We start from the raw sequence: 111,692 nt of genomic DNA, 5'->3' as shown, positions 1-111,692 counted from the left end.
TGGTTCAGTCGAAGTGGTGGCCGGCTTCCTCCTCGGCCGCCTCGTCGGCGGCGTCGATGGGGTCGCGGCCCGCGTCGTAGTCCTCGCGCCAGGGGCGGTCCGCGATAGCGCGGTGGGTGAGCCAGATTCGGCGCATGAGCCGGACGTCGACCAGGGCGAGCCAGAGCGCGAAATCGGCATCGCCGTTCGCGTACTGGATGACGTACTGGTCGGGGTAGCCGGGCAGGCGGCGACGGACGCGCTCCTCGAGCGCGGCGCGCTGCTCGGGCTCGAGCTCGGCGGGGTGGGAGTTGATGGCGGCCACGCGCTGGCGCATGGTCTGGTGCTCGGTGGTCATGGTGGTCCCTTCGTGGGCCGGGGCCGGTCGGGCGTGGGGCCGCGGCGGGCCGCTGCTGGCCCGCCGCGGTGGCGGTCAGTCCTCGCCGGGGAGGCTGATCGTCACGACCGGTTCGCCCGTGTCGCCGGGGCCGACGTGGAGCACGAGGTCGAGGCCCTGGGCCTCGTCCTGGCCCGGGAGATTGGGGACGCGGGCCACGGTAAACCGGGAGCGGCCCGCGCGGGCCGCGATGGTGGCGAGCCAGAGCACGTCCCACAGTCGGCCGGTCTCGTCCTGCCCGGGGCCGTGCTCGGGGTTCCAGGTGACAGCCTCGGCGTGAGCCGCCTGGGTGAGCGCGACGGGCCAGCGGAACCCTGCCTCACCGGCCAGCGGCCCGGCGTCGACCAGGACGCCGTCGGCCAGGGCCCGGGCGCGGGTGTAGACGTGGATCGGCTCACCGAAGACGTGCGCGGAGTTGGTGGTCATGGTGACCCTTCCCGCCAGCAGGTGGGTGGCCGGTGGTCCCGACCGTTTTTCGCCCCCTCCTGGCTCCGTAATCACCGACCGCACAAGCGGCCCAGAGCGCAACCGACCGGTCCCGGAACGGCGGGGCTCGCCGGCCGAGCTCAGGGAGCGCAGCGACCGCAGGCCGCCGAGTTTCGCCGGGCCGGGACGCGCAGCGAGGTCGGTTGCGCGCAGGGTCGCGCGGTCGATGATGGAGAGCCAGGAGGGGACGACTCCCCCGCGCGCAGCGCGGGACAACACCGGGCCGCGCAGCGGCACGAACAGCCCGCGCAGCGGGCCTCAAGGCGCAGGGATCTGCCGTGCCCCTGCACCGCGCAAGAACGCGCCCTCGAGCACCCTGATCTTCGGCGAGCGACGCGGCTGAGTCTCGCCACGCTCAGACGCTCAACGTGCCCCTTACTCGTTCGCGGCCGAGCACGGACCGCGCGCCCGACCCTTGTCGACCATCCGAACTTATGGCACTCTCCTTCCACCACCTTGACTTTGGGGGATAGTCAATGAGGCGAGCCGCCTACGTGCCGGTGCTTTTCACTGGGTTGCTCGTCGTTGGCGTCATCACCGGCTGTGCGGCGCCCTCTAGTGACCCGCCTCCCGCATCCAGGACTGGCGTGCCCGCTGTCTCGATCGCTGTCGACTCGTTTCCCACCGAGGACTCGACGCTCAGGCCACCGCCGGAGGGGCAGTCGAATGTAGTCATCGACCCGACCGCCGAGCCGCCGACGCTCACGGTCACGTCCTGGGGTAGTTCCAGCTGCCCAGCGATCCCGGTGGGGATCGCTTGGCAAGGATCGACAACTCTCGCTCTCGAGATGGCGCGCAGCAACAACATGAGCTGCACCGCGGATAGCGTTCCTTTTAGTCACGTTGTGGAGATCCCGGTCGAGAATTCCGTCGACGACGCTGTCGAGGTTCTCGTTAATGGCAAAGCGGTACCGCATACGACAACGTAGGGGGAAACATGAAGTCCAGGCTGCAACGCGGCAGCTATGCGCTCGTCGCCGCCGTCTCGCTCTCTCTGTGCGGGGGGATCGCTGCACACGCGACGAACTCGCCCGTCCCGCCGCCTGAGCCCGATGTACAGGGCCCCGTCGATCAACGGTCAGTCCTCGACCCGTCTGACCTGGCGCAGCACCTTCACACGCCCGCCATTCCCGAGGTTGTGGCCGCCAAGGCCGACGAGATCAGGAAGCGCTACGGCTCCGACGACCGCCTCGGCACGCTCGCCATCTCGGACGACCGGTCCCACCTGTCTGTCGCGTGGTACGGGGACGTCCCAGCTGACCTGACGCCGTCGGAGAACTTGGCGGTTACTGCCGCCCCGTACCTCCCTGGAGACCTCCGCCGGGCCGCGGCAAGTCTTCCCGGCACCGAGGTGGGCGGTGCAAAGGTCGCCGGCGCGGGCGTCAACGCCGACGCCTCTGGCGTCTATGTGGACCTTGACCAGAGCACGTCAACCGGTGCACGCCGCAGCGCGAGCCCCGATCGCGACGAAGTAGCCAACGAGCTGAGCGAGATCGCCGGCGTGCCGGTGCGCGTCAACGAGAACGTCCAGAACAACCCCGCCCGACTGTCCGACAACCTGCACTTGGGCGGCGCCCGGATAAGCCGGTTCCAGGACGGCTACCTCCGTGGCAACTGCAGCACCGCTTTCGCCACCCGACACAAGGTCACCGGCGACTACGGGATGGTCACCGCCGCCCACTGCGGTCCGATCAACTCCCAATGGGTCCGTACCGCCATGTCTGAAGGCGGCCTCATGGCCTACCACTACGGCAACATGACGCACCGGCTCACAAGCCTCGACGGCGCCGTCCTGACGCAGGACTGGTCGAACCCCTACATGTACATCGGCGAGTACACGAGCACCCAGTACGTCGGCGTGGAGGCAGTCTCCACTGGCTATCTTCTCGGACAAGAGGTCTGCAGCTCGGGATCGTACTCCGGCATGACCTGCGGTGGGCAGGTCGTCGAAACCGACTATTTCGTCGAGTATGAGGACACCGACATCACCAGCGCAAAGGTCGCTCGTATCGTCAACCAACTCGGCGAACCGCTGTGGGGCAGCGGAGACAGCGGTGGCCCCGTGTTCGACTTGGTTTCCGTCGACGCGGGCTTCCGACCACGCGCTCTGGGCGTCATCTCGGGGATCTACTGGTTCGAAGACGAGGAGTGGGTCCTGGACAACTGCAACGGGGTCCCTGCTGCGCAGCCGAACGGCCGCGGATGCAGCCCGTACGGATTCGCAGCCTCCGTCTACGAAGTCGCAAATAGCCTCAACTGGCGAGTCGCGACCCTCTCGTCGCCATGAGCGTTCGGGTTCTATGCAACCGACCCAGACGATGAAAGCGCGGAATCCGGCCACCTCGAGGCCAATCGCACCTGGTCATCACGGCAGCCGCACGTAGGCTCGGAAGTTCCTCGTTGAAATCTCGACCGTCGGCCACGGTGGCGTTCTTCTGATCCGGTACTCATGCCGAGGCGGGGGTTCGGGGGGCGGCAGCTCCCCGGTGTCTGCGCCGGCCCTCGATGGGCCGGCGCAGGCAGCGCGCGCACCCGGGTGCGCGGCCCGCGGGTCTGTCCCACGGACCGCGCTGGGTGCTACTCGGTGGGCGCCTGGCCTCGGGCGATCTGCTCGACGTCGCTGAGGGTGTAGCCCCAGGTTTCGAGTGCGCTGAGGTAGGTCTGTTCGGCGCCTTCGCGGCGCCAGGTCTGCACGCCGGTCTCGGCCTCGCGTGCGGCGAGGGCGAGGACGAGCGCGATGTGCTGGGCGCGGCTGGGGGTGGCCTTGGCGATGAGGTCGGCCAGGCCGCGTCCGGTCGGGTACGGGCTGGTCTCGGTCTTGATGCCGAGCCATTCGCTGGCCAGTGTGTGTCCGCGCTCTCCTGCGCGTCGCAGGGTGTGGGTTTCGGTGGCGATCGCGTGGGCGATGTACTCGGCGGCGCCCTTGGGGGCGGTCTTGCGCTGGGCGAACTCCGCGAGCCAGGTCCGGCGCACGGTCTCGGCGGACTTCCACGCCTTGTTGTTCTCGATGACCTGCTTGCGCTCGGCCTTCTCGGCCTCGCTCATCGGTCCGGTGCGCTGGGTGCTGGTGGTGCCGTAGCGGTCGGCGTGGCCGTGGGTGCGCCAGTTCGTGCAGACGTAGACGATCTCGACGCGGTTCCACTGCGCGGCGATGTACGCCGCGTGACCGGGGCACTCGGCGTGCGCCTCGGGGGTCAGGTCGGTGCCGTTCGGGTCGTCGTTGGTGGGCTTGAGTCGAGCCAGGTGCTGGACCTTGGCGTCGTTGTAGTCGGGGCGCTCGACCTCGGTCACGTTCTGTGCGGTCAGGGTCTCGCGGGCGGCGGCGACCTCGGCGGCGCGCTGGCGCTCGTCACGCGCGCGCTGAGCCTCGTGGGCGAAGCGGCCAGGCTCCTTGACCGCGACGGCGGTCAGGTTCTTGACGGTCTCAGTGTCGTCGTCGAACTCCGCCAGGGCGGCGGCCACATCCAGCGGCAGGTCGTACTTGGCCTGCACGGCGGCGGCGACCTGGGACTCGGCCACGGTGAGCGTGGCCTGGACGACGGCCTTCTTCGTGCCGGTGCGCTTGGCGATCTGCGCCGCGCTCAGCCCAAACTCGAGCGAGAGCTGACGGTAGGCGGCGGTGCGGTGGCTGTCGCGCATGTCCTCGCGATGGTCGTTCTCGGCCAACTGCTCCACGATGCGCTGCGCGCCCTCGCCGCTGCTGGTCACGATGTACGCGGGGATCGTCGCCTGGCCCGCCTCGATCGCGCCCAGGGTGCGGCGCTGGCCGTGCAGGACGACGAGCGTGCCGTCGTCGTCGCGGCGCACGCGCACGGGCTGCAGGACTCCGTGCTGCTTGATCGAGCCGACGAACGCGGGCGTGAGGTCGGCGTCGGCGCGCACGTTCACGCCGACAACCAGGGTGCGCGGGTCGACGTGGGCGAACTCCGCGCCGTCGGCGGTGGTGGTCGTCTCGGCCTGAGTGGCCGTGGTGTCGGTGGTCATGGGTGCCCCTTCCCGCCAGCAGGTGGGTGGCCGGTGGTCCCGACCGTTTTTCGCCCCCTCCTGGCTCCGTAATCACCGACCGCACAAGCGGCCCAGAGCGCAACCGACCGGTCCCGGAACGGCGGGGCTCGCCGGCCGAGCTCAGGGAGCGCAGCGACCGCAGGCCGCCGAGTTTCGCCGGGCCGGGACGCGCAGCGAGGTCGGTTGCGCGCAGGGTCGCGCGGTCGATGATGGAGAGCCAGGAGGGGACGACTCCCCCGCGCGCAGCGCGGGAGAACACCAGGCCGCGCAGCGGCCACCGAATCGGGGCGGCCACCGGCCGGCGCACCACGCACCTGGCCGAGCTCCACCAGGCGCACCCGCTACCGGCACTCCCCCATCGGCCACGGGCCGCTCCCCGGCCTGGCGCTGGTGGCTGGTTCGGTGCGGTCTGCTGGGACGCGCGTCGGGATGAGGCGGGGGTCCGGGGGGCGGCAGCTCCCCGGTGCTCGTGCCGGCCCTCGATGGGCCGGTACGGGCAGCACCCCGCGCGGAGGGCGCGCGGCCCGCGGGGCTGTCCCACGGGCCGCGCGCCGGGTGTCACTGCGCGTCGCGCTCGCGCACGACCCATGCGGGCGGCAGGCCCGCCCGAAGCACGGCCCGCAGCATCAGGGCCAGGCGATAGCCGTCGTCGACGCTGAGCGCGCGGTCGATGGCGTCGCCCGCGATGCCGTTCTGCCCGGTCCACCACGTGAGGAAGCCCCACAGCGTCCACGCGGCGGCGCTGGTGGGCACGTGCGCGATGATCTGCGCGAGCAGATCGCGCGCGGCGTCGGCGGCCTCACCGGGCTGGACGCCGACCTTCGGGTCCACCATCGCGGCGATCGCGCGGCCCACGGCGTCGTCGTCCGGGTTCTGCCCGGTGACAACCTGGGTCACGGTGTCCGGGTCGACGTCGGGGACGGCGGTCAGCAGGGCGGCGTCACGGACCTTGATGTGCGTGAGCATCTGCGCGAGTTCGCCGTAGATCGCGGGGCCGTCGACCAGGCCGCTGAGCGCGAGTCGCCACGTGGCGAGCGCGTGGGTGGTCTGCTCGTCGCGCGTCTTGGCGGCGTGCTTGGCGGCCGCACTGCGGGCGAGGTCCTGGGCGGCCTCGTCGGCCGCGCCGGGCAGCAGCCCGGCGCGGTCACGCGCCGGGGCGACGCCGGAGGCGACCAGTTCGGCGGCGAGCACGCTCGAGGTCACGTCCGACAGCGGGCGCACGACCGGGTGCGGCGCGTGGAGGTCGACGTACCCGTCGGCGCTGACCTGCACGGCGTCGTACACGTCGACGGCCTGGCCGTGCAGGGCCTCGGTCATGCCCGCGAGGGTGCGGTCGGCCTGCTCGCGGTCCTCGGTGTACAGGGCGATGATCGCGGACGCGGCGCGGTCGTTGGCGACGTGCACGGCGAGCATGTCGGCCGTCTCGGGCGTGACGTCGGACAGGTCCGCGCGAGCGACCAGGCCGACGGTGCCGGTGCTCGACCGGCGGGCGACGACGACCATGCTCTCGGTCGGGGTGTACCCGATGCACGCGGGGATGTAGGCGAGCACGTCGGCGACGGTGCGGGCGCGGAGTGCGGGCTGGTGAGCCACGGGGGCTCCTTCCTGCCAGGTGGCGGGTGGCGGGTGGTCCCGACCGTTTTTCGCCCCCTCCTGGCTCCGTAATCAACGCCCGCATAAGCGGCCCGGAGTGCAACCCGCGGTACGGTCCGACGACGGGGCTCGTCGCCCGGATGAAGCGACGAAGGAGCGCCGGGCGACGAGTTTCGGCGACGGGCCGGCGACGTAGTCGAGCGGGTTGCGCGCAGGGTCGCGCGGGCGATGATGGAGAGCCAGGAGGGGACGACTTCCCCGCGCGCAGCGCGGGAAAGCACCGGGCCGCGCAGCGGCCACAGATCGGGCCGGCCACCGGCCGGCGCACCACGCACCCTGCCGAGCTCCACCACGAGTCTCGGCCGCCGACTTGTCTCTTCCCTGGGTCGTCGGTGAGCTGGGTGAGGGGGGCGGTACGGTCGAGCGCATGGACGAGGTCGTCGGTGACAGCGGTGAGTGGCTCGTGCTCGTGGCGGGCTTGTTCGTCTACGTCGCCGTGATCGCTTGGTGTGCGTTCCGGGTGTCTGGTCCGGACGTTCGTCGGCGCGCGGAGGAACGCGACGTGCAGGAACTGCTCGACCTGTATCGCAACGTTGAGAAGCACCGCGGGTAACCGTGCGCTTCCTTGCGAGCTAGGACGCTTTCGATCTCCGTGCGCCCAGCCGAGGTCGAAGACGGGCACTACCTCACCTCAGCGCTCCCCCATTCGGCCATCGGCCGCGTCCGGGAACGACGATGCCCTCGTGCTCGGGTGAGCGCGAGGGCGTCGATCAGTCGTTCGGCTAGAGGCTCTCGGGTGCCTCGAGGCCTGGCCAGGTCAGGTCTCCGATGGCTGGCGTTGTGGGCTGAGGGAGGTGGGCGAGCAGGGACTGCTCGACGTCTTGGCGCTCAGGGACGGCTACGGCTGGGTGGTGAGTAGGCGGGTAGTTGACGTCGAGGGTCATGTCTGCTCCTTGGGTGGTGGCCCGCAGCGCGCGCTGCGCGGCGACAGGGCGCGCTGGCGGGGTACAGGTCAGTTCTCGGGGCGGTTTGCCATCTCGTACTGGGCGGCGTGCTCGCGGAGGTATTCGCGCAGGTAGGGGATGGCGAAGTCGACGTAGCCGCGTCTGGTTGTCTCGATCATGCCGGCGTCGAGGAGTCTGCCGCGGTAGACCTGGGCGTAGGAGTCGCTGACGCGTAGTCGCTTCGCGATGACTCCGGTGCGGGAGGGGCCGTCGTCTTGTGCCATGGCGAGCAGATAGGTGCGGTCGACGTCGGACAGGTCGGCGAGGGCCGTGGCGTGGACGGTGGAGCCGAGTCGCTTGCGGGCGGCTGGGATGCCGAGTGCGACGGCGGCTTCGTCGATGGTGTCGCTGCTGGCTTTGCGCCATACGTGGTAGCCGACGAGCTGGATCATGAAGGGGTAGCCGCCGGTGGCTTGTGCGGCGGCGTCGAGGGCGGTGTCGGTGATGGTGCGTCCGCTGTCGGTGATGGTGGTGCGCAGGGCGGTCTTGACGTCGTCGAGGGCGACGTCTTCCAGGTGGACGGGTGTGGCGCGGCGCAGGAAGGTCAGGACGTCGTCGTTGAGCAGGTCGGAGACCGACGACGGGAGACCGGCGAAGGCGAGGGCGACGTTGCGGTCTTCGCGTACCAGGTGCTGGAACGTTGCGGCGAGTGCGCGAAGGTCTTCGCGTGCGACGTGGTGGACCTCGTCGATCGTGACGAGCAGTCCGGTGCCGTGGTTCTCGAGTGCGTCGAGCACTCCCCCGAGCTCGTCGCGCCACGCCGTGACGACGGCAGGTGCCTGGCTGAAGGTGAGGCCTCGGGGCTGCTGCATGATTCCGTGACAGTTGGTTAGGCAGCTTGGTCGGCGGCCTGGCTCATGATGATCTCGAACTCGATCGGGGTCAATCGTGCGAGTCTGGCCTGGCGTCGGCGACGGTGGTAGGTCCGTTCGATCCAGGTCACGATCGCGATCCGCAGCTCCTCTCGGGTGGTCCATCTCTGCCGGTCCAGGACGTTGCGCTGAAGCAGGCTGAAGAAGCTCTCCATGGCGGCGTTGTCACCGGCTGATCCGACCTGGCCCATGGATCCGCGCATCTGGTGGCGCCAGAGGGAGTGCTGCAGCTTTCGGCTTCGAAACTGGCCGCCGCGGTCCGAGTGCAGGGTGCAGCCGGCCACGCGCACCCCGCGGCGCGAGACCGCCGATTCCAGGGCGTCGACGGCCAGCTGGGACGTCATGCGGTCGGCGATGGAGTACCCCACGATCCGGTTCGACCACACGTCCTTGACCGCACACAGGTAGACCTTGCCTTCGCCGGTGGGATGCTCGGTGATGTCCGTCAACCACAACCGGTTCGGGCCAGGAGCGGTGAATTCGCGACGCACCAGGTCATCGTGCGCGGGCGCGCCGGGCCGCCCATTCTTCCCGCGGCGCTTCTTGCCGAACACGCACCACCACTGGTTCGCCGAGCAGATCTTCCACACCGTGCGCTCACTGACCTTGTGCCCGGCCGCGTTCACCTCGTCGAACAGCAGCCGGTAGCCGAACTCGGGGTCCTCACGGTGGGCATCGAAGACCGCGTTCGCGAGATACGCCTCCTCGAGCTCGCCGCCGGTGACCGGCTGGGCGAGCCAGGCGTAGTAGTGCTGGCGGTGGAGCTTGAGCACCCGGCACGCCACCGCGACCGGCACCCTGATCGGGGCACCGGCCGCGGCGAGCTCTCTCACGAGCGGGTAGAGCCTTTTCCCGGCAGCTGAGCCTGGGACAGGTACGCCGCCGCCCGCCGCAGGACCTCGTTCTCCTGCTCCAGCAACCGAATCCGACGTCGAGCCTCACGCAACTCCCGTGCGTGCTCCGAGGCGACGCCGGGCTTCACGCCGTCCTCGACATCGGCGGCACGCAACCACTTCGTGATCGTCATCTCATGGACCCCGAAGTCCTGGGCGATCTGTGCCAGCGTCACACCGGGACCACGGTTCCGGGCGACCCGCACGACGTCCTCACGAAACTCACGGGGATAGGGCCTGGGCACAGCAACATCCTTCCAGCCTGCTCGGCGAGCAAGCGATCTGAGATGTCACAGATCCGTGCAGCAGCCCCCTCCACCTACGACCGGCAGGGTGACACCGGTGATGCTGCGGCCGCGGTGGCTGGTCGGATCGTGCTCGCGCGAGAGCATCGAGGTGGCTGCCGAGAGGCGGTCGATGAGGCCGGGCGTGGCGGTCTCGGCGATCGTCACCCAGGCTCGCTGGAGCGCGGTGTCGGCGACCTCGGTGAGCATCACGGTCTTGCCGACGCCGCGGGCGCCGGTGAAGATCGTCAGTCGTCCGGGCGCGCCTGGTCCGTCGTCCAGGGATTCAGCGAACTCCTCGAGGTCGTCATCACGCCCGACGAGCAGGGGCGGTGTGGCGCCCGCTGTGGGCTTGAACGGGTTACGCGCCACCGTTCGCACTCCTTTGCAGTCTTTGCATTCGTTGTAGATCTTCGCACACGGCGTCGATGCGCGTGCTCCCCTAGCGACGTGTTCGTTCGTGGCGGGCGTTCGTCTGCACGCACCGTGGGCACACGTGCATCGTCGAGATCCGCGCGCGTTCCCTCTCGCTCATCTCCTCGGGCACCAGGACGGTGGCGCCGCACAGCGCCTGGGGTGCTCGGCCTGCGATGATGTGCGCCCAGTGGGACGGCCATCGGTACGTCCAGCGGTAGCCGGTGAGGCTCAGCGCCGAGTCGTTGACCGTGGGGACATCCGTACGGAGCGCGACTGCGTCGGCGGCACGGATCGTGCCGGCCTCGTTTCTGGTGGACTCGCCGAAGCCGGCGCGTGTGCGCAGGCACTGGTGAAGGGTTAGGTACGGCCTGTTGGGTGGCGAGGACGCGTCGGCGCCGCTGATCGCTCCGCGCGTGGCCGTGTAGTACCAGCGCTGAGACTCGTCGAGATCGGGATTGGCGGCTTCTCGCGCGTGGAATGTCCGCACAGTGCCGTCGAAGCACCTCAGGCGGACAGTTTCCACGCCGCACGTGCGGCAGGATCCACGCTCGACCATCGCACCTCCCGCTCTATCGATGTCAGCCTAGGTGCGCACATACGAGCTGTGCCCCACTCACGTGGAGCTTCTAATCTCGGTTGTCCCGCGACTGCGCCAACGAGGACAAGGCAGGCGAGGCAGTGTGAACTGCATGAACGCATGCATGCATTCATGCATTCATGCATGGTCGCCCGAACCAACAGCTCGCAGGAGAACCGTTCATGCATTCATGCGTTCATGACGTCATGCATGAATGCATGTAAACATGAATGGCTTCATGACTTGCTTCATCAACACATGCAGTCATGCATGAAGTGGTACATGAATGCGTGAACTACTTCATACTTTCACCGACGCACGCAAAGTGGTCACGGGATCATGCATTCATTCGTTCCTGCTTTCATGAAGGCATGCATGAACTGTCCGGGTGGTGGATGTACGCCGGCCCAACGATGGGCTCGCGAGTTTATGCATTCATGCATGCTTTCATGAACGGTGCTGGGCGCGGCTGGGACCGCGGTACTCATGACTTCATGCATTCATGACTTCACACACGCCTGCGCAAAGGCTGAGGGCCCCGCGCGATCGACGCAGGGCCCTCAGACATGGACGGGATGACTCAGCGCATGCCGACCTTGCGTTCGGCCACCTCGAGCATGTAGTCGAGCGCGCGGTTGGTCAGGCTGGTCGTGGACTCGCCCGACACCGCGGAGTAGAGCTTGAGCCGGCGACGTAGATCTGGGGTAAGGCGGGTCGAGAACGGCACGAGCGCAGCATCATCGTTGCGTCCGAGCACCGGCTGAAATCGGGGGTCAGACTCCTCGAGAGAGGGGGCAGCCGGAGCATGCCTGCGAGGTCGAGCCTTCGACGCCGCCTGGCGTGGCCCCGGCTCCGGGGTGGGCAGCGGTTCAGGCTCGGCCGACTCAGCGGGTTCGCCTGCCTCGTCCGTCTCGCTGGTCTCGCGCTGGCCGTCCTCAACTTCCGCCGTCTCGTCCTGATCCGGCGTAACGAGCGTTGTGCTCTCTGCCGACGGGGCGCCATCCGCTGTGGGCGCGGGCTCGGGTTCGGTTCCTTCGGCCTCGTCAGACGTTGGCCCTTCGTCCCTCTGCTCAGGCTCGACCACAGCGGTGGTTGTGCTCGTCCCGTTTCCGGACTCCGGCGCCGCGACAGGCGCCGGCTGACCGAGGACGACGTCGAGAGCTGTTCTCTTCGACATTCGCGGCTTCGGCATCAGTTCTTCCCCTTCCGGCCCTCGGCCAGCGCCCTGGCGTGCTCAGCGAACAGGTCTGATAGGACCTTTGCGCCCTCGTTCTTCAGCTCGTGCAGCGGCAGCTGCTCGCTTGCGACCTCCGCCGCGGCGACGCGCTGCGGGATCACCGGGTTCATGACGAGCCCGCCCACGGAGTCGTTCAACTCGGCGATGCGGTACCGGTGCTCGTTGGTGCGGCGGACCATGTTCACGATGACGCCGAACAGGGTCAACGAGGGGTGAGGCCCCTGGCGGATCCCCTCGAGCGTAGTGAGGAATCGGTCGAGGCCTTCGGAACTCCACGGCTCCGGGATCGTCACGGCGACGACCTGGTCGGCCGCGAGGAGGCCGGAGACCGTACAGGTCCCCAGATCCGGTGGCAGGTCGATGATGATGTCGTCGTACTTGGAGAGCAGGTCGGCGTTGTCTCGAAGGACCTTCTGGAGACGGAAGGCGGCCATGACGTCGGGGTCACGTTCAAGGGTCTGGATGGTGTCGGAGCCCGGAACGACGTCGATCCCCTCCCACTGCGACTTCTCGATCGCATCGGACAGGTGCGCGGGAGCCTTCGCGCGCAGGACGTCCTCGATCGTGATGTCGCCCTCCGCGCCCACGGTCGAGGACGCAGACATCTGCTGATCGAGGTCGATCAGCAGACATGACCTGCCGAGACGAGCGAGCTCGCTCAGCAGACACAGCGACACCGTGGTCTTCCCGACACCGCCCTTCTGGTTTCCGAGCGCGGTCGTCGTCGTCATCGCGTACCTCTCTCAAGTCGTCCAGGGTGTCCGGCGGACGCCTGGTTGTGCATGTTTGCATGAATGCATGAAGTCATGACTGGCGAACACGGTTCATGACGTGGTTCATGTCTGTGTTCATGAATGAAGATCGCTGGGGCCTCGGCCCTCATCTCAGGCCACCTCCGTCGCGAAGAGGGTCTCGGCCGCGGGGGAGTGGAGTTCGTCCCAGTGCTCGCCCTCATCCCAGTGGCCCTCGAACCGCGCGAGCCAGGCCCGCCAGGTGGCCCGCTGTGCGCGGTGACGGCGCATCTGCTCGTAGATCGCCTCGAAGGCGCCGAGGTGCTCGGCGACACGCCCGAGGCGCTCCGGGAAGGCTCGCAGGCCCTCGTCTGTGCGTTCGACGAGGTCCCAGGCGGTGAGCAGGTCAATGCTGGTGTGAACAGCTCGTCGCGAGATCCCGGTGATGGCGACAAGTTCCGTGATGGAGGAGGCCCTGCCCTGCTCAACGGCCTCGAAGACGAAAGCACTGACGTGGCCGAGCTCGCGGAAGGCCGGCCGAAGCGAGTACACCTTGCCACGCTGCCAGCGCAGTTCGTCCGACCGGCCGCGGAGATCGTGGGGGAGGGTGAGCTCGTACAGGTCTGCTGTCTCGCCGCGCGCGGACTCGATCAGGTCGATCCAGCCAGCACGCTGGAGTTCGTGCAGTAAGACTGACACCGTCGTGTAGTCGGCTCCGCAGGCTTCAGCGAGCGATCTGCAGCCGAATCCGACGTACCTGCTGCCGGTCTTGTGTGCAGCCTCTCCGATCGCACGGAGAAGAAACCGTGCCGTGTACCAGTGCCTACCGGGAAGACGCACCGTCTCGTAGGTGGAGACCGCAGCCCGCCAGGTTCGGATCCAGCCGTGGTCGTCGCCCCCCTGTGACAGAAGAGCGCTTGTGTTGGAGATGTGCACACTGTCTTTCTGCACGTCACTGCTGGTTTTCGGGTCTTGAGGCGTACAGGCGATGTACGCCCTCGCCTTGAGCCAGTCGGCCCGCAGGGACACGGGGCGCCGTGCGGGGGAGTACCGGGCGTACATGCCCGCGAGAGCCGGCCATGTGCCATCGTTGAGTCGACGCTGCACATCGGTGATGTCCCAGCCGGCACGCACGCAGGCCGTGATGACCGCCTGGCGTGCAGCGGATGGCGAGTCGTAGCGGCCGACGTCCCAGAGCCCGTTGCGGGCGATCGCGACGACACGGGCGGAGAGCGTGCCGGGTGCACCGGGCTGGTCAGAGGTGGGCGCAGAGACGATTGTCAGGTCGTCGCGCTGAGCGCGGACCGCGGCAATGTCGCCGGCGAGCATGCCGCGGAGCTCTGCAATGGCGGTGGGTGGGTTGGGTCGCTTGAGGACGTCGACAGCGCTCGAGAGGCTGCTGGTCAGGACTTGGTGGCCGCCGGCGCCGTGCGTGGATCCTGGCGTGCGGATGCACCCGGTGCGCACGCTGCGGTGCGGGCCTGGATCGAGCGTGGGCGCGTGCCGGGCAAGCGCCTCGACGAGCTCGCGAGCAACCTCGAACGGCAGACGCTTGGCGAGGGGGACGTAGATGTGACGACCACCGGTCGGGGCGATGTCGACGAAGGTACGCAGCCCGGCAACGGCGAGGATGCGCTGCAGCACTGCTCCGTCTCGGGCTACGTCGACCGCACCGTGGCGGCCCTTGGCGTCGAGGTCGAGGAACAGGGCGCGGCAGCAGCCGTCATCACCGTAGACGCGGACCGCGGCCGGTGCCGTCGGACGCGCGAGTGTGAGTTTACGTTCGCCGCGGGTGGGGTAGTCGACGCTGCGATCAGCGCGGATCGTGCCGATGCGCACCCGGTCGCACCCTGCAAGGAGGTGCGCGGTGTCCGCCCACTGCTCGTCGGGCGAGCCTGCGCGCGGGTGCGCATGGCTCGCCTGCGAGAGCTCGGAAACGGTTGGCGACGACACGCCGGTGTAGGCGAAATCGCGCCCCGTCGGGGCGGTGGGTATGATGGCTCCTGTTCTTAGGTAGAGAACCGCTCCGGTTTCCAGCCGCCAAGCAAGTCGCCGGAAGTGGTTCGATCTGGTGGCCCGTCCCGCAAGGGACGGGCCACTTTCTTATGCGGGTTGGCGCATCGCCTCCCGGGCGTAGCGCGAACGGGGCGCCAACGCAGGGTCGGCATCACGCGTGATGCCGTGCCACGCCATGACTGCCGCGACGATGTACTCCTTGTACGTCATGCCCTGCACGCGCGAGCGTGAACGGACGAGATCTCCGATGGGCCGCGCGGGACGCGTCGTGAACTTGATGGTCTCGGCCCAACCGGAGGCAGGAGCGGTGTCCCACGCCTTCACTCCGACTTCGTCGAGCATCTCCTGAATGCGGCCGGCATACGGTGCTCGCGTCTCGACAGGTGCGAGCCAGGGCATGCCCACCTGCTCGGCGAGGACCGCGGCGATGTACTCGCCGTGGGGCATCTGCAGGGCGTCGGCGTTGCGTCGAAGGATGTCCGCGGCGGCGACGGGGAGCTCGAGCAGGAACTGGTCCCTGTCACCCTTGCTCGGTCGTCCCGTGGAGATCGTCATGGGCATACTCAACCACACGACTTCCTGAATCCGGACGAATTCTGCAACTGGCGTGTCGGCGTGTCGCCCGCCGCGTGTTCGTGACGATGGGCGCCTGAACGTGTACGTCCCTGGGCGCCTACTGCGATCGCGATCACAGTGATACCGCGCGCTGGACGCCACGTCAGGCATGCCGAAGAAGCGGAGGGTGTTTCCGCGGCGGCCATGCGCGCCTGCGAGGCGTGTGTCGTCCTCTCTCACCCTCGGGTGCACGCTTGCTTCCCCGGCGCCGGTCGCGTTGAAGCCCGAGCGGCCTGGCGAGCGGAGGTGACGGCGCACTGCTTGCCGTCCCGCAGAGCCCTTGGTGTCACTGGCCCAGCAAGCGCCGTTCGAGCTTCTTGACGAGCGTCCGCAGGCGCTTGTCGTCGACGTGGTAGCGCACGGTGCGGCCCTTGCGCTGCTCGAGGGGGAGGTCGCCGACGATGATGCCGGCGGCTTCGAGGTCGCGTAGGTGTTTGCCGAGGCTTCCGACGGAGATGCCGGTGGCCTTGTGGATGGCTCCGAAGTAGTCACCGGGGTGCGTGCTCAGATGGCGCACGACGGCCGTGCGATCGGCGCTGCGGGCGATCTGCCCGAGGGCGTCGATGTCCTCGTCGTGGGTCGCGGGCACGTGAGTCACGGTCCGTTCTATGCGTGCGGCTGATGCTCATTGTGCGGGTTATAGGCCCCGCGCTACTGCAGCCCCCGCCGTAAGCCAAGCACGTCGTGTGGTCGGGCGCAGCGTCGAGAACTGCAGGTGTCCGTCGACCATCGCCTTGTCGTAGGGGATGGTGACCGCTTGGCGGGCGATCGTTCGGTACCCGTCGGCGATCTGGTCGGCCTCGTGCTGACCGCCCTTCTCGTTGGCCTGGTTGACGACGACGACGGCGCCGGCAGCCAGGGCGGCCGATCGCTCGTCGCGGTCGGCCAGGGCTTCGAGCAGCAGGGCGCCGGCTTCGGCGATGTCCGCTCGGGTGGTTGTGGCGACGACGAGCTGGTCGGCGTGGTCGATCATGCGCAGCCACAGCGGGTCGGACTCGTCGTTGCCGGAGTCGACGAAGATGAGCCGGTAGTACTTCTTGAGCACGGCGTGGACGGCGTCGAAGTCGTCGACGCCCAGGCGCTGCTGGTCGGCGAGCATCATGGGCTGGGAGCGCAGGACGTCGTAGCGGTCGTGGGTCTGGTGGTGCACGTAGTGGGCGAGGTCGGCCGACTGCGCGCTGGTGCCGAGCAGGTGGGTGGCGCGGGGGAGCATGTCGAGCAGGGTCGCCTCGTGCGGGCCCTGTTCGGTGCGCCAGCCGAGAGTGCCGCGGGTCTGGTTGTTGTCGTAGGCCACGACGCCGGCGCCGCCGTTGAGGGCGAACACCGCGGAGAGCAGGACGGTGGTCGGCGTCTTGCTTGCGCCGCCCTTGCCGTTGACGACGGCGATGGTCCGGGGTCCGGGCCAGTGCTGGGAGACCGCGCGGACGTTGGCGCGCTCGATGCGCTCGGCTTCGCTGGGTGCCATGCGGATGCCTGCGCGCGTCATCGCTCCCCGCAGCCCTTTCATGGCGGGCTGCTCGGCCTGAGCGACGGTGAGGAACGACTTGCGGGCGCGGCGGGTCATGGGCTCGGCCGCCGCGGGGTCAGGCGGGCCGGGCTCGACGGCGGGGGCGAGCTCGTCGCCGCTGCCGAGGGTGGGGGTCGGCTCGGGTGCCGGCGTGGTGGGGGCGGCGTCGACGTCGGGCGCCGGCGACTCGTCGCGGCTGGGCGGCGCCGGGTTGTCGGCCTGCTCGGGAGACGGTGCGGGCGCGGGCGGGGTGTCGAGGTTCCGCACGGGCTCGACGCGCCCGTCCGGGGTCACGCGTAGGTGTCTGGCGCCGCTGGCGTCGACGGCCTTGACGGTGACGGGTCGGCCTTCCTTCGCGGAGTGGCGCAGGAGCACGCTGACGGCGCGCTGCTGGACGTCGGCGGGGTTCCCCGGTGCGAGGGGAACGGTCTCGTCGGGCAGCTCGACGTGGCCGCCGCTGCCGTCAGCGTGGACGACGACGTTGATCATGGGTTCGTCCCTTCGTCGGTTCGGGGTACTGCGTACAGGAGCGTCTGGTCGACCTTGTCGGCCATGACGTAGGCGTAGTCGTCGGTGACAGCGAGGGGTGCGGTCGCCGAGGTGGACTCGTCGTAGATGCGGGGCTCGTCGTCCCCGGCCTCCAGGACGGCCGCGGCGCGGCCGACGGTGCCAAGGATCGTGTGTCCGTGGACCGCGGTCGGCGTGATGTCGGGGAGCTCGAGGATCGCCGGCTCGGGGGAGTAGTCGACGAACAGCGTCCCGAGCGTCATGGTCTGCCCGGTCGGATCGTGCAGCGGGACGTCGTCGGCACCGATCGCCGCGTCGTCGACGGCTGCCTGGGCCGTGATGCGGCCGGTGGCGATGTCGACGAGCGCGGCCAGGTCCGTCGGCCCGGCGACCGGCCAGGTGATGACCAGGGTGGCGTCGTCGGCGGCAGACACGGCCAGCGGGGCGCCGCTGGCGCCGTCGGGGCGCGGGAGGGCGTGGCGCACGGGATCGGCGTCGGCGGTGATGAGCCACCAGGCGTCGTCGCCGACCGCCACGATCCCGTCGTGGCGGGCGAGGACCGGGTCGGCGCCGACCGGAACGTCGCGGCGCACCAGGCCCTCGCCGTCGAACACCGCAACGGTCTGGTTCTCGAGGGTGACCAGCGGGCTGGATCCGAGGTGGGTGACCTCGGCGCGGCGGGCGGTCAGCGGGAGGTCGACGGCGGGGGTGCGGGCGGGGTCGGTGACGTCGAGGGGCCACAGGTGCAGCTCGGACGAGGACGTGGCGGCGACGACGTGCCGGCCCTGGACCTCGCTCAGCGCCAGAGCGCCCCGCGCGCCCGTCCCGGTCCACCGCGTGCGCCCGGTAGCGGGGTCGAGCATGTTGAGGTCGCCCGACGGCGTGGTCACGACGACCGAGCCGTCGTCGCGGACCAGCGGCGTCGAGCGCGGGTCCACCGGCACGGCCCAGGTAGCCCGGCTCGCGAAGCCCGGGGGAGTCGCGACCGGCAGGTTGGCGCCGGCGCCGGGTAGCGGCTCGGGCGTAGCGGTCTGGGTCTGTGCCGGGGGCTGGTCGGCCTCGTCGGCGATCGCCAGGACGCCGACTGTCGCCGCGCCGAGTACGACGACGCACCCGGCGGCCGCGCCGATGCCCAGGAGCAGGCGCGGCCGGGGGCCGCGTGGGGCAGGCGGTGGGGGAGTCGTGTCGATGGCCTCGCCGTCGGCGGAGACCACCATCTGGAAGACCCCTTCGGGTGCGGCGGCGCGCACGCGCACCGCACCCAGGTCCTGCTCGCGCACGAGCTCGGCCACGGCCGCGACGCCGGCAGCGGCGGGAGTTTGTCCCGGGGCGACCTCGACCGGGCGCCCATCGACGGTCACGGCGCCGTCGACGGCCATCGCGAGGTTGACCACCGGGAAGGCCGGCACGGTCTTCGGATCAAGCGGCATCTGCAACTCCCCAGTACTCCCAGTGCCACGGCTCGGGGTTGACCCCGCCCTGGTCGGCCCAGCTCGGCAGGATCCAGCCGTAGGCGGGCGCGTTCTGCTTCATCCATAGGTGCTGCGGTGTGCCGAACCGGTTGATGCCACCGCCGAGGTCGACGGCCAGCCCCCAGCCGTGGTTCGACGTGCCGGGCGTGGCCGCCATGCCGCCCTTCTGCGCCTTGAGACGCACCTGGGTGTCGTAGTCGCGGTAGGCGTCGGTGATCGACAGCGGGCGCCCGAACTGCGCCTGGTAGACGTTGTTGAGCGCGGTGAGCGCGTCGGTCGCATCCGCGCGCAGGTAGTGACCGCTCGCCCAGGGCAACACCTTCATCGCGCTGCCCGGGATCCGGCCGTTGGAGTGCCCTCCCCAGGCGCCCGGGCCGCCGTCGGTGGGGTAGTCCCCGGAGCCCGCGGCGGTGTCGACGGCACAGCTGGACGGGCTCTCGCCGGTGGGGTCGATCTCGAGGCCGGTGAGCGCGGCGACGATGGCGTTCGCGTCGGTCCAGTACTTCTCGTAGTGGAACGGGTCGGCGTTGCGCTGAACTCGGTGCGCCGCGATCGTCGGGGCCAGGTCCTGCCAGCCTTCGACGGCGACCAGCCGCTCGTAGAACTTCGTCGCCGCGTACGTGGGGTCCATGACCTGCTCGCGGGTGCCCCATCCCAGGCACCACTGCTGCTGGAACAGGCCCAGGCTGCACGTCGGCGTCCCATCCGGGTTCGTCACACCGTGGCGGTCGTCGCCGTAGTCGACGTTGATCAACGACGACTCGCCCATCGCGGTCATCACACCGATCGCCTGCGCCTTCACGGGCAGGGAGAGCGCCTGAGCGGCGTTCATGATCAGCGCCGCGTTGCGCAGCTGGTCGGCGCGGACCTGCGGGTCGCCCGAGAGCCCCTGCAGCTCCTGGTCGACGACCGCGTCGACGTCGACGCTCACCGCTTCGCCGCTCGCAACGGCGGGGGCGCACCCACCGCCGCCGATGACCACCAGCAAGAGGATCGGCAAGAAGAAGACGAACGCGAGCGACCCCCCGAGCGCGCGCTTCACGACGCCTCCTGCGGCGGCGTGAGCCGGTCGACCAGCCAGGCGTCAAGGACGCTCTGACGCACGAGCTCGACGCGGTACTGCCCGACGTCCGTACCCACGAGCACGGCGGCACTCGTGCCGTCGGGACCGCCGGCGAACTGCCCGGCGTCGGCGACGCCCGATGCGGGGACGCGAGCCGGGTCCGTGAACTCGTACGCCTGCATGCCCTCGGGCGTCAGGTGCGCGCTGAACTCCGCCCACCACGCCTCGTATGGGCGATCGCGTGCAGTGAAGTCCGTCATCGCGGCCACCGCGACCTCCACCGCGGCTTCGCTGTCCGGCGCGCTGACGACGTCGGGCGCAGACGGCTCGCCCGAAGGGGCCGGCCCGTCAGTCGCCGCTTCGGACGCGGTCGCGGCGGGCGGGGATTCGGTCGCCGCCTCCGGTGCCGAGCACGCGCCGAGCACGAGAAAGCTCGCGATCACCGCTGCAGACCGCCTCAGTCGCATCCGCCGGCCCCGCCTTTCCTGTGTCGGTTCACGATCTGATCATACCCTAGCGCAACGTGATGAAATTGTGCCATAATCTGGTTGTAGCCAGTTGAGAAGGGGGTGCACAGCTTGTTTCGACGCAGGTCACAGGCGGTCGACCCGCCAGTCCAGAACCCGTTCGTCGCCGCGCCGATGGCGCCGCAGTCGGACGTCGAACCGCAGCCCGAGGTCGACGAGGTGCTGGGCGAGCAGATCGCGCTGGCCGGGCCCTCGCGGCCTGAATCGGCACCGCCGGTCGATGTGGCGCACGACGACCCCTGGCCCCGCCGGGATGTCCCCGAGCGCCCGCTGATCTGCGTGATGGGGCTGCACGGGGGAGCAGGGGCGACCACGCTCGCCGGGCTGCTCGGCGAGGACGCGGTCGACGTCGGCCGCAGCTGGCCGGTCGCCACCGGGTGGGAACGCCCTCTGCCCAGCCTCGCCGTGCTCGCTGTCGCCCGGACGCACCACGCCGGCCTGAGCGCCGCGGAACGGTTCGCCCGCCTGTGGGCGGCCGGGACGCTTACCGACTCCACCTTGCTGGGGCTCGTCCTCGTGGACGACGGGCCTCGCCTGACGGCACCTCAGCGTGCTGCGGCGCGTCGCCTCGCGCAGATGACGCCGCATGGCTGGCACCTGCCATGGAACGAGCTGTGGCGCATCGAGCCGGCGGTGGTCCACGGCGCACCGATCCGCACCCGCCAGGTCATCAAGAACATCCGTGCGCACGCACGGAACATCGAAGGGAACGACGAATGACACCGCGCATCTACCAGCTCGCAACCAGCGTCCTGCCCGACCCCTCGCCCGAGGAGCCGCCGGGCGTCGAGGGCGTGACCACGGTCCTGAACTGGCTCAGCTGGGGCGTGATCGTCCTCGGCGTCGCCGGGTTCCTCGTCTCCGCCGGCTACCTCGCCTTCGCGGCGTTCACCGGCCGCGAGATCAACGGGTTCAAGGGCCTGGTCATGTCGATCCTCGTGTGCATCCTCGCGACTGGCGTCGGGGCGATCATGCGGGTCTTTGTCTAAGGAGTACCGATGAGCGACGAGAACAACCACAGCACCAGTCCGTTCAACGTCTGGTGGTGGGTCGCGGGGGGCTTCCTGCTGCTCATCGTCGTCCTCGTCGTCGTCGCCCTCGTCGGGACGTCGCGCGGGTCGGACGACAGCCAGACAGGGCCGTCCGACCCGTCGCCGACCATGTCGGCGGACAGCCCCGACGCCCCGGCGACGCCGGACGCGAGCGGCAACGCGTGCGACCTGCCCGCAGCAACCGAGATCCCGGTCGCGGGACCCGAGGCGTCCTGGGAGGCCGTCGGGTACTTCATGGTCCCGACCTCGCCCGAGTACGGCCCGGTGGCGACGGACGACTCGGCCTGGCCGTGCTTCGCGCCCTCGCCGACCGGCGCGCTGTTCGCGGCCGTTCATCTCTTCATCGGTCTGAATGAGACCGACTACGTCGAGGTGGCCGAGTCGGCAACCGTCGACAACCCGGCCCGTTCCCAGTGGGTCAGCGCCCAGGACCTCGAGGCGAAGGGTCAGGAAGCGGGCCGTGTCGCGCAGGTCGCCGGGTTCCAGTTCCAGCAGGTGGAGACCGACCGAGTCGTCATCGACCTCGGGCTACGCCAGAACGACGTCGAGGCGTCCATCCGCCTCGGGCTCGTGTGGGACGAAGCTGCCGGCACGTGGCTCGGCGACTTCTCAATGAGCCAGCTCGAGCCGGTGCTGGCAGACCTAGCGACCTTCACGCCGTGGGGAGCCACCGGTGGATGAGTGCAAGGGCATCGACTTCGACTGCCGCCTCGGCAACAAGATCGCCGAGTGGGGGCAGTCGGCCGCCGAGACGTTCGTGAAGAGCATGGCGGAGGGGGCCGTATCCGTCCTGGAGTGGCTGAACACGTTCTGGCTGGGCATGCCCTCGCCCGACGTGAACGCGTCGCCGGTCACGGCCATCCAGCAGAACCTCTCCTGGTACACGTTCGTTTTTGCGCTGATCGGCATCCTCATCGCGCTGGGTCGCATGGCCGTGACGCACGAGTTCCGCAGCGGCGCCGGCGCGGTGCGGATGATCGCGAACCTGATCGTCGTCTCCGCCGTGCTCGCCACGGGCTTCACGTCGCTGATGGCCGCCGGGGATGCCTTCGCGCCCTGGATCGTCGAGCAGGTGACCGACGATCCGATGTCGCTGCAGGGGATCCTGAGCGTCGACCTGTTCCTGGTCACGGGCATCGGTCCTGGTCTGATCCTGGCGCTGCTGGCATTCCTGGCGAGCCTGGCGAACGTGGCTTTCATGATCGTGCGTGGCGCCTTGGTGCTGGTGCTGTTCGCGTTCTTGCCCACCCTGGCGGCCGCGTCTGGCTCCGAGTCCGGTGCCCAGGCGTTCCGCAAGGCGATGAGTTGGCTGCTCGCGTTCATCTTGTTCAAGCCGGTCGCGGGCGGGATCTACGCGCTGGGCATCCTCATGCTCAAGGATCCGCCGCAGATTGCCGGCCTGGACCCCAACGCCAACGCGATATACGTCACCAGTCTCGCGATCGTCATCCTGCTGGCGGCTGCGCTCGCGCTGCCAGCGCTGATCAAGTTCATCGCCCCGGTCGCCGCCGGCGGTTCGTCCGGGGCGTTCTCCGGGGCGGCCGCCGCCGCGGGCGTCGTGGCCACGGGAGCCGCGGTGGTCGCAATCGGTGCGACCGGCGGGGCCGCGGCACCGGCGGCCGCGGGCGCCGGCACCACGGCGACCACGAGCGGTACCGCCGCTTCGACCACAGGCACCACGGCGGCCGCGAACGGCGCTGCGGGCGGGGGAGCTGCCGGTGGCGGAACAGCGAGCGGTGGAGGCTCCACGCCATCGGGCGGCGGCAGCGGGAGCGGCACCGGCGGGTCGAGCCCGGCGGGCGCGGCGAGCGACGGCCCCGGTACGTCGAGCGGTGCAGGGACCTCGAGCAACGGGGCGTCCTCTGGGTCGACGAGCGGATCTGGCGCCTCGCCGAGCGAGACGACGAGCACCGGGACGAACGGTGCCAGCGGTGCCCAGCCTGCAGCGGCGCCGGACAACAGCGGCGCGACGACGGCCACGACCGGTTCCTCGAGCGCGGACCGCACCCGGGTCGGTGCGCAGGTTGTCGGTGACTTGGCGAACACCGGGGCGACGGCCGCAGGCGCGATGGACGACGTGACGGAGGAGAAGCGATGACTGAGGCAGCAACCCGGATCCACTACGGCAACCTGACCCGCCCGAGCCGGCAGGGCGTGCTCGGCCTGCCGATGGGCGTGACCCTGCTCGGCATCCCGTTCGTGGTGCTCGTCGTCCTGATGCTCGTGCGGGCCTGGTACCTGCCCGCGCTGGTGACCGTGGCGGTGGGCGTGGCAGCGGCCGCGCTGCTGGTGGGCTTCACCCGCCAGGGCCGCAGCTTCTACGCACGCAGGATGCTGGTCTCCGCGCACCGGGCGAAGACGCGCCGCGGCGACAGCCTCTACGTCGCCGGCCCGGCCGGGAAGGTGCCGGACGGGACGTTCAGCCTGCCGGGCCTGATGGCACCGAGCACCCTCAGCGAGCACCAGGACGCGTTCGGCAACCGGTTCGGGCTCATCCGGCTGCGCTCGGCCGCCCACTACACCGTGGTGATCGAGGCGTACCCGGACGGGGACGCGTTGGTCGACCAGTCGCGCATCGACTCGCAGGTCGCGCACTGGGGCGCCTGGCTCGCCCAGCTCGGCGTCGACGAGGGGATCGTCGGCGCGAGCGTCACCGTCGAGACGGCGCCCGACTCCGGCGTGCGCCTGACCCGCATGGTGCAGGGCAACATGGCCCCGGACGCGGAGCCGTTCGCGGCCGCGGTGGCCGGCGAGCTCGTCGGCGAGCTCGCGACGGCGTCGCCGATGATCGCGACCCGCATCGCCATCACGTTCTCCGGGAAGTCGCCGGAGGCCAAGGGCGGCGACCGCGGCACCCAGGCAATGGCCGAGGAGATCGGCAACCGGCTCCCGGTCCTGCTGTCGCAGCTCTGGGAGACCGGGGCCGGGACGTCCGTGCGGGCGTGCACCGCTCAGGACATCGTCGACTTCACGCGCGTGGCGTACGACCCGACGGTCGCCTCGAGGGTCGAGCAGGCGCGCGCCGAGGGCGGGACGGGCCTGACCTGGGCGGAGGCCGGGCCGACGTTCGCCGAGGACAGGATCGACCGGTACTTCCACGACCGCGCGGTCTCGAAGTCGTGGCAGATGTGGCAGGCGCCGGAGTCGATGTTCTTCTCCGGCGCGCTGCGGCGTCTGGTGGAGCCCACGCCCGGCGTCTTGCGCAAGCGGGTGACGCTGCTCTACCGGCCGATCCCGGCGGGGGAGGCCAGCGACGTGATCGAGGCCGAGATCAACAACGCCACCTTCACCGCCTCGCAGAAGCAGCGAGTCTCGGCGCGTCAGCGCACGCGGCTGCGGTACGCGAACAAGGCGGCCGAGGAAGAGGCGCAGGGCGCCGGCCTCGTGCGGTTCGGCGCGATCGTGACCGTGACGTGCGCGAGCTCGGACGAGTTCCCGCGCCTGGACAAGATCGTGCCTTCCCTGGGCAACCAGGCCCGGTTGCGGCTGCGCCCGGCGCTGGGCAACCAGGCCGTGGCGTTCCAGGCCGCGCTGCCCCTCGGCGTGATCCTGCCCGAGCACTCGATCATCCCCGCCCAGCTCCGGGAGTACCTGTGAACCGCACCGAGCAGTCCACCGGCCTGCAGCTGTCCCGCCGCGAGGCACGCCAGATCGCCGCGCGTGCCAAGCGGGCATCCGCGGCGAGCGCGCCGCGACGCCGCGGCGCCCTCGGCAAGTTCTTGGACGCGGCCGCCGAGGGGCGCGAGCAGGCGTCCCGGCGCGCGGGCCGGCGCGGCTGGGCGGGCCACGGCACGGGACGCGAGCCGTACATCGAGCCCGCTCCGGAGTACCAGGGCACGACCGTCCAGGTGTGCGGCCTGTGGCCGTTCATCGCGGGGTCGGGCAACCCGGTGCGCGGCGTGCCGCTGGGCCCGAACCTGCTGAACGGGTCGACGGTCTGCGCCGACCCGATCCACTGGTTCATGGCGAACCTGGTCCTCAACCCGTCCTGCTTCGTCCTCGGCCGCCCAGGCCTGGGCAAGTCCTCGCTGATCCGGCGCATGGTCACGGTGCTGGCGGCGTGGGGGATCACGCCGATGGTCCTGTCGGACACCAAGCCGGACTACGTCGACCTGATCCGCGCGCTGGGCGGGCAGGTGATCGCGCTGGGACCGGGCGTGGGCAACATCAACCCGCTCGACCTCGGCCCGCTCGTGCGCGAGCTCGAGCAGATCCCCGACGAGGAGCGCCGGCGCAAGGCGCTGGAGGAGATGCGCGCCAGGCGCCGCACGACGGTGCTCGGGCTGCTCGACCTCGTGCGCGGCACCCGGCTGCGCGACTACGAGCAGTCCCTGGTCGCCGAGGCGCTGCGCGTGCTGGACGAGGAGCACACCGGCATGCCGGTGGTCGACGACCTCGCCACGCTGGTCCGCTCCCGGCACCCGCGCCTGGTCCGCGTCGCGAGCAGTCGCGGGGACACCGAGCACTACGACTCCCGGGTGCAGGACCTGCTGGACGCGCTGCTGGCCCTCGGCGTCAGCGGCCCGTTCGGGGACGTGTTCGCCCGTCCGACCAGCGAGCACATCGAGCTCGGGCGCCCGATGGCCTACGACCTGTCCGGCATCGACGACGCGGACCTGCAGCTGCAGGCCGCGGTGCAGTCGGTGTGCTGGTCGGTCGGCTCGGCGATGGTGGCCGCCGACAAGCACCTGGCGGCCGCGGGCATGCGCGCGCAGCGGCACTACTTCCTGGTGATGGACGAGCTGTGGCGGATGCTGCGCGCGTCGGACGCGATGGTCTACTTCGTCGACGCGCTCACCCGGCTCAACCGCCAGCGCGCGATCGGGCAGGCGATGATCACGCACACGATGAACGACCTCAAGCTCGCGAACTCCCACCTGACGGAGATCGCCTGGGGCTTCGTCGAGCGCTCCGCGATGGTGTTCCTCGGCGGGCTGGCCGACAAGGAGATGGGCAACCTCAAGGAGGTCTTCGCCCTGTCCGGCCGTGAGCAGGAGATGATCACCGACTGGTCCGCCGACGGGGGAGTGAACCCCGAGACGTCCCAGGCCGCCGTCCCGCCCGGCCGCGGGAAGTTCCTTCTCAAGACGGGCAAGCGCGCCGGGGTCCCGTTCGTCATGCGCATGGTCCCCAGCGAGTACGACGTGAACAACACCAACCGCGCCTGGGCGGCGGCGATGGAACGCGCCCTGCAGGCGGGCAGCATCCGCCTCGAGGACGACGAGGCGGAAGAGGTGCTGGTCTGATGGCCCGCGAGGCGAACCGGCGGGCCGAACCGGCGACCAACGACCTCGGGTGGATGCTGCTCGGCGGCCTGCTCCTGCTCCTGATGATCGTCGCCGGCGCGCTGTGGGCCGGCGCGATGGCCAACCCGCAGATCCGCGACACCTCCAACCCGGTCGACACCGTGGCGCAGGTGCTCGGCGGCGACGTCGCGTTCACCGCGGCGCAGACCGCGATCACCCTGGGCATCGTCGCCGGCTTCCTCGCCGTGGCGGCACTGCTCGCGACGGTCGCGCTGCGCACCGGCCGCCAGCGTTCACGCATCGACTACAAGGCCCGGTACCTGGCCACCGGCCGCGACGTCACCGAGCTCACCGAGGGCGCGGCCCGCCGCGACGCGGCCCGGCTCGGCGCCGACGGCGCCGGGATCGGGGTCACCCTCGGCACGCACCTGCCCTCCCGCAAGGCGCTGTACGCGTCGTGGGAGTGGGTGCAGATCTGGCTCATGGGCCCGCGCGCAGGCAAGACCTCGTGCGTGTGCATCCCGCAAATCCTCGAGACCACCGGGCCGGTCGTGGCGACGTCGAACAAGCCCGACATCGTCGACGCCACCCGCGGGCCACGCAGCGAGCACGGGGTGTGCTGGGTCCACGACGTGCAGGACATCATCGGCGAGCGACCTACCTGGTGGTGGAACCCGCTGTCCTTCGTCACCGACCTCGAGACCGCCGAGAAGCTCGCCGACGTGTTCATCTCCTCCGCGACGACGGCCGGGGCGAAGCAGGACGCGTACTTCGAGTCCGCAGGCAAGGAACTGCTGTCGCGCCTGTTCCTCGCCGCCGCCCTGGCCCGCCGGCCGATCACGGACGTGTTCGCGTGGGCCAACGACCCCGACGCCCGCGACGGGGAGAACCCGGCCGCGCTGCTCAAAGCCCACGGCGAGGGTGCGCAGGCGATCGCGCTGGAAAAGACGCAGAAGCTCACCGAGAAGCAGCGCGACGGCGTGTACGGCACGGTCCGGCCCTGGATCGGGGTCCTGGGCAGCCGCAAGATCGCCGACTGGATCACCGACCCGACCGGGCGGCGTCCGCACTTCGACCCGGCCGCCTTCGTCCGCTCGACCGACACCGTCTACCTCGTGTCCAAGGAGGGCGGGGGCTCCGCGCGGGCGATCACCGCCGCGCTGACGATGGCAATCCTCACGGCGGCCGAGCGCGCCGGGTCGCGCGGGGTGGGCGGGCGCCTGGCCCCGCCGGTCACCGCGGTGCTGGACGAGGTCGCGAACGTGTGCCGCTGGCGCGAGCTGCCCGACCTGTACTCGCACTACGGGTCGCGCGGCATCGTGGTGTCCGCGTTCTTCCAGTCCTGGTCCCAGGGCGCCGAAGCGTTCGGGGAGACCGGGATGCAGAAGCTGTGGAGCGCGGCGAACGTGCGCGTGGTCGGGTCCGGGCTCTCCGAAGACAAGTTCCTGCCGTTCGTGTCGAACCTGATCGGCGACCACGACGTCGTCAAGCGCTCTGCGTCGCAGAACAAGACCAGCCGCACCGTCTCGACCTCGGTCGCCCGCCAGCGCCTGTTCGACGTCTCCGACCTGACCGCGTTGCCGCGCGGGCGCGCGGTGCTGCTCGCCTCCGGGCTGCCGGCCGCGCTGCTGCGCCTGGACCACCACAGCGCCCGCCCCTACACCGACAAGGTCAGCGCGAGCCTGGCCCACTACGAGAACCAGCGCGCCGCGCGCACCAACGTGCCGGCGCGCGCCCGGGAGGCAGCATGAGCGAGTTCGACGAGGTCGAGATCGACCTGGACGACGTGCCCGAGTCCGAGCCGGTCGCGACGTTCTACCCGAACGTCGACGTGTGGGTGCGCGAGTGGCTGCTCCCGCACTACAAGCGCAACCCCAAGTCCTTCCGGTGGGACCCGCGCTGGTGGGAGTACACCGAGGTCGTCGCGCGCCTGGAGGCGCTGTGGCGGTCCTGGGAGTTCCTGCGCGGTGAGGGCATGACCGGCATGAGCGTGTTCTTCCGCGACTACCTCGGCCCCGAGATGCGCGAGATCACCGCCACCGACGGCCCGTTCTGGCGCCTGAGCGACGTGCAGGATCGTCAGCTCCCGGACGCCTGGCCCGTCGAGGTCCCGCCGCCGGGGTTGTTCCGCGACGCGCACCACCCGGCCGAGCAGTAACCCCACCCGACACCCACCCTGGAGGCATCCAAATGAGCAGTGAGGACGAGTTCGGGCAGGAGGTCGACCGCGTCGTGCGCTCGACCATGATGGCGATCGGCCAGGTCCGCGAGCAGCTGGCCCGTGCCCAGGCCACCCGCGCCACCGCGCGCCACCAGGAGGTCGCGCGCGTGGCCGGTGAGCATCGCGAGCAGATCGCGATGGTCTACGACCGGGTCCGGCGCGAGGACTTCTGGCGCACCGCGGGCCACCAGGACGTCGCCGAGCTCGCGACGTTCACCTCCACCATCGCCCCGCACGATGCGCGCGGGCGCGAGGCCCACCAGGTCGTGCGCGAGCAGGTCGGTGCCCGGTTCGGCGTCGACGTCGACGCCGTCGCCCGCGCCCACCCCAACCCGGCCGATCGCACCAACGCGCTGTGGCACGCGCTCGACGACGCGGCCGCCGCCCAGCGCGAGGACGCCCAAGCCCGGGAGGACTTCGCCGAGGCCGACGAGCTCGACGAGCGCGCCAGCGACAAGGCCGCCCAGGCCGACCCGTCCGCCGACGTCGACGCCCAGCGCGCGGACGACACCCGCGAGGACGCCCGCGAGCACCTGGTCGAGCACGACCGGCTCCACGACTCCGCCAAGACCCACGCCGGCGAGGCGAGCAAGACCGGCGCCGTCGACGGGCCGGCGTACGCCCCCGTCACCGAAGACGAGCTCAAGCACGCCCCCGCCGCCGCGGCCACCGCCCGGCGCGAGGCCGCCACCAACTTCCCGGCCTCCGCCAACGCCACCCTGCGCGGTGCCCGACACGGCGCGGCGCCCCGCGCCCGCACGAACCGCAGCCGCGCCCACACCCGGGACCACGCCGCCGAACTTACGCGCTGACCAAAGGCACGATGGCGCCCACCTCAAGCCACGTAGGTGGGCGCCATCCGTCTAGATTTCGTCGGCGGCCCCGTCAGCTGCTGTCGTTGGCGCCCTCAAACCTTCTTCTTGAGTCGGCTCCGCTTCTTGGTCGCGGGTGTCGAAGGCTTGGCTCCTGCAGGCGGGGCTGGGGCGGTCTTGGCCGGTTGGAGCGCCGCGCCCCTGAGCTTGTAGACGTTGCGCACACGGTCGCGGTCATCACCATTGCCGCCGCGGGGCGTGTCGAGCATCTTCTTGGTGACGCGCAGCAAGCCGAGGTTCTCGAGTGCGTGGGTGCCACTGGTGCGCATGGATGGCTTGATGCAGTACCAGGCGGGGAAGTTCTGAATCGACCACCACATCCCGTCTTGAACGCTGTCGGGCTCTGCGAGAAGGATCAGCAGCATGGCGAGCTCCGGGGCAGCCATGCGTTGGATGTACCCCTGCCATAGAGCGTCGGGCATCTGTAGATAGAGCTCAGGCGCGGCCTTCGCGCGCCCTGGCCTCCCAGAGCGCTTCTGCTCGCTAGGCGGGCGGTACGGAGCCCCTGATCCGTCTTCACGAAGAAGCGTGATCGTGGAGGCGGCGCCGCGGCTCGTCTCTACATCAATCAACTGCAGTTCTTGGAGTCGGCTGATCGCGTCGTTGACTCGTCGAGCACCCCGGTGGGCATAGTCCTCGAGATCTAGCAGGGCGGCCCATCGGCGAGCGGAGATTGTCGAGTCATAGGGTGCCGCAGAACTGCGTCGAATCAGTCCGAGATACAGCTTCAGAGGCACCGCGCCGCCTCGCCCGCGCGTCGAGACGATCTGCGCAAGGGGGGGAGGGCTCTCAGGGTCCTCTGTACGCACGAACGTCTTCCGAACCGGTGTCGTCATGCGGCGCCCTGGAGCCGAGTCGAGCAGCTTCGTGACCTCACCCTGAGCGGGAGGACTGAGGTCACCGAGGCTCACTTTGACGCCAGTGCGGGCGACGATCGCTCTCTGGCGTCGCGATGAACTAGATGTCCTCTCTACTTCGCTCATCTGGCTCCTAGTGGGTGGGGCTTGAAGGTAGGGGTGACTCTGTAACTACCACCTACCATACCGCACTCAGACGTCTCATGGCTTGCTGCACTCAAACGTATGCCCAGGTCATGGTGGCAGAACGCTCGACAACCGCTGTAGCGTGATATCCACGACCTGGAGGAAGCGTCTCTGTGGCTGAGGGCCAAGGGGCCCGCGCGGTCATCGAGGACTCCGGGCCGAGTCGGTAGTCAGCGACACCCTGCGCGATGGGGTGCGTTGGGGCGGCGAGGCAGTGCCTACCTGGAAGTGCCAGGGGAGGGTGCTGCCGGCGGTAGTTGCCCGTGCCGACCGACGGGTCTCGAGGGTTGGAACCTCGAGACCCGTCGCCCTTTGGTGCCTGCGAACACGCCTCATCGCACCTCGGCAGCACAGCCTGCCGCTGATCGTCATCAAGCGCGGCACCTGATGTTCGACTGTGTGTCAGATCCATGCAGAAGAATCAAGACTGTGAAGCCGAGCAAGCGGTGGGCTAGAGACGTAGACCTGCTGACTGAGTTCCGGGGCGCCTACATCGACCTCCTGAACAGCGCACAAGCTCGTTCCGATGGCTTGTTCATGGAGCTTGTTCCTGCGGTCGACCACGGTATTTGGCAGGCCAAGCGGAGGGCAGTGGCAATGGCCGCGGGGGCGGCTGGCGCTGTCCACGAGCGGCACGGCGGCACGTACACGCTCGCTAATGGTGCCTACATGACGCGGGACGTGAACCCGGTCGTCAACTGGGAGATGAGTCTGCGCGACCCGCAGCAGCTTCGGCCCGACATGGTCATCGCGTCCGTAGAAGCAGCTATCGGCGCTGCCAATAAGGCTGCAGCCGACGCCTCGGAACGCGAGAAGGGACTCACCGGGTTGATCGCAGGCTTTCTGAGGTGGCCGGCCAACCTGCGCGAGGCGGTCGGTCCGGGACGCTCCGTGCGCACCGCCGCTGGCGCTATCGGCGTCCTAGGACAAGTGCTTGTCGGTACCGCCGCGACGGCGCTTGCCACGGGCCTCGTTACGGGCATCGCGACGTTGTGGCAGATGTTCTTCTGATGCCCAGAGCGTCGCCCGGATCTGCAGTGGCCATGCGGTCGGGTGTAGATGCGCGGCGGCGTCCTCGGGCAGCCAGCGGACCGCAACCACAACATGTAGGGCGCTCACCGCGACACGAAGCGACATCTTGTGGCGCCGTGTCGGTGTGACCTGCAAGACTCTCGTTGAAGCACGGAGAGCCCAGATCGGGCTCATGCCGATCCGGGCTCTCGCGGCTCACTGGGCGGTGAACCACGAGAGTAACCAGGTCTGCTTCCCACGCGGAAGATCTGGGCGGCTCGGTTCCGGGAACTTCATGACCGGGCCGCAGGCCCAGAAGGGAGCGAACCCATGGGTCGCTCGATCAAGCGCAGCACCGTCACCGGCCAGTTCCGTTCGAACGCGGCTGCCGCACGTTGGCCCAGCAAGACGGTCACTGAACGGGTCGGCAGCGGCACCAGTAACCGCCGCACCGTCTACCGCGACGGAGGTTCGGGGCAGTTCGTCTCGAAGGACCAGGCCCGCCGGGACCCTGGCGGCACCATGGCCCAGCGAGTCTGATGAAGGGCGGCGCCCCGGCGAGTGGTCGGGGCGCCGCCGTCAGAACTTCATTGCAGTTCGCCAGTCTGTTCCCACAGGTTGAGCGACGTCCATTCTCGCGGGCCGCCCAGCGCCCCAAGCGTGAGGTCCGGCGACGAGGGGAAGGTGCCACACAGTTCGACGAGCCGGTGACACCAGTCCGAACTGCGGTCAACGGATCGCAGCATGTAGGCGATCACGGCCAGCGCGTTGTACACCCCGAAGGCGCCCTTGGGCGTGTCCTCGTCGCGCAGATGGTCGAGCAGCGGCACAAGCCCCAATCGCGGTCGCGCCGGCGCGTTCTGGAGCTTGCGGTTGAAGAGGCGCGCGTGATGCGCAGCCACGTTGCGTACATAGTTCAGGCTCGCTAGCCAGCTCGCCATCAGTTTCTTGGTCGGGACAGCGAAGGCCTCGGCGATCTCCTGAGCGTCGTCCTCGTTTAGGCCGCGGTACAGGGTTGCGAGCTGACCAAGCTCAAGAATCTCGGTGAGCGCCCAAATCGGCATTTGTCCGTCGTACTCGTCACGGAAGTGGGCGACGAACGTCTCGTCGGAACTGGCGCGGCGCTGGGCGACACGCTGTAACCACTGCGCGTGCTTGCTCGGCTGCGTCTTCCACCCAGTCTCGCCGTCCACCTGATGCTCGACGAACGAGGTCAGGAAGGTGGCGGGGTTGAGATGCGCGAACGGAGACCGGCGGCCGAGGACGTACCCGGCCTGCATGCGCAGGGCGACTTCGATGCGCTCGACGCCGTCCATGACAAGCATGCGCAACTGTCGATCGAAGTCGATCACTCGCGCGATATGTGCGATGGACGTGTCAGGGCGGTAGCCGCTGAGGACGCGCGTCCGGACCTTGCCGTCCGCGTCCTTGACCTGTTCCGAACAGCGGAATGGGTACAGGTAACCCGTGAGCCGGTAGTAGCCGACAGCTCTCAAGCAAGCCGAAGCGCGATCACGCGGGTCGACGGCGACCCCACGGCTCGCAAGCCTCTCTAGCTGGTCGTCGAGCGAGAGCCATGGCTTGGTGTACTCACCCATGAGCCTCCAGAGACAAGAAAATCAGCCCGCCGCCATAGGGCAACGGGCTGATCGTGATGCCTGGACACTAGCACGCTTCCGGTGGTCTGCTCGAGGGCGCGCTACGGGCCGTCCCGCAGAGCTGCTGCAGATGGACACCGTCGCGGGAGCTGCTGGCCCTCATCGACCTGACTATGAGCCAGCGTTGCCGCTCGAACCAGGATGCTCGCGCGCGTTGCTAGCCTCCAGACTGTGAGGGACGAAGTGCTGCAGGTCGAGGTGGGAAACGCCGACGACATCGCGGCCGCGCAAGGCCTGATCGACGCCGCGCGAAAGTGGCTGGATGCGCGGTCGATCGATCAGTGGCAGGACGACATCCCCGACGCAGTGATCAGGGCCGACGTTGACAGGGGCGACCTCTACGTCGTGCGCGACGGTTCGAAGCTTGCTGCGATGATCGTGCTCTGCGAATCCGATCGCGAGACATGGGGCGATGACGACGAGCCTGCGGTGTATGTGCACCGGCTTGCGGTCGCCCAGCATCGGCGCGGCGCCGGTCTGGGCCGTCGCCTGCTGCAGTGGGCGCGAGACCAGGCCGTGAAACGGGGCCGGCCGCTGGTCCGTCTGGACTGTGCCGCCCACAACCCCGGACTGCGCGGCTTCTACGAGCGCGAGGGCTTCGTCCACGTGCGGGACGTGGTCGTTGCTGCTCCAGACGGATCGCGCCTCCTTGCCTCGAGCCTCTATCAGAGGACGGCTACGGGCGCCTGAGCCACCACGGCTCTGCGTGCCGGGCGGCCCGTCGCCTTTCCGCGGAATCGTGCATCCGATGCACGAAACCTGCGTGACCAGCGGATCCGCGAGAAGGCTCTGGGTGGAGATGCGGGCATGGGGGCGACCGACGAGCCGTCTGGCCTGCGAAGACGCCGTGACGGCACCGCGGTGCGAGTTCGGGCATCAGATGCAACGCGCACTGGTTTCACGCCGATAATAGACCTTATGTCACCTTTGTCCGCTTCGAGCGTCGCTGGAGCGTTGCACGAGCGACCCGGTGGTCCTCCCTCGCGCTCGCTGGCCATGGCCGCTCGCGACGGGGGTGCCACCGGGAACGGTCTGGAACCAGTTGCTACACGGTGGCAAGCATCTTGAAGGGCGCGGTGGCCAGCGGCACGAACCCGTATCTGCGGTACACCGCGACGTGCTGGTCCGTCGCAGCCTCAGCCGTGATGGTCTGCCCGGACGGCACGGTACGGCGCGCGTGCTCACCGACCAGGGCGAGGCCGCCGCGCGGGAGCCGAGAGGCGACGCTGTCCATCGCCCAATCGGCGCGCCGCCGCGCAGCACGGTCAGCCTTGCGCTGGGCGGAAGGCTGCGCGCGACGTGCCGCGGTCTCCACGCGCTGGACGTGCTCGAGGCGCGACATCAGGACCGCGAGGACCACGACCGCGCCCGTTCCCGCCCACCCGGCGACAGCCAGCAGGAGCGGCACACTGAGCCACCAGGGCACCAGCGTGAAGACCCACCCGAGCACGACCCCGCCCGGGACGCCGACCAGGACCGCGAACGCGAGCACCCGGGCGAGCCCGAACAGCATGGCGCCAGTCGTGCGGCGCGTCAGCCGGGCAACGACCTTCCGGTCGGCGTGAACGAAGCCCGGTAGCAACATCACCGTTACGACCCAGATCGGCCACGCCGCGACCGCGAGCACCCGCCGTGAACCAGAACCTCGAGCAAGGTTGAACGACCAGGACAGCGTCCATGCGACGGCGCCCCAGTCCATCGGCCGGACACGTCGCATCACCACCCGTCGACCCTAGCCCGCAGCCGACGGGCCGGTCTGTGAGCCGGTGTCCGTGTTCGCAGCGGTCCCCGTTCGGTACCACCGCTGGTAGTGCATCCGGCACATCCCCCGGGCCGCGGACATCCGTCCGCATCCCGCGACAAGGCAGACGTCGCGGGTGCGTGCACGCGCAGGCTGCGTCGCAGCGAAGTGCGCCCGGGCGCGCGCTGCGGTGTCGGCGTCGATATGCCAGGCCCCGGACGCTGCGCGCGGGACGTTGTGGCGCAGCCAGTACCGCACGGCGGACGGCGACACACCAACCTCCGCAGCGAGCTCCGCGGGCGTGAGCGTGCGCGGCATGCTCGGAGCGTACGAACGCCCCGGCGAGCTCGCCGCCCACCAGGCCGCGGGGTCCGGGGCCCGCGTGTTCCTGCTGCTCAGCGCATAGGTAGCGCCGATGAGCACCACGAACACCCGCCGCGCCCGTGCCCGCACCGCCACTCTCGTCGCCGCCAGCGTCCTCGCCGCAGGCGCCGCCGCAGTTCTGGTCCTCGGGCCGGGCGAGACCGACGCCGGCGAGCCGGCGGCTACCTCGAGCCCCACCGCGACGGCGGAGGCCACGCCCGCCGCGTCGCCAGAGCCGACCGAGCCGCCCGCCCCGGAGCCGGTCGTGCCCACCGGCGTCGGCGAGACGGTCCCGGCCGACCTGGTCGACGCCGCCCGTGCAGCGGGCGCGCGCGTGTATGTCTCGCCGAACGGTGACGGCACCGGCGTCGTCGTCGACGGCACGGCCCCGGAGGTCGCGGTCGCCGACGCCCACGCCATCGACGGTGCCCCCTCCGACGTGGAGGCCGTGTTTGCCCAGGGTGACCAGCTGACCGAGGTCGCCGTCGCGTTCGACGCAGCCGGCCTCCGTGTCATCGTCATCATCCCGGCGGGGCAGGTCGACGCCACCAGCATGCGGGTGACGGGGTACACCACCATGCCGAACAAGCTGGTGACCGACTTCCAGCGGGTCATCAACGGCAGCAAGGCTGCTGCGGTCGGCGCAGCCGAGGCGTACGCGGCCGCCCACCCCGGCACCCTCGTCGTCGACACCACCGCCTGACGCGCGTCCGCTCTAGCTGACGAGGCGCAGCGCGCCGCGCTGCGCGCGGGCGGGTCGGGCCTCCCCCGCGATCGCGTCGACGAGCGGGCCGGCGGGTGTGGGCAGGGTCAGGGTCCACCGGTCGGTGGCGCCGCGGGTGGTGCGTTCGACGTCGAGCTCGCAGCGGCGCAGGTACCGCCCGCCCCGGTCGACGCCGGACCAGCGGTGCGCGGCCACCTCGAGCCGCACGGCGGCCTGCTCCCACGGGCGCGTGGTCACCAGCCCCGCGCCGCGCTCTCGGGCGCGGGCGAGCAGGCGCCGGCGCTCGGCCGCTGTCAGCGCGACGCCCGGCCCGACCGCGACGTATGCGAAGCCGTCGAGCAGCGCGGCGAGCACGGTCGCGCCGTCGTGCCCCACGCGCGGCACGAGCGCGACCCGGTCAAGGTCGACGCCGGCGTCGGCCGCGGCGAGCACCCCGAGGTCGGGCATGCCGACGAACGCGACCCAGTCCGCCGGCCCCTGCGACATCGCGAGCAGGGCCAGGAGCAGGCTCGTCGACCCGGCCACGACGCTCGCCGCCCCGGCGGGCAGGCGCCCCTCGTCGAACAGCGCGCCAAGGGGCCGGGGCGTGTCGTCGACGTCGACGACGGCCGGGCGCAGGGTGCGCACGCCGGTGCGCAGCTCGGCACGGTGCAAGGCCGCGCGAGCCACCTCCAACGCGTCCGCGGCGGTCGCACTCACCCTCCCAGTATGCGGCCTGACTCGAACATATGTTCTAACGTTGGGGGGTGGGATCTCGTCGACGTCCACCGGTGGGCGGGTGGCCGTCCGGCATCGAGACGGTGCCGCTGCGCGACCACGCCGAGGAGGCGCCCGAGCTCGCGCGCCGCGGCGTGCCGATCGTGCGGCCGCCGGAGGGCATCCCCGTGCGGGCATGGATTACCCAGCGCCAGAGCGGCGAGGCGCACGTCGACGGCGAGGCCATCGCATGGGCCGGTCGCCAGGTCCACATCAGGTACGTGTCCCCGGCCGGACGCGAGGGCTGGGCCTGGCTGTGGGCCGACGCCGTCGAGCGGCGCTGACGCGGCCGCGCCTACGGGTGCTCGTCGGCGCGGCCCTCGACCCGGATTCCGATGAGTCGTTCGCCGTCCTGCACCTGCTCGTCGAGCATGGCACGAGCCACCTCGTAGGTGGCAGCCTCGACGGTGGCCTCGCGCACGGGCCCGTCCGCAGGCTGCCCGGGCTGTGGCACGGCTTGGTAGGTGCCATGGACAATCACTGCTGCGCCTCCTAGTTGGGACTCTGACGAACTATGTCGGGGCGCTCCGACACAGACGCCGAACTCGTGCACCCGGAGTCTCCCTGCCGCACGAGCTGATGTGGTTCCTGCGTGGTGAGTCAGGTGGTGTGTGCTGGCTGCAGGAGCGCGGCGTGAGCTTCTGGGACGAGTGAGCGGACGCCGCCTGCGAGCTCATCTCGGCCTGCAGCCGCCCGCGGCCTCGTGGCCGATGCCGGACGGCCGCCACGTCGACCACCTTGCGCGAGTGATCGGGCAGATCCGCAACATCCCCGCCGACGCTGCCAGCACTACCACCGCACAGCCGACCTGTTCCGCGGCGTGCCGTTCAACAGCGCTCCGTACACGCGCCCCTCGGCATCGTCACAGCGCACCCCAGCCTTTAGGCCTGGCGACTTCGTGCGGGCCGGCGGGGTGAAGTGCACATCTACGACGACCACCTCGTGCACCACGGGCGACAGCTCACCTACGTACCGAGCGAGGCACCCGGCAGACGATCACTCACTTCCGACCAGTCGAACGCCGTATCCGATATCGAAAGCGTGGTGTCACGCCATTCAGCCGGTGGGCTCACTCAAGTACTGTGTAGCCGTCCGCTAGGGGCCACCGACAGGCTTACACATACGAAGTTCCACCGGTCTCCTTCGAGGTCCCGCCGGACAGACGAAGAGCCGGGCAGCTGCAACTGACCCGGCCCTCGTCGACAACTGCATATCGGCTCACTCGGTGGCTAGCCATGCGTGCTGTCAGTCGTTTGACGACTCATCCTGACATGTTGAACACGTCAGGGCCAAGCCTCGCGGTGACGTGTTCAACCCATCACTGCCTGTAGTGCTCGGCACTACAGCCAGCGTCGCGCTGAGCGCTGCACACCACGAGGCCACTCCCTGCGTGCGAGCGTTCGCATGGCTGGCCACCTCCCTCGTTTCCTACAAGGAAGGTGTCCATGTCCATCCCCCCTGATCAGCGGCCCGCTGATTCCTACAGCAACGTCGCGATCGTCCTCCTGGCGCTCTCGCTTCTGGGGTTCGGCGGCCCCACCCAGGCGCCGGACCTCGCCCAGTGCCTGAGCCCCATCACCGGTAGCCAGAGCTCGACGGTCGGCACGGAAGCCGGCGGCGAACAGCCGTAGCGACGGGGCCCCGCCCGAGCACGCTCGGGCGGGGCCCAGCCGCAAGCCCATAGGGTCGATCACTGGCCCCGACGTGGCGGTTCCACGGCGGAGACCTCGGCGTCCGGGCGGGCGCGGAGCAGACGTAGGGCGTGGCGGAAAGACCGGCCTGACCAGGCGGCGTCGGCGCTGACCTCGACGACGAGCGGCTCGACCCGCGTGAGCGTGACCGGTTCGGAGCGGTCGGCGTTGAACCGGCCGAACGCACCCGGTGCCACCTGCGCCGGCCAGGGGTGCTCCCCTGCTGGCGGTCGCAGGTGGACGGCGAGAGCGCGGCGCGCCGTCGGCGTGAGCGGGCCGGTGCGCCCGACGATGCGCAGCTCGCCGTCGATCGGCAGGCCGGCTACGACCTGTTGCGGCTGGGTCATGGTGCCGATCACCGCGGCGCACACGACGTCGAGCGTGGCCCGGTGCTTGACCTTCAACCAGGCCCGCTCCCCGCCCCGGTACGCCTCGCCGGCGCCCTTGACGACCAAGCCTTCGACACCGGCCACCGTGTACGTCTCGAACCACTCGCGCGCCTCGTCGACGTCGCCGGTCACCGGGGACAGGTTCAGCGGCGGGCGCCACGACGTCGCGGCCTCCTCGAGCAGCGCGCGCCGCTCGCGCAGCGGCCGCCCGCGCACGTCGCGCCCGTCGACGGCGAGGACGTCGAACAGCGCGAACGACGCGGGCCGGCGCCGGGCGTGCGCGGCCGCGCTGCGCGCGCCGCGGCCCATCCGCTCCTGCAAGACCTCGAAGTCGAGCCGGCCCCCGGTCCAGACCACGAGCTCACCGTCGAGCACGGCCCCCGGCGCGACCTGCTCCGCGGCCGCGGCCGCGATCTCCGGGAACGTCGCCGTCAGGTCGGTGCCACGCCGCGACCACAGGCTCACGCCCGCGTCGTCGCGCACGAGCACGCACCGGCACGTTGACTGAACTTCCTAGATCGAGTGGTGACGTGCGGTGTGCGTCATGGGACGCTGTCGCGCGTGACGGGCGCCGTGGGCCGGGTCGTGGAGTGCGACTCCGGCCTGCCGTTCCGGGTCGTGTTCCCCGATCTCGAGCACGCAGCAGCCTCCTTGTACCTGCGTGATCTGTCTGCGTCGGACTGCAGTCCCGCGACGGTCCGCAGCTACGCCTACGACTTGCTCCGGTGGTTCCGGTTCCTCCACCAGCGGCTCGTGGCGTGGGAGCGTGCTGAGCGTGTCGACGTGCGCGCCTTCGTGGAGTACTTACGGGCGGCACCGACGGCGACCGCGTTACGACGCGGAGAGCGTGGCGCCGAGATCAACATGGTTACCGGCAGGGCGAGTCCCGCGACAGGCTTTGCTCCGCGCACGATCAACCACCAACTTTCGGTGCTGGCCGGGTTCTACGACTTTGCGCTCGCCGCGGATCTGGGTCCGCTGGTGAACCCTGTCCCCGCCCAGCGTTCCGGCAGGGGCCGCGTCAACGCCCACCAGGACCCGATGCGTGAATTTCGCCGGCATGCCCGGGCGCCGTACCGCCAGCGGGTACCCAGGATCGGCTGGCGCGGCATCCCTGACGAGTACGTCGACCAGATCTTCGACGCGCTGACGTGTCACCGTGACCGAGCGCTGCTGTCGTTCTGGCTCTCCAGCGGCGTGCGGGCAACCGAGCTGCTGGAGCTGCGGCACGGAGATTACGACTTCGGGGAGCACACGATCACCGTCGTCACCAAGGGAAGCCGCGCGCCAGAACGCGTCCCGGCGAGCCCGGACGCGTTCGTGTGGCTGGCGCTGTACATGCGCGAAGGTCAGCCGGCGGCACCCGGCGATCGGGTCTGGTGGACGCGCACCGGGGCGGCACTCAGACCACTGACCTACCACGCGGCTCGGGCCATGTTCTCGCGCGCGCAACGCGGGATCGGATCGAACTGGACGCTGCACGACCTGCGGCACACGGCCGCCGAGCGCCTGCTGGCCGACCCGGCATTCACCTTGGTCGACGTCCAGACGGTCCTTCGCCACGTGAACATCTTCACCACGACGATTTACACCCAGCCCCGGATGGAGGACGTGTTGGCCAAGGTGCTCGAGCACTTCTCCCGCCCCAAGCCGCCACCTGCTGCTGTCGAGCCCGACTACGACGCGGCGGCCGTGCGTGAGCTGCTCGGCTGGACACCGTGAGCGGCACCGGCGAGGTGGCGCTCGACCCGAGGTTGCCCTCGCGCGCACAGGCAGCCGAGACGAGACGGCGCACCCGGGTCCTTCGTGCGGCCGTTGCACCGGACCCGATGCACTCCAAGGACGGCAGGACGCGCGGTCGGCCCGCCTACGACACCGCCCTACTGCCGCCACTGCGAGAGCCCGACCACGAGCTCGCGCACGTGCAGACCCTCGATGTGGAGGCAACCTGCACCTGGGTCGAGTCCTACCTGTCCGGCCGTTCACAGCCGCTCCCGAAAGCTCAGCGTGCCCGCGACCGTGCCGTACGCAGGGTGCTGACCTGGCTCGCCCAGCACCCGGGATCGACGTGGGAGGAACGGTGGATCTCCAGCGGCTTGGACGCCGCACCGAACGGCGGCATCGATGCCGTCGCTCTCCAGACCGGCGTGCACAGGAAGCTCGTCTCGATCGCCGTGATGTCGCTCATCGAGGCGCGCACGGTGCGGCCCTCCTACTCCTGGCTGCTGCGAGCCGCGCACTACCGGCGCGCCCCGTCAGCCCGGTTCCTCGACACCGCCGAACCCGACGCCATGGTCCGGCTACGGGCACTGTCCGCCTATGAGCACGCGCCCGAGCTCGCGCGCCGCAACGCCGAGACCTGCCTGGCGCGAGTCCTGATCCGCACCGGCAAGCGCCTGGGACGGCTCACGGGCGACGATCTGCTCGCCTACGCCGACGTCGTGCGTACCTCCCAGCGGCACAACAAGGAGCACCTGGCCTGGGAGCTCCTGGTCGCGCTGGGGCCCCTCGCCGGTGAACCGCCGACGCTACGGGCCGCCTGGGCGGCAGCCGGGAACTCTCGCCAGCACTCCGTCCAGACCCTCGTCGCCCGGTACGGCCTCCCGCACTCAGGGGTTCTGGACCTGCTGGTCGACTACCTCGGCGAGCTGCGCGCGAGCCTGGACTACGGGTCGTTGGAAGGCCTGTCGTATCGGCTGGTGCGCCTCTTCTGGGGACAGGTCCTCGCCCTGAATCCGGATCAGGCCGACTTGCGTCTGGCTCCGGCGGTCGCTGTTCGGTGGCGTGAGCGGCTCGCCACGACTCTTGACGGACACCCGCGTCGCGACGTGGCGTCGGTGTTCTTCTCGGTACGCGCGCTCTACCGCGACCTGGCCGAGTGGTCCCACGAGGAGCCCGAACGCTGGGCCTACTGGGTCGCGCCCTGCCCCGTCCCACGACACGAGTCCCGGAGCGCGTCGAAGGCCAACCGTCAACGACGCTCGCGCATGCAAGCACGTACCCGGACACTCACCCCGCACCTTCCACGGTTCACCGCCGCCGCCCACGCGCTACGAGAGGACGGGAGCCGGCTGCTGGCCGCAGCCGTCACGGCCGGTCACGGCGAGCGGTTCACCGTCGATGGCATCACCTACGAACGCCACGACCCGCCCCTCCACTCGAACCGAGCTGCGCGCAACCAGGTCTGGGCCCGGATCGTCGAGATCGCCGAGCACGCCCGCATCCCACCGGCGCAACGCGGCCTGGTGTGCATCTCTCGCCTGGAGGCCGACAGCTTCTGGGCATGGGCCGTGGTCGAGTCGTTGCGCGAGACGGGAGTGCGGATCGAAGAGCTCCTCGAGCTCACGCAGCTGTCCCTGCGGCACTACGTCGCGCCGACCACCAACACCATCGTGCCGCTGCTGCACATCGTCCCGTCGAAGACCGACGCCGAACGCCTCGTCCCGATGAGCCCCGACCTGGTCAAGGTCCTTGTCGAGGTCCAACGCCGCGCACGCGGCGGCAGCCCGAGCGTCCCCCTGTCGGTCCGGTACGACCCGAACGAGAAGGTGTTCAGCGACCCGCTCCCCCACCTGTTCGCCCGCAGGATCGGCTCCCGGCAGAGCGTGCTCTCCGCCCAGTACGTGCGCACGCTCCTGCACCAGGTCGCCGACCGAGCAGGGATCCACGACGGCGAGACCCCCGTACGGTTCACTCCGCACGACTTCAGACGCCTGTTCGCCACCGACCTCGTCGGCGCAGGCCTCCCGCTGCACATCGTCTCCACGCTCCTGGGGCATCTGAACCTCGACACGACCCGCGGCTACACAGCCGTCTTCCCCGAGCACGTCATCCAGGCCCACCACGCCTTCGTCGAGCGACGCCGGCACACCCGCCCCGAGGAAGAGCTGCGCACGGCCACCCCCGACGAGTGGAACGAGTTCGAGCAACACTTCCTGCTGCGCAAGGTCGCCCTCGGCGACTGCCGCCGCCCGTACGGCACCCCGTGCGTGCACGAGCACGCCTGCACCCGATGCCGCTTCCTCAAGGTCGACCCCGCACAGGCCGGCCGCCTCGACGAGATGACCGTGAACGCCGAAGCCCGGCTGCGAGAGGCGCGCGAGCGAGTCTGGCTCGGAGAGGTTGCGGCCCTGGAAGAGAGTCTCAGGCACCTGCGAACCCGTAGGCAGGAGGTCGCCCAGCTCTCGCCTACGGGGCCGCCCTCAGCCATCAGGGCGGAACGTGCGAGCTCGGACCCAGACGGCTGAGCGAGCGGCGCGACGACCTCCAGGTGCTCAGCAGCACGCTTGGAGATAGGCCTGCAGGTCGCTCAGCGCACGCGCCACGCCGTCGCGGTCGGCGCGGTAGAGCACGACCCGGCCTTGGCGGCGCGAGGTCACAATGCCACCACGGCGCAGGATCTGCAGGTGCTGGGATGCAGTGGGCTGGCTGATGCCTGCACGTTCGGCCACCTCCCCGACCGCGAGCTCGCCGCCGCGCGCGAACAGCAGCAGGACACGCTGGCGTGTGGGGCTCGCCAACGCGCTGAGAAAGTCGTGCGTCGCCTCGGCCAGCGCGAGCGGCGCAGCTTCCACGACCGCTGGGCGGCTTGTCGGCGTGCTCATCCCTGGAGCGTATCTCGATCCATCGTCGTATTGACATATTGCGAATCATCGATACGTTACGGATGTGACGACGTCAACGACGCTCCCCGTGATCATCAGCGGTGCCGGCCAGTCGGGCCTGGCCGCGGCCAGGGCCGTGCGCGAGCGAGGTCTCGAGCCGCTCGTGCTGGAGGCGGGCGACCGACCGGTGGGGTCGTGGCCGTCGTACTACGACAGCCTGCGGCTGTTCTCCCCGGCCCGGTACAGCGGCTTCCCCGGGTTCGGCTTCGGGGGGGACCCGGACCGGTACCCGGCGCGGGACGAGGTGGTCGAGCACCTGCACCGGTACGCCGACCACCTCGGGGTCGAGGTGCGGACGGGAACCCGGGTGGTGGGGGTCGAGCCGGCGGGGACCGGGTTCGTGGTGCGCACGGGCGACGGGGTCGAGCTCGACGCGAGCGGGGTGATCGCGGCGACGGGGTCGTTCGCCAACCCTGTGCGTCCGAGCGTTGCTGGGCTGGAGCACTTCACGGGCCGGGTGGTGCACGCGGCCCAGTACTGCGATCCCTCGTCGTTCGCCGGGGAGCGCGTCGTGGTCGTCGGTGGCGGGAACTCGGGGGTGCAGATCGCGCACGAGCTCGCGCAAGTGAGCGACGTGACCCTCGCGACGCGCCAGCCCGTCGTGTTCGCGACCCAGCGCCCGCTGGGGCGGGACGTGCACTTCTGGTTCCGCGTCACCGGCTTCGACCGCTTCCCCCCGGCGGTGCTTCGACGCGTGGTGCGTGGGCCGCTGGTCCTGGACGCCGGCAGCTATCGCGAGGCGCTGGCGAACGGCACCGTGGACTCGCGCGCGATGTTCAGCGCGGTCGACCAGGACGGGGTGGTGTGGGCAGACGGGGCACGCGAACGCGTCAACGCCCTCGTGCTGGCCACCGGGTACCGGCCCGCGCTGGACTACCTCGGTGACCTGGCCTTGCTGGACGAGCGCGGTATGCCGCGCCAGCGCGGCGGGATCTCGCTCGCCCGGCCGGGACTGGGGTTCGTGGGGCTGGAGCTGCAGCGCTCGTTCGCCTCGAACACGCTGCGCGGCGTGCACCGCGACGCCGCCCACGTCGCCGCGGCGGTCAGCGCGCACGCACGCACCGTGCGTACGCTGACTCGGTCGTGACCACCACGCAGAGGGGCCGAGGCGACGCCGGTCTGCGCACCGGCCCACGCGGCACCCTCGCGGCCTTGTGCCTGACCCAGGTCGTGGGGTGGGGCGTCCTGTACTACTCCTTCCCGGTCGCCTTGCCGGCCATCACGGCCGACACCGGCTGGTCGCCAGCCAGCGCGACGGCCGCGTTTTCCGCGGCCCTGGTCGTCGCAGCCGGCGCGGGCGTGCTCGTGGGCAGACGCATCGATCACCACGGTCCCCGGGCGGTGATGACCACTGGGTCCGTCCTGGCGAGCGTCGCCGTGATCGCCGTCGCGCTTGCCCCGTCCCTGGGTTGGTTCCTCGCCGCCTGGGTCATGGTCGGCGTCGCCCAGTCGATGGTGCTCTACGCCCCGGCGTTCACCGCGATCACCCGCTGGTACGGGCCCGCGCGGACCCGGGCCCTGCTCGTGCTGACCCTGGTGGCAGGGCTCGCGAGCACGATCTTCGCGCCCCTGACCGCCGCCCTGGTCCAGCACGCGGGATGGCGCCAGACCTACCTCTTCCTGGCCGTCCTGCTCGCCCTGACGACCATCCCCGCGCACGCAATCGGCCTGCGCGCACCCTGGCCGCCCCTCGAGACCGCCCAGCACGCACACGGCGGAGGCGGGTGGCGAACGATCGCGCGCTCTCGAGCGTTCCTCGCCCTGACCTGCGCCACCGCGCTGGGCGCGTTCGCGATGTTCGCCGCCACCATCCATCTGGTGCCGATGCTGACCTGGCGCGGCCTGACAGCGGCTGCGGCCGCGTGGGCGCTCGGCCTGTCCGGCGCGGGTCAGCTCCTGGGGCGCATCGCGTACGGATCGCTCGCCGCGCGCACCACACCACCCGTCCGCGCCAGCGCGCTCCTCGGCACCTCGGCCCTGACGATCGCCATCGTCGGGCTGCTCGACGGACCGGCCACCGCGCTCATCGCCGCCGCCGTCGCCCTCGGCGTGGCGCGCGGCGCATTCACGCTGCTGCAGTCCACCGCGATCAGCGACCGGTGGGGATCGGGCTCGTACGGCGTCTTGTTCGGGATCCTCAACGCCCCCACCACGCTCGCGATGGCACTGGCGCCCTGGGCGGCCGCCGCGTTCACCGGCGCCACCGGCTCCTACCCGGCGACGTTCGCGGTCCTTGCCGCGTCCGCCGCCCTCGCGGCACTCATCGCCCTGTCGACCGGGGTGCACCGCCCAAACGCTGCATGACCGCCCCGGCGACCCACCAGGGCTTCTTCCGAGCACGGTGAACTGAGCGCTACACGCCGCGACCAGCCGGCTCACGCGCGCCGTCGACGCCCGCCCGCCACACGCCGGCACAAGCTCCAGAGGCGCGGCACCGGTCGCAGCACACGACCCGGTGCTGCCCGAGGGTCGGCGACCCGACACCGTTGCTCCGAACGATCTCGACCCGACACTCCCCCGCGTGCTCGGCGCAGACCGCGGCGCCACAGCGCGGGCAGACCCCCACGGCGACCGTCTCGCGGCCTTCCTGCGCGTGCTCGTAACAGTTCATGATCCACTTCCTGTTGCATCGACGTTCATCGATATCCACCTTGCGCGCTGCATCGACCGGTGTCAACATAGAGGCATGTCGATGCAAGAGGTTCAGGAGATCGTGATCGTGGGGTCGGGCCCCGCCGGGTACACCGCGGCGATCTACGCCGCCCGTGCCGGCCTGGCGCCGGTGGTGGTCGCCGGCTCGGTCACCGCCGGTGGCGCGCTGATGACCACGACCGAGGTGGAGAACTTCCCCGGGTTCGCGGACGGCATCCAAGGCCCTGAGCTCATGGACGCCATGCGGGCCCAGGCCGAGAAGTTCGGGGCGCGCATCGTGTGGGACGACGTGACGTCCCTCGAGCTGGACCGCCCGGTCAAGACGCTCCACACCGGCAGCGGCGACACCTACCGGGCCCGGGCGGTGATCCTGACCACCGGGTCCGCCTACCGCAAGCTCGGCCTGCCCGAGGAGGAGCGGCTGTCCGGGCGCGGGGTGTCCTGGTGCGGCACCTGCGACGGGTTCTTCTTCCGCGACCAGCACATCGCGGTCGTCGGCGGCGGGGACTCCGCGATGGAGGAGGCCACGTTCCTCACCCGGTTCGCGTCCAAGGTCACCGTCGTGCACCGCCGTGGGGAGCTGCGTGCGTCGAAGATCATGGCCGACCGCGCCCTGAACGACCCGAAGATCGAGTTCGCCTGGAACAGCGAGGTCGCCGCGATCGGCGGAGAGAACAAGGTCGAGGGCCTGACGCTGCGCGACACCGTGACCGGCGCCGAGCGCGAGCTGCCCGCGACGGGCCTGTTCGTCGCCGTCGGCCACGAGCCGCGCACCGACCTGGTCAAGGGCCAGGTCGACCTCGACGACGACGGTTACATCCTGGTCCAGGGCCGCTCCACCCGCACCAACCTGTCGGGCGTGTTCGCCGCCGGCGACGTGGTCGACCACACCTACCGGCAGGCCATCACGGCCGCCGGGACCGGCGCCTCCGCCGCCCTGGACGCCCAGGCCTACCTCACCGAGCTCGCCGACGCCGCCGGCCTTGCGAACCTGGCCGGCACGCCCGAGACCCCGAACCCCGACGAGCTGCCCCTGGCGCTGGAGGAGATCCGATGAGCACCGTGACCGTCACCGACGACACCTTCGACGAGGTGGTCCTGGCCTCCGAAGTGCCTGTGCTGGTGGATATCTGGGCCACGTGGTGCGGCCCGTGCCGCCAGGTCGCCCCGATCCTGGCCGAGCTCGCGCAGGAGTACGAGGGCAGGCTCACGATCGCCAAGCTCGACGCCGACGCCAACCCGAAGACCGTGGCGGCGGCGGGCGTCGTGTCGATCCCGACGCTGAACTTCTACTCCGACGGCCAGCTGGTGAAGTCCGTCGTCGGCGCACGCCCGAAGCAGGCGCTGGTCGCCGAGATCGAGGAGGTCCTCGCGTGAGCGACCCCACGACCGCCACGCGCGGGCGCCTGTCCACGCTGGACCGGTGGCTGCCGCTGTGGATCGGCCTCGCGATGGTCGCCGGTCTCGTCCTGGGCCGGTTCGTCCCCGCCCTGTCCGAGGTGCTCACGGCGATGGAGGTCGGCGGGATCTCGGTCCCGATCGCGCTCGGCCTGCTCGTCATGATGTACCCGGTCCTGGCCAAGGTCCGCTACGACCGCGTCGGCGCGGTCACCGGCGACAAGAGGCTCCTGGTCTCCTCGCTGGTACTGAACTGGCTGGTCGGTCCCGCGCTGATGTTCGCCCTTGCCTGGGCCTTCCTGCCCGACCTGCCCGAGTACCGCACAGGGCTGATCATCGTCGGCCTGGCCCGCTGCATCGCGATGGTCGTGATCTGGAACGACCTCGCGTGCGGGGATCGGGAGGCGGCCACGGTGCTGGTCGCGATCAACTCCGCCTTCCAGGTCGTCGCGTTCTCGCTGCTCGGCTACTTCTACCTCACCGTGCTGCCCGGATGGCTCGGTCTGGACACCCAGGGCCTCGACGTCTCGGTCGGGCAGATCGCGCTCAACGTCCTCGTCTTCCTCGGTGTCCCGCTGGCCGCCGGGTTCGCCTCCCGCCTGGTCGGCGAACGCGCCAAGGGCCGCACCTGGTACGAGGACCGGTTCCTGCCGAAGGTCGGGCCGTGGGCGCTGTACGGACTGCTGTTCACGATCGTGCTGCTCTTCGCCCTGCAGGGCGAGGCCGTCGCCTCCCACCCGCTCGACGTGGCCCGCATCGCGCTGCCGCTGCTGGTGTACTTCGCCGCCATGTGGGGCATCGGCATCGTCGTCGGCAAGATGCTCGCGCTCGGTTACGCACGCTCCACGACGCTCGCCTTCACCGCTGCGGGCAACAACTTCGAGCTCGCGATCGCCGTCGCCATCGGCACGTTCGGCGCCACGTCAGGTCAGGCCCTGGCCGGCGTCGTCGGCCCGCTCATCGAGGTCCCCGTCCTCGTCGGCCTCGTCTACGTCTCCCTGTGGCTCGCGCGCCGCTGGTTCGCCGTCGACCCCTACGCCCCCACGACTCGAACACCCGAGCTGGAAGAGGTGAGGTCATGACCACCACACCCTTGACTGTCACGGACCCGGACTGCGCCCCGCAGATCGAGTCCCACGCGATCGGCACCGAGGTCGCCGGCGCCGTCGCCACCACGCTCAAGGCCCTCGCCGAGCCGCTGCGGCTACGGATGCTGTCCTTCATCGCGACCGCACCCGCCGGGGAGGCGTGCGTGTGCGACCTCGCCGCCCTCACCGACGTGTCACAGCCCACCGTGTCGCACCACCTCAAGGTGCTGCGCGACGTCGGCGTGCTGACCTCCGAACGGCGCGGCACCTGGGTCTGGTACCGCATCACCGGCGGTTACAAGGCCGCGGTGACGACGCTGCTCGACTCGTTCGCCCCGGCCGCGCTGGGCTCTGCACACGGTGCGGCCGTCCTGGCGGGGCTGGACGACGTCGACCCGGCGCTCGACCACCTCGCCGAGGACCTCGCCGGAGCGTTTCCCGACGTCCGGTTCGACGTCGTGCAACGCGTGGTCCGCGAGTCCTACACCGACCTGGCCCGCTCGGCGAAGGTCTCGGCCCACCTGGTGCCGCTCACCGCACGGTTCGCCCGCCAGAGACTGGCCGACCTCACCCGCTCCGGCGACGCCCGACCGCAAGTGCTGTTCGTCTGCGTCGCCAACGCCGGACGCTCCCAGCTCGCCGCCGCCCTGCTGCAGCACTACGCCGGGAACCGCGTCGTGGTCCGCTCCGCCGGGTCCACGCCTGCCGCCGACATCCACGACGGGGTGCTCGAGGCCCTGACCGAGCTCGGCACCGACGACGACGAAGCCTTCCCCAAGCCCCTGACCGACGACGCCGTCCGCGCCGCCGATGTCGTCATCACCATGGGCTGCGGCGACGTCTGCCCCGTGCTGCCCGGCAAGAGGTACGAGGACTGGCTCGTCGGCGACCCCGCCCTGGCCTCCCCCGCAGGGGTCGCCGCGATCCGCGACGACCTCGACGAGCGAGTACGGGGCCTGCTCGCCGACCTGCTGCCCGACCTGACCCTGACCATCGCCTGAGATCCACCAGCAACCAGGAGAACGCCATGACCGACACCACCACCGCGAAGCCGTCAGCCCTGTTCGTCTGCGTCCACAACGCCGGCCGATCCCAGATGGCCGCCGGCTACCTTCGCGCACTGTCCGGCGGCGCCGTCGAGGTCCGCTCCGCCGGCTCGGCCCCGGCGGACCAGATCAACCCCGTCGCCGTCGAGGCCATGCTCGAAGAGGGCATCGACATCCGCGCCGAGCAGCCCAAGGTCCTCACCACCGAGGCCGTCCAGGCGTCCGACGTCGTCATCACCATGGGCTGCGGCGACGCCTGCCCGATCTTCCCCGGCAAGCGCTACGAGGACTGGGAGCTCGCCGACCCGGCAGGGCAGGGCATCGAGTCTGTGCGCCCCATTCGCGACGAGATCCGCGGCCGTGTCTTGACCCTGCTGGGCGAGCTCGGCGTCACGCCGGTCGCGCCCACCCCGGCCGCCTGACGCGGACGGCTATCCTCGATGGGTGAGCGCCCCGGCAAGCGAGTCGTCCCCGCCCCTGCAGGGGCGGGCCGAACGCGCGCCGGGGCCCGCCCTGCGCACGACGCTGAGCCGCGAGCAGGCCGAGGACACCGCCACGCTGCTGCGGGTCGTCTCCGACCCCACCCGCCTACAGCTGCTGAGCCTGATCCACCACAGCGCCGATGCCCGTGCCCGCGTCGCGGACCTGACCCGCGCGCTCGGCCTGCGCCAGCCCACCGTGTCCCACCACCTGAAGGTGATGACCGAGGCGGGCATCGTCACCCGCGACCCCGTGGGACGCGAGGTCTGGTACTCCATCGTCCCCGTCCGTCTGCACGCGATCGCGGACCTGCTGCGCTGACCGGGCGGGGCGTGCCCCGATGAGCCCGGACGACCTGCGCGCCGCCCAGGCCGCCACGATGGCCGATCCCGACAGGTTGCGGCTCCTGGCCCTGATCATCACCGACCCGAGTGGACAGCCCCGCGCCCGAGACCTGGCCGGACCCGGTGGCGCCCTCGACGCCGTCGGCGCGCACCTGCAGGCCATGAGCGACGTCGGTGTCCTGGTCCGCGTCGGACACGGCCCCGACGCGCGATACCGCCCGACCCCGGACGCCCTGGCCCGATTCGGCGGCGCCGCGATCGGCGCGCCGGACCGGTCCGGCGCCGCGCACGTCCCACCCGGGGACCACGACCGCCTCCTGCGACGGATCACCGCCGACCTGAGCGCCACCTACACCGACGTCCTCGCGCCCGAGACCGTCGCCCGGTTCGTCACCGACAGCTACGACCTGCTCGCCGCCCGCGCCACCGTGCGCCGCCACCTGCCCGCGCTCACCGCGCGCTTCGCCGCCGACCGGCTCGCCGCCCTCACCCTCGACCGGCACGGCCTCGCGCCGCGCCAGGACGTGCTGTTCGTGTGCGTGCGCAACGCCGGCAGGTCCCAGATCGCCGCCGCGGTGCTGCGCTCGATCGCCGGCGACCAGGTGCGCGTGCGCACTGCCGGGTCGGTGCCCGCCGCCTCGATCGACCCCGTCGTGCGCACCGAGCTCGCGCGACGCGGCCTCGACGCGCTGACCGAGTTTCCCCGCCCCCTCACCGACGAGGTCGTGCGCGCCTCAGGCGTCGTGGTCACCATGGGCTGCGGCGACGCCTGCCCGGTCTTCCCTGGCCGGCGCTACGTCGACTGGACCGTCGAGGACCCTTCCGGTCGCCCACTTCAGGACGTCGTGCGCATCGTCGACGACATCACCGCGCGCGTGCACGACCTCGTACGCGAGATCACCCCCTGAAGCCGGGCAGCCTCTCAGCGCGAGACCGGACCGGCGCCGCTACCCGCCGTGCGCGCGACATCGGTCACCAGATCTCGCACGAGCTGCCGGACCCGACGCCGGGCCAGGTGGTGCCGCCAGCGCCCGCCCTCTACTGCCCCGACAAGGTCGTCCGGGGCTGCGTCCACCGTCAGGTCGCACCACACACCGCGGGCGACGAGATGGGCGGAGAACTCGTACGTGCGCGCGCCCAGACGGCCACGCACCACCAAGCCGTCCCCCGGCACAGCGTCGCGCACACGCCCGGCCATGGCCCCGTAGGCCGCCGGCACACCCGGTACCTCGGCGTCGATCCCCAGGACGACCAGGAGCGCACGCCACGTCTGCTCGGCCGACGCCGCGACGGCGACGGTCGCGCTCACGTCCCGGTCGAGGAGTCGGCTCGCCACCCCATCATGATAGATCGACGTCTATGGGTTTGGGTGTGAGTATGCGGCGAGGACGGCGCTCTCCAGGCGAAAGCCGATCCCGCGCACGGTGTGGATGGCGCCGGCGAGGTGATGGGCGTCGAGCTTGCGGCGCAGGCGGGAGATGACCGCGGCCAGGGTTCCGTCCGGGTCGGGTGAACGCGGCCAGTAGCGGTGGGTGAACCGCTCGCGCGGGATCACGTGGTCGGGGTGGGTCGCCAGCTCGTGCAGGACCTCGAACTCCAGCGTGCTCAGGTCGATGCCGCGTCCGTGCAGGCGTGCGTCGTAGGCGTCCGGGTCGAGCTCGAGCGATCCGACGCGCACGATCCCTGGTTCCTGGTTCCCGGCGAGGCCGAGCAGGGTCGCGGCCATGCGCGCGGGCTGGTAGGGCTGGTCGACGACGGGCCGGGCCCCGGCGAGCACCGCGCCGCCGAGCCGGTCGGCGTCGCCGGCCCGGTGGGCGAGCAGGACGGGCAGGTCGAGCTCGTCGCGCACCACGGCGACGAAGGCGCTGAGCATCGGGTCGGCCACCGCTGCGCTGACCACGACGGCGCGGGTGTGTGCGAGCGAGGCGCGGGCGAGGCCGCGCAGCGGGTCGCTCACGGGCTCGAGCGTGATGCCTTGCTCGCGCATCGCGGTCACGAGCCCTTCGCGAGGGTCGAACGTGGGGTCGACGAGGACGGCGCGCACGGTCTGGGGCCCGAGCGCGGTGGCCTCGCGCTGGGTGCTGGGACCGCGCGGGGGAAGGGTGACGGTCATCGTCGGCTCCTGGTGGGTGGTCAGCCGAAGCGTCCGGTGATGTAGTCCTCGGTGCGCTGGTCGGCCGGGTTCTCGAAGATCTTCGCGGTGTGGTCGAACTCGACGAGCTCGCCCGTGCGGTCACCGGTGGTCTCGTCGACGGCGGCGGTGAAGAACGCGGTGCGGTCGGCGACGCGGGCCGCCTGCTGCATGTTGTGGGTGACGATGACGATCGTGTACAGGTCGCGCAGCTCGGTCATGAGGGTCTCGATGCGCATGGTCGCGATGGGGTCGAGCGACGCGCACGGCTCGTCCATGAGGATCACGTCGGGCTCGACGGCGATCGTGCGGGCGATGCACAGGCGCTGCTGCTGCCCACCGGACAGGCCGTAGGCGGACTGCTTGAGCTTGTCCTTGACCTCGTCCCACAGGGCGGCGCGGGTCAGTGCCTGCTCGACGTGGTCGTCCATCGACGCGACCTTCATCCCCGTGACTCTCGGGCCGTAGGCGATGTTGTCGTAGATCGACTTCGGGAACGGGTTGGGCTTTTGAAAGACCATCCCGATGCGGCGGCGCACCTCGATCGGGTCCACGCCGGCGCCATACATGTCCTGGCCCCAGTACCGTACGGACCCGGTCACGCGCGCGCCTTCGACCAGGTCGTTCATCCGGTTCAAGGAGCGCAGGATGGTGGACTTCCCGCACCCGGACGGGCCGATGAGGGCCGTGATCTCGTTGTGCCCGAACGCCAGGGACACGTCGCGCACGGCGCGGAAGGAGCCGTAGTAGACGTCGACGTCCTCGCACTGCAGGACCGGGTTGGGCTCGGCAGGGATCTCGCGGTGCTCGCTGTGGGCGGGGCGAGTGGAGATCTGGGTGCTGGAGGACATGGTGGCCTTCGCGGAGGTGCCGGTGGTGGTCATGGTGGGGTGGTCCTCGGGTGGTCTCACCAGCGGCGCTGGTAGCGGTTGCGGATGATGATGGCCAGCGCGTTCATGGCCAGCAGGATCCCCACGAGCAGGATCGAGGTCGCGGCCGCGAGCTCGTGGAACCCGGCCTGGGGTGCGTTGGTCCAGCCATAGATCTGGATCGGCATGGTGGTGAAGCCCGAGAGCAGCCCGTTGGGGTCGAAGGAGATGAACACCAGGGCACCCAGCAGCAGCAGCGGCGCGGCCTCGCCGAGCGCGCGGGACAGGGCCAGGATCGTGCCGGTGGCGATGCCCGGGACCGCGGCGGGCAACGTGATGCGCCAGGTGGTCTGCAGCTCGGTCGCGCCTAGAGCGAGCGACCCGTGGCGCAGCTCGCGCGGGACGGCGCGCAACGCCTCACGGGTGGCGATGATGATGACGGGCAGGATGAGCAGCGCCAGGGCGAGCGCGCCGCCGATCACGATGTTCTTGTTCCCGACGCCGATCAAGGCCAGGGTCCCGATCGCGAGCATGCCGTAGATGATCGACGGGATGGCCGACAGGTTCTGGATGTTGAGCTCGATGAACCGGTTGAACCAGTGGCGCCGGTCGGCGAACTCCTCCAGGTGCACGGCCGCGGCGACCCCGAGCGGGATCGCGAGGGCGGCGGTGGTGCCGATCACCCACAGCGACCCCAGGATCGCGGGGCGCGCCCCGGCCTCCTCGGGCCGCGAGGACGGGTACTCGGTGAACAGGCGCGAGTCGAGCCGGTCGGCGCCCTGGGCGATCGTCGTGACGATCAGCGCGACGAGGGTGGCGAACGCGACGAACAGCGAGATCCACAGCAGGGCCAGGAAGAGCACCGAGGTCGGGGTGCGTTCCTTGTACCGGTTACCGGTGGCCAGGCGAGCTTGCTGGGTCGCCACGGCGGGGGTGTGCAGGGCCATCAGTACTCCTGGCGGAAGCGGCGCACGAGCTGGATGCTGATCGCGTTGACCACGAGGGTCAGGGCGAACAGCAGCAGGCCCACGGCGAAGAGGGTGTTGTACTCCAGCGACCCGACCCGGGCGTCGCCCAGGGCCATGCGGGCGATGAACCCGGTCATGGTGGCGCCCTCCATGGTCGGGTCGGTGACCATCTGAGGCCGGGCGCCGGCAGCGATCGCGACAATCATCGTCTCCCCGATCGCACGGGAGATGCCGAGCACCACCGCGGCGACGATCCCGGACAGCGCCGCGGGGAAGACCACGCGCAGCGAGGTCTGCATCCGGTTGGCGCCCAGCGCGGCCGAGCCCTGGCGCAGTGCGGCGGGCACCGCGGACATGGCGTCCTCGGACAGGGAGGCGACGGTCGGGATGATCATCACGCCCATGACCAGCCCGGCGGCCAGGATCGAGAACGTGCCGACCTCGATGCTCAGCCAGTCCCGCAGCACCGTCGGGGCGACGAACGACAGGGCGAAGAAGCCGAACACCACGGTCGGCACGCCGGCCAGCAGCTCGAGGATCGGCTTGAGGATCTTGCGGGCGCGGGGGCGCGCGTACTCGGCAAGGTAGATCGCCGCGCCCAGCCCGAACGGGACCGCCACCGCCAGCGCGATCAGCGTCGTCCAGGCCGTGGCCGTGACCAGGGGCAGGACCCCGAAGGTCGGGTCGGCGAACTGCGGCGCCCAGCGAGTCCCGGTGAGGAACTCCACGACGGAGACCTCGGCGAAGAACTGCAGTGCGGGTGTCAGCAGCGAGATCACGATGCCGACCGTGATCAGGATCGACAACCAGGCCGCCAGGCGCAGCAGGAGGCGCACCAGCGCCTCACCGCGGCGCGCGCGCCGGCGGGTGATGGCCGGGCCGTGCTCGGTCAGGGCCGGTGGCCGGCCCGGCGCACGCACCGGACCGGCCACCGTGGAACGAGGGGTGCTCATCGAGGCGCCGGTCAGCCGACCAGGCTCGCGAGCTCGTCCGCCGCGGTCTGCTGCTGCTCGTCCGTCAGGTCGATGAACAGCGCGTCCGCGGCGATCTCCTCCTCGTTGGCGAGGTAGAAGTCGACGAACGAACGCAGCGCCTCGTTCTCGGCGTACTTCGCGTTGTTGACGTAGATGAACAGCGGGCGGCCCAGCGGCGAGTACGTGCCGTCCTGCACCGTCTCCTTGGACGGGACGACGCACCCGTCACCGTTGTCCACGGCGAGGAGCTTGATCGAGTCGGCGTTCTCCTCGGCGTAGCTCAGGCCGAAGAACCCCATCGCGCCGACCGCGCCAGAGACGCCCTGCACCGTGAGGTTGTCGTCCTCCGACGGGGTGTAGTCCGTGCGGATCGCGCCCTCCTCGCCGTTGATCGCCTCGGTGAAGTAGTCGAACGTGCCCGAGTCCGTGCCCGCCCCGTACAGCGCGAGCGCCTCGTCCGGGAACTCCGGGTCGACCTGGCTCCAGGAGGTCACCGTGCCCTCGGAGTCTGGGCCCCAGATGGTCGCGAGCTGCTCGGTCGTGATGCACTCCAGCCAGTCGTTCTCCGGGTTCACCACCACCGACAGGCCGTCGTTGGCGATGACGATCTCGGTGAATTCCACACCGTTGTCCTCGCACGCCGCGATCTCCTCGTCCTTGATCGGACGCGAGGCGTCGGAGATGTCGGTCTCCCCGGCGCAGAACCGCTCGAACCCGCCACCGGTGCCCGACGTGGCGACCGTGACGTTGATACCCGGCTCCTCGTCGCGGAACAACGTGGCCGCCGCCGAGCTCAGCGGCTCGACCGTCGAGGAGCCGTCGATGACGACCTCCCCGCTGAGCCCGCCACCCGATGTCTCGCCATCGCCGGTCGCTCCCTGGCTCTGGCCACCACACGCGGCGAGCGTGAGCACCAGCCCCGTCGCGCCGATCACGACAGCGGTGCGCTGCGGAAGTCTGAACACGTAAGTCATCCCGTCTCGTCGGGGCGGGACCTTCGCCCGCCCGCATCCACCAACACGATCGATAGAACGCGGTCTATGTGAACGTGTGGTGAACGAGGTCGGAAGCCCGGATGACAGATAGAGCACGATCTATGTTTGCCGTGCCCGCAGGGCGGTTACGGGAGGGGCAGGGACTTCTGCAGCAGGGTCGTGCCCAGCCACCGGTCGAACTTGCGGCCCACGCGTTCCAGGCGCCCGGCGTCGGTGAACCCGGCGCGACGGTGCAGGGCGAGTGATGCGGCGGTGTCGCCGTCGGCGATGACCGCGATCACCTCTCGTGCGCCGGCCGCTGCGGCGTCGGTGAGCACCTGGTCGAGCAGCCGGGTCCCGATCCCGCGCCCGGTCGCTGCGAGGTCGAGGTAGATCGTGTCCTCGACCGTGTGGGCGTAGGCCGGGCGCGGGCGCCACGGGCCCACGTAGGCGAACCCGGACACGGCGCCGTCGAGGTCGGCGACCAGGAACGGCCAGCCCGCACCCTGCAGGGCCACGAGCTTGTCCGCCCACACGGTCTCGCCCGGTGGGGTGAGCTCGAACGTCGCGGTCGACGTCGTCACGTAGTGGTCGTAGATGCGCGCGACCCCCGCCATGTCGGCGGGGGTCGCGATCCGCAGGGTCAGACTCACGCGTCCTGGCCGTCGCCCGACCGGCCGTGCACGACGCCGGTCGCGAACCCGACACCGGCCGGCGCCCCGACACCGAGGGTGACCAGCTGCGGCTCGGCCGGCGCGGTTCCGCAGCACGACCCGCCCGCGCTCGCGCCGTCGGCCTCCAGGGCCAGATCGGTCGAGCAGACGCCGGTCGCGGGCAGGTTCAGCTCGACCGCGTCGGCCGCGGTCCGGTCCCCGGCCAGCGCTGCGGCGATCGAGCGCACCTGCTCATACCCCGTGGCGAGCAGGAACGTCGGCGCGCGGCCGTAGGACTTCATGCCCGCGAGGTAGAACCCGTCGTCCGGGTGGGACAGCACCTGCTCCCCGTGCGGGGGCACCGTGCCGCACGAGTGCTGGTTCGGGTCGATGAGCGGGGCCAGCGCCGTGGGCGCCTCCACGACCGGGTCCAGGTCCAGGCGCACCTCGCGCAGCATGTCGAGGTCCGGGCGGAACCCGGTCGCGTTGACGATCTGGTGGACGTCGAGGTTCAGCGCCCCGTCACGGGCGGTCCCCAGCACCTGCACGGTGTCCCCGCCCGGGACGAGGCGCTCGATCGAGACCCGGGTGAGCAGGGTCAGGCGCCCAGCCTCCACGGCGGCCCGCAGGCGCGTGCCGAGCAGCCCGCGGGCGGGAAGCTCGTCGTCGGAGCCGCCGCCGAACAGGCGCCGCGCGGACCCGCCGCGGATCGCCCAGGTGATCGTGGTGCCCGGCTCGGCCTCGGAGAGCTCGACGAGGGCCAGCAGCGTGTTCGCCGCGGAGTGCCCCATCCCGACGACGAGCGTGTCCCGGCCGGCGAACCGGTCGCGCTGCGACCCGAGGACGTCCGGAAGCGGTCCGGTGACATACCCTGCGGCCCCCGTCTCGCCCGCCGCCGGGAGACCGGAGACACCCAGCGGGTTCGACGTCGAGAACGTGCCTGACGCGTCGATCACCGCGCGCGCCAGCACGTCCTGAACCTGCCCGTCCGGGCCGACGGTGCGGACCCGGTAGCCCTGCCGCTCGCGCCCGAGGGAACGCGTCTTGTCCGCGCCGTCGCGCGCGACCGCCAGGACCCGCGTCCCGGTGCGCAGGCGCGCGGAGATCTGCGGCGTCGCGGCGAGCGGGACCAGGTAGCGCCCGACGAGCTCCCCACCGGTCGGCAGGGTGTCGGGGTCCGGCTCGACCCACCCCGTCGGGTCCAGCAGGCGCCGGGCTGCGGCGTCGACGTCGTACCGCCACGGGGAGAACAACCGCACATGACCCCACGACGCGATCGCCGCACCCGGGCCGTCACCCGCCTCGAGGACCAGCGGCTCCAGACCGCGCTCCAGCAGGTGCGCCGCCGCGGCCAGCCCCACCGGGCCCGCACCGATCACCACGACCGGCAGGTCCGCACGCTCAACGCTCATCGCACTCTCCTCGCATCGACGAACTTCGATCAACAAATAGGACGCCAACGTATCTACAAACTTCGATACATGGCAAGATGAGGGCATGACCACCACCGCGCTCACCCTCGAGGCACCGGACGCTCCCGCGGCAGGCGGATGCTGCGCGCCGCTCGTGCGCGACGCCGCGGACCCCGAGACCGCGCGCGACCTCGCCCGCATCTTCAAGGCGCTCGGCGACCCGACGCGCGTGCAGCTGCTGTCGATCGTCGCCGCGCACGACGGCGGCGAGGCGTGCGTGTGCGACCTCACCGAGCCGATCGGCCTCGCCCAGCCGACCGTCAGCCACCACCTGAAGATCCTCGTCGACGCCGGCCTGCTCCACCGCGAGCAACGCGGCCGATGGGCCTACTACTCCCTGGTCCCCGGCGCGCTCAGCCAGCTGGCAACCTCGCTCACGGAGACCACCGGTGGCTGAGAGGTTGTAACTCGAGCTGCGCAGGGTCCGTCGGGAGTTCGCTCGGCTCGTCGCGGGGGTCTGCGTCTAGGCGTCGAGGGCGTAGGCGATGACGACGGGGTCGCGTCGGGCGTCGCGGCCGAGGGAGCGTGCGACCGTGGTGGCGATGAGCTCTTCGAGCTCTTCGCCGGAGGTCTGGTTACGGTGTGCGGCGTCGGAGAGTGCCTTGCGCACGGCGCGGGTGGCCTTGTCGAGGCTGTCCTGGCTGTGCACCGAGCCGCGGTGCAGGTACTCGAGCGGTTCGGCGAGCTCGGTCGTGCCGGGCTGCAGGAGCGCGAGGACGGTGACGACGCCCGCTGCCGCGAGCTGGCGGCGCTCCGCCAGGGTGTCCTCGGTGGCATGGCCGATGGTCTGCCCGTCGACGTAGACGAGGTCGGCCTGGACCTGCCCGGCGATGCGGGCGACGCCGTCGAGGAGGTCGACGGCGACGCCGTCGCGGGTGATCAGGACGTGGTCGGGGTCGACGCCGGTGCGTTCGGCGAGGGCGCCGTTGGCGCGCAGGTGCTTGGGTTCGCCGTGCACGGGCATGACGTTGCGGGGGCGCAGGATGTTGTAGCAGTAGACGAGCTCGCCGGCGCTGGCGTGGCCGGAGACGTGCACGCGGGCGTTGCCCTTGTGGACGACGTTGGCGCCGAGGTCGGTGAGCTTGTTGATGATGCCGTAGATGGCGTTCTCGTTGCCGGGGATGAGGGAGCTGGCGAGCAGGACGGTGTCGCCCTCGCTGACGCGGACCTCGTGGGACTCGTTCGCCATGCGGGCCAGCGCGGCCAGGGGTTCGCCCTGAGACCCGGTGCACACGAGCGTGACCTTCTCCGGTGCCATGCCGCGGGTCTTGGTGTAGTCGACGACGAGCCCGCGCGGGACGTCGAGGTAGCCGAGCTCGCGCGCGATGCGCATGTTGCGCACCATGGACCGGCCGACGAACGCGACCTTGCGTCCGTGGGCGTGCGAGGCGTTCAGGACCTGCTGGATGCGGTGGACGTGGCTGGCGAAGCTGGACACGATGACGCGCCCGGGCGTGGTGGTGAAGACCTGGTCGATCGCCGGCGTGAGCTCGGCCTCGGAGATCGTGAAGCCGGGGACCTCGGCGTTGGTGGAGTCCACGAGCAGCAGGTCCACGCCTTCGTCGCCGAGCCGGCCGAACGCGCGCAGGTCGGTCAGGCGCCCGTCGAGCGGGAACTGGTCCATGCGGAAGTCGCCGGTGTGGAGCACGAGCCCGGCGGGTGTGCGGATCGCGACGGCGAGCCCGTCGGGGATCGAGTGGTTGACCGCGATGAACTCGAGGGCGAAGGGGCCGGCGGTGTGCCGGTCGCCCGCCTCGACGCGGGTGAGCACGGGGTCGATGCGGTGCTCGGTCAGCTTGGCCGCGACGAAGGCGAGCGTCAGCTCGGACCCGATGACGGGGATGTCCGGGCGCTGGCGCAGGAGGTAGGGCACCCCGCCGATGTGGTCCTCGTGCCCGTGGGTGAGCACGATGGCCTCGATGTCGTCGAGCCGGTTCTCCAGGCTCGCGAAGTCGGGGAGGATGACGTCGATGCCGGGCTGGTGCTCCTCGGGGAACAGCACGCCGCAGTCGATGACGAGCAGGCGCCCGTCGAGCTCGAAGACCGTCATGTTCCGGCCGATCTCCCCCACGCCACCCAGCGGTGTGATGCGCAGGGCTGCGGGCGCGGGGGCGGCTGGTTGCTTCAGGTCTCGTGGTGCGGTGTGCATGGTGTTCCCCGCTCAGGTGGTGTGGGCCGGTTCGTCGTGGCGCGGGACGTCACCACGACGAACCGGGGATCGTCGGCTGACCCGCGGCCCGGCACGCATTCTCCCGGGCCACTGGTGGGTCAGTGTGTGCGAGCGACGGTGACGTGCTCGTGGAGTCCGGCGTGCGCGCGCCCGCTGGCGCGGTGGATGGTCGAGGTGGCCTCGCGCGGCGCGCAGCTCGTGCAGGTCAACGTCCTGACGGTACGCGCCGTGGGGTTTCCCATCGTAGTGACGGTCTGCGTAGTTGCGGACTCCAGCGTATGGGGGCCGCACGTTGCGGCGCCGCAGCTGGAGCAGGTTGCGACGGCGGGGGTGTCCAGGCTCATCTGGGTGCAGTCGTAGCAGTGCATGTCAGTCCTCCACAGGGAGTTCGAGAACGTCTCAGTGTCCGGCGCCGAGCTTGCCGGCGAGCCGGTCGAGGCGTTCGGTGGTGTCGGGGTTGGCGCCGACGATGGTGACGGTCTTGCCCTTGGCCGCGTACTTCGTGCGGATCGCGTCGAGGGTCGCGACGGTGGAGGCGTCCCAGACGTGGGCCTTGGTCATGTCGATCACGATCTGCTTCGGGTCGCCGGCGTAGTCGAACTGGTAGACGAGGTCGTTGGAGGAGGCGAAGAACAGCTCGCCCTCGACCGCGTAGACGCGCTGGTTGTCCGCGTCGGATGCGTCCAGGCGGGTGACGGTCGTGAAGTGCGCGACGCGGCGGGCGAAGAGGACCATCGCGACCAGGACGCCGACGATCACGCCGTACGCCAGGTTGTGCGTCCACACCGTCACGATGACGGTGGCGAGCATGACGGCGGTCTCGGACTTCGGCATCCGCTTGAGAGTGCCGAACTGCACGGAGTGCCAGTCGAAGGTGCCGATCGCGACCATGATCATCACGGCCACCAGCGCGGCCATGGGGATGATCGCGACGACGTCGCCGAGCCCGACGACGAGGATCAGCAGGAACACCCCGGCGAGGAACGTCGAGATGCGCGTGCGCGCACCGGAGGCCTTCACGTTGATCATGGTCTGGCCGATCATGGCGCAGCCGCCCATGCCGCCGAAGAACCCGGTGATGACGTTCGCGGCGCCCTGCCCCCAGGCCTCGCGCGTCTTGTTCGAGTGCGTGTCGGTCACGTCGTCGACGAGCTTGGCCGTGAGCAGCGACTCGAGGATCCCGACCAGCGCCATGGCGAGCGCGAACGGCGCGATGATCTGCAGCGTCTCGAGGGTCAGCGGCACGTTCGGGAAGAACAGCGAGGGCAGCGAGTCGGGCAGCTCGCCCTCGTCGCCCACCGTCGGGACGTTGATGGCCGCCGTCACCGTCGCGGCGGTCAGCAGCACGATCGCGACGAGCGGAGCCGGGACGACCTTCGTCCAGCGAGGCATGAGGACCATGATCGCGATGCCGACGGCGACCAGCGGGTAGACCATCCACGGCACGTCCTGCAGGTGCGGGACCTGCGAGAGGAAGATGAGAATCGCCAGAGCGTTGACGAACCCGACCATGACCGAGCGCGGGATGAACCGCATGATCTTCGCGACACCGAGCAGACCGAGGGCGACCTGGATGACGCCCGCGAGGATCACGGTGGCGATGAAGTAGTCGACGCCGTGCTCGCGCGCGACGGGCGCGATGACGAGCGCGATCGCTCCGGTCGCGGCGGAGATCATCGCGGGACGCCCGCCGAGGAAGGCGATCGAGACCGCCATCGTGAAGGAGGCGAACAGGCCGATCCGGGGGTCGACGCCGGCGATGATCGAGAACGCGATCGCCTCGGGGATGAGCGCGAGAGCGACGACGAGCCCGGCGAGCACCTCGGTCTTCAGGCGGCGCGGGGACTTCAGGGCAGCGAGCACGGAGTAGGACTCGTCCGCCTCGGGCGCACCGGTGACGGGCTGAGGCGTGGGGGCGGGATCGGGCAGGGTGGCGCGGACGTCGTTCGACACGCAGCGTTCCTTCGAGGTCAGGGGCGCGCACGCCCCGAGGACCAGATCACGTGACCGGGTCCGGGGATGGACAGGACAAGGGCACGCGACGCTGCGCACGGGGAAGAGTGGATGGCTTCGGCCCTCCCGAAAGCGGGAAGAAGGGAAGGACCGAGCCGCCGATAACTCTACCCTAACGTGAGGGCAGGTTTGGCTCGGGGGCCTTCTCAGTGGCTGGACGTGACGGACGCCACCGGCGCCTGGGCCACCGACGCGGGTCGGGTTCGGGCGCAACTAGGGCCCAGATCGCGATGGCGATAGGGATCGCCGCGGTGACGAGCAGGGCGGGGGTGTAGCTGTCGAGGTGGTCGAAGACGGCGGCGAACAGCAGCGGGCCGCAGGCCGTGCCGCCGACACTGATGGAGGCCACCAGGCCGCGGATCGCTCCGATGTGCCGGGTGCCGAAGTAGCGGGGCAAGGTGGCGGCCTCGACGGCGCGGATCATGTTGCCGGCGATGCCCAGCAGGGCGCCGAAGAGCACGGCGGACCAGCCAGGGCTGACGTGCGTGCCCCACCACAGGGCCAGGGCGAGGGACACCATGGATCCCACGGTCATCCAGCGGGGCGCGAACCGGTCGATGAGGTAGCCGGTGGCGAGGGTCGCGAGGAGCCCGGCGACGGTCTGCGGGATGAAGTTGGCCGCCGCCTGGGTGGGCGACAGGCCGCGCGAGGTCAGCAGGCTGATCTGGTGGAAGGAGACGGCGGTGGTCAGCATGCCGGAGACCGCGACGGCGCTGGCGACCAGCCAGAAGTACGGGTGACGCACCGTCTCGGCTCGGGTCAGCCCGCTGCGCCGCGCCAGGTCGGCGCCGTCCGAGGGGGGCACGGCCCCGTCGGGGCGTTGGCCGAGAACGTCGGGACGGTCCCGCATGGCGAACAGCGCCAGGGGCAGCACGACGGCCCAGACCGCCAGTCCTTCGACGAGCCAGGCGGTGCGCCAGCCGTGCTGGGCGATCAGGCCCTCGAGCAGCAGCGGGGTTGCGGAGATGCCGACGGCACCCACGGCGGAGACGATGCCGGTGGCCAGGCCGCGGCGCCGGTCGAACCACAGGGCGACGGCGGTCGTCGCGGTCAGTCCCAGTGCGCCCTGCCCGGCCATGCGCACCCCGACGAAGCCGGCCGTCAGCCCGGCGATCGAGCTGACGAACGACAGGCCGACAAGCATGGCGCCGAACGCGACGCCGATCACGGTCAGGGTCCGTCGCACGCCGTGACGGTCCAGCCCCCGGCCGATCCAGGGCAGCACGACCGCCCCGGCGAGCGTGCCGACCAGGTACGCGGTCGAGACCGTCGACCGGGACATGCCCAGGTCGGCGATGAGCGGGTCGATGAACAACGAGATGCCGACGGTCTGTCCCGGCCCGGTCGCCGCGAGGGCGATCGAGGCGTAGACGACCATGTGCCAGCCGTAGAACCCGTTCGGGCTCAGGGCCGACGGGCGTGCGTGGTGCGAGGCCAGGGTGCTCCTCGGGTCAGGTGCCGCTCGCGACGAGCGGATTCAGCGGGATGTCGGGGTGAGCTCGCTCGAACGAGCGGGCGTGCCACACGTCTTGCAGCAGTACGAGCGGGGTCCCGTCGCCCCGGCGCGCGATCTCCACCCCGCGGTGAGTCTCGACGGTACCCAGGTGCTCAGGAGCGACCTGGCGCGCGAGTGACAGGTCGAGCCGGTCCACGATGACGGGGGCGGAGAACTCGTGCTCCATGCGGAACGCGGCGACCTCGAACTGCAGCGGTCCGACGGCGGCCAGGATCGGGTTGGCGTCACCGCGGGCCTCGGAGACCAGGACCTGGACCACGCCCTCCTGCTCGAGCTGGGCGATGCCCTTGCGGAACTGCTTGGACCGGCCCGGGTCGGCCGCGCGAGCGGCAACGAAGTGCTCGGGGGCGAAGATCGGCATGGGCGGGAAGCGCACCGGTCGGCCGACGGCGTCGTAGACCGTGTCGCCCACGGCCAACGAGCTGGCGTTCACGAGCCCGACGACGTCCCCGGGATAGGCCTGCTCGACAGTGGTGCGTTCGCGCCCGAAGACCGACAGCGCGTACTTGGTCGCGAACGGTCGACCGGTGCGCTCGTGCGTGACGACCATGCCGCGCTCGAACACCCCGGAGCACACACGCACGAACGCGACGTGGTCGCGATGCTGAGGATCCATCCCGGCCTGCATCTTGAACACGAACCCGCTGAACGCCTCACTCACCTCGCGCGACGTGCCATCGACCCCCGGTCGGGCGCCAGGTGCTGGAGCGAGATCGACGATCGTGTCCAAGAGCTGGCGCACCCCGATGTTGGTCAGCGCCGCGCCGAACAGCAGCGGCGTGCTCACGCCAGCCAGGAACGACTCACGGTCGACCGGGTCGAGAAGCTGCACGGACTCCAGCGCGTCGACGTGGTCCTGGCCCAGCTGGTCGACGGCCGCCTCCGGGGAGAGCAGGTCCTCCTCGGCGAGGGTCGCGCCCCCGGGCGCGCGCCGGTAGGTGCGCACCTGCCCGCTCGCCCGCTCCAGCAGACCGAGGAAGCGTCCCGCCTCGCCGATCGGCCACGTGATCGGGGCCGGGCGCAGGTCGATGCGCTGCTCCAGCTCGTCGCACAGCTCCAACGCCTCACGACCGGGGCGGTCCCACTTGTTGACGAACGTGATGACCGGCACCCCGCGGCGCCGGCACACCTCGAACAGCTTGAGCGTCTGCGGCTCCAACCCCTTGGCCGCGTCCAGCAGCATCACGGCGGCGTCGACCGCGGTCAGCACGCGGTAGGTGTCCTCGGAGAAGTCGGCGTGCCCCGGGGTGTCGAGCAGGTTGATCACGACGTCGCCGTAGGCGAACTGCAGCGCGGCCGACGTGATGGAGATGCCACGCTTCTGCTCCATCTCCAGCCAGTCGGAGACCACGCCAGCGCGCTCGCCCTTGCCCTGCACTGCACCCGCGTGATCGATCGCCCGCGCGTGCAACGCCAACGCCTCGGTGAGCGTGGACTTGCCCGCGTCGGGGTGAGAGATGACCGCGATGCTGCGCCGGCGGGCAGCCTGCACCTCGACCGGCGAGAGGTCCAGAGTCGGTGCGCTCACCGGGACCGGCTCACCACCTGACGCTGACGACGCACCTCTCGGCGCAGGCTGCCGGCAAACTCCTGCGCCGTCTCCAGCTGCGTGCGCAGACTCGCGCACCGCTCCTCGGCGGCCGTCTCGTACATGCTCAAGCGGTCTAGGCCGGCCTCGCGCACCGACGCCTCGACGTCGTCGCGCTCGAGGTCGTCGAGCACCGAGAGCAGGTCGCGCATCTCCTCCAGGGAGAAGTCCAGCGGCTTCATGCGCTTGACCAGCATCAGCCGCGCGATGTCGGACTCGGTGTACAGGCGAAAGCCGCCGTGCGAACGCGCCGACGGCGTGATCAGCCCGACCTCCTCGTAGTACCGGATCGTGCGCAACGACAGACCGGTGCGCTCGGCGACCTCACCGATCTGCTTGTGGTTCAACCCCATGACACCTCTCCGTTCGACCACGACACCCTACCGCAACGAGAGGACGGTACCCCTGTGATCCGGGCGTTTCACAGAAGCCCGGGAGAGGCATACACTCACGTAACGGTAGAGATATGGTGCGACAGTTCGGTCGCCCTCGAACCAGGAGGCTAGATGCCGCTCTTCCGTGTTGAGACCGTCCACCAGACCGTCGAGGTCAGCGCGATGCGCGCCGTCGACGACGGCCGCGACATCATCTTCGAGACCCCGCAGACACCCGGGGTGTGGCGGTCGCAGTACCGCGTGCCCGCACGCGAGGTCGTCAAGATCACCCGCCGCGTCAACGAGGTCTCCGGTGCCATCGCCTGGATCACCGAGCGCCCACTCGTGCTCGGCGGCACCGGCGCATGATCCTCGTCCGCCGCCCCGCCCATACCGAGCGCCTGAATCTCGGATCCTCCCTGAGCGAGCTCGCCAGAGCCCGCACCTGGCTACGAACCGTGCTCAACGACCACGACGTGCCCGAGCCACATCAGGCGCGACTCATCTTGACCGGGTCCGAGCTTGTCGCGAACGCCCTCGAGCACGCTGCCCCGCCAGCATGGATCAGGGTCACGATCGAAGACCGTGTGGTCACGCTCGCCGTCTGCGACCACTCCCCCCACGTGACGTTGCCCACCAGACGCGACCCCGACAACCCCCGCGGGCGAGGCCTGCACCTGGTCCAGCGCCTCGCGACGGACTGGGGAGTACGCGCCCACGAACGGACCAAGACCGTGTGGTGCAGCTTCGACCTCACCGCACCCGCCCCGCAGGAGACCCGTTGACGACCCGCCTGCAGCTCGCTGACGCCGTCGGCGACCTGTTCCAGTACGGACCCGCCACCCACGACGAGCTCGTCGCCTATGCCCGCGACGGCGGCGCGAGCGAGCACGTGATCGCCTCCCTGCAGCGGCTGCCCGATCGCAGCTTCAAGGACCTGCGCGAGCTGTGGCTGCACCTGCCGGACCTGCCCACGGCGTCTGACGTGGCCAGGGAGTTCAGCTGCCCCGCGTGCGGCGAGCACGAGGCGCTGCACGGATCCCCGGGCCCGGACGGGATCGAGCTGACCTGCAGCACGTGCGGGCACACCTGGCCGCGCGACGAGACCCCCCGGTGCGCCACCTGCGGGTCGGCCGACGTGCGCCACACCTACCGCTCCGTCCTGGCCCTCGGCCGTGCCTCGGTCACCTCCCAAGTCGGGCGCCAACCCACCCTCGTGTGCGAGCACTGCGACGCCCCGGCCATAGCCCGATGGACGGATCACGGCCACCCGCTCCCCCCGCACCACGTCCCGGCCGCGACGAGCCCCGACCACAGCCGCTGAGACCACCCGCCCTCCCCCCACACACCCACCATCAGGCTCACTGCGGAAGGAAGGTTGTGCCCCACAGCGACGACCCCAGGCTCCGGTCAGAGGCCCGCCACCACGACCGCGCCCGCGCCGCGATCGACGCCATGCGCAGCGCGACCCTCGACGCCGTCGACACCTTCCAGGCCGACTACCTCGAGGGCAAGAAGAACCGCTACGCCGACGACGCCGGGCCCGACCACAGCCTCGCGTTCTCCATCGCGCAGTACCGCGACACCCGCCTGGAGGACCTCGCGCACCGTGACGTGCCGCTGTTCTTCGCCCGCCTGTGGCTCGACTCCGGCGAGGACTACCACCTGGGCCGGCGCCACGTCCGCGACGAGGACGACCCCTCGACCGCCCTGGTCATCGACTGGCGTGCACCCATCGCCGAGCGCTTCTACCGTGCCTCGGCGCACCACCGCCTCGAGGTCCTGCGCCGGCGCAGGTTCGGGTTCCAGGGAACCACCCTGACCAGCCTCGAGGACGAAGACCTGCGCCGCGGCCAAGAGGTGCACTCCGATCTGCTCGCCGCCGAGATCGAACGACCTCGCACCGGTCCGATGCGCGACATCGTCGCGACCATCCAGCCCGAGCAGGACGAGCTGATCCGCCGCGGCCCCGACGCCTCCCTATGCATCCAAGGCGCCCCTGGAACCGGCAAGACCGCCGTCGGCCTACACCGTGCCGCCTGGCTCCTGTACACCTACCCGCGTCACTTCCGCGCCCACCCGATGCTCGTCGTCGGACCCAACGACGGCTTCCTGCGCTACATCTCCGCCGTCCTACCCGCCCTCGGGGAGGCCTCCGTGCGTCAGACCACCGTCGACGACCTGACCGGCGCGGGCTCGGCCCCCGGCAGCGACTCGCTCCAGACCGCGCTGATCAAGCACGACGCCCGCATGGCTACCGTGTGCCAGCGCGCCGTCTGGAGCCACGTCGGGCAGCTGCACGACCCGGTCGTCATCACCCACGCCGGCACACGCTGGACCTTCGAACCAGACGACGTCTCGCGCGCGATCGACCGCACGCGGGCGACGTCGCGCACCTGGAACAGCGCGCGCAAGACTCTCGAGCACACCCTCCTCCACCAGGTCCTGCGCCAGCATGAGCAGCGGTATCACCGCACCCCGGACAGCCGCTTCACCGCCGAGATCCGGCGTCACCCCAGCTTCAAGCAGACTCTCGACCAGGTCTGGCCACGCCTCACCGCGAAGCAGGTGCTGCGCAAGCTCTACACGGACGACGACTTCCGTGCCCGCGCCTGCGCCGACCTGCTGACCGACGACGAGGCCGAGCTCTTGCGCCGCTCTGGGGGTGTCTTCCGGTTCAGCCCGGCCGACGCGCTCGTGCTCGAGGAGCTCCAGGCCCATCTCGTCCCGCGCGACACCGACCAGACCTACGGGCACGTCGTCGTCGACGAGGCCCAGGACCTGTCCCCCATGCAGTGTCGCGCCTTCGCCCGGCGCTGCCGGACCGGGGCGCTCACGGTGCTCGGCGACCTCGCCCAGGGCACCACCGCCTGGGCTGCCCGCGACTGGCCGACGCAGATGCACCACCTGGATCGCCCCGACGCCGAGCGCACCGAGCTCACGACCGGATTCCGCGTCCCGGCAACGGTGCTCGAGCTCGCCAACCGGATCCTGCCGCACCTCGGCGTTCCGGTCTCACCCACCCGCTCCGTCCGCACCGACGGCACCACGGACGTCGTCCATACCGACGACCTCGTCCGAGAGGTTCACGCGACCGTCCTCGCGGCGCTCGATGAGGAAGGGCTCGTGGGGGTCATCGCGACCGCTGCCGACCTCGCGCTCCTGCGCCCCGTGCTCCCGTCGCACGACCGGGTCGAGCTCGTCCAGGCCGACCTCGCCAAGGGCCTCGAGTACGACCACGTCGTCGTCATCGAACCGGCCGCCGTGGTAGCGGCTCCGGCCACGGGCGGGCACTCCCGGCCCGGGGTCGGGCTGCGCCACCTCTATGTCGCGCTCACCCGAGCAGTCAGCCGTCTCACCATCCTCCACGAGCGACCGCTGCCGCCCGAGATCCTCGAACCCCAGCCCAACGAGCAGCCGTTCTCCCGCGTACAGGACCTGGCGACGACTCACCCCGTCCACGAGACACTGTCCGTATGACCGACCCAGGCGAACCGGCCACCTTGCACATCGGCGCCGTCGCGGCGCGCACCGGCCTGTCCCTACGCACCCTTCGCCACTACGACGAGGTCGGCCTCGTCCCACCCTCTGCCCGCAGCGACGGAGGCTTCCGCCTCTACACCGAGAAGGACGTCCAGCGACTGCTCGTCGTACGACGCATGAAGCCACTCGGATTCACCCTCGAAGAGATGGCCGACCTGCTCGAGATCTCCGACCGCCTCGCCAGCGGAGACAACGACGCACAACTGCCCCGACGGCTCACCACCTACCTCGACGTCGCCGAGCAACGCCGTGCAGATCTCGCCGCCAAGCTGGCGATGGCCGACGAGTTCATCACCATGCTCAAGTCCCGCTGACCCGTCATCTCCGGAAGCTCAGCGAGCGCGTCTAGCGAGTCACGAAGAGGCCATCCAGCACCCGTACGCAGCGCGCGACCGCCACCCGTACGAGATGTCGCGCGGCGAAAGTCGGACGGTTTAACGCGATGGTTCGCGGACCGTCGCGCCTATGCTCGAAGGCATGGCGCCCAGGGACGAGTTCACAGCTGAGGACTTCGAGAACCCGGACGCGCCCGAAGGCGAGCGACGCCTTCGCGCCGATCACCCCCTGGTTCGCGACCTGTCCTACGACCGCGACCGGATGCGACAACTCCTCGATCTGTGGAAGCAGTCGTTCGTCAACGTCGCGCGTGAGCGAGAGCCTGGCGACGTCGACCCTGACGACGAGTCCACCTGGCCGCGCTATCGGCTCGAGCTGTACATGAAGGAGCGCTCCCGCGGACCGGGGTACGTCAGTGACTTCCTCTACACGAGCGTCGAGCTACCGGTGCTCGTCTATGGGGTCTTCATCAACCGCGGTCGCGGGCTCGAGATCGCTGAGCTCGAGCTCTTTCGCTCCCGCTGGGGCTACACCGACGACGAGGACGACGAGACCGTGCAGGGCGACGAAGTCAGCGAGGAGGAGCAGCACAGCGAACGGCCCCTCGTCACCAGCGACCTGCTGCGGAGGATCCCGCTCGGCCTGATCCTGGCCGAAGCGCAGAAGGCCTTGGCCGAGGACGACTGGCGTGAAGAAGGGATCCAGGTCCTCATGGGCAGCTGGCGCACCCCGGATGAGCTCACCGCTCAGGAGGTGCGAGTGCTCGAATCCGCGAACAAGGCCGCCGCCGAGACACGGCGAGGTCGACCCGAGCTGTCCGATGAGCTGCTCGACGAGGTGGCACGGGCCTACCTCAGGGAAGCCGCCGCTGGCACCGGTCTCACCAGGCGTCTCGCCCAGCACTTCGATCGTCCAGAAGCCACGGTTCGAGACTGGGTCGCCGCCGCCCGTCGACGCGGCTTTCTCTCGGCGGCAGTACCCGGGCGCCGCGGTGCCGCCCCTGGCCCCCGCCTGAGAACGACTACTGCGCGGAGGGCCGAGCGCTGACGGGCCACGTGTTCGTCGACGAGTCGAAGAGCCGCGACTACCTCCTCATCGCCAGCGTCGTCGCACCACACGACCTCGTGGCCGCGCGCAAGACCATCCGAACACTCGTCCTACCGGGGCAACGCCGGCTTCACATGAAGAGCGAGGGAGACGGGCGCCGCCGAGTCATCCTCACCGAGCTCGAACGCCACGGATTCAGAGCGACCATCTACCAGGCGGGGACGGGCTTCAAGACCGACCTCGACCGCCGACGTCACTGCCTGGACCGCCTGGTCGCCGACATCGCCCGAGACGGTCACATGATGCTCTGTCTCGAGTCCGACGAGACCCTCGACGCCCGAGATCGGCGAGAACTCGCGACGCTCACACGGGCCCATGGCTGCGCCGAAACCCTGCGCTACCAGCACCAGCGCGCTGCCCAGGAACCGCTTCTCGCAGTGCCCGACGCCGTCGGTTGGGCATACGCCCGGGGCGGGGACTGGCGCCGGCGCGCCCAGCCGCTCATCGAGGAAGTCATCGACCTGTAGAAAGCGCGAAGCCCGAGCGCCACAACCGTCCGGAAGGGTCTCGGGCTCACTTCCCGCCGCTACTGCAGCGAGCTACCACCAGACTAGGTCACTGCCTCCCGTCCAGGCAACGAGAGCACCACATCAACACTCGACGGGCGCACGGTGGACTCCTGCCGGCGCCCTCGACGAGGGCGCGGGCACACGCTCGCGCCGCCGCCAGGTCGATCTCGTCCCACACCGGTTCCCCCAGCAACCTTCCACGTGTTGCCCGCCGTGCTACGCCCCGATGCTGGCGTCCGCGCGGGTGAGCGCTTCCTCGGCGGACAGCGGCTGCTGCGGATGGATGACGTGAGTGCTCAGTCGGGCAGGGAGGGGCGCCACGCCGGGCCCGCCTGCTCGAAGCCAGCTGTGCAGCTCGGTGGTGAGCCCGTCGCCCGCGAGGCGTTCGAACCAGATCGGCGGTTGCGCGGCGCGCACGGCAGGCACGGGTCGGGCGACGAGGACGTCGCCGCGTTCGCAGGCGTCGAGGCAGTCCACGACGGTCAGGCGTGCGTCGCCGCTGGCCGCGATGGCGCACACGCGTTCGAGCTGACCACCGGGGTGGGTGTCTGCCTGACCGAGGGTCTCGCCGGCGCACAGGCGACAGGCCGTGAGACCGGGGACGACGCGCCGCGCGCCGCGCGCCGGCTTCTGCGCGCGGGCGCTAGGAGACTGATCGCTCATGCGTTCGCGTCCTGCCGTTCGGTCGCGGTGCCCGTGCTGGCCTCTCCGAGGATGGCCCGGGTGCTGGTCTCGGGGCGTAGGTCCAGGCGCCGCAGGAGCTGGGCGTTGAGAGCGACGACGACGGTCGAGGCGGACATGAGCAGGGCGCCGACGGACATCGGCATGACGAAGCCGACGGGAGCGAGCACGCCGGCGGCGAGCGGGACGGAGATGAGGTTGTAGCCGGCGGCCCACCACAGGTTCTGCTTCATCTTGCGGTAGCTGGCGCGCGACAGCTCGATCACCGACAGCACCGAGCGAGGATCGTCACTGGCCAGGATCACCCCGGCTGAAGCGATCGCGACGTCGGTCCCGGCGCCGATCGCGATGCCGACGTCCGACTGCGCGAGCGCGGGTGCGTCGTTCACCCCGTCCCCGACCATGGCGACCTTGCGGCCTTCGTCCTGCAGCTGCTGGACCTTGGCGGACTTGTCCTCGGGCCGCACGCCGGCGAAGTACCGCTCGATGCCGAGCTCGTGCGCGACGGAGGCGGCCACGGCCTCGGCATCGCCGGTGATCATCACGACCTGCACGCCCCGCTGGTGCAGCGCGGTCACCGCCTCGCGGGACTCTGGCCGGATCTCGTCGGCCAGGCGCAGCGCCCCGGCGACCTGCCCGTCGAGGAGGACGTGCAGGATGATGGAGCCCGACTCGCGCCACTGATCGGCGACCGCGAGCTCGTGAGCGGACCGTTCGTGCAGGAGGTTGGGCCCGCCGACCTCGATGCTGCGACCCGAGACGGTCGCACGTACGCCCACGGCCGGGGAGGACTGGAAGTCCTGCGCGGGTGCGACGGGCAGGCCCTTGTGGTGCGCGGCGCGCACGATGGCCCGGGCGAGCGGGTGCTCGGAGTCGGACTCCGCGGCCGCGGCCAGTGCAAGGACCTCGTCGGCGTCGTGGCCGTCGGTGGTCTCGACCGCGGTCACGGTGGGCTCGCCCTTGGTCAGTGTGCCGGTCTTGTCGAACAGCACGGTGTCGACGGTGCGCATGCTCTCCAGCGCGAGCCGGTCCTTGATGAGCACGCCGCCGCGTGCCGCGCGCTCGGTCGCGATGGACACCACCAGCGGGATCGCGAGGCCCAGGGCGTGCGGGCACGCGATGACCAGGACGGTCACGGTGCGGATCACCGCAGCATCGGGGAGCCCGAGGAGGGTCCAGGTCGCCGCGGTGAGGACCGCGGCGACCAGGGCGAACCAGAACAGCCATCCGGCCGCGGTGTCGGCAAGGCGCTGGGCGCGGGAGCTGGAGCTCTGCGCCTCGGTGACCAGGCGCTGGATGCCGGCCAACGCGGTGTCCTGCCCGACCGCGCTCACCCGGACACGCAGACCCGAGTCGGTTGCGACCGTGCCGGCCACGACGGGCTCACCGGTGCTGCGTCGCACAGTGCGCGACTCGCCGGTGATCATCGACTCGTCCATGCTCGCGGTGCCGTCGACGATCTCGCCGTCGGCCGGCACCCGGCCACCGGGGCGGATCACGACGACGTCCCCCACGCGCAGGTCGCCGGGCGCCACGGTGACGACCTGGTCGCCCTCGACCCGCTCGGCCTCGTCGGGCAGCAACGCGGCCAGGGAGTCCAGGGCCGAGGTGGTCTGCGCCAAAGAGCGCATCTCGATCCAGTGGCCGAGCAGCATGATCACGATCAACAGCGCCAGCTCCCACCAGAACTCGAGCTGGTGGTCGAGCAGGCCCAGGCTCGCGCCCCACGACGCGACGAACGCGACGGTGATCGCCAGACCGACGAGCAGCATCATCCCGGGCTTGCGCGCCCGGATCTCCGAGACGGCACCCGTGAGGAACGGGCGCCCGCCCCACACGTACATCACCGTGCCGAGCACCGGTGAGATGAGGCCCAGACCCGGCACGTCGGGCAACTCGTACCCGAGCACCATCGCGAACATGCTCGAGGTGGCCACGACCGGGACTGCGAGAACGAGCATGATCCAGAACAGCCGGCGGAACTGCCCGACATGATCACCATGACCCCCGTGCCCACTGCCATGCCCGCCGTGGTGCTGGTCGTGGTTGTGTGGCGCCGATGCGGGGGGCCCTGTGCGCTCCCGATGGGTGTCCCCTGCACCGTGATCAGCATGGTGGGGCGACCCATGCGTCGCCGCGCTGTCGCGCGCGGCGACGAGACGCGGGTCGCCGTGATGCTGGTGGGCCGCGCTCGGCCCGTGCTCGTCGTGGTGCCCCTGGGACGTCATGGCCGACCCTCTTTCCCTTTCGTGCCGGTGGACCGGGATCAGATCCACCACCATATACCCCCTAGGGGTATATGGGTAGGTGAAGGGCCCCACCAGGCTGGTGGGGCCCTTCGCGTGTCATCCGACGCGGATGTAGGTCGGGTTGGACTGCCAGATCGGCCCGTACCGGACGGTCTTGCCGGGCGAGGGAGCCTCGACCTGCATGTTGTCCCCGGCGTAGATGCCGATGTGGCCCGGGCTCCAGACCAGGTCACCGGGTTGTGCCTGCTCACGGGAGATCACGGTGCCCGCGTACCGCTGCTCGGAGGAGGTGCGGGGCAGGTTGATGCCGACCTGGGCGTAGACGTAGGACGTGAAGCCGGAGCAGTCGAACCCGGCCGGGGTGGTTCCGCCCCACTGGTAGGGCACGCCGAGGTAGCGCATCGCGACGCTGACCACGCTCGAGCCGGCTGCGGACGGCGGGGCGGCGACGGGTGTCTGCCCCTGCGCGGTGCTGGTCTCTGCCTGGGTGGGCGTGCGGTCCTGGCTGCGTGTCGCGCGCTCCTGACGCACCGGCTCCGGCTCGGGCTCGGGCTCGGGTTCCGGTGCGGGGGTGACCGTCACCGGCGCCTGCTCGATCGCGAACGACGCGTCGGCCGAGACGGTGATCGCCGGTGCGGCGCTGAGCGCCTGGCGGGCCGGCTCGGTCAGTGCGCTCAGGTCGGCGCCGGACACCTTGGGGTGGTCGGTGCTCGGTGCTGCGCTTGCTGGTACGGCGAATGCCGAGACCAGCAGGCCAGAGCCGGCGGCGAGCAAGGCGCCCCTGCGGGCGGCGCTGGCCGTTGCCTCCTGGGCGGCACGCGCGATCGGGGTCAGGGGCGTGATGGGCCGGCGAGACGCGCGGTGACGTCCCGGGTTTCTTGCGGTCATGGTGTTCTCCTTCGCGCCTGCGGGGTGAGCTGTCGGGTTCGGATCGGAGAGTGACCCGGCCGCGCCGGTGGCTGTGGTGCGGCTTCACCCCGAGGGCACCGTGGTGCCCGGTTGAGTGGTTCCCCCGTCCCTGTCACGGGTGTTGGTGGTGTGCTCCAAGAGGTGACAGGGCTCGGCGCCCCCTTGGATCCCTCACGGGTCGTTCCGCGAGGAGTTTGAATGCCCCTGGGGCCCGGCCGTGCGGGCACGGTCGGGGCGGGGCGGCTGGTGTGGTCTTGTGCGTCGGGCGCGTGGTGTTCGGGCGGGCCGGGCGTCACCCGGACTCCTGGCCGAGCACCGGATCCCAGCTGGCACCCAGATCACGGCTGGTGAACAGGCCGGTGTCCGTGGCGACGAGAATCCACGGCTGGTTGCCGGGGCTGTCGTCGGGCACGTACGTCATGGCCTGGACACCGCTGGGCGTGGTGCCGTGCTCGGTCCAGTCCTGCGAGCCGGGTGAGCCGGTCCAGACGACGCCCTGGGGGTCGATCCCGACCAGCGTCCCGCCCAGCCCGGCATCAACGAGCGCCAGGACCGGCGCATCCCGATCCACGGTGAAGGTCCGCCCACCGTCACGGCTGAGCTGCAGTCCCGCCGGTGTGGTGGCCACGATGGTGTCCGGGGCGGCGCCCATGACGTGCACGTCGCGGGCCTCCACGGTTGCGCCAGGCGTCCAGCTTCGCCCGGAGTCGTCGCTGATCAGCAGTCGTGAGGTAGCCGAGTCCAGACCGACGACGCGCACGGCGCCGCCACCGGTCGTCGCGGTGCTCAACGCGTGGAAGTCGACTTCGCCGGTGAGGGAGACCTGCTCCCAGGTCGCGGCACCGTCGGTGCTGCGGATCAGCCCGAGGTTGGGCGTCTTGAGGTCCGACTGCTCCCCGGGTGCGGGGTGGCCAGAGGCGTAGACGGTGCCGTCGACGGCGACCGTCATGCCCATCGTGTCCTGGCGGCCCTCGCCGGCCCGCTCGAGCTGTCCGGGCTCGTCGTGGAACGGGTCGGTGATGGTCCAGACCCCGGTATGGGTCGCGATCAAGATGGTGTGATCGGCCTGGGTGACCTGAACGTCGTGCACGTGTCCAAAGTCCGGCAGGTCCTGGGTCGCCAGCGTCGTGACGGTAGGCGTCGGCGGTGGCGTGGAGGTGCAGGCAGCCAACAGCAGCACGGTTCCCGCTGCTACCCACCCGCTCCCCCACCTCATCAGGGCAGGGTTCATCAAGGCAGTCCTTCGGCAAGGGCCCGCGGGCGTGCGCAGCCACGCGCACCCCCGCGGGGAGGGATCACATCGAGGCGAGCAGGTCTTCCATGGTGGAGATCTCGTCCTGCTGGGTCTCGACGATCTGCTGCGCCATCGCGACAGCGTCCTCGTGCTTGCCCTCGTCCACCTCGGTCTGCGCCATCTCGATGGCACCCTGGTGGTGAACGATCATCTGCTCGAGGAACAGCCGCCCTGCCTCGGCACCCTGCGCGTCCTGCAGGGCCTGCATGTCCTCTTCGCTCATCATCCCGTCCATGGACCCGTGGCCCATGGACTCGTGATCCATCGAGTCGGACTCGGGCATCGGCGAGCCCCACTCCTCAAGCCAGGTATTCAGCTGCTCGATCTCGGGCCCCTGTGCGTCCTTGATCTGGTTCGCCAGGCCCGTGATCTGGGCGTCCACGCCGTCCTTGGCCAAGATGACGTCGGACATCTCGATCGCCTGCTCGTGGTGGGGAACCATCATCTGGGCGAACATCATGTCCTGCTGATTGAACACGTCGCCCTCACCCGAGCGCTCACGCTCCTGGGCCTCCGCCATGGGAGTCATCGACGCCATCCCGTTCCCGGGGTCGTCGTCGTTCGAGCACGCCGCGAGACTCACGACGGTCACCAGCGCGATCGCTGGCGCAAGCACACGCTTCAGTTTCATGGGAATGGACCTCTCAACTCGGTACTCAGCAACCACACGCGCCCCTGGAAGGGGGCGAAACGGTCGACGCGGAAGCGTCGACGGCGTGCGGTTCCTACGTCCGAGAGATCCCGAGAAGATGCAGCGACGGCGCGGAGCCGTAGTGAGGACGCGCCCGGCCCGGCTCGAGGAGGCGTGACCACACGGGGGCCAGGCGCGCCAGGAGGCCGGTGCCGGGCCGGGCAAAGGCGAGCAGCACGACCAAGACCATCAGACACATGGCCGATGCCATCTCGTGCCCGCCGCAGTCGACGCAGCCGCCCTGCTCGTGGTTCTCGCTCGTCCCCTGAGCCGCCAAGTCGTGGGAGTGGATGGGGGCCGCCGCGTCGTGATCCGCGCTGGACATGATCGCTGCCGCCGGCCCGAAGTGGGCGTTGGGCGACCCACTCATCGCATGCATCGTCACGACACCCAGCAGCAGCGCGGCGATCAGCAGGGCACCCGAAAATCCTCGCCGGCGCCCAGCGAGCAGCGAACGGAAAGCGGCCATCAGATGCATGTCCGCGTAAGCCTAACCACCGCTCCGGAGAAGTTCCACGACCGGGCTCCTCCGCCCCTGATCCCAGCACGGTGAGCACCGCCCGGCATGCTTCATCGCGCACCCGTCGTGCTTGCACGCACACCATGCTGGACTCGTGCCTCCATCTTCACGCATGGCCCCGCACACGCCGTCACGCACCGCCCCCCAACCACCGAGCCTACGAAATAGCGTCGGCCAGCGTTGCCTGGCTGCGAGTACCAGAAGCGGCTCGTAGCGTCGAGGGTCCCTGCTGCCCAGGACGGGTTGCTACATGAACCGTAGGACCGACCACGCGCTTCAGACGGAGCCCGGCACGACCGGAACCTGCGTCGTGACGTACAAGGAGGTGCCCTTCGATGGATGCTCGGCACGATGCCAACGCTCAGAACGATCAGCAGCACTCGCAGGAGCCAAAGCAGGACGACCAACACGCACGCCAGATGCGCGGCATGTACCTGCGGTTCGCGGCGATGATCCTCACCGCAATGGTGGTCATGTACTGGGTGATGTTCGTCGGCTCCTGGGAGTGGGGCCACGTCCGCTTCAGCCAAAGCCGGGTCTTCATGGCCGTCACCATGGGCGGCACCATGGGGCTGATCATGCTCGGCTGGATGCTCAACATGTACAAGAACACCAAGGCCAACATCGCGATCGTCGCGGCGAGCCTCGTCCTGCTGGTGGGCGGCGCGGCACTGGACCGCAGCCAGATCACCGTCGGCGACACCGCGTTCATGCGGGCGATGATCCCGCACCACTCCTTGGCCATCACCCGCTCGGAACGCGCACAGATCTCGGATGTCCGGGTGTGCGAGCTCGCGGTGGAGATCAGCGAGGCTCAGAAGCGCGAGATCGCCGAGATGGACTGGCTCATCACTGACATCGAGGAGAACGGCCTCGCCACCACCTCCGAACAAGCTGACACACGTCCCGTCCCGGACTTCACCGGCACCGCTCTGCGAAGCTGTCAGACGCCCTAGGGCGTGTCTCCCATATCCGTGAGCAGAGGCGGGGCATGCTCAGCGAGTGACGTCGTCCTGGTTTCAGTCGCTGACGGATGCGCAGTGGGAGCAGATTGAGCCGCTGCTGCCGTCGAGCTTGGGCCGGCGTGGGCATCCCTTCTGGGACAACCGGAAGGTGGTCGAGGGGATCATCTACCGGTATCGGACCGGAATCCCGTGGCGAGACCTGCCTCGGGAGCACTTCGGGTCTTGGAAGACGGTCTGGAAGCGACACCGCCGGTACGCCGACGATGGCACGTGGGACATGGTTCTGGCTGCGCTTCTGGCGGCTGCGGACGCCGAAGGGAAGATCGACTGGACCGTGAGCGTGGACGCCACGATCAACCGCGCCCACCAGCACGCGACGAACACGACGCGCCCTGATCAGGACACAGGGGGCAGGAGCGAATCACACGGGCCCGCCTATCGGGTTCGTCTACAGCTCGCTCGGCGGCAAGCGTGAACCTGCAGGTCACGGCATAGGACGCTCGCGCGGCGGGCTGACTTCCAAGATCCATCATGCCGTCGACGGGCGCGGGCGCCCGCTGGCGGTGGTCATCACTGGCGGACAGCGCAACGACGGCGCCATGCTGGTCGAGGTGCTCGCCGACATCCGGGTCCCGCGGCTCGGGCCGGGCCGTCCGCGCACCACTCCTGACGCCGTCCTGGCAGACCGGGCGTATGCGACCGGTCCGATCCGAAAGCACTTGCGCGCCCGTGGGATCAAGGCCGTCGTCCCCGAGAAGAAGGACTCCGCCGCGGCCCGCCTGCACAAGGGCTCAGCCGGCGGGCGGCCACCCGCCCTCGACGCCGAGCTGTACAAGCAACGCAACATCGTCGAACGCTCCTTCGCGCATACCAAGCAATGGCGCGGACTCGCCACCCGGTACGACAAGCTCGCCATCACCTACCGCGCTGCTGTCGTTCTATCGGCCTGCCTCATCTGGACTCGCGCCCTGCGCTGACCGCACCCACTGCCGTCGACACAGGGGAGCGTCCGAAATCCGCCGACCGTGCTCGAGCTCGTACGCACACTCACCGCACACCCCGTCGCAGTCGTTGCCCGACCCCGCATGCTCGTCCCAACGATGCCCACACTCGGGACAATCGCCCGGGAGCGTCGCCAACCGTCGTGCTCGGCGCTCTGCGAACCACCGCTTCAGACCCATGGCGGCAAGCCTAGAGACCGCGAGCGACGCCGCGAACGCATTGGGAGACACGCCCTAGCCCCGCGTGGATGAAAGCACGATCGGATGAACGTCCAGGAGAAGCACCCTTGCTGGCGTCACCCAGACCGCTACCCCGACTCGCTCGTGAAGCGAGTCCGCGACACAGACAGGCGGGGCGTCGGCTTCACATGACCGTGCAGTGCGCCGCCAGGCCTCGCCCGCCAAGGTGTCGCCCGACGGACTTCCGTACTCTTGCCTTCGTACCTGCCAGCGTGCCGGACCGCTCTCTACGGGGCTCATCCCGGCGCGGCCAGCAGCGTCCGGCACGCCTCTTCGCATGACCGGCACGCCCGCGCACACACCGCGCAGTGCTCGTGCATCTGCGCGTGTTGCTCACACTCAGCCCCGCACGCCGCGCACGCCGTCGCACACGCCTGCACCAGCGCGCGCACCAGCTCCGGGTCAGGCTCCACCGCCCGAGCCAGCGCGACCGCGACCGCGACCGCGACCGACGGTGACAGCGGCAAGGAGACGCCCACACCCTCACGATCACCCGGCCCGCGACCTCACGCCTCGCCGGCACCCTCCCGCGCGCCCGCGCGTTCAGGCCGTCAACCGGCAGGCGCCTCCGGCGTGCTGTCGGCGGGCTCGGGTGGGCGTCCGTGCCGGCAGGTGAAGCAGCGCCGCCGCCCGGGCTCCGAGGGGTACGAGAACGTGTTCTCGGGCGAGTACTCGTGCCCCTGGGGGCAGTGCGTCTTGGCGAGCTGGTTCGCGCCTGGCCTGCCGGCCTCGAACGTGCCCGCCCGGCGCCACCGCTCCCGGTGCGACGTGCACCACCCGCGCTCGCCGATCCCCGGCCGCTCGCACTCCTCGACCACGCACGTGCGCGGCTGCTCACGGGCGGCGCGCCGTGCCGCGACCGCGGCGAAGTGTGCGCGCACCTCGGCCACCTGCTGATCGTTGAGGAGCCGCCGAGCGCCCTCGGCCGGGCCGTACGTCGAACGCAACACCTTGTTCACCGCCGCGCGCGTCACCCCGAACTCCGCCGCGAGCTGCGACGAGGTCATCCCGCTCGCCGTCACCGGGCCCCCTCGGACACGCGCTGCGCACCCCGTCCGCGCCGCGGCGTGCCCGTGCGGTCGAGGCTGGCGCGCACGGCCGTCTGCGTGCGCCCGGTCAGCTCCCCGATCTCGCGCAGCGACCGCCCCGCGACGTACTGCTCGGCCACGAACCGGTCGAACCTGTCGCGCTGGAATCGGTTGTAGCCGTTCTTGAGGTCACCGCGGAACTGCGGCAACACCTCGAGCACGGGACGCGACGGGTACACCACGGCGAGGACCCTACTTCGGGAACGCCTCGCCCGGGGGCCACGGTTCGGGAAGCTGGAAGAGCTCACGGTGGCCGACGGCGGCGTGCGTTCGCTCGAGGTGACCGTCGCGCAACGCGACGACGTCCCAGGCATCTAGCGCCACCACCTCGCGGCTCGCTTGTGGGTTGGCCCAGAAGGTCGGTCTCTGCTGGGGGATCCCGCAGTGGTGGAGGTTGTTCACGATCAAGACCCCGGACACGTGCTGGTGCGCCCACTGACCGTTGCCAGCATGGAAGTACCCACCGGGTCCCCTGGTGACCTCGACGAACTCGCGGCCCTCGCGATCAAGCACCCATTGCTCGGGGCCGTATAGCGCGTTCTTGACGCCGAAGTCGTCGCGCGAGAAGAACGAGGTCCCGATCGCGACGACGAGGCCGTGTTCCGGTAATCCGTACGCGTTGCCCTTGTCGGACAGTGCGTCCTTGAGCACGCCGGCGTCGTCGACCCACTCCGCATGACTTCCCCCGTAGACCGCGAGGGGACGCAGCCCGGTTCCGCTCCCCCGCGCGGCAGGACTCTTGGGCAGGGCGCGGAACCTGATCTGCCAACCTTCCCGCTCCCAGTGGTAGGACGGCAGCTCCTCGTGGGAGGTCTCGCTGTCCGGGTCGAGGCCTGCGAGCCAGCCCTCGAGCTGTGCCCGTAGACCCTTGGTGGCGAGAGGTCGGCCGCCCTCTGCTTCGACATCGATCCAGAGCCAGAAGTTCGGGCTGTCGACCCTGTTGAGCGCGTCGTGGACGTCACCAACCCGCCCGGCACTCGCTCGCTTGTTCGTGGCCGTGCTCGGCGACCGCGCCTCGAGGTAGAACGTCGAGCTCGTGGAGAGGGCGAGGAAGTCTGGCCGTCGACGGACGCCCGGCACCTCGGGATGAAACTCCACGTCGAAGCCCGACTGGACCAGCGACTCGTGCAGGTAGAGCTCGAGGAACGCCGCCCGGAAGGTGTGGTCCTCTGCGCGCCGGAGGCGGCCCATCAGATCGCGCCGCTCCGGTGGCGGCACGCGGCCTAGCCAGTCGTCGAGGAGGTCGCGCACCGCCTGCCAGTAGTCCCCGGCGACGCGCTCGAGGAACTGAGCTGAGGACTCCCGGTGCGAGGCCGGCGAGGCATCGTGACGCGGCCCAGGGCCGAAGACGGAACCGGAATCGCTCATGAGGCACCCCCAGCCGTGATCGTGGCGAGGTGGCGGTACAGGGTGTCTCGGGAGACACCGAGTGCGCGCGCGACGGCCGCGCGTGACTGGCCGCCGGCCAGCGCTACGCGCGCGGCCGCGACACGGTCCGGCGTCATGACGCTCGGGCGGCCGCCGACCCTGCCCCGGGCGCGCGCGGCCGCGAGGCCGTCGAGGGTGCGTTCGCGGGCGAGGTCGGCTTCCATCTGCGCGACGGCGGCGAGTACGTGCACCATGAGCCGCCCGGTCGCGCTCGAGGTGTCGATCGTCTCCGACAGCGACCGGAGCGTGACGCCGCGGTCGTCGAGGTCGCGCACGAGGCGTGCGACGTGCGCGGCCGAGCGGCCGAGCCTGTCGAGCTTCGTCACGACGAGCGTGTCTCCCTCGCGTAGCCCGGCGAGCAGTCGGGCGAGCTCGGGCCGGTCCTCACGGCGCCCGGAGGCCTTTTCCACGACGACGTCGCGCTCGTCGACGCCGCCGGTGCCGGTGAGGGCGTCGACCTGGGCGTCGAGGTTCTGCGCCGTGGTGGAGACCCGGGCATACCCGTAGACGTGTGCCATGGCCGCGACGGTAGCGAAAACCCCCGGACCGCGTTCTGCGACACCGGGGGTTTCCGGACACTAGTTCTGCGACATGTTGTCTCGGCGTGTCGAGGCGGTCGCTGTCAATGTTCGGAGTCGCCTGCACGGATGTCCGAAGTTGACTTCAGGATCGGCTGGCCCGGCCCCACTAGCGGCGATACTGGGGTCCAGGGCAGGTCATTGGGGCACCTGGCGGGCTCTGGCTTCTCTTCTCTCGGGACCGACCTCGCCATCCTCCGTCTTGAGTGCCTTGCGCACGCCCACCACGTGATGGCCAGCGGAGAAGTCCGCCAGAGGGCCCACTTCCCCCGCTCGGGTGTCGACGACGGCTGCGCCTATGCCGGCCGGGTGCCGCCGGCCGAAGCCATCGGTGCACGTGTAGGCCTGATGGGCCTGATGGCCTAGCGCGTCTTACGCTCACCGTTTCAGACGGCTGGTGCGAGGGTGGGCCGTTGTGCAGCCGGCCGTTGAGTCGGTGCACGTCGCCACCCCTGAAGAGGAGGTCAACGGATGGATGATCGATTTGATGCCATTGTCATCGGGATGGGCCCGGGGGGTGAGGTGGTTGCCAGCAAGCTGCTGGAGGCGGGCAAGCGGGTCGCCGTCGTTGAACGTGAGCTCATCGGTGGGGAGTGCGCGTACTGGGCATGCATCCCCTCCAAGACGGTGTTGCGCCCTCCGGAGGCCAAGGGCGGAGTCGACCGGGCCGCGGGGGTGGACGGTGCCGGGCTGGACTGGCCGGCCACGCGCGACTACCGCGACTACATGATCCGCCACCTCGATGACAGCAAGCAGGTCAGCGGCTACGAGAAGTCCGGCGCCACCGTAATCAAGGGCGCCGCCCGGATCACCGCTCCGGGCTCGGTGGATGTCGAAGGGCAGCGGCTGACGGCCGAGCACATCGTCGTCGCCACCGGGTCCGATCCCGTCGTCCCGCCCATCGAGGGGCTGGACCAGGCGCCGGTGTGGACGAACCGCGAGGCCACCACGCTGACCGAGATTCCCGACCGCGTGGTGATCGTCGGCGGCAGCGCCGTCGGCGTGGAGCTGAGCCTGTTCCTGCACCGGTACGGCGCCGAGGTCACCATCCTCGAACAGACTGAGCGGCTGTTGCCTCGGGAGGACCCGCGCGTCGGAGAACTCACCGAGCGGTACGTCAGGGATGAGGGCATCGACGTGCGCACCGGTGCCACCGCCGCCCGGGTCCGGCGCGAAGGCCAGGACACGGTGGTGGAAGTCGACGGGGGCGGCGAGGTGCGTTGCGATGTCATCGTCGTGGGCGCCGGGCGGCGCCCACGCACCGCCGACCTCGGGCTGGACACGGTCGGGGTGCAGGTCGGCGAGAGAGGCGAGCTCGTCGTCGACGATAAGTGCCACGCGGGCGCCGGCGTCTGGGGACTGGGAGACGTCACCGGCGTCATGCTGTTCACGCACGTCGCGAAGTACCAGGCCCGTGTGGTGGCTGACAACATCCTGGGCAGGTCGCGCACGGCCCGGTACGACGGCATCCCCCGGGTGGTGTTCGCCGACCCGGAGATCGCCGCGGTGGGGATGACCAGCCGGCAGGCCCGGGACCGGGGCCTGCCGGTGGCGTCCACGGAGGTCGACCTCGCTGACGCGATCGCTAGGCCGTGGACCTACGAACGCGACCCGCGCGGGCACCTGGGTGTGCTCGCCGACCGCGACCGCCGGGTGCTCGTCGGCGCCTGGGCGCTCGGCCCCCAGGCCAGTGAGTGGATCCACACCGCCGCGCTGGCCGTCCGTGAGCAGATACCGGTGGACCGGCTCCTGGACCAGGTCGCCCAGTTCCCCACCTACAACGAGGGCTACCTCCAGGCCCTCCAGCGCCTCGAGCTGTAGCCGATGGTCACGAGCAGGGCGTTGTGCCGGCGCTGGCGATCCGCACCGCGCCTTCCCTGGCCCGCGGCCCGCGCGCAACCGGTCCAACTTCCGGCGCGGTGCGGCCGGCCCGGCGCAGCAGTGCCGAGGAGGGATTTCCGGGTCCCGTTCTTCCGTCGAAGAGAGCGCAGGTCCCTCTCCTCGCTGGGGGCCGGGGCCGGCCCCGGCCCCGGCCCCGGGTGGCAGCAGCTCAGCAGCACCGGGAGTTTTGGCCGGTGGTGTCGCGGGGGATGTCGTGGCCGACCGGGGTGTGCTCGTCGAGCATGTTCGTGGTCATGGCGAGGGCGAGCCGGTAGGCGTCCTTGACGGCAGTTACCTCGGCGTCGGGGTGCCTCTCGAGCCAGGGCCGGGCGTCCTCGGCGGAGGCGAAGTAGTGGACCTGGTTGCAGAACGCCGAACGCACCGAGGACATGTCGGCGGGGTGGTTGACCAGGGAGACCACCGCGGTGGGCGGCTCCACCTTGGTGACTCCGTCCGGCCCGGCGTGCACCCGCACCGGGGTCCGCGTCGTCGGGGAGAGCGATTCGATCGTCACCGCTTTGTCGAGGAGCGCAGGGAAGATCAGGGTGTCCAGCGCGCACCAGGTGTACAGCTGCCGGCCGTCGACAGCGAAGTGGTGGCGGGTCGGCCGCAGGGTCAGTCCGAGACCCACGATGCGCCCGTCCTCGTCGTACTCGGTGTCGGGAACAGCGGCCAGCGCCTGGCGGACCTCCTCGGCCGGCCGGCCGGTGGCAGCCGCCAGGTCGGCGACTTCGACCGGGGCGCCGGAGGCGAGGAGGCGGAGCAGCGGCAGCCAGAGCCAGGTCTCCAGGCCGGAGTCCTGTGTGGCCAGTCGCTCGGTGAGGGTTTTGGTTTCATCGTTCACGGGGAAATCCCTTCCTATTGGTGCCGCGGGTCTGCGGCGGTTGTGGTCAGGCGGCGCAGCAGGAGAGCTTGGAGACGTCGGTGGTGAAGGACTGGCAGGCGAGCTTGATGCCCTCGGCCATGGTCAGGTAGGGCGCCCACATGTGGGCGACCTGGTCGACGGTCATGCCGGCTTCGAGGAGGTACACGCCGGCGGCGGCCAGCTCGCCGGCGTCCTTGGCGACCGCGGTCAGGCCAAGGATCTGCCCGGTGTGCGCGTGGGCGACGACCTTGACGAAGCCACGGGTGTCCCGGTTGACCAGGGCGCGGGGGACGTACTCCAGCGGCAGCACGCGGCAGTCGCACGGAATCCCGGCGGCCACGACCTCCCGCTCGGTCATCCCCACCGCACCGACGGCGGGGCTGGTGAACACCACCCGGGGCAGGTGGCGGTAGTCGACCTCCCGGCCGGCGCCGGCGAAGGCGGTCTCGACCACGAGGGTGCCGTGGGAGGCGGCGACGTAGACGAACTCCCGGTGCCCGGTGACGTCCCCGGCCGCCCAGATTCGGGGGTTGGTGCTGGCCAGGTGGCCGTTGACGATGACCTCGCCCAGCTCGCCGGTGCTCACGCCCACGGCGTCCAGGTTCAGTCCGTCGGTGACGGGGCGACGGCCCGTCGCGACCAGCACCTTGGCGGCGCGGAACTCCTCGACCCCGCCCGAGACCGTGGCGGTCGCGACCACCTCGCCGGTGGCGTCGTCGGTGCGCAGGGCCGAGACGGTCGCCCGGCGCACGACCCGGATGCCCTCGTCGGCGAACACCCCGAGCAGCGCCTTGGAGACCTCGGGCTCCTCCCCGGAGGCCAGGCGGGAGCGGACCAGCATGGTGACCTGCGAGCCGAGCCGCGCGAAGAGCTGGGCCTGTTCCAGTGCGACGTAGCCGCCGCCGAGGACCAGGAGCGTGTCGGGCACCTCATCGAGCTCCATCGCCGTCGTCGAGGTCAGGTAGTCGATGGTCTCGAGCCCGGCGATGGGCGGCGCCCACGGCGTGGAGCCGGTGGCCACGAGGTAGTGCGCGGCGCGCACCGTCTCGACCGTGCCGTCCGGACCGGTCACCTCGAGCAGCGGCTCGTCCGCCGTGGCGGCGAAGGTGGCGTCGCCTTGGCGCAGCTCCCAGCCGTACTCGGCGGCCAGGTCGACGTACTTCTCCGCCCGCATGGTCTCCACCAGCGCCCGCTTGCCGCCGACCAGCCCGGACATGTCCGCACGGGCGGCGGACGTGGCGATGCCGGGGAACCGGCCCGAGTCCAGCGCCACGTGGTGGGCCTCGGCCGCGGCGATCAGCGCCTTGGAGGGGATGCAGCCGGTGTTCACGCACGTCCCCCCGATCGTCGACCGCTCCACCATGAGGACCCGCTTGCCCAGGTTGGTCGCCGCGATCGCGGCCGCGAAGGCGCCGCCACCCGAACCGATGACCGCGAGGTCGACCTCGGTGTGTCCCATCTGATCCCTCCCGCTCGTTGCCGCCGAGGTGGCGACAGGACCAGACTGGACCTTCCAGTGCAGGGGAAGGTCAAGTCCGGCGGCACACGAAGGAGAGATGGATGCGGATCGGTGAGGTCGCGGCGGCGGCCGGGACGACGACGAAGACGCTGCGCTTCTACGAGGACCAGGGGCTGCTCCCCACGCCAGAGCGCACCGCGGGCGGGTACCGCGACTACGGCCAGGACGTGATGGGCCGGCTGGACTTCATCCGCCGCGGCCGCACCGCGGGGCTCAGCCTCGCCCAGCTGCGCCAGATCCTGGCCATCCGCGACGCCGGCGAGGCCCCGTGCGCACACGTCGCCGGCCTGCTCAGCACCCGCGTGGTCGACCTCGACCGGCAGATCGCCGATCTGCAGGCACTGCGCCAGACCGTCGCGGAGCTGCGGGACACAGCCACCACCGCCGACCCCGCCACCTGCGCCCCAGACCAGGTCTGCCGCTACCTCTAAGTGGCAGAAACTATCAGAACTTGACTTCGTGTAGGACTGGCATCGATCGCCGCGCGCCCGGGCGAGTCGACCAGGGATGACAACGAAGGGCACAGCTGGTGTCCGCCTACCAGCCGCTGGGCCGGCCGGTTCAGTTGCCGGGGAGGACCTTTCGCCCGTCGGGACGTAGCTCCCCGGTGGGAGACACGTGCCGGTACAGGGTCTGGCGCGTGATACCGAGCTCCTTGCACAGGTCGGTGACGTTGGTGTCGGGTTGTCCCATGGAGGCCATGGCGAGGCGGAGCTTGGCGGGGGTCATCTTGTAGGGGCGTCCGCCTTTGCGGCCGCGGGCGCGGGCGGCGGCCAGGCCGGCGATGGTGCGTTCGGAGATGAGCTCACGCTCGAACTCGGCCAGGGCGGCGAAGATGCCGAAGACGAGCTTGCCGGAGGCGGTGGTGGTGTCGATGGCGGCGCCCTGGCCGGTGAGGACCTTCAGGCCGATGCCGCGCTGGGTGAGGTCGTGGACGATGTTCACCAGGTGGCGCAGGTCGCGGCCGAGGCGGTCGAGCTTCCAGACCACCAGGGTGTCGCCGGCGCGAAGGGCCTTCAGGCAGGCGGCGAGGTGGGGGCGGTCGTCCTTCTTGCCGGAGGCCTTGTCCTCGTACAGGGCGTCGGGCTCGACGCCGGCGGCGAGGAGGGCGTCGCGTTGCAGGTCGGTGGTCTGGGACCCGTCGGCCTTCGAGACACGCATGTATCCGACGAGCATCGCCGTCACCTCCATCACTTATTCGACCGATTACGTGACAGTCCGCATCCGGAGGATTCTCCGGAGGAGATGTGTCACTTAACCGGTCACGTATTCTACGTCGTGCAAAGGTGCCGTCGCTTCGGATGTGACGAGCGCGCACTCTTGGACGGGTGGAGCGTCACGGGCGTGCACATCGTCCCGGGTTCGTGGGAGGTGGCGTTCGGGGACGCCGAGGGCGACCAGGTCCTCGCGGGTGCGCCGGAATGTGGTCTCGCTGCGGGTCAGGGCGGTGAGAGTGGCCAGCAGCTGGCGGGCGGCGGCGGGGTCGCGCTGGGCGCGGGCGATGGCTCGGTTCATCTCGTCCTTGATCTCCTGCCAGTGGTCACGGCGGCGCTGGGGCGGTGTGCTGCCGTCGGGAACGGGCCGGTAGGGCTCGGGGGTCAGGAGATGGCCGAGGGTGCCGTGGGCGGTCACGTCGCCGGCCTCGACCAGTTGCAGGGTGGTGGCGGCGGCCTCGAGGAGCATTCGCTGCTGCGGCCACGGCAGCGCCTCGTAGGGGCGCCAGGGGCCCGCCATGCCGGCCCGCGGCGGATGACCGGTCACGTGCCAGAGGTGCTGCATGGTGTGCCGGGAACGGACGCGCAGCATCGAGACGGGGGTGGAGAGCTCGTCGATCAGGGTGCGTAGGAGACGGAACCACATCCCGACGTGCACTCGGCGGCGGGGCAGGGTGACGAGGCCGGTGTGCAGACCTTCGTGGGTGAGCGCGTCCATGGCGACGACCGGGACCGGTGCGGCGGTGGCATTCGTGTCCTGCTTCGCCCAGGCGACGAAGCCGCCGAGGGCGCCGAAGGCGGGTTCGAGGCGGCAGCCGTGCTGCGAGCAGCTGAGCGTGAGCGGCAACTGGGAGACCAGGGTGAAGCCGGGGGTGCCGGCCGTGGTGGTGCTCAGGCAGGTCGGGCAGGCCCGGCGAATCGGTTCGCGTCTGAGGTCCGAGGGCAGCCAGGCGCGCCAGCCGGGCACCTGCCGGCGGGGGCGTTCCTTGGCGGTGAGGAGCACCGAGTCCTGGTGGAGGTAGGTGTCGAGCGCCGCCCCGGCCTCCGGTTCGACGTCCAGGGTGTCGAGGAGCCAGGGCGCCCAGCCGGCGATCGTCATCTGGCGCAGCTCGCCCAGGGGCACTCCGGTGCGCCGGTGGAGGGCGGTGAGCACTCCGGGTGGCGGGTCCAGGTCCAGGGCACCGCCGTCGTAGATTATCGGGTCGGCGCCCGGCGGGAGAAGGTCGTGCCGGATCAGTTCCTCGACGCTGAGCCCGTAGATCTCGGCCAGTCGGTTGAGCCAGGAGGACAGCGCCTCTCCGTCGCCCGGTGGCGGGTGCAGCGGCCATCGACGGGTCATGCGAGCTCGCGTTCGAACATCCGGCGTCGTTCCGTGGGGCCGGCGTAGGGCGCCATGAGGAGGGCGCGTTGGTTGATGGCCTCCTCGCCGGACTCGATCGCGGCCACGGCGGCGTCGACGAGCAGGTGGGTGAGCTCGCCGATGGTGCCCTCGCTGCGGGTCAGCAGGTAGCGGGTCATCTCCTCGGTGGCGATGGTCGAGCGGCGGCGCAGCGGGAAGGCGGCGGCGAAGCTGGCCAGCAGCGACCGTGTCTCCTGGTCGGGTTCCCACCGGGGCAGGGTGAAGGGTTCGAAGCGGTTCTCGAGCTGGTCGTCGGAGCGGATGGCCAGGTATGCCTCGCGGGTGCCGACCCCAACCAGCGGGATGCCCAGCTCGTTGCCGAGGAAGCGGATGAGGTTGAGGAACTCCCGGCGGGTGTCGGACCGCCCGGCGAGGACGTTGTGCAGCTCATCGATGACCAGCACGCGTACTCCCGCGGCTCGCAGCAGCGCCAACGCCATCGGCTCCATGTCGGCCAGGCGCTGACGCGGGCGTAGCGGTGCCCCGAGCGTGGCGAGCAGCGCGACGTAGAACCGGATCACCGACGGTTCGGAGGGCATCTGCACGACCAGGACCGGGATCTCCTCCCGGTCCGCGTGTGAGGTGGGCGGGTGGAGGCGGCGGAACTTCTCGATGATCATGGACTTGCCGTTGTTCGTCGGGCCGACCAGCAACAGGTTGGGCATCCGTTGCCGGCCGGGCCACGCGTACAACGTCTCCAAGCGGTCCAGGGCCGCGGTGGCACGGGAGTAGCCGATCCACCGGTCCGCGCGCACGTGCCGGACCCGTTCCTCGGCCGGGAGCCGGGCCAGCGCCCGGGCGCTGTCGTGCAGGTGGTCCAGGTCGGCCGGGGCCAGGTCGTTGTTCACCACTGCTCGATCACCTCGAACGGAACCGCGTCGGCGTCCATCCGGTCCTCTGCTTGTCGGCCCGCCGGGACGTCCTCGGGCGGGCACGCAGGCATGGTCGGCGGTGCGGCGGCCGCCGGCGGGTTGCGGTGGCGTCGTTCGGCGTCACGGCGGGCCCTGCGCGTGGTGGCCCGGGCGGTCTCGGTGATCGTGCGCATCTGCTCGACCATCCGGAACAACGCGTCCTCGTCGACCTGTGCCCGTCCCTCGGCGTGCAGCCGCTCGAGCGCGGCACGATGCTCCCACGCGCTCACCGCCGGGCGTGACAGGGTCCGGTAGGGCACCGGCAGGTAGGCCCCGCCCTCGGGGTCGAGCACCCAGATGCGGCTGATGTCGCGCGGGTCGCGGCGGATCACGAACCGGTCCAGCCGGTCGCGGCGGGCGATCCACGGCTTGAGCGCGTCGCTGAAGTAGTGCACGTGGTCGATGACGAACCCGGTGCGGGTCAGGGACCGGCGGATCACCGGCAGGAAGTCCACCAGGAACGCCGTCTCGTCGGTGACCGTCATCGGTGCCGCCCCGGTAGTGGCGGCGGCCCAGCGGGCCTGCGGGGTCTGCCGCGTCGTGCCGTGGACCTGCCCGTGGTAGCTCGCCACCGCCAGCGCCAGCCATCGCTGCAGCTCCGCGAGCGTCAGGACCGCCTTGGCGTCGGAGTCGTAGCTGCCGCGCTGGGCCGGGTTGGAGAACGTCGTGCCCGGCAGCTCGTGGACCATCTCCATCAGCGTGCCCACGACCCGCTCGACGATGCCGCCGTAGTGCGGACGCCCCGGCGGGCGGTAGCGCAACTTGATGCCGTGCTCCTCGCACCCGCGCCGGAGTGCCTCGCTTTTGAACTCCGCGGCGTTGTCCAGGTACAGCTCGCCGGGCTTGCCGGCCATCGGCCAGGCGGCCTCGGTCCCGAGGCGCTCGAGCCAGGCCTGCTTGTCGGTGACCATGTGCGCCAGACAGAGCCCCGCCGACAGCGCCGAGGGCGCCTCCAACGTGATCACCAGCCCGACGATGCACCGGGAGAAGACGTCGATCCCGACCGTCACGTACGGCCGCCCGATCGGCAGGCGGTGCCGCTCGTCGACCACGACCAAATCCACGACGGTGTGGTCGATCTGCACCTGCTCCAGCACCCCGCTCACCGGCGGCACCTGCCCGCCGGCCGACGCCAGGGACCGGGCCCCGTCCGGGCCCTCCCGCGCCGTCGCGGCAGCCTGCGGGTCCAGCCCGGCGATCCGCCGTTCGACGGCGCCGCGCGAGGGTGCCGGCAACCCGCGCCGCCGACAGGCCCGGACGATCTCGCGGTGGACCGCCGCGGTGGTCCTGTGCTGCCTGGTCAGGTACTCCCGGGGCAGCACCTCCGCGAGGATCGCCTCCACGTCGGCCGGCAGTCGCCGCCCGCCGCGGCCGCCGGACGAACGGCCTGGGACCAGGGCCGAAACCACGCGACCGCCCTCGCGCCACCGGCGCAGCAGCACGTACACCTGACGCCGCGAGACACCCAGGAGCTCGGCCGCGCTGTCCACCGCCTCGCCACCGGCCCGGCCCGCCTCGGCGAGCGGGGCGATCACCTCCGCCCGGCGCACCGCCACCGCCCACACCTCATCCGGGACGGTCAGCAGATCTCGCTCGGCAACGCGATCCTCATCGACCGCCTCGTCGTGCACAGGACTATGGAACAACGTGCCGGTCGTGCGTACGGGTACGGACACGCCGGCAGCTCACACTCCCATGCACGCAGCACCGAACTTGCAGGTCACCTGTGCACGCGACTTCGGGATCTGACACTTGCGCCGTTATATGGCGGGGTTCTATCGGGGTTGTGTGGCGGCCGGGTCAGCTGACGCCGATGACGAGGGTGCTCGCGGTGCTACCGGGCCCGGCCCAGGTGCTTCACATGCGCAACCGGTCAACCCGCGTCAGGCGTTGTGAGGCTGGATGACGATCTTGCCGGTGGCGTGGCCGCTCTCGACCGCAGCAATGGCTTCGCCCGCATCCTCCAGCGGGTAGAGGGCCGAGACGTTGGGGTCGACGAGGTTGTATTCGATGACGCCGGTGATCTTCTCCAGTGCCTCGGTGGTGCGCTTCAGGGGACTGCCGCCGAGCTCGGTGACGGTGTCGGGGTCGGCGGCGGAGATGATCCTGGCCGGGTCGGTGACGAGTCCGGCGACCTGACGCAGGGCATCGCCACCGACGAGGTCCAGGATCAGGTCTACCCCCTCGGGGGCGATCTGGCGCACCTGGTCGGCGACATTTGCACCGGAGGGGATGAACGTTGCTCCGGTGGCTTGAACGATCTCGCGCTTGGCCTGCGAGGCGATGCCGATGACGGTGAACTGGTGGACCTTGCCGATCTGGGCGGCCATGAGTCCGACACCGCCGCCGGCCCCGAGGATGAGGAGCTGCTGGCCGGGCTCGAGCTCGATTTGGTGGGTGGCGTCGTAGGCGGTGGCCCCGGCGACGGGGATGGTGGCCGCGTCGGCGAAGGCGATCTCGTCCGGCTTGGCCACGGCATCGGTAGCGCGCACGAGGGTGTCCTCGGCGAAGGCGCCGTAGTCCGGGACCACAGGGCCGAGGATCTCGTCGCCCACGGCGAAGCTTTCGACTCCCTCACCGAGGGCGGTGACGACACCGGAGACCTCCTGACCCATGGGGGCCGGCAACGGCTGGTCCCGACGGTAGCGGCCGGCGCGGATCTTGTAGTCGACGGGGTTGACACCGGCGGCGCGGACCCGGACGGCGAGCTCACCGGGGCCGGGCTGCGGCGCTGGACGGTCGATGAGTGCCTGGGTCTCGGGGCCGCCGAAGTCGGTGAATACGTACACCTTGGACATGGGGTTCTTCTCCTTCTGCTGTGTGTTCGAAGCGGGTGAGACAGGTGCGGCCAACAGCCGCTGAGTTCGCTGCGCGGGGATGGCCGGTCAGGCGGCGGTGGGAGGTTCGTCCTGGCCAGCGGCCTCGGCGGCGTCGGCTTCTTCCTTGGTGGGGTAGGCGCCGTCGGCCGCGTGCTCGGGCGGGGAGTAGATGGTGTAGAGCACGAGCGGCTCGTCGCCGGTGTTGCGGAAGTTGTGCCGGGCGCCGGCGGGGACGGCGCACTGGTCACCGGCCTCGATCGGGTGGGTATGGCCGTTGAGGTCGGCCTGACCGGCCCCGCTGACGAAGGTCAGGATCTGGTCGGTGTGCTCGTGGACCTCCTCACCGATCTCGCCACCGGCGGAGATCGTCATGATGACGATCTGGGCGTGCTGGCCGGTCCACAGCACCCGGCGGAAGTCGGGATTGTCCTGGGCGACCCGCGCGATGGTGAAGTGCTCGACGTTGCCCTCGATGGTGAAGTGTTCTTCGTTACTCATGATTCCTCCTGTTGTGGTTGTGCCGGGCTTACCCGGCGGTGATACATCCGCGCCTGGCCGGGACGGTGGATGAGGCGTCCCGCCCGGGGTAGAGGGTCAGGACCGGACCGCAGCTGGGATCGGTGCGGCGGTGGCTGGCGCGGAAGGTGTCGCCGTGGTGCTGGTGGTGTCCTGGTGGCGGCGCAGCAAGCGCATGGCGTTGACGATCACGACCAGGACCGAGGCTTCGTGGACGAGCATCCCGATGGACATGGTCACTCCGCCGAGCAGCACTCCGGCCAGCAGCACGGCCACGGTGATCAGGGCGATGGTGATGTTCTGGCGCATGTTGTTCACGGTGCGCCGGGCCAGGCCGATCGCTTCGGGGAGCTTGAGCAGGTTGTCGCCCATGAGGGCGATGTCGGCGGTCTCTACGGCCACGGCCGAGCCGGCCGCACCCATGGCTACGCCGATATCGGCGGTGGCCAGGGCCGGGGCGTCGTTGACGCCGTCACCGACCATGGCCACGACGTGACCCTGACGCTGCAGGTCCGCGACCGCGTCGAGCTTGTCCTCGGGCAGCAGGCCGGCGCGGACCTCATCGACCCCGGTCGCCGCACCAACTGCCTTCGCCACCAGCGGGGCGTCACCGGTGAGCATGACCACCTTCTTCACCCCGGCGTCGTGCAGACGGGCGACCATCTGCGCCGCGTCGGGACGGACCTCATCAGCCACCGCGACCACACCAGCCACCGCATCCTCCACGGCCACGATCATCGCCGTCCTGCCCGCTGCGGCGAGCTCCTCAGCGGCCTGCCCGGCGCCAACAGTGTCCGCGACGCCGTACTGCTCCAGCAGCGCCACGTTGCCGATGAGGACCCGGCGCCCGCCGATGGTGGCAGTGATGCCCTTGCCAGGCACGGGCTCGGTGAACTCGGGCAGCCCCGACGTGGCCAGCCCCTCCGCGGCTGCTGCCTCCAGGATGGGTCGGGCGAGCGGGTGCTCGGAGCCGGCCTCGGCCCGGGCTGCCCAGGTCAGCACCTGGGCGCGATCCATGGCTGGGGCCAGGACGACGACGTCGGTCAGGTGCGGGCGGCCCTTGGTCAGGGTGCCGGTCTTGTCCACCGCGACGGCGGTGATCTTGCCGGAGGTCTCCAGGTACTCCCCACCCTTGATGAGGATGCCGTCCTTGGCGGCCCGGCCGATGCCGGCGACGATGGAGACCGGGATGGAGATGACCAGCGCGCCGGGGCAGCCGATGACCAGCAGGGTCAGCCCGAGCACGACGTCACCGGTGAGCAGGCCCACCACGAGGGCCAGGACCATGATGGCCGGGGTGTACCAGGCGGAGAACCGGTCCATGAACTGGGCGGTCTTGGCCTTGGCGTCCTGGGCGTCCTCCACGCGGTGGATGATGCGGGCCAGCGTGGTGTCGGCGCCGATGCCGGTGGCGAGCACCTGGAGGAACCCACCCTTGGCGACGGTTCCGGCGAAGACGTGGTCGCCCTTGGACTTCTCCACGGGGATGGACTCCCCGGTGATGGAGGCCTCGTCCAGGGCGCCGGTGCCGGCCACGACCTCGCCGTCCACCGGGACCTTAGCGCCGTTCTTGACCAGGACGATCTCGCCCATGGCCACGCTCGCAGCGGGCACCTCCACCTGCACGCCGTCGCGCATGACCACGGCCACGTCTGGGGCCACGGCCACCAGCTCGGCCAGTGCCGAGCGGGTCTTGTTCAGCGTTGCGGACTCCAGGGCGTGCCCGATGGCGAAGAGGAAGGTCACCGCGGCGGCCTCCCAGTACTCCCCGATGATCACCGCGCCGATCGCGGCCACCGAGACCAGCAGGTCGATGCCGATGACCCGGGCCATGAGCGCCCGGGCTGCCTTGGTCACGATCGGGGTACCCGCGACCACGGCGGCGGCCACCATGAAGGCGTTGCTCCACGCATCGGAACCGAGGCCGCGGGCCACGAAGAACGAGATGAGGATCAGCGCCCCGGAGACCACTGGGATCGCCCACCTGCCGTACCACCACTGCTGCAGCTTGTTCATAGCTGTTCGACCTTCCTGTAGCTGTCCAACGCCAGTTCGGGGTGCTGACAACGACGTTATGAAGATCGGCACCGGGCAACCATGACCGGCGTCAATCAACCGCACACCCATCCGTGCACCGCCGCCGGGGCTGCTCTAGCGTGCTGGCGCAATGAAGAGCGTCACCGCCGAGTTGATCGGCGGTGACGCTTAGCTGGTCCGGCTCAGAATGCGACCGGACGAGCCACGTAGCCTCGGCCCGCGGGCGCCCATGACCACACCCCAGTCCGCGGGGCCCGTGGGGCCGGGTGTCACGCGCATGGCGGGACGGCCCCGTCAGGTTCGCCTGGTTGCCAGTTCCTCCACCATCAGGCCCAGACCGCTACCGAGCATGAAGACGTCCCGAGCGATCCCCATGCCAGCCGGCGCTGGACGGATTCCGTCATCACGGGTGAACCCTGGCGTCTTGAGGTACCCGGCCATCAATGCGGCCGAGAATCCACTTAGGCCGGCCGCGGCCACCCGGGTGGGTACCATCGGGGCTAGTAGCGCCGTGCCCAGAGCGATCTCGAAGGTCGACAACGCCTTCCCGAAGCGGACCGGGTCCATCTTCTTCAAGAACGGGAACGCGTTGGCGGCCTGGTCCCGCAGCCCCGTTGCCCCGTCGACGTCCAATGACCGCTTAGTGATTCCGGTGTTCAATATGAAGGCCCCGCTCGCCAGGCGCGGCGGGACATGGTGAAGCTTGACGCTCATAGCAATCTCTCCTGAGTTCTTGGGACGTGGGTCTACCAGCGGTTCACACGTGAGAATGCAGCGGGCAGGCTTCCGCTGATCATTGACGGGCCCGGCGGCCCGGTGCGGCTCTGATGGGTGGCGGGATGACGCCCGGGCAGTGCGCTCGCGCTTGGTCTGGGCACCGGTCGACGTCCCTGGTCGCCCTAGTGGAGGCGGGTCCTAGCTGTCCTCCGAGATAACGCTTGCGGTAACGCCGGCACCGCCGACGGTCACCAGGATGTCCTCGACGTCCAAGCGTCGGGGGTCGTAGTCGACGTCAACCCGGTGCGAGTGCAGATCGATGTGCACGGCCTGCACCCCGGAAGACGCTTCAGGTGCCGGTTGATGTCGGTGGCGCACGAGGGGCAGAAAAACTCGCCCAGGCGCAGCTGCAGGTGCGCCGCCTGTGCCATGACGCTCACTGTCCTTCTCCTTGGCGCGGCGGGCGTCAGAACGCGGCAGGCTTGGCGACGTACCCGGCCTTGCCCACAGCGGCGATCAGGTCCTCGACGCTGGCCTTGGCCGGGTCGTGGTCGACCTCGATGCGTGCCGAGGCGAACTGGACCTTCACGGCGCTGACGCCGTCCAGGCGTCCGACACGCTTCTCGATCTTCGCCACGCAGGAGGGGCAGGAGAAGCCTTCGGCGCGCAGGGTCGTGTGGGTGGTGGTGGGAGCGGTGGTGCTCATGGTGTGTTCCTTCCTTCTCTGACGAGGTCTCACCCTTCTTGGGTGCTGACTACGACGTTACGAGCGGGCCAGGAACCGAACCATGACGTGCATCAATCAACCGCAGCAGACGTGAGAGAGTCCTCGCCCCTCAGGCACTGGCGGCCACGGTGGCGAGCAGACGGTCGCCGTCCAGGATGGCGGTCCATCTGCGGCCGGAGTCGATGATGCCGTCCTTGCGGAGCTGGCTCATTACCCGGGAGACGGACTCCGGTGTCGAGCCGGTCATGCCGGCCAGGTCAGTGCGAGACAGCGGCAACTGGATCAATGTGGCACCGGAGGAGCTGTCCTGGCCGAACTTCTCGGCTAGGCGCAACAGCGTGGTCGCTACCCGCTGGGCGACGGTGGCGGTGGATTGCGCGGTGACGTCCGCACGCGCTTGCGCTAGCAGCGCGGTGACGTCGTCCACCACCCGTAGGGCGACCTCGGGGTGTTGCGTCATGACATCGCGGAAAGCGCGTGTGTCGATGCGTAACGCGCAGGTGGTGGTCAGGGCGCGAACGGTTTCGGGGTAGGTGGGCTGGCCCAGGGTGTGCATGCCTCCGAAGAGGTCGCCAGGGGCCAGGAGATCGACGACGACGTCCTGGCCGTTCGGGGTCGGGCGGGAGACCTTGGCGCGCCCGGCTGCCATGACGTAGAGATGTTCGGCCACGTCGCCGGCTGTGTAGAGCGGGTCGTCCTCAGCCCAGGACAGCGAGACCATGCGGTGGTCGATACCGACAAGATCCTCGTGGGACAGACCGGCGAAGAGCGGCACCTGGCCGAGAACCTTCATGCGTACCGGCAATGGACAGTGATGGGGCTGGGCGCAGGTTGAGCGCAGCGGGACTCGTCGTCGGCCAGGTGCGCCGGTAGCCGAATTGACCGGGGAGGATGCACCGTGCGATGCGGCGGAGCCGGGTTCGCTGCTCACGATTGCCTCCTGAAAGTGATGCTAGATGCGCCGAGACGAATAAGCACGTGCTTCGTCTCATTATTGGTAGCCGTAATGGTCAGGCGAGCGTGTATTCGCCCGCCTCCTGCACGGCTGCCTCGATGGCCGAGCGGTTCAGCTCGACGTCGTCCTTGTGCTTGAGGATGATGCGCGCTTCGCCGTCGGGAATGATCTCGGTGGCGACGGCACCGATACCTGCCACGAGATAGAGCCTGTCCTTGATGGCCCGCGCATCCTCGGCTGTGGTCATGCCGGCGACGGTGTAGATAGTGCTGATCATGCCCTGCTCCTGTCAGATCCGGCCGTTGAACGCCTGCATCGCGGCGTCCTCACGGGTGCCGCCACGACCGTCACCGTACGCGGCGTAGTCGGTGATCCACTCGATGGACTTGATCCACTTGACCATCTTGTACCCTGAGGATCATCCGCACTCGCTGGCGGGTGATCTCGAGCAGGTCTGCGATCCGTGGGTTCGGCCAGCTCTCCCGTTCGGCGAGCACTCGAACGTAGTCGGCGCGGACCGAACGCGCGAGCGAGGCGCTGGCATCGTGGAAGCGCGCGGTCTCGTCGGCCAGCACCGCGAGCGATGCCACCGCCTCTGCGGAATGTGTGGGCCTGGGCTCGCCCAGCTCCGGCCAGTAGGTGCGGGGCTCCGTCCGAGCCTTGACCACGTCCTCCGGCGTCCAGCCGTGCGACGCGAGCCGCACCGCGTCGTCGGGGACCCTGGTCCGATAGCCCAGCACCTCGCGCCACGCATCGCGGTCGACGTCTGGCAAGTCGGCCGCACGCCACAGTGCATCGAAGTCGGGCCGCGGCCCTCCGGTGACGGCAACGGGTGCCGGCAGGCGTTCTGTCATCGCACATCCCCCTCGTTGACAATAGGTGTTTACGCCACGGTATAGCTCCCCGGGCGGCGTGTAAACACCTATTGTCGTGCGGGGGGCTGATGGCTCCCGAGGAGTGGCCTGTCGGGCCGCTCGGCGCCCGAGTGCCTGCCCCGATCGCGGTCGACGCGGTCGCGTGGTCCCAGGCCGGCGGACAGGTCCGGATGTGGGTCCTGTCGCGCACCCACCGGATCGCTGACGCGATCCGCGCCCTGGGCTCCGAGCCCATCGACGACGTCGCCGCAGCCGGGCAGTGGCCGGTGCTGACGCTCAAGCCGCAACCGGCGGCCGCCTTCGTGATCCCCGGCCAGATCGAGTTCGGCGGCCTGCTCGCCTTCCTCGGCGCGACGTGGGCGCTCATGGGTCAGCCCATGATCTCCTCGGCGCGCGAGATTATCCCCAACGGCAAGGCGGCACGCACCGCACGCCGTGCCGGCCGCGAAGCGCCGTCGGTGTCGCTCATCGACCTGCGACCGCTGCGCACCCACCACGACGAGCGAGACCCCACGGCCACCGGCCGTGTCTACCAGCATCGCTGGGTCGTGCGCGGGCACTGGAAGAACTAGCCCTACGGCCCGAATCGAGAACTGCGCCGCCCGACCTGGATCTCGTCCTACATCAAGGGCCCGGACGGCGCCCCGCTGCTGGCGACCGAGCACGTGCACATCTGGAGGCGCTGAGGATGCCGGTTCGTGAGGACCGCACCACCTCACCCGCCCCGTGCCGCGCCTCCGGGTGCGGGCGCGGGGCGGTGTGCTTCCCCGTGACCCTACGACTGGCCGACCGCGGCGCGATCGAGCGCGGGCGACGCCTGCGCCGCGCGCGCGGCGGCCGCGGACGCCCCAGCAACATGCTCGACAGCCAACGGCCCGAAGCCCTGGCGCTCGTCGACGATCTGCCACAGCGGCCAGATCGTGCCGTCAGCGACGTTCTCCCAGGCGTTGTGCTGGTGGCGGGTCCTGACCCATGCCTCGCCGTTTCGGTCCCGCACGCGGGAGTTCGAGCGAAGGTCCAGCGCCCGTGACCATGCCCCGACCGGCATGGCGTGGTGGATGCGGTCCCCGACCGAGGTCGGGGGCGCGGTGTGGCGGCACCCCAACGGGGCTGCGTCGCACCGCTCGCAGCGGGCCGCGTCGACGGACGTCGCGTTCTCGGTAGTCACTGGCTGCTCCCCCGGTGCCGGCTGGCGCTTTGGTCTGACGCACCCCAGTGTTCCGGGCGACGTCCGTCGCGGCATCACCCGAACGGGTAGTGCTCAACACCCAAACGGGGAGTCCTCAACAGGTCTAGAGGCGTCGGCACGTCGCCTCCCGGCCGGGGAAGTCTCGGTCCCAGCCCAGGTGACCGGCAGGAGGCAGGCCGCCAGGAGCGGGCCGGGGCCCGATGGGGTCGCGCGTCGTCCGGGCGACCAGGTCGTCTATCCGTGCGGAGAGGGTCCCCCGCTCATACCCGCGCGACGTCGACGGGGACACGACTCGGTCCGGGGCGCGGTCGATCGAGACCGCCGGCTCGGGGCGTGCAGCGGGGCCAGCGGTGGCCGCGCGCTGGAGCTCGCGGACGTACCCCGGGGCCCGGCGCGCGATCTCCTCGGGCATCGTCGCCAGACCCGCGGCCGCGTCCTCGCGGTAGTACCGCAACGACTCGGTCGACATCTCGCCTACGCGGTCGGCGCGCTCGAGCAGCGCGGAGCTGAGCGGGAGCAGCGCACCAGGCGCAGCGCGCCACGAGTTCCAAGAGCGGTGCCGCCCGTCCGACATCGTCGTCGACCACGAGTCAGCCGACGGTGCCTGCCAGGGCTGGAACCACGAACGCACGATCTTGCGATCGGTCTCCTCGAGCCCGGAGAGCTCGGCGTGCAGGACCGCGGCACCGCGCTCGACGTCGTACTCCCCCGCGCTCAGCGCGCGGGCCAGCCCGTCGACGACCGGCGCGATGGCACCCCACTGCCGCTCATCGCGGTCCGCCCACCGGGGCCGCTCGCCCCACGCATCCGGGTTCACCAACCACGGCATGTCCTCGGCCTTGGCGAACCACCACCGCTGCGGATGAACGCCAACGGTGCTCGGGTGAAGTCGGGCGAGCGGACGATTCCGGTGCATCCACGGCTCGTGCGCTCCTACGCGCAGTACATGTTCGACGAGTACGGGGCGCTGGATGCGGACCACGTGTTCGTGAACCTGTGGTCGGGCGAGCGAGGACGGCCCTGGAGGTACTGGAATGTCACCGACCTCGTCGCACGGTTGCGACGCCGCTCGGGAGTGCAGTTCACGGTGCACATGCTGCGCCACACCTACGCGACGCAGCTGCTGACCCGTGACGTGCCGGCCGAGGTAGTCCAGAAGCTCTTGGGCCACGCGTCGATCACCACCACGACCGAGACCTACGCCCATTTGAACGTCGATGAGGTCCGTCGCAGCCTCGAACGTGCCGGCTGGCTACCGGGCGCGGATGCTGTCTCGGCGGGGGTGGGTGCGCGATGAGCGTTGTCGCGCTCCCGGACGGCCAGAGTGCCAACGTCCCGGCCCGGCTGGCAGCGTGGGCGCGGACGCACGTGTCCTCGGACACCATCACGCTACGCCCAGGCGATCGGGTCGGAGGCGGGGCCCCCTGCACTGCACCAGGGTGTGCCCGCTCCATCTCGACCAGAGACCTGTGCTCGGTGCATCTGCAGCGCTGGATCGCCGCGGGGCGGCCGGTCGGAGAGTGGGATCGCGGTCCCACGGTCGACGCGTTGAGGCTGGACCTGTCGGCCCTGGCGCTGCCGTTGCGGTGGGAGGTCGCCTACGCGATCGCCCGGGCGCAGGAGGTCGACGAGTCGCCTCGAGTGCGCGAACGGACCCTGGTCCATCACCTCAGGGCGCTGCGCCTGTGGGACCAGGCATCGTTGCTCGACGCTGACGAGACCGCGTGGCCCATTAATGCGCGGACGCTCTACAACCAGGAGGAGCGGGGGGCCAAGCTGCGTGACCCCTTCCTCGTCTTCGCGATCGACGAGCTCGAGACCCTCTACGGCACCGCCACGCACGAGCACGAGTACCGGCGCGAGGTCTGGAGGCTGCGACGACTCGACGTGACCGGGCACGCGCGGAACTGGCTCTTCGACTTTCGACCAATCGTCCAACCGTGGCTGCGAGACGCAGCACGAGCGTTCCTGCGGTCGCGACGCACGAGCGAGTACTCCCCGTCCGGGATGCACCGCGACCTGCTGACCATTACGCGCCTAAGTCGAGCACTCACCCAAGCAGCCGGCCCGTCAGCTCGACCGAGGGATCTCACCCGAGCCGTGCTGGGACGCTTCTTCACCCTGCTCATCGAGGACGGCCTGTCACCCAACGGCAGGCGCCTGGCACTGAGTTCAGCACGGGTGTTCCTGACCACGGTCCGGCGTCACGGATGGGCACCCGGGATCCCGGCCGACAGTCTCATCCACCCCGAGGACGCCCCGCGGCACCGGGCGTTGGCCCCGCGGGCTCTTACCGAACAGGTGATGGCCCAGCTCGAGGACGAGGCGAACCTGGACCAGCTCACCGACCCGCGCATGAGGTTGCTGTTTCCGCTGCTCATGCAGACCGGTCTGCGCCTGAACGACGCGCTGAAGCTCCCTACTGACTGCGTCACCACTGACGCCGCTGGGGCGCCGTACCTGCGCTACACCAACCACAAGATGCTGCGCGAGGCCCTCGTCCCGATCAGCGCCGAGCTCGCGCAGTTGATCCACGCTCAAGCCGCCCGGGCACGAGCGTCACACTCACCCGCCGCCGTGCTGTTCCCCCGCACGCGCGACAACGCCGCCGGTACCCGCCCGCTGAGCGTGGGCGCGGCAAGGGCCGAGCTCGCGAACTGGATCCGGCGCTGCGACATCCGCGACGACTCCGGCGAACTCGCGAAGGTCACCGCGCACCAGTTCCGCCACACCCTGGGCACGCGCCTGATCAACAACGACGTCCCCCAAGAAGTCGTGCGCCGCATCCTGGACCACTCCAGCACCGAGATGACCGCGCACTACGCACGCCTGCACGACACCACCGTGCGCCGTCACTGGGAACGCGCCCGAAAGGTCGACATCCACGGCAACACCGTCGCCCTCGAGGCCGACAGCCCACTCGCCGATGCCCGCTGGACCCGGCACCACGTCGAACGCGCAGCGATGACCCTGCCCAACGGGTACTGCGGGATGCCCGCCCAACGCACGTGCCCGCACGCCAACGCGTGCCTGACCTGCCCCCTGTTCCTGACAACCCCGCAGTTCCTACCCGAGCACCGCAAGCAACTCGCCCTGACCGTCGCGCTCGTCGACCGCGCCACCGAGGCCGGCCAGACCCGCCTCGCCCAGACGAACCAGCAGGTCGTCGACAACCTCACCACGATCATCACCGCACTCGAAACAGAGGAGTCCCCGGATGAGGGCTGACAACACCCACCACCTACGCGCCGCAGCCCAGCGCCGAGCCCGCGACACCCGTGCCCGCGCCGACGAAGCCCTCCGAGTGCTGCAGGCCAGCGATCGGCCCCCGAACGTCTCTCTCCTCGCCCGCACTGCCCAGGTCACTCGATCCTGGGTCTACACCCAACCCGACCTGCTGGACGCGATCCACGCGGCCCGTGACGGAAGGGCCCGACCACGCATGGGTACCACCATCACCCCAGCCACGGCCGAGTCCATGCGTCGCCGACTCGAACTCGCCCACGTCCGGATCACCGAGCTGACACGACAGAACCGCGACCTGCGCCTCCAGATCGCGAGCTTGCACGGTGAACTTCGCGCCGCACAGTGCACCGCCTCACGTGTCGGTGACCTCACCCCCGGGGGGTGAGGCGCATGCTCTGGACCATCACCACGGGAGTCAGCTCCGGCAAGGCCCGTAGACAGAGGCTGATCGAATGACGGTCCCCGTCGTAGACCTAGGATGTGTATGACGACAGTCCGTCCATCCGTCTGCCCGTCCGCGCGAGGGGAGCGTTCTTGAACGAGATAAGCGCGAGGATGTCGATCGCCATTGTGCTCACATTGGTGTCGCTCGCATCCCTGGTTGCCCTACTATTCCCAACATACGCGGCACTTCGGGCGGGAGACGGTGTTGAAGGCGCGTGCCTCGACCGACATTCACAAAGCACTGCCGGGGCAATACAGGACCTGCCGATCAGAGCCGAAGTGAGTTGGCGTGACGCGACGTTGCGTTGTGAATGGCCGGGTGTCGAGGGTGACGTGAGCCAGATCTTTGTTCTCGCGGCACCTGCGCGGCAGGTTACGCTAGCGTGCCTGTCGGTTGCGGCAATTGGCGGTGCGGTGGTCGTCGCATTATATGCAGGCAAGAAGATGCGGCCTGTCGCCGGATCGGCGACAGGCCGCAATTGCTCTTCAGTCGTCGACTAGAGCTGCACGCACCCAGTCGAGATTCCTTCCTTCCACTCAACAACTGTGCTGGGTTGTGTTGTAAAGGTGCACGTAGGCACCCGAATGTTCCGGTGCGCCCCGACGATCGGCATCGATTGAGACCCTGGGCCAGGGAACGGCCGGTTCACGTTGATGCCCATGCAATCGCTCTGCGCGATCATTCCGAGGTCATTGCAGTCATTCGAAAGCGCTTGAGCCGTCGCGGACATCGGGCTCCCGGAGACGTTCCCACGGTTTGTCCGGATGATCGTCTGCAGCGAACCGACCCCGTTCTGCATGCGAATCTCCTGAGGAGAACCGAGGCCAATCGCCATGGACTGCCGGTTGCAAGGGTCAAGATCCGCATTGGAGTCGTAGTACGGCGAGATCTGCGTCGTCGTGCTTGCATCTGACCCTTCGTAGACGGCCCACGAATGGACCCCGCTCGACGACGGGTATGTTTGTGTGGCGAAGAATCCGTTCTGGAACCCAGAGGGGCAGCTCGGCCTTGTCCCAGAGTAGTTGTAGTTAAACTGGGAGACATCTATTTCGATGCCCCAATCCCAGTGGAGTTGACCAGGACTGCGCCCATTCGCCCAGGTGTTGTAGGTATAGACAACTGCTCGGCCATTAATGTCCGTCATCGCAGCGATCTCGGTGTAGCCGGGACCCCAAGTCGGCGTTCCGCTCGCGAAAGGTTGAATTGCGGCTTTCTCCTGAGCCCTGAGGGCGCCGCGCTTGAACGCAGCGTCGGCTCGTGGATTTCTGGGAGCCTCGGCATGGTGCTCAGGTAGGCTCTCTGCGATCGCTAACGCCCGGTCAAGAGTGTCACCTGCGGCCTGTCGTGCATTCGCGACGGGCGGCTCGGTTACTTCAAGTGAGACGATCTGCGGCGTCGTTTCGAAGTCAAGCGCGAAGTCATTGAGAAACGCGTCGCGCGGGTACTCGGCGGACGGGAAGTACTCGCCTTCGATCCCTGCCTGCTGGAACCGGAAGGAGGCTGGGTCGACGCCCAGAGTGTTGACGAGCTCGTCCGCGTCACTCAAGCTCACAGGGTGCGGGAGGGAGATGGTGAGCCGCTCGCCCGCCTCGGCGCTCGACGCCGGAGGGGTCTGAGCGGTCGCGACCCCGACTGTTCCCATAGGGACGCTGAATAGGAAGACAGACATTGCTGCGGCTGTTCGTCGGCGATTGGCTAGCAATGAAACCCCCTAGGTCAGGTGCGGACACCGCAAAGGTAGCGGACTCGTGCGGTCGTTCGCGACCGGATGTCTCGATGAGGGCACATGTCTCTGCGCCCAAGCCGCGACCGATGTTGACAACGGGCCTTCCTCCGATCGACGCGCGGAAGCATGCGGCAAGCAGGAGGCGCCGACTGTTCGCTGCCGAGCGCGCAAGGCGGCTCCCGACCCTTCCGCGTCGTGGACAGTGTCAACTACGCGGCAGGGACGGCGTACCAACGGAATCCGAGACTTGCTCAAGGGAACTGGTGTTCGAATACGATTGTGTCGTGGGTACTCGTCGACGTCCGCCTCCGGGCGGCTGGCCGTCCGGCATCGAGACGGTCCCGATGCGTGACCACGCCGAGGAAGCGCCCGAGCTGGCGCGGCGCGGCGTGGCGATCGTGCGCCCGGCCGAGGGCATCCCGGTGCGGGCGTGGGTCACGCAGCGCCAGAGCGGCGAGGCGCGCGTCGACGGCGAGGCCGTCGCGTGGGCGGGCCGTCAGGTCCACGTGCGCTACGTGTCCCCGGCGGGACGCGAGGGGTGGGCCTGGCTCTGGGCTGACGCCGTCGAGCGGCGGTGAGCAGCTGGGCCCGCGAACGTAGCGAACCCCGATCGCGCAGGGGGCAGGCGATCGGGGTTCGTTGCGGGTGAGCGTACCCGGCCGGCCCCACCCACACGACGAAGCCGGCCCGCACCACAGGGGGCGGACCGGCCTCGGGTCGTTGTGCGATCCGGCAACGCGTAGACCTCCGCCGGCGCCGCGGCGCCGACACGTCGATGCAGGTCAACGCGCTGGGCGCGCGATCGCGCGCGAAGGGCGTTGTGGTCGATCTACAACAGGACGACGCCCGCGACGAAGATCCCGAGCCCTACGACCAGGGCGCCGCTCGTCACGTTCGTGCTCATGCTGTCCTCCCCTGCCCGTGCTCCTCGGCACGGCCCTCGACTCGAATACCGGTCAGTCGCTCTCCGTCGCGCACCTGCTCGTAGAGCATGGCGCGCGCACCCTCGTACGTCGCGGCCTCGACCGCGACCTCGCGCACGGGACCGTCGGCCGGCTCCCCCGGCTCGGGCACGGCCTGGTAGGCCCCGTGGACGATCACGGCCGCTCGCTCGTCTCGGCGCGCAGCTCGACGAGCACGTGCGGGCTCGTGAGGCAGGCGTCGTCGTGGTCGTACTGCACGGGGACCATGTCCGGGTGCTCGGCGCGCACGTCGGCCGCGACGGCGCCCGGGTCGACGGTGCCCGTGCGCCCGTTGTCCGTCCGGCGCACCCGGGTGCCGGGCACGAAGCCCTTGACGACCGGAGCCCGCTCCGCGTCGACGACGTCGACCTGCTGGATCGAGTCCGCGAGGTCGAGCAGGTCTCGCCACCCACCGGCGCGGTCGATGAGGTCGTTTGCCTGCGACCAGGTCGCCTGCGCGTGCCGCTGCTCTTCGGTGGCCATGATCGGGTTCCCCAGCCCGTCCGTCGTCATCTTCCGCTCGAGGTCGCGCAGGTCCGTCGCGGCCGCCGCGCGCATCACGCGCAGCGCGGCCGCGAGGTCTGCCGGGTCGACCGCGTCGGCCAGGCGCGCGGCCACGAACTCCGTGGCCACCACGCTCGGCCACACGAGCGCCTTCGTCGGCTCGTTCGTCATGGGCTGCTCCTCAGCTCGCGTGGCGGTTCAGGTACTCGCTGGCGGCGGCGCGCAGCACCTCGGAGACCGAGCGGCCCTCCGCGGCCGCGACGGCGCGCACCTGGTCGTCGAGCTGCTTCGGTGCGCGGACCTTCCACATGGGCGACTCGCCGGGCGTCGCGTCCAGCGACGGGCGCCCGGCCGAGCGCTCCACGAGCGCAACGTCGCGCGCGCCCTCCGCGGCGTCGTCGAGCAGGGCGCGCACCGCATCGCGGCTCGCTGTCGTGCCCCGGCGCACCACGGCGCCCGGGCGGATCGTCGGCGCGTCGGACTCTGCCCACGCGGCGAGGTCGTCGTACTTCTTCTCGGTCATCGTCATCACTCCCCTTCGTTGTCCAGCAGAGCCAGGAACTTTGGCCGCGCGATCATCACGTGGAAGATCACCACGTCCCGCGGCGGCACCCGCTCGGCCATCACCTCGAGCAGATCGCCCCCGAGCCGCCTCGGCGGCCCGATGTACAGGTCCGGGCGAGACGCGCCCTCGACGCGAGGCTCGTCGAACTCCTCCACGACCAGGTAGTGGTTCAACATCGCGTGCAACGCGTCCTCACGGGCGATCCCGTGCTTGTCCGCACTGCCCGTCCACCTGATCGCCATACGGAATATCGTACTACGGAACTGACCATTTGTGTAGTACGCAATCGTGGGACTTGGTTGGCTGCCTACCTTGAACACTCCCGGCTGCGAGGCGGCGGGCTCGCGGCCTCGCTCAGCTCGGGCCGGGCTCGTGCGTGCGCCGGCCGTCGTCGTCGACGCGCACCCGCGGGCACACGAGCTGTCCCCCGTCCTCGGGGACGAACGTGAATGCTCCCCGGCACTCCTTGCAGAGGGTCCGCTCGGCGTAGTGCGCCCAGAGGTCCAGGTAGAACCAATGGCCGTTCACCTGCTTCACGTGCAGGAGCGGAGAGTTGGTCGGCCGCCGCGCCGGCAGCCCGGTGTTGTGGGGCATCACGGTCAGCCCGGCCCGGCGGTAGAAGTCGGCGCTGCCGTTGCGGTCGTCGACGAACCCGTCCAGGTACCGAGCACCGACCTCGAGCGCGTGCATCGCCGCGAACTCGCGCAGCAGTCCGGTTCCCACGCCCATTCCTCGGCAGCCGTCGACGACGAAGAGGCCCGACACGATGCGGTGCGCGCTCGCGAACAGGCGCGCGGTGTGCGGATCCGCGGCCGCGATCGCGGCGTAGTACGGCGTGTCGAGCACGATGGCGCCGTAGAGCTCGCTCTGGGTGTCGTCGGTGGCGGCGATGATCGCGCCCGCGGCTGGCGCTGGCCCGTGCCCCTCGAACAGCGCGTCGAGGCGCTCCTGCGCCCGCGCCGTCGCTCGTTCAGCGTGATCGGCGTCGTAGCCGACGATCGCCCGCTCGGCCGCCTCGAGGACGAACCGCACGTCCTGTTCGTCCTGCACGTACCCGTACCGCATCGTCCCCCCGGCTCACTTGGCGTCGCCCCGACTCTGCCACGGTCCTCCAACTCGGCGGCCGTGCTCAGCCAAGTGCGTGGCGCGCGAAGGGCGGCAAGGGCCGATTCTGTGCCCCTGCCGCCCCATGTGACCGCCGGGTTTCCCCGTCAGGCTGAGTAGTCAGTCGTGGTAGACCTTGTTGACGTGGACGGTGCCGCGGAAGTCGGCGTAGGTGTTCTTCGGGACCGGGACGCAGCCCAGACCGTACGCGGCGCACACGGTCGCGTTCACCGTGGTGGTCCCCTCCATGCCGATCGCGTCCCACCCGGCCCAGAAGTTCGATGTCTCACCGTGGCCGGTGACCGCGATGCCGTTGTACGGGGCCCACGGCGGTGGCCCCCACAGGCAGGACTTCGCCGCACCACCGGAGTTGCAGTGTCCACCGACCGTCAGGGCGTACGGGGTGATCGCGGGCTGACGCTCCTGCACCGAGGTGTAGGTGAGCGTGTTGAAGTCGACCTCGATGTAGAGCGGGGCGCCTGAGGACAGCAGGTCCACCTCCGCGGGGTCGAGATTCTGCACCAGGTGGGATACCTGGGCGTCGGCCTCCGCCTGCCCCTCGGCGGCGATCGAGACGCCCACCGGTGTGTCGTAGAACTCCAGTTCTGAGACTTCGAGCTCGACAGGTTCCTCAGGGATCTCGGGGCCGACGTCGGCACCCGCTACCGCGACCGGTCCCCCAATGATGACCGCTGCCGCAGCCAACCCGACCGGGATTGCTCTCCACTTGCTCAAGCTCATCACGTCCTTGTGAATCGATGGGTTCGGTTGGAGATTGCGTCCTCAGGCAAACATGCACGGTTGCCCGGCGCAATCGGAGCCCTCGGCGGCGCTCACCGCAGGTTGCTCAGCGCCAGGCGAGGACATAGTGCCGGCAGTAGCCTGGCGAGACACGACCTCTGGGGGTCCCCCGATGATGCCGATCAACCCGGTACCGCTTCCCACCCGCGACGCCCTGCCTGAAACCGGGCCCACGAGGTGGTCACGGGGAGGTCGCTGGCGGATGGCGTCGTTCATCCTCGACGTCGTGGTCCTGCTGCTCGCTGTGGTCGTGTACACAAGCGACCGGGACAACTTTGCCGCCGTGATTCTCCCCGCCGGAGCAACAGCACTCGCCGTCGCGCTCGTCGCACTCGCACGCTCGTCCGGCTCACGAGGACAGGCGATCGTCCTCACCCTGCTCGCGGCCGCGCCCCTCGCATGGGCGCTGCTGGCTCCCGCCTGACGTCAGCGGCCCCGGGGCAAGAACTCATACGTCGAGCGAAGCCAGGTGCCGGTAGAGGGTGTCTCGGGAGACGCCGAGCGCGCGGGCGACGGCGGCACGGGACTGTCCACCGGCGAGCGCGACGCGCGCGGCCGCGACGCGGTCCGGCGTCATGACGCTCGGGCGGCCGCCTACGCGGCCTCGGGCGCGCGCGGCCGCGAGGCCGTCGAGCGTGCGCTCTCGTGCGAGGTCGGCCTCCATCTGCGCGACGGCGGCCAGCACGTGCACCATGAGCCGCCCCGCCGCGCTCGAGGTGTCCAGGGTCTCCGTCAGTGATCGCAGCGTGACGCCGCGCTCGGCGCACGTCGCGCACCAGGCGCGCGACGTGCGCCGCCGACCGGCCGAGCCGGTCGAGCTTCGTCACGACGAGGGTGTCCCCCTCCCGCAGCTCCGCGAGGACCCGCGCGAGCTCGGGCCGGTCCTCGCGGGGCCCGGAGGCCTTTTCCACGACGACGTCCCGCTCGTCGACGCCGCCGGAGCCGGTGAGCGCGTCGACCTGGGCGGTGAGGTTCTGCGCCGTGGTGGAGACCCGGGCGTACCCGTAGGTGTGTGCCATGGCGGTGACGGTAGCGAAAACCCCCGGGTCGCGTTCTGCGACGCCGGGGGTTTTCGGACACTAGTTCTGCGACATGTTCTATCGGCGTGTCGCGACGGCGTCCGCGCCGTACGGAAAACGGTCAGTTTTGCGGTGTCTGACAACCTTGTAGGAAGTCGCCAAGTTCGTGCGAGAAGCGGCGGGGGTGCGGCGGGCCGGTCGGTGAGACGCTGAGATCGGATGCTCGGGCGTCGG

Annotated in this window: 118 protein-coding genes, 1 pseudogene and 1 riboswitch; of the genes and pseudogenes, 45 read left to right on the top strand and 74 right to left on the bottom strand. The window is 70.2% G+C overall.

Annotation, left to right across the window (positions count from 1 at the left end):
- Nucleotides 1-4 precede the first annotated feature (4 nt).
- Together ACI769_RS17605 and ACI769_RS17600 are read right to left on the bottom strand one after the other, a co-directional pair.
- Complete coding sequence (locus ACI769_RS17605; protein WP_211934220.1) at nt 5-337, bottom strand: hypothetical protein; 333 nt, start codon at nt 335-337, stop codon at nt 5-7.
- Between the two features lie 75 nt (nt 338-412).
- Nucleotides 413-802, bottom strand: a complete 390-nt coding sequence (locus tag ACI769_RS17600; RefSeq protein WP_211934219.1) for a DUF6573 family protein — start codon at nt 800-802, stop codon at nt 413-415.
- A gap of 997 nt (nt 803-1,799) precedes the next feature.
- On the opposite strand from ACI769_RS17600, the gene ACI769_RS17595 reads away from it, so the two are divergent.
- Nucleotides 1,800-3,149 carry a hypothetical protein gene (locus ACI769_RS17595; protein ID WP_211934218.1) on the top strand — a complete coding sequence of 450 codons (1,350 nt, stop codon included), beginning with the start codon at nt 1,800-1,802 and terminating at the stop codon, nt 3,147-3,149.
- Nucleotides 3,150-3,439: 290 nt separating this feature from the next.
- Here ACI769_RS17595 and ACI769_RS17590 read toward each other — a convergent pair whose 3' ends face one another.
- Both ACI769_RS17590 and ACI769_RS17585 read right to left on the bottom strand, forming a co-directional pair.
- The gene (locus ACI769_RS17590; protein WP_211934217.1) at nt 3,440-4,846 is read right to left on the bottom strand and encodes a ParB/RepB/Spo0J family partition protein; all 1,407 of its coding nucleotides are present in this window, start codon (nt 4,844-4,846) and stop codon (nt 3,440-3,442) included.
- A gap of 579 nt (nt 4,847-5,425) precedes the next feature.
- A complete protein-coding gene (locus tag ACI769_RS17585) occupies nt 5,426-6,460 on the bottom strand; it encodes a DUF4192 domain-containing protein (protein WP_211934216.1) in 1,035 nt (344 codons plus the stop codon).
- Nucleotides 6,461-6,887: 427 nt separating this feature from the next.
- Between ACI769_RS17585 and ACI769_RS17580 the strand changes: the two genes are divergently transcribed.
- Nucleotides 6,888-7,073 (top strand): hypothetical protein, encoded by a 186-nt coding sequence (locus tag ACI769_RS17580; protein WP_211934215.1) that lies wholly within the window; start codon nt 6,888-6,890, stop codon nt 7,071-7,073.
- A gap of 399 nt (nt 7,074-7,472) precedes the next feature.
- On the opposite strand, the gene ACI769_RS17575 is transcribed toward ACI769_RS17580, so the two are convergent.
- From ACI769_RS17575 to ACI769_RS17515, 13 genes are all read right to left on the bottom strand, one after another.
- A complete protein-coding gene (locus ACI769_RS17575; protein ID WP_409142038.1) occupies nt 7,473-8,276 on the bottom strand; it encodes an ATP-binding protein in 804 nt (267 codons plus the stop codon).
- 17 nt (nt 8,277-8,293) lie between these two features.
- Nucleotides 8,294-9,474, bottom strand: a protein-coding gene (locus tag ACI769_RS17570; protein WP_409142037.1) for an IS3 family transposase whose coding sequence is annotated in 2 segments (ribosomal slippage) — nt 8,294-9,187 and nt 9,190-9,474 — 1,179 coding nt in all. Because the reading frame shifts where the segments join, the coding sequence is not laid out codon by codon here.
- Between the two features lie 45 nt (nt 9,475-9,519).
- Nucleotides 9,520-9,885 (bottom strand): ATP-binding protein, encoded by a 366-nt coding sequence (locus tag ACI769_RS17565; RefSeq protein WP_409142036.1) that lies wholly within the window; start codon nt 9,883-9,885, stop codon nt 9,520-9,522.
- 70 nt (nt 9,886-9,955) lie between these two features.
- Entirely contained in the window at nt 9,956-10,486 is a 531-nt protein-coding gene (locus tag ACI769_RS17560; RefSeq protein ID WP_409142035.1) for a hypothetical protein, read from the bottom strand.
- A 601-nt stretch (nt 10,487-11,087) separates the two neighbouring features.
- Nucleotides 11,088-11,699 carry a hypothetical protein gene (locus ACI769_RS17555; protein ID WP_409142034.1) on the bottom strand — a complete coding sequence of 204 codons (612 nt, stop codon included), beginning with the start codon at nt 11,697-11,699 and terminating at the stop codon, nt 11,088-11,090.
- Entirely contained in the window at nt 11,699-12,475 is a 777-nt protein-coding gene (locus tag ACI769_RS17550) for a ParA family protein (RefSeq protein ID WP_211934211.1), read from the bottom strand. The genes ACI769_RS17555 and ACI769_RS17550 overlap by 1 nt, the downstream gene beginning before the upstream one ends.
- 153 nt (nt 12,476-12,628) lie before the next feature.
- Nucleotides 12,629-14,314: a MarR family transcriptional regulator gene (locus ACI769_RS17545; RefSeq protein WP_211934210.1), complete on the bottom strand. Its 1,686-nt coding sequence runs from the start codon at nt 14,312-14,314 to the stop codon at nt 12,629-12,631.
- 264 nt (nt 14,315-14,578) lie between these two features.
- Nucleotides 14,579-15,046, bottom strand: coding sequence for a hypothetical protein (locus tag ACI769_RS17540; RefSeq protein WP_211934209.1), 468 nt, complete (start codon nt 15,044-15,046; stop codon nt 14,579-14,581).
- A gap of 346 nt (nt 15,047-15,392) precedes the next feature.
- Entirely contained in the window at nt 15,393-15,695 is a 303-nt protein-coding gene (locus ACI769_RS17535) for a helix-turn-helix domain-containing protein (RefSeq protein ID WP_211934208.1), read from the bottom strand.
- Between the two features lie 48 nt (nt 15,696-15,743).
- Nucleotides 15,744-17,102 (bottom strand): AAA family ATPase, encoded by a 1,359-nt coding sequence (locus ACI769_RS17530; RefSeq protein ID WP_211934207.1) that lies wholly within the window; start codon nt 17,100-17,102, stop codon nt 15,744-15,746.
- Complete coding sequence (locus tag ACI769_RS17525; protein WP_211934206.1) at nt 17,099-18,550, bottom strand: hypothetical protein; 1,452 nt, start codon at nt 18,548-18,550, stop codon at nt 17,099-17,101. The genes ACI769_RS17530 and ACI769_RS17525 overlap by 4 nt, the downstream gene beginning before the upstream one ends.
- Nucleotides 18,540-19,634, bottom strand: a complete 1,095-nt coding sequence (locus ACI769_RS17520; protein WP_244985815.1) for a D-alanyl-D-alanine carboxypeptidase family protein — start codon at nt 19,632-19,634, stop codon at nt 18,540-18,542. The genes ACI769_RS17525 and ACI769_RS17520 overlap by 11 nt, the downstream gene beginning before the upstream one ends.
- Nucleotides 19,631-19,915 carry a hypothetical protein gene (locus ACI769_RS17515; protein ID WP_409142033.1) on the bottom strand — a complete coding sequence of 95 codons (285 nt, stop codon included), beginning with the start codon at nt 19,913-19,915 and terminating at the stop codon, nt 19,631-19,633. Before ACI769_RS17515 ends, ACI769_RS17520 begins: the two co-directional genes overlap by 4 nt.
- 309 nt (nt 19,916-20,224) lie before the next feature.
- On the opposite strand from ACI769_RS17515, the gene ACI769_RS17510 reads away from it, so the two are divergent.
- From ACI769_RS17510 to ACI769_RS17470, 9 genes are read left to right on the top strand one after another with little or no spacing between them, the layout of a single operon-like run.
- Nucleotides 20,225-20,902 carry a DUF6668 family protein gene (locus tag ACI769_RS17510; protein WP_211934204.1) on the top strand — a complete coding sequence of 226 codons (678 nt, stop codon included), beginning with the start codon at nt 20,225-20,227 and terminating at the stop codon, nt 20,900-20,902.
- The gene (locus tag ACI769_RS17505) at nt 20,899-21,171 is read left to right on the top strand and encodes a hypothetical protein (RefSeq protein ID WP_211934203.1); all 273 of its coding nucleotides are present in this window, start codon (nt 20,899-20,901) and stop codon (nt 21,169-21,171) included. The genes ACI769_RS17510 and ACI769_RS17505 overlap by 4 nt, the downstream gene beginning before the upstream one ends.
- A 9-nt stretch (nt 21,172-21,180) precedes the next feature.
- A complete protein-coding gene (locus tag ACI769_RS17500) occupies nt 21,181-21,915 on the top strand; it encodes a hypothetical protein (protein WP_211934202.1) in 735 nt (244 codons plus the stop codon).
- The gene (locus tag ACI769_RS17495; protein ID WP_211934306.1) at nt 21,908-23,332 is read left to right on the top strand and encodes a hypothetical protein; all 1,425 of its coding nucleotides are present in this window, start codon (nt 21,908-21,910) and stop codon (nt 23,330-23,332) included. Before ACI769_RS17500 ends, ACI769_RS17495 begins: the two co-directional genes overlap by 8 nt.
- Nucleotides 23,329-24,831 carry an SCO6880 family protein gene (locus tag ACI769_RS17490; RefSeq protein ID WP_211934305.1) on the top strand — a complete coding sequence of 501 codons (1,503 nt, stop codon included), beginning with the start codon at nt 23,329-23,331 and terminating at the stop codon, nt 24,829-24,831. Before ACI769_RS17495 ends, ACI769_RS17490 begins: the two co-directional genes overlap by 4 nt.
- Nucleotides 24,828-26,480 carry a hypothetical protein gene (locus tag ACI769_RS17485; protein WP_211934304.1) on the top strand — a complete coding sequence of 551 codons (1,653 nt, stop codon included), beginning with the start codon at nt 24,828-24,830 and terminating at the stop codon, nt 26,478-26,480. Before ACI769_RS17490 ends, ACI769_RS17485 begins: the two co-directional genes overlap by 4 nt.
- Nucleotides 26,480-28,231 (top strand): type IV secretory system conjugative DNA transfer family protein, encoded by a 1,752-nt coding sequence (locus ACI769_RS17480; RefSeq protein WP_211934303.1) that lies wholly within the window; start codon nt 26,480-26,482, stop codon nt 28,229-28,231. Before ACI769_RS17485 ends, ACI769_RS17480 begins: the two co-directional genes overlap by 1 nt.
- Complete coding sequence (locus tag ACI769_RS17475; RefSeq protein ID WP_211934302.1) at nt 28,228-28,638, top strand: DUF4913 domain-containing protein; 411 nt, start codon at nt 28,228-28,230, stop codon at nt 28,636-28,638. The genes ACI769_RS17480 and ACI769_RS17475 overlap by 4 nt, the downstream gene beginning before the upstream one ends.
- Before the next feature lie 32 nt (nt 28,639-28,670).
- Nucleotides 28,671-29,513 carry a hypothetical protein gene (locus ACI769_RS17470; RefSeq protein ID WP_211934301.1) on the top strand — a complete coding sequence of 281 codons (843 nt, stop codon included), beginning with the start codon at nt 28,671-28,673 and terminating at the stop codon, nt 29,511-29,513.
- 95 nt (nt 29,514-29,608) lie between these two features.
- On the opposite strand, the gene ACI769_RS17465 is transcribed toward ACI769_RS17470, so the two are convergent.
- Nucleotides 29,609-29,959, bottom strand: a complete 351-nt coding sequence (locus ACI769_RS17465) for a hypothetical protein (protein ID WP_211934300.1) — start codon at nt 29,957-29,959, stop codon at nt 29,609-29,611.
- A 1,086-nt stretch (nt 29,960-31,045) separates the two neighbouring features.
- Between ACI769_RS17465 and ACI769_RS17460 the strand changes: the two genes are divergently transcribed.
- Together ACI769_RS17460 and ACI769_RS17455 are read left to right on the top strand one after the other, a co-directional pair.
- Nucleotides 31,046-31,627, top strand: a complete 582-nt coding sequence (locus ACI769_RS17460; protein WP_211934299.1) for a hypothetical protein — start codon at nt 31,046-31,048, stop codon at nt 31,625-31,627.
- 330 nt (nt 31,628-31,957) lie between these two features.
- Entirely contained in the window at nt 31,958-32,167 is a 210-nt protein-coding gene (locus tag ACI769_RS17455; RefSeq protein WP_211934298.1) for an ABC transporter ATP-binding protein, read from the top strand.
- A gap of 47 nt (nt 32,168-32,214) precedes the next feature.
- Here the strand turns inward: ACI769_RS17455 and ACI769_RS17450 are convergent, their stop codons facing one another.
- Nucleotides 32,215-33,225 carry an Abi family protein gene (locus ACI769_RS17450; RefSeq protein ID WP_211934297.1) on the bottom strand — a complete coding sequence of 337 codons (1,011 nt, stop codon included), beginning with the start codon at nt 33,223-33,225 and terminating at the stop codon, nt 32,215-32,217.
- A 231-nt stretch (nt 33,226-33,456) separates the two neighbouring features.
- On the opposite strand from ACI769_RS17450, the gene ACI769_RS17445 reads away from it, so the two are divergent.
- Nucleotides 33,457-33,975 (top strand): GNAT family N-acetyltransferase, encoded by a 519-nt coding sequence (locus ACI769_RS17445; protein ID WP_244985825.1) that lies wholly within the window; start codon nt 33,457-33,459, stop codon nt 33,973-33,975.
- Between the two features lie 355 nt (nt 33,976-34,330).
- On the opposite strand, the gene ACI769_RS17440 is transcribed toward ACI769_RS17445, so the two are convergent.
- A complete protein-coding gene (locus tag ACI769_RS17440) occupies nt 34,331-35,008 on the bottom strand; it encodes a hypothetical protein (RefSeq protein ID WP_211934296.1) in 678 nt (225 codons plus the stop codon).
- A gap of 646 nt (nt 35,009-35,654) precedes the next feature.
- On the opposite strand from ACI769_RS17440, the gene ACI769_RS17435 reads away from it, so the two are divergent.
- On the top strand, nt 35,655-36,092 hold the full coding sequence (locus ACI769_RS17435) for a hypothetical protein (RefSeq protein ID WP_409142032.1): 438 nt from the start codon (nt 35,655-35,657) through the stop codon (nt 36,090-36,092).
- 12 nt (nt 36,093-36,104) lie between these two features.
- Here the strand turns inward: ACI769_RS17435 and ACI769_RS17430 are convergent, their stop codons facing one another.
- Nucleotides 36,105-36,812 carry a hypothetical protein gene (locus ACI769_RS17430; RefSeq protein WP_211934294.1) on the bottom strand — a complete coding sequence of 236 codons (708 nt, stop codon included), beginning with the start codon at nt 36,810-36,812 and terminating at the stop codon, nt 36,105-36,107.
- Between the two features lie 47 nt (nt 36,813-36,859).
- Between ACI769_RS17430 and ACI769_RS17425 the strand changes: the two genes are divergently transcribed.
- Complete coding sequence (locus ACI769_RS17425) at nt 36,860-37,153, top strand: hypothetical protein (protein WP_211934293.1); 294 nt, start codon at nt 36,860-36,862, stop codon at nt 37,151-37,153.
- 11 nt (nt 37,154-37,164) lie between these two features.
- Here ACI769_RS17425 and ACI769_RS17420 read toward each other — a convergent pair whose 3' ends face one another.
- Nucleotides 37,165-37,290, bottom strand: coding sequence for a hypothetical protein (locus tag ACI769_RS17420; protein ID WP_276515686.1), 126 nt, complete (start codon nt 37,288-37,290; stop codon nt 37,165-37,167).
- 1,024 nt (nt 37,291-38,314) lie between these two features.
- Here ACI769_RS17420 and ACI769_RS17415 point away from each other — a divergent pair.
- Nucleotides 38,315-38,500 (top strand): hypothetical protein, encoded by a 186-nt coding sequence (locus ACI769_RS17415; protein ID WP_211934292.1) that lies wholly within the window; start codon nt 38,315-38,317, stop codon nt 38,498-38,500.
- Between the two features lie 59 nt (nt 38,501-38,559).
- On the opposite strand, the gene ACI769_RS17410 is transcribed toward ACI769_RS17415, so the two are convergent.
- Nucleotides 38,560-39,438 (bottom strand): ATP-dependent DNA ligase, encoded by an 879-nt coding sequence (locus ACI769_RS17410; protein WP_211934291.1) that lies wholly within the window; start codon nt 39,436-39,438, stop codon nt 38,560-38,562.
- Between the two features lie 72 nt (nt 39,439-39,510).
- Between ACI769_RS17410 and ACI769_RS17405 the strand changes: the two genes are divergently transcribed.
- Both ACI769_RS17405 and ACI769_RS17400 read left to right on the top strand, forming a co-directional pair.
- Nucleotides 39,511-40,671, top strand: coding sequence for a tyrosine-type recombinase/integrase (locus ACI769_RS17405; RefSeq protein WP_211934290.1), 1,161 nt, complete (start codon nt 39,511-39,513; stop codon nt 40,669-40,671).
- Complete coding sequence (locus tag ACI769_RS17400; RefSeq protein WP_244985824.1) at nt 40,668-43,196, top strand: tyrosine-type recombinase/integrase; 2,529 nt, start codon at nt 40,668-40,670, stop codon at nt 43,194-43,196. Before ACI769_RS17405 ends, ACI769_RS17400 begins: the two co-directional genes overlap by 4 nt.
- A 27-nt stretch (nt 43,197-43,223) precedes the next feature.
- On the opposite strand, the gene ACI769_RS17395 is transcribed toward ACI769_RS17400, so the two are convergent.
- Nucleotides 43,224-43,553: a helix-turn-helix transcriptional regulator gene (locus ACI769_RS17395; RefSeq protein ID WP_211934289.1), complete on the bottom strand. Its 330-nt coding sequence runs from the start codon at nt 43,551-43,553 to the stop codon at nt 43,224-43,226.
- 64 nt (nt 43,554-43,617) lie between these two features.
- Between ACI769_RS17395 and ACI769_RS17390 the strand changes: the two genes are divergently transcribed.
- Together ACI769_RS17390 and ACI769_RS17385 are read left to right on the top strand one after the other, a co-directional pair.
- The gene (locus tag ACI769_RS17390) at nt 43,618-44,700 is read left to right on the top strand and encodes an NAD(P)/FAD-dependent oxidoreductase (protein ID WP_211934288.1); all 1,083 of its coding nucleotides are present in this window, start codon (nt 43,618-43,620) and stop codon (nt 44,698-44,700) included.
- A complete protein-coding gene (locus tag ACI769_RS17385; protein WP_211934287.1) occupies nt 44,697-45,917 on the top strand; it encodes an MFS transporter in 1,221 nt (406 codons plus the stop codon). The genes ACI769_RS17390 and ACI769_RS17385 overlap by 4 nt, the downstream gene beginning before the upstream one ends.
- A gap of 49 nt (nt 45,918-45,966) precedes the next feature.
- On the opposite strand, the gene ACI769_RS17380 is transcribed toward ACI769_RS17385, so the two are convergent.
- A complete protein-coding gene (locus ACI769_RS17380; RefSeq protein ID WP_409142041.1) occupies nt 45,967-46,224 on the bottom strand; it encodes a DUF2180 family protein in 258 nt (85 codons plus the stop codon).
- 75 nt (nt 46,225-46,299) lie between these two features.
- On the opposite strand from ACI769_RS17380, the gene trxB reads away from it, so the two are divergent.
- Genes trxB through ACI769_RS17345 form a run of 7 tightly spaced genes read left to right on the top strand, consistent with a single transcriptional unit; the run spans nt 46,300 to nt 51,529 of the window.
- On the top strand, nt 46,300-47,322 hold the full coding sequence (trxB, locus tag ACI769_RS17375; RefSeq protein WP_211934285.1) for a thioredoxin-disulfide reductase: 1,023 nt from the start codon (nt 46,300-46,302) through the stop codon (nt 47,320-47,322).
- A complete protein-coding gene (gene trxA / locus ACI769_RS17370) occupies nt 47,319-47,642 on the top strand; it encodes a thioredoxin (protein ID WP_211934284.1) in 324 nt (107 codons plus the stop codon). Before trxB ends, trxA begins: the two co-directional genes overlap by 4 nt.
- Nucleotides 47,639-48,745 (top strand): ACR3 family arsenite efflux transporter, encoded by a 1,107-nt coding sequence (arsB, locus tag ACI769_RS17365; RefSeq protein WP_211934283.1) that lies wholly within the window; start codon nt 47,639-47,641, stop codon nt 48,743-48,745. The genes trxA and arsB overlap by 4 nt, the downstream gene beginning before the upstream one ends.
- The gene (locus ACI769_RS17360; protein WP_211934282.1) at nt 48,742-49,752 is read left to right on the top strand and encodes a metalloregulator ArsR/SmtB family transcription factor; all 1,011 of its coding nucleotides are present in this window, start codon (nt 48,742-48,744) and stop codon (nt 49,750-49,752) included. Before arsB ends, ACI769_RS17360 begins: the two co-directional genes overlap by 4 nt.
- Before the next feature lie 26 nt (nt 49,753-49,778).
- Nucleotides 49,779-50,219 carry an arsenate reductase ArsC gene (locus tag ACI769_RS17355; protein WP_211934281.1) on the top strand — a complete coding sequence of 147 codons (441 nt, stop codon included), beginning with the start codon at nt 49,779-49,781 and terminating at the stop codon, nt 50,217-50,219.
- A gap of 22 nt (nt 50,220-50,241) precedes the next feature.
- On the top strand, nt 50,242-50,598 hold the full coding sequence (locus ACI769_RS17350; RefSeq protein WP_211934280.1) for a helix-turn-helix transcriptional regulator: 357 nt from the start codon (nt 50,242-50,244) through the stop codon (nt 50,596-50,598).
- A 19-nt stretch (nt 50,599-50,617) separates the two neighbouring features.
- On the top strand, nt 50,618-51,529 hold the full coding sequence (locus ACI769_RS17345; RefSeq protein ID WP_211934279.1) for a low molecular weight phosphatase family protein: 912 nt from the start codon (nt 50,618-50,620) through the stop codon (nt 51,527-51,529).
- A 14-nt stretch (nt 51,530-51,543) separates the two neighbouring features.
- On the opposite strand, the gene ACI769_RS17340 is transcribed toward ACI769_RS17345, so the two are convergent.
- The 8 genes from ACI769_RS17340 to ACI769_RS17305 all read right to left on the bottom strand — a co-directional run bounded on the left by ACI769_RS17340 (nt 51,544) and on the right by ACI769_RS17305 (nt 58,602).
- Nucleotides 51,544-51,930: a hypothetical protein gene (locus ACI769_RS17340; RefSeq protein WP_409142031.1), complete on the bottom strand. Its 387-nt coding sequence runs from the start codon at nt 51,928-51,930 to the stop codon at nt 51,544-51,546.
- Between the two features lie 48 nt (nt 51,931-51,978).
- Nucleotides 51,979-52,734, bottom strand: coding sequence for a winged helix family transcriptional regulator (locus ACI769_RS17335; RefSeq protein ID WP_211934277.1), 756 nt, complete (start codon nt 52,732-52,734; stop codon nt 51,979-51,981).
- A 20-nt stretch (nt 52,735-52,754) separates the two neighbouring features.
- Nucleotides 52,755-53,636 carry a phosphate ABC transporter ATP-binding protein PstB gene (pstB, locus tag ACI769_RS17330; RefSeq protein WP_409142030.1) on the bottom strand — a complete coding sequence of 294 codons (882 nt, stop codon included), beginning with the start codon at nt 53,634-53,636 and terminating at the stop codon, nt 52,755-52,757.
- A gap of 23 nt (nt 53,637-53,659) precedes the next feature.
- Nucleotides 53,660-54,568, bottom strand: coding sequence for a phosphate ABC transporter permease PstA (gene pstA / locus ACI769_RS17325; RefSeq protein WP_409142029.1), 909 nt, complete (start codon nt 54,566-54,568; stop codon nt 53,660-53,662).
- The gene (gene pstC, locus ACI769_RS17320) at nt 54,568-55,542 is read right to left on the bottom strand and encodes a phosphate ABC transporter permease subunit PstC (RefSeq protein ID WP_211934275.1); all 975 of its coding nucleotides are present in this window, start codon (nt 55,540-55,542) and stop codon (nt 54,568-54,570) included. The genes pstA and pstC overlap by 1 nt, the downstream gene beginning before the upstream one ends.
- 11 nt (nt 55,543-55,553) lie before the next feature.
- Complete coding sequence (locus ACI769_RS17315) at nt 55,554-56,537, bottom strand: PstS family phosphate ABC transporter substrate-binding protein (RefSeq protein WP_211934274.1); 984 nt, start codon at nt 56,535-56,537, stop codon at nt 55,554-55,556.
- A 146-nt stretch (nt 56,538-56,683) separates the two neighbouring features.
- A complete protein-coding gene (locus ACI769_RS17310) occupies nt 56,684-57,190 on the bottom strand; it encodes a GNAT family N-acetyltransferase (protein ID WP_211934273.1) in 507 nt (168 codons plus the stop codon).
- Nucleotides 57,187-58,602: an FAD-dependent oxidoreductase gene (locus ACI769_RS17305; protein WP_211934272.1), complete on the bottom strand. Its 1,416-nt coding sequence runs from the start codon at nt 58,600-58,602 to the stop codon at nt 57,187-57,189. Before ACI769_RS17305 ends, ACI769_RS17310 begins: the two co-directional genes overlap by 4 nt.
- Nucleotides 58,603-58,687: 85 nt before the next feature.
- On the opposite strand from ACI769_RS17305, the gene ACI769_RS17300 reads away from it, so the two are divergent.
- Entirely contained in the window at nt 58,688-59,059 is a 372-nt protein-coding gene (locus ACI769_RS17300; protein WP_211934271.1) for a metalloregulator ArsR/SmtB family transcription factor, read from the top strand.
- A gap of 66 nt (nt 59,060-59,125) precedes the next feature.
- On the opposite strand, the gene ACI769_RS17295 is transcribed toward ACI769_RS17300, so the two are convergent.
- The 6 genes from ACI769_RS17295 to ACI769_RS17270 form a co-directional block, all read right to left on the bottom strand.
- Nucleotides 59,126-60,811, bottom strand: coding sequence for a ribonuclease J (locus tag ACI769_RS17295; RefSeq protein WP_211934270.1), 1,686 nt, complete (start codon nt 60,809-60,811; stop codon nt 59,126-59,128).
- Nucleotides 60,812-60,930: 119 nt separating this feature from the next.
- Nucleotides 60,931-61,200, bottom strand: coding sequence for a DUF2180 family protein (locus ACI769_RS17290; protein ID WP_211934269.1), 270 nt, complete (start codon nt 61,198-61,200; stop codon nt 60,931-60,933).
- 31 nt (nt 61,201-61,231) lie between these two features.
- Nucleotides 61,232-62,785, bottom strand: coding sequence for a SulP family inorganic anion transporter (locus tag ACI769_RS17285; RefSeq protein ID WP_211934268.1), 1,554 nt, complete (start codon nt 62,783-62,785; stop codon nt 61,232-61,234).
- A 172-nt stretch (nt 62,786-62,957) separates the two neighbouring features.
- A complete protein-coding gene (locus ACI769_RS17280; protein WP_211934267.1) occupies nt 62,958-64,223 on the bottom strand; it encodes an MFS transporter in 1,266 nt (421 codons plus the stop codon).
- 73 nt (nt 64,224-64,296) lie between these two features.
- Nucleotides 64,297-65,889, bottom strand: coding sequence for a peptide chain release factor 3 (locus ACI769_RS17275; RefSeq protein ID WP_211934266.1), 1,593 nt, complete (start codon nt 65,887-65,889; stop codon nt 64,297-64,299).
- Nucleotides 65,886-66,302 carry a MerR family transcriptional regulator gene (locus ACI769_RS17270; protein ID WP_211934265.1) on the bottom strand — a complete coding sequence of 139 codons (417 nt, stop codon included), beginning with the start codon at nt 66,300-66,302 and terminating at the stop codon, nt 65,886-65,888. The genes ACI769_RS17275 and ACI769_RS17270 overlap by 4 nt, the downstream gene beginning before the upstream one ends.
- A gap of 153 nt (nt 66,303-66,455) precedes the next feature.
- Here ACI769_RS17270 and ACI769_RS17265 point away from each other — a divergent pair, with 153 nt between their 5' ends.
- The 7 genes from ACI769_RS17265 to ACI769_RS17235 all read left to right on the top strand — a co-directional run bounded on the left by ACI769_RS17265 (nt 66,456) and on the right by ACI769_RS17235 (nt 71,776).
- Nucleotides 66,456-66,692 carry a hypothetical protein gene (locus ACI769_RS17265; protein WP_211934264.1) on the top strand — a complete coding sequence of 79 codons (237 nt, stop codon included), beginning with the start codon at nt 66,456-66,458 and terminating at the stop codon, nt 66,690-66,692.
- Complete coding sequence (locus tag ACI769_RS17260) at nt 66,689-67,108, top strand: ATP-binding protein (protein WP_211934263.1); 420 nt, start codon at nt 66,689-66,691, stop codon at nt 67,106-67,108. The genes ACI769_RS17265 and ACI769_RS17260 overlap by 4 nt, the downstream gene beginning before the upstream one ends.
- Nucleotides 67,105-67,647 carry a DUF2795 domain-containing protein gene (locus ACI769_RS17255; RefSeq protein WP_211934262.1) on the top strand — a complete coding sequence of 181 codons (543 nt, stop codon included), beginning with the start codon at nt 67,105-67,107 and terminating at the stop codon, nt 67,645-67,647. Before ACI769_RS17260 ends, ACI769_RS17255 begins: the two co-directional genes overlap by 4 nt.
- A gap of 131 nt (nt 67,648-67,778) precedes the next feature.
- On the top strand, nt 67,779-69,803 hold the full coding sequence (locus ACI769_RS17250; RefSeq protein ID WP_409142028.1) for a HelD family protein: 2,025 nt from the start codon (nt 67,779-67,781) through the stop codon (nt 69,801-69,803).
- Nucleotides 69,800-70,180, top strand: coding sequence for a MerR family transcriptional regulator (locus ACI769_RS17245; protein ID WP_211934260.1), 381 nt, complete (start codon nt 69,800-69,802; stop codon nt 70,178-70,180). Before ACI769_RS17250 ends, ACI769_RS17245 begins: the two co-directional genes overlap by 4 nt.
- Nucleotides 70,181-70,331: 151 nt before the next feature.
- Complete coding sequence (locus ACI769_RS17240; protein ID WP_244985822.1) at nt 70,332-71,249, top strand: hypothetical protein; 918 nt, start codon at nt 70,332-70,334, stop codon at nt 71,247-71,249.
- Between the two features lie 8 nt (nt 71,250-71,257).
- Complete coding sequence (locus ACI769_RS17235) at nt 71,258-71,776, top strand: hypothetical protein (RefSeq protein WP_244985821.1); 519 nt, start codon at nt 71,258-71,260, stop codon at nt 71,774-71,776.
- Nucleotides 71,777-72,034: 258 nt separating this feature from the next.
- Here the strand turns inward: ACI769_RS17235 and ACI769_RS17230 are convergent, their stop codons facing one another.
- From ACI769_RS17230 to ACI769_RS17205, 6 genes are all read right to left on the bottom strand, one after another.
- Nucleotides 72,035-72,481, bottom strand: coding sequence for a hypothetical protein (locus tag ACI769_RS17230; RefSeq protein ID WP_211934259.1), 447 nt, complete (start codon nt 72,479-72,481; stop codon nt 72,035-72,037).
- The gene (locus ACI769_RS17225) at nt 72,478-74,727 is read right to left on the bottom strand and encodes a heavy metal translocating P-type ATPase (RefSeq protein WP_211934309.1); all 2,250 of its coding nucleotides are present in this window, start codon (nt 74,725-74,727) and stop codon (nt 72,478-72,480) included. Before ACI769_RS17225 ends, ACI769_RS17230 begins: the two co-directional genes overlap by 4 nt.
- A gap of 117 nt (nt 74,728-74,844) precedes the next feature.
- Nucleotides 74,845-75,441, bottom strand: a complete 597-nt coding sequence (locus tag ACI769_RS17220) for a C40 family peptidase (RefSeq protein ID WP_338031574.1) — start codon at nt 75,439-75,441, stop codon at nt 74,845-74,847.
- A gap of 194 nt (nt 75,442-75,635) precedes the next feature.
- A riboswitch (cyclic di-AMP (ydaO/yuaA leader) is annotated at nt 75,636-75,794 on the bottom strand.
- A gap of 155 nt (nt 75,795-75,949) precedes the next feature.
- A complete protein-coding gene (locus ACI769_RS17215; RefSeq protein ID WP_211934257.1) occupies nt 75,950-76,837 on the bottom strand; it encodes a F510_1955 family glycosylhydrolase in 888 nt (295 codons plus the stop codon).
- 115 nt (nt 76,838-76,952) lie between these two features.
- Complete coding sequence (locus ACI769_RS17210) at nt 76,953-77,582, bottom strand: DUF305 domain-containing protein (RefSeq protein ID WP_409142027.1); 630 nt, start codon at nt 77,580-77,582, stop codon at nt 76,953-76,955.
- Between the two features lie 94 nt (nt 77,583-77,676).
- A complete protein-coding gene (locus tag ACI769_RS17205; protein WP_211934255.1) occupies nt 77,677-78,120 on the bottom strand; it encodes a DUF6153 family protein in 444 nt (147 codons plus the stop codon).
- A gap of 377 nt (nt 78,121-78,497) precedes the next feature.
- Here ACI769_RS17205 and ACI769_RS17200 point away from each other — a divergent pair, with 377 nt between their 5' ends.
- Nucleotides 78,498-79,118 (top strand): DUF305 domain-containing protein, encoded by a 621-nt coding sequence (locus tag ACI769_RS17200; RefSeq protein ID WP_409142026.1) that lies wholly within the window; start codon nt 78,498-78,500, stop codon nt 79,116-79,118.
- A gap of 46 nt (nt 79,119-79,164) precedes the next feature.
- A protein-coding gene (locus tag ACI769_RS17195; RefSeq protein WP_244985820.1) for an IS5 family transposase occupies nt 79,165-80,104 on the top strand; the annotation gives its coding sequence in 2 pieces (ribosomal slippage) (nt 79,165-79,533 and nt 79,535-80,104; 939 coding nt in all).
- Nucleotides 80,105-80,604: 500 nt separating this feature from the next.
- On the opposite strand, the gene ACI769_RS17190 is transcribed toward ACI769_RS17195, so the two are convergent.
- From ACI769_RS17190 to ACI769_RS17170, 5 genes are all read right to left on the bottom strand, one after another.
- On the bottom strand, nt 80,605-80,688 hold the full coding sequence (locus ACI769_RS17190) for a four-helix bundle copper-binding protein (protein WP_409142040.1): 84 nt from the start codon (nt 80,686-80,688) through the stop codon (nt 80,605-80,607).
- Nucleotides 80,689-80,919: 231 nt separating this feature from the next.
- On the bottom strand, nt 80,920-81,375 hold the full coding sequence (locus ACI769_RS17185) for a hypothetical protein (RefSeq protein ID WP_211934253.1): 456 nt from the start codon (nt 81,373-81,375) through the stop codon (nt 80,920-80,922).
- 11 nt (nt 81,376-81,386) lie between these two features.
- Nucleotides 81,387-81,638, bottom strand: a complete 252-nt coding sequence (locus ACI769_RS17180) for a helix-turn-helix domain-containing protein (protein ID WP_211934252.1) — start codon at nt 81,636-81,638, stop codon at nt 81,387-81,389.
- A gap of 10 nt (nt 81,639-81,648) precedes the next feature.
- Nucleotides 81,649-82,707: a hypothetical protein gene (locus ACI769_RS17175; RefSeq protein WP_211934251.1), complete on the bottom strand. Its 1,059-nt coding sequence runs from the start codon at nt 82,705-82,707 to the stop codon at nt 81,649-81,651.
- A gap of 113 nt (nt 82,708-82,820) precedes the next feature.
- A complete protein-coding gene (locus tag ACI769_RS17170) occupies nt 82,821-83,402 on the bottom strand; it encodes a recombinase family protein (RefSeq protein WP_211934250.1) in 582 nt (193 codons plus the stop codon).
- A gap of 531 nt (nt 83,403-83,933) precedes the next feature.
- Between ACI769_RS17170 and ACI769_RS17165 the strand changes: the two genes are divergently transcribed.
- Nucleotides 83,934-85,283 (top strand): NAD(P)/FAD-dependent oxidoreductase, encoded by a 1,350-nt coding sequence (locus ACI769_RS17165; protein WP_061269040.1) that lies wholly within the window; start codon nt 83,934-83,936, stop codon nt 85,281-85,283.
- 229 nt (nt 85,284-85,512) lie between these two features.
- On the opposite strand, the gene merB is transcribed toward ACI769_RS17165, so the two are convergent.
- Nucleotides 85,513-86,187: an organomercurial lyase MerB gene (gene merB / locus ACI769_RS17160; protein WP_061269039.1), complete on the bottom strand. Its 675-nt coding sequence runs from the start codon at nt 86,185-86,187 to the stop codon at nt 85,513-85,515.
- A gap of 46 nt (nt 86,188-86,233) precedes the next feature.
- Nucleotides 86,234-87,667: a mercury(II) reductase gene (gene merA / locus ACI769_RS17155; protein ID WP_061269038.1), complete on the bottom strand. Its 1,434-nt coding sequence runs from the start codon at nt 87,665-87,667 to the stop codon at nt 86,234-86,236.
- 101 nt (nt 87,668-87,768) lie between these two features.
- Here merA and ACI769_RS17150 point away from each other — a divergent pair, with 101 nt between their 5' ends.
- Nucleotides 87,769-88,158 carry a heavy metal-responsive transcriptional regulator gene (locus ACI769_RS17150; protein ID WP_061269037.1) on the top strand — a complete coding sequence of 130 codons (390 nt, stop codon included), beginning with the start codon at nt 87,769-87,771 and terminating at the stop codon, nt 88,156-88,158.
- A gap of 130 nt (nt 88,159-88,288) precedes the next feature.
- Here the strand turns inward: ACI769_RS17150 and ACI769_RS17145 are convergent, their stop codons facing one another.
- From ACI769_RS17145 to ACI769_RS17090, 12 genes are all read right to left on the bottom strand, one after another.
- Nucleotides 88,289-88,903, bottom strand: coding sequence for a recombinase family protein (locus ACI769_RS17145; RefSeq protein WP_061269054.1), 615 nt, complete (start codon nt 88,901-88,903; stop codon nt 88,289-88,291).
- A 78-nt stretch (nt 88,904-88,981) separates the two neighbouring features.
- Nucleotides 88,982-90,280, bottom strand: a complete 1,299-nt coding sequence (locus ACI769_RS17140) for a TniQ family protein (RefSeq protein WP_061269036.1) — start codon at nt 90,278-90,280, stop codon at nt 88,982-88,984.
- Entirely contained in the window at nt 90,277-91,188 is a 912-nt protein-coding gene (locus ACI769_RS17135) for a TniB family NTP-binding protein (RefSeq protein WP_244985830.1), read from the bottom strand. Before ACI769_RS17135 ends, ACI769_RS17140 begins: the two co-directional genes overlap by 4 nt.
- Nucleotides 91,185-92,882, bottom strand: coding sequence for a Mu transposase C-terminal domain-containing protein (locus tag ACI769_RS17130; protein WP_211934249.1), 1,698 nt, complete (start codon nt 92,880-92,882; stop codon nt 91,185-91,187). The genes ACI769_RS17135 and ACI769_RS17130 overlap by 4 nt, the downstream gene beginning before the upstream one ends.
- 252 nt (nt 92,883-93,134) lie before the next feature.
- Complete coding sequence (locus tag ACI769_RS17125; RefSeq protein WP_188524004.1) at nt 93,135-94,049, bottom strand: NADP-dependent oxidoreductase; 915 nt, start codon at nt 94,047-94,049, stop codon at nt 93,135-93,137.
- A gap of 87 nt (nt 94,050-94,136) precedes the next feature.
- Nucleotides 94,137-94,568 (bottom strand): cupin domain-containing protein, encoded by a 432-nt coding sequence (locus ACI769_RS17120; protein ID WP_188524003.1) that lies wholly within the window; start codon nt 94,566-94,568, stop codon nt 94,137-94,139.
- Between the two features lie 96 nt (nt 94,569-94,664).
- Entirely contained in the window at nt 94,665-96,602 is a 1,938-nt protein-coding gene (locus tag ACI769_RS17115; protein WP_211934248.1) for a cation-translocating P-type ATPase, read from the bottom strand.
- Between the two features lie 315 nt (nt 96,603-96,917).
- On the bottom strand, nt 96,918-97,337 hold the full coding sequence (locus ACI769_RS17110) for a hypothetical protein (RefSeq protein WP_211934247.1): 420 nt from the start codon (nt 97,335-97,337) through the stop codon (nt 96,918-96,920).
- Between the two features lie 469 nt (nt 97,338-97,806).
- Nucleotides 97,807-98,046 (bottom strand): heavy-metal-associated domain-containing protein, encoded by a 240-nt coding sequence (locus ACI769_RS17105; protein WP_154795784.1) that lies wholly within the window; start codon nt 98,044-98,046, stop codon nt 97,807-97,809.
- Between the two features lie 130 nt (nt 98,047-98,176).
- Nucleotides 98,177-98,998 (bottom strand): Crp/Fnr family transcriptional regulator, encoded by an 822-nt coding sequence (locus tag ACI769_RS17100; RefSeq protein ID WP_225563477.1) that lies wholly within the window; start codon nt 98,996-98,998, stop codon nt 98,177-98,179.
- Between the two features lie 79 nt (nt 98,999-99,077).
- Nucleotides 99,078-99,299 (bottom strand): hypothetical protein, encoded by a 222-nt coding sequence (locus ACI769_RS17095; protein WP_168631482.1) that lies wholly within the window; start codon nt 99,297-99,299, stop codon nt 99,078-99,080.
- A gap of 70 nt (nt 99,300-99,369) precedes the next feature.
- Nucleotides 99,370-99,876, bottom strand: coding sequence for a hypothetical protein (locus tag ACI769_RS17090; protein WP_211934246.1), 507 nt, complete (start codon nt 99,874-99,876; stop codon nt 99,370-99,372).
- An 89-nt stretch (nt 99,877-99,965) separates the two neighbouring features.
- Here ACI769_RS17090 and ACI769_RS17085 point away from each other — a divergent pair, with 89 nt between their 5' ends.
- A complete protein-coding gene (locus ACI769_RS17085; protein ID WP_409142025.1) occupies nt 99,966-100,469 on the top strand; it encodes a hypothetical protein in 504 nt (167 codons plus the stop codon).
- Nucleotides 100,470-100,672: 203 nt separating this feature from the next.
- Here ACI769_RS17085 and ACI769_RS17080 read toward each other — a convergent pair whose 3' ends face one another.
- Entirely contained in the window at nt 100,673-101,065 is a 393-nt protein-coding gene (locus tag ACI769_RS17080) for a hypothetical protein (protein WP_211934245.1), read from the bottom strand.
- Nucleotides 101,066-101,189: 124 nt separating this feature from the next.
- Nucleotides 101,190-101,915 (bottom strand): hypothetical protein, encoded by a 726-nt coding sequence (locus ACI769_RS17075; protein ID WP_211934244.1) that lies wholly within the window; start codon nt 101,913-101,915, stop codon nt 101,190-101,192.
- 54 nt (nt 101,916-101,969) lie between these two features.
- Between ACI769_RS17075 and ACI769_RS17070 the strand changes: the two genes are divergently transcribed.
- Nucleotides 101,970-102,383: a tyrosine-type recombinase/integrase gene (locus ACI769_RS17070; protein WP_244985818.1), complete on the top strand. Its 414-nt coding sequence runs from the start codon at nt 101,970-101,972 to the stop codon at nt 102,381-102,383.
- 179 nt (nt 102,384-102,562) lie between these two features.
- A complete protein-coding gene (locus ACI769_RS17065; protein ID WP_211934242.1) occupies nt 102,563-104,314 on the top strand; it encodes a tyrosine-type recombinase/integrase in 1,752 nt (583 codons plus the stop codon).
- 959 nt (nt 104,315-105,273) lie between these two features.
- Here the strand turns inward: ACI769_RS17065 and ACI769_RS17060 are convergent.
- Nucleotides 105,274-106,323 (bottom strand): hypothetical protein, encoded by a 1,050-nt coding sequence (locus tag ACI769_RS17060; protein ID WP_211934241.1) that lies wholly within the window; start codon nt 106,321-106,323, stop codon nt 105,274-105,276.
- Between the two features lie 464 nt (nt 106,324-106,787).
- On the opposite strand from ACI769_RS17060, the gene ACI769_RS17055 reads away from it, so the two are divergent.
- Complete coding sequence (locus ACI769_RS17055; protein ID WP_211934240.1) at nt 106,788-107,081, top strand: hypothetical protein; 294 nt, start codon at nt 106,788-106,790, stop codon at nt 107,079-107,081.
- Between the two features lie 322 nt (nt 107,082-107,403).
- Here the strand turns inward: ACI769_RS17055 and ACI769_RS17050 are convergent, their stop codons facing one another.
- The 6 genes from ACI769_RS17050 to ACI769_RS17025 form a co-directional block, all read right to left on the bottom strand.
- A complete protein-coding gene (locus tag ACI769_RS17050) occupies nt 107,404-107,604 on the bottom strand; it encodes a hypothetical protein (protein WP_034652959.1) in 201 nt (66 codons plus the stop codon).
- Entirely contained in the window at nt 107,601-108,140 is a 540-nt protein-coding gene (locus ACI769_RS17045) for a hypothetical protein (RefSeq protein WP_211934239.1), read from the bottom strand. Before ACI769_RS17045 ends, ACI769_RS17050 begins: the two co-directional genes overlap by 4 nt.
- 10 nt (nt 108,141-108,150) lie before the next feature.
- Nucleotides 108,151-108,498 (bottom strand): ribbon-helix-helix domain-containing protein, encoded by a 348-nt coding sequence (locus tag ACI769_RS17040; protein WP_034652955.1) that lies wholly within the window; start codon nt 108,496-108,498, stop codon nt 108,151-108,153.
- Nucleotides 108,498-108,776, bottom strand: a complete 279-nt coding sequence (locus tag ACI769_RS17035) for a hypothetical protein (protein WP_034652953.1) — start codon at nt 108,774-108,776, stop codon at nt 108,498-108,500. The genes ACI769_RS17040 and ACI769_RS17035 overlap by 1 nt, the downstream gene beginning before the upstream one ends.
- A 112-nt stretch (nt 108,777-108,888) precedes the next feature.
- The gene (locus tag ACI769_RS17030) at nt 108,889-109,584 is read right to left on the bottom strand and encodes a GNAT family N-acetyltransferase (RefSeq protein WP_211934238.1); all 696 of its coding nucleotides are present in this window, start codon (nt 109,582-109,584) and stop codon (nt 108,889-108,891) included.
- A 174-nt stretch (nt 109,585-109,758) separates the two neighbouring features.
- Complete coding sequence (locus tag ACI769_RS17025) at nt 109,759-110,220, bottom strand: hypothetical protein (protein ID WP_034652949.1); 462 nt, start codon at nt 110,218-110,220, stop codon at nt 109,759-109,761.
- Between the two features lie 421 nt (nt 110,221-110,641).
- Between ACI769_RS17025 and ACI769_RS17020 the strand changes: the two genes are divergently transcribed.
- Nucleotides 110,642-110,863, top strand: a complete 222-nt coding sequence (locus tag ACI769_RS17020) for a hypothetical protein (protein ID WP_024841845.1) — start codon at nt 110,642-110,644, stop codon at nt 110,861-110,863.
- Nucleotides 110,864-110,887: 24 nt separating this feature from the next.
- On the opposite strand, the pseudogene ACI769_RS17015 reads toward ACI769_RS17020, so the two are convergent.
- Nucleotides 110,888-111,458: pseudogene (locus ACI769_RS17015) on the bottom strand (recombinase family protein).
- Nucleotides 111,459-111,692: the final 234 nt, after the last annotated feature.

It is taken from the genome of Cellulosimicrobium sp. RS (genome assembly GCF_046159675.1).
GTDB lineage: Bacteria > Actinomycetota > Actinomycetes > Actinomycetales > Cellulomonadaceae > Cellulosimicrobium > Cellulosimicrobium funkei.
Note: the sequence above shows the minus strand (reverse complement) of the source record. Positions and strands in the feature narration are given on the sequence as shown.

Excerpts from the sequence above, each read along its gene's own strand:
- ACI769_RS17605 (WP_211934220.1), bottom strand. The coding sequence starts at position 337 with ATGACCACCGAGCACCAGACCATGCGCCAGCGCGTGGCCGCCATCAAC.
- ACI769_RS17600 (WP_211934219.1), bottom strand. The coding sequence starts at position 802 with ATGACCACCAACTCCGCGCACGTCTTCGGTGAGCCGATCCACGTCTAC.
- ACI769_RS17595 (WP_211934218.1), top strand. The coding sequence starts at position 1,800 with ATGAAGTCCAGGCTGCAACGCGGCAGCTATGCGCTCGTCGCCGCCGTC.
- ACI769_RS17590 (WP_211934217.1), bottom strand. The coding sequence starts at position 4,846 with ATGACCACCGACACCACGGCCACTCAGGCCGAGACGACCACCACCGCC.
- ACI769_RS17580 (WP_211934215.1), top strand. The coding sequence starts at position 6,888 with ATGGACGAGGTCGTCGGTGACAGCGGTGAGTGGCTCGTGCTCGTGGCG.
- ACI769_RS17575 (WP_409142038.1), bottom strand. The coding sequence starts at position 8,276 with ATGCAGCAGCCCCGAGGCCTCACCTTCAGCCAGGCACCTGCCGTCGTC.
- ACI769_RS17560 (WP_409142035.1), bottom strand. The coding sequence starts at position 10,486 with ATGGTCGAGCGTGGATCCTGCCGCACGTGCGGCGTGGAAACTGTCCGC.
- ACI769_RS17555 (WP_409142034.1), bottom strand. The coding sequence starts at position 11,699 with ATGCCGAAGCCGCGAATGTCGAAGAGAACAGCTCTCGACGTCGTCCTC.
- ACI769_RS17550 (WP_211934211.1), bottom strand. The coding sequence starts at position 12,475 with ATGACGACGACGACCGCGCTCGGAAACCAGAAGGGCGGTGTCGGGAAG.
- ACI769_RS17540 (WP_211934209.1), bottom strand. The coding sequence starts at position 15,046 with ATGACGATCTCCACGGGACGACCGAGCAAGGGTGACAGGGACCAGTTC.
- ACI769_RS17530 (WP_211934207.1), bottom strand. The coding sequence starts at position 17,102 with ATGATCAACGTCGTCGTCCACGCTGACGGCAGCGGCGGCCACGTCGAG.
- ACI769_RS17525 (WP_211934206.1), bottom strand. The coding sequence starts at position 18,550 with ATGCCGCTTGATCCGAAGACCGTGCCGGCCTTCCCGGTGGTCAACCTC.
- ACI769_RS17515 (WP_409142033.1), bottom strand. The coding sequence starts at position 19,915 with ATGACGGACTTCACTGCACGCGATCGCCCATACGAGGCGTGGTGGGCG.
- ACI769_RS17505 (WP_211934203.1), top strand. The coding sequence starts at position 20,899 with ATGACACCGCGCATCTACCAGCTCGCAACCAGCGTCCTGCCCGACCCC.
- ACI769_RS17500 (WP_211934202.1), top strand. The coding sequence starts at position 21,181 with ATGAGCGACGAGAACAACCACAGCACCAGTCCGTTCAACGTCTGGTGG.
- ACI769_RS17490 (WP_211934305.1), top strand. The coding sequence starts at position 23,329 with ATGACTGAGGCAGCAACCCGGATCCACTACGGCAACCTGACCCGCCCG.
- ACI769_RS17480 (WP_211934303.1), top strand. The coding sequence starts at position 26,480 with ATGGCCCGCGAGGCGAACCGGCGGGCCGAACCGGCGACCAACGACCTC.
- ACI769_RS17475 (WP_211934302.1), top strand. The coding sequence starts at position 28,228 with ATGAGCGAGTTCGACGAGGTCGAGATCGACCTGGACGACGTGCCCGAG.
- ACI769_RS17470 (WP_211934301.1), top strand. The coding sequence starts at position 28,671 with ATGAGCAGTGAGGACGAGTTCGGGCAGGAGGTCGACCGCGTCGTGCGC.
- ACI769_RS17465 (WP_211934300.1), bottom strand. The coding sequence starts at position 29,959 with ATGGCTGCCCCGGAGCTCGCCATGCTGCTGATCCTTCTCGCAGAGCCC.
- ACI769_RS17455 (WP_211934298.1), top strand. The coding sequence starts at position 31,958 with ATGGGTCGCTCGATCAAGCGCAGCACCGTCACCGGCCAGTTCCGTTCG.
- ACI769_RS17450 (WP_211934297.1), bottom strand. The coding sequence starts at position 33,225 with ATGGGTGAGTACACCAAGCCATGGCTCTCGCTCGACGACCAGCTAGAG.
- ACI769_RS17415 (WP_211934292.1), top strand. The coding sequence starts at position 38,315 with ATGTCCATCCCCCCTGATCAGCGGCCCGCTGATTCCTACAGCAACGTC.
- ACI769_RS17395 (WP_211934289.1), bottom strand. The coding sequence starts at position 43,553 with ATGAGCACGCCGACAAGCCGCCCAGCGGTCGTGGAAGCTGCGCCGCTC.
- ACI769_RS17380 (WP_409142041.1), bottom strand. The coding sequence starts at position 46,224 with ATGAACTGTTACGAGCACGCGCAGGAAGGCCGCGAGACGGTCGCCGTG.
- trxB (WP_211934285.1), top strand. The coding sequence starts at position 46,300 with ATGTCGATGCAAGAGGTTCAGGAGATCGTGATCGTGGGGTCGGGCCCC.
- trxA (WP_211934284.1), top strand. The coding sequence starts at position 47,319 with ATGAGCACCGTGACCGTCACCGACGACACCTTCGACGAGGTGGTCCTG.
- ACI769_RS17360 (WP_211934282.1), top strand. The coding sequence starts at position 48,742 with ATGACCACCACACCCTTGACTGTCACGGACCCGGACTGCGCCCCGCAG.
- ACI769_RS17355 (WP_211934281.1), top strand. The coding sequence starts at position 49,779 with ATGACCGACACCACCACCGCGAAGCCGTCAGCCCTGTTCGTCTGCGTC.
- ACI769_RS17345 (WP_211934279.1), top strand. The coding sequence starts at position 50,618 with ATGAGCCCGGACGACCTGCGCGCCGCCCAGGCCGCCACGATGGCCGAT.
- ACI769_RS17335 (WP_211934277.1), bottom strand. The coding sequence starts at position 52,734 with ATGACCGTCACCCTTCCCCCGCGCGGTCCCAGCACCCAGCGCGAGGCC.
- pstB (WP_409142030.1), bottom strand. The coding sequence starts at position 53,636 with ATGACCACCACCGGCACCTCCGCGAAGGCCACCATGTCCTCCAGCACC.
- pstA (WP_409142029.1), bottom strand. The coding sequence starts at position 54,568 with ATGGCCCTGCACACCCCCGCCGTGGCGACCCAGCAAGCTCGCCTGGCC.
- pstC (WP_211934275.1), bottom strand. The coding sequence starts at position 55,542 with ATGAGCACCCCTCGTTCCACGGTGGCCGGTCCGGTGCGTGCGCCGGGC.
- ACI769_RS17315 (WP_211934274.1), bottom strand. The coding sequence starts at position 56,537 with ATGACTTACGTGTTCAGACTTCCGCAGCGCACCGCTGTCGTGATCGGC.
- ACI769_RS17305 (WP_211934272.1), bottom strand. The coding sequence starts at position 58,602 with ATGAGCGTTGAGCGTGCGGACCTGCCGGTCGTGGTGATCGGTGCGGGC.
- ACI769_RS17300 (WP_211934271.1), top strand. The coding sequence starts at position 58,688 with ATGACCACCACCGCGCTCACCCTCGAGGCACCGGACGCTCCCGCGGCA.
- ACI769_RS17295 (WP_211934270.1), bottom strand. The coding sequence starts at position 60,811 with ATGCACACCGCACCACGAGACCTGAAGCAACCAGCCGCCCCCGCGCCC.
- ACI769_RS17290 (WP_211934269.1), bottom strand. The coding sequence starts at position 61,200 with ATGCACTGCTACGACTGCACCCAGATGAGCCTGGACACCCCCGCCGTC.
- ACI769_RS17280 (WP_211934267.1), bottom strand. The coding sequence starts at position 64,223 with ATGGTCGTCTACGCCTCGATCGCCCTCGCGGCGACCGGGCCGGGACAG.
- ACI769_RS17270 (WP_211934265.1), bottom strand. The coding sequence starts at position 66,302 with ATGGGGTTGAACCACAAGCAGATCGGTGAGGTCGCCGAGCGCACCGGT.
- ACI769_RS17265 (WP_211934264.1), top strand. The coding sequence starts at position 66,456 with ATGCCGCTCTTCCGTGTTGAGACCGTCCACCAGACCGTCGAGGTCAGC.
- ACI769_RS17260 (WP_211934263.1), top strand. The coding sequence starts at position 66,689 with ATGATCCTCGTCCGCCGCCCCGCCCATACCGAGCGCCTGAATCTCGGA.
- ACI769_RS17250 (WP_409142028.1), top strand. The coding sequence starts at position 67,779 with ATGCGCAGCGCGACCCTCGACGCCGTCGACACCTTCCAGGCCGACTAC.
- ACI769_RS17245 (WP_211934260.1), top strand. The coding sequence starts at position 69,800 with ATGACCGACCCAGGCGAACCGGCCACCTTGCACATCGGCGCCGTCGCG.
- ACI769_RS17240 (WP_244985822.1), top strand. The coding sequence starts at position 70,332 with ATGCTCGAAGGCATGGCGCCCAGGGACGAGTTCACAGCTGAGGACTTC.
- ACI769_RS17230 (WP_211934259.1), bottom strand. The coding sequence starts at position 72,481 with ATGAGCGATCAGTCTCCTAGCGCCCGCGCGCAGAAGCCGGCGCGCGGC.
- ACI769_RS17225 (WP_211934309.1), bottom strand. The coding sequence starts at position 74,727 with ATGACGTCCCAGGGGCACCACGACGAGCACGGGCCGAGCGCGGCCCAC.
- ACI769_RS17210 (WP_409142027.1), bottom strand. The coding sequence starts at position 77,582 with ATGAAACTGAAGCGTGTGCTTGCGCCAGCGATCGCGCTGGTGACCGTC.
- ACI769_RS17205 (WP_211934255.1), bottom strand. The coding sequence starts at position 78,120 with ATGCATCTGATGGCCGCTTTCCGTTCGCTGCTCGCTGGGCGCCGGCGA.
- ACI769_RS17200 (WP_409142026.1), top strand. The coding sequence starts at position 78,498 with ATGGATGCTCGGCACGATGCCAACGCTCAGAACGATCAGCAGCACTCG.
- ACI769_RS17190 (WP_409142040.1), bottom strand. The coding sequence starts at position 80,688 with ATGCACGAGCACTGCGCGGTGTGTGCGCGGGCGTGCCGGTCATGCGAA.
- ACI769_RS17185 (WP_211934253.1), bottom strand. The coding sequence starts at position 81,375 with ATGACCTCGTCGCAGCTCGCGGCGGAGTTCGGGGTGACGCGCGCGGCG.
- ACI769_RS17170 (WP_211934250.1), bottom strand. The coding sequence starts at position 83,402 with ATGGCACACGTCTACGGGTATGCCCGGGTCTCCACCACGGCGCAGAAC.
- ACI769_RS17165 (WP_061269040.1), top strand. The coding sequence starts at position 83,934 with ATGGATGATCGATTTGATGCCATTGTCATCGGGATGGGCCCGGGGGGT.
- merA (WP_061269038.1), bottom strand. The coding sequence starts at position 87,667 with ATGGGACACACCGAGGTCGACCTCGCGGTCATCGGTTCGGGTGGCGGC.
- ACI769_RS17150 (WP_061269037.1), top strand. The coding sequence starts at position 87,769 with ATGCGGATCGGTGAGGTCGCGGCGGCGGCCGGGACGACGACGAAGACG.
- ACI769_RS17145 (WP_061269054.1), bottom strand. The coding sequence starts at position 88,903 with ATGCTCGTCGGATACATGCGTGTCTCGAAGGCCGACGGGTCCCAGACC.
- ACI769_RS17140 (WP_061269036.1), bottom strand. The coding sequence starts at position 90,280 with ATGACCCGTCGATGGCCGCTGCACCCGCCACCGGGCGACGGAGAGGCG.
- ACI769_RS17125 (WP_188524004.1), bottom strand. The coding sequence starts at position 94,049 with ATGTCCAAGGTGTACGTATTCACCGACTTCGGCGGCCCCGAGACCCAG.
- ACI769_RS17120 (WP_188524003.1), bottom strand. The coding sequence starts at position 94,568 with ATGAGTAACGAAGAACACTTCACCATCGAGGGCAACGTCGAGCACTTC.
- ACI769_RS17115 (WP_211934248.1), bottom strand. The coding sequence starts at position 96,602 with ATGAACAAGCTGCAGCAGTGGTGGTACGGCAGGTGGGCGATCCCAGTG.
- ACI769_RS17110 (WP_211934247.1), bottom strand. The coding sequence starts at position 97,337 with ATGAGCGTCAAGCTTCACCATGTCCCGCCGCGCCTGGCGAGCGGGGCC.
- ACI769_RS17105 (WP_154795784.1), bottom strand. The coding sequence starts at position 98,046 with ATGAGCACCACCGCTCCCACCACCACCCACACGACCCTGCGCGCCGAA.
- ACI769_RS17095 (WP_168631482.1), bottom strand. The coding sequence starts at position 99,299 with ATGATCAGCACTATCTACACCGTCGCCGGCATGACCACAGCCGAGGAT.
- ACI769_RS17090 (WP_211934246.1), bottom strand. The coding sequence starts at position 99,876 with ATGACAGAACGCCTGCCGGCACCCGTTGCCGTCACCGGAGGGCCGCGG.
- ACI769_RS17085 (WP_409142025.1), top strand. The coding sequence starts at position 99,966 with ATGGCTCCCGAGGAGTGGCCTGTCGGGCCGCTCGGCGCCCGAGTGCCT.
- ACI769_RS17075 (WP_211934244.1), bottom strand. The coding sequence starts at position 101,915 with ATGCCGTGGTTGGTGAACCCGGATGCGTGGGGCGAGCGGCCCCGGTGG.
- ACI769_RS17045 (WP_211934239.1), bottom strand. The coding sequence starts at position 108,140 with ATGACGAACGAGCCGACGAAGGCGCTCGTGTGGCCGAGCGTGGTGGCC.
- ACI769_RS17040 (WP_034652955.1), bottom strand. The coding sequence starts at position 108,498 with ATGACGATGACCGAGAAGAAGTACGACGACCTCGCCGCGTGGGCAGAG.
- ACI769_RS17035 (WP_034652953.1), bottom strand. The coding sequence starts at position 108,776 with ATGGCGATCAGGTGGACGGGCAGTGCGGACAAGCACGGGATCGCCCGT.
- ACI769_RS17020 (WP_024841845.1), top strand. The coding sequence starts at position 110,642 with ATGGCGTCGTTCATCCTCGACGTCGTGGTCCTGCTGCTCGCTGTGGTC.